This window comes from Halorussus marinus, from assembly GCF_004521895.1.
Taxonomy (GTDB): domain Archaea; phylum Halobacteriota; class Halobacteria; order Halobacteriales; family Haladaptataceae; genus Halorussus; species Halorussus marinus.
The window spans coordinates 164,172-273,619 of sequence record NZ_SBIR01000002.1 but is presented as its reverse complement, the minus strand read 5'-3'; the positions used below and the strand labels follow the sequence as shown (position 1 = coordinate 273,619).

General features: G+C 69.5%; 117 protein-coding genes, 4 tRNA genes and 1 pseudogene (1 of these 122 only partly in view). 56 read left to right on the top strand and 66 right to left on the bottom strand.

The window, feature by feature from the left end:
- The first annotated feature begins 275 nt into the window (after positions 1-275).
- Positions 276-348, top strand: a tRNA-Asp gene (locus EPL04_RS03675).
- Between the two features lie 92 nt (positions 349-440).
- On the opposite strand, the gene EPL04_RS03670 is transcribed toward EPL04_RS03675, so the two are convergent.
- Positions 441-986: a DUF418 domain-containing protein gene (locus EPL04_RS03670; RefSeq protein WP_209019555.1), complete on the bottom strand. Its 546-nt coding sequence runs from the start codon at positions 984-986 to the stop codon at positions 441-443.
- 219 nt (positions 987-1,205) lie between these two features.
- Here EPL04_RS03670 and EPL04_RS03665 point away from each other — a divergent pair.
- Positions 1,206-1,278 (top strand) — tRNA-Asp (locus EPL04_RS03665).
- Positions 1,279-1,524: 246 nt separating this feature from the next.
- On the opposite strand, the gene crcB (EPL04_RS03660) is transcribed toward EPL04_RS03665, so the two are convergent.
- Genes crcB (EPL04_RS03660) through EPL04_RS03650 form a run of 3 tightly spaced genes read right to left on the bottom strand, consistent with a single transcriptional unit; the run spans position 1,525 to position 3,379 of the window.
- A complete protein-coding gene (gene crcB, locus EPL04_RS03660) occupies positions 1,525-1,875 on the bottom strand; it encodes a fluoride efflux transporter CrcB (RefSeq protein ID WP_134669512.1) in 351 nt (116 codons plus the stop codon).
- Entirely contained in the window at positions 1,872-2,267 is a 396-nt protein-coding gene (crcB, locus tag EPL04_RS03655; protein WP_134669510.1) for a fluoride efflux transporter CrcB, read from the bottom strand. Before crcB (EPL04_RS03655) ends, crcB (EPL04_RS03660) begins: the two co-directional genes overlap by 4 nt.
- A gap of 44 nt (positions 2,268-2,311) precedes the next feature.
- Positions 2,312-3,379 carry an ATP-binding protein gene (locus EPL04_RS03650; protein ID WP_134669508.1) on the bottom strand — a complete coding sequence of 356 codons (1,068 nt, stop codon included), beginning with the start codon at positions 3,377-3,379 and terminating at the stop codon, positions 2,312-2,314.
- Positions 3,380-3,455: 76 nt separating this feature from the next.
- Here EPL04_RS03650 and EPL04_RS03645 point away from each other — a divergent pair, with 76 nt between their 5' ends.
- Complete coding sequence (locus EPL04_RS03645) at positions 3,456-3,947, top strand: DUF7382 domain-containing protein (RefSeq protein ID WP_134669506.1); 492 nt, start codon at positions 3,456-3,458, stop codon at positions 3,945-3,947.
- On the opposite strand, the gene EPL04_RS03640 is transcribed toward EPL04_RS03645, so the two are convergent.
- The 5 genes from EPL04_RS03640 to EPL04_RS03620 form a co-directional block, all read right to left on the bottom strand.
- Positions 3,938-4,681, bottom strand: a complete 744-nt coding sequence (locus EPL04_RS03640; protein WP_134669698.1) for a protein-L-isoaspartate O-methyltransferase family protein — start codon at positions 4,679-4,681, stop codon at positions 3,938-3,940. The genes EPL04_RS03645 and EPL04_RS03640 overlap by 10 nt on opposite strands.
- Before the next feature lie 107 nt (positions 4,682-4,788).
- On the bottom strand, positions 4,789-5,700 hold the full coding sequence (locus tag EPL04_RS03635) for a methyltransferase (protein ID WP_134669504.1): 912 nt from the start codon (positions 5,698-5,700) through the stop codon (positions 4,789-4,791).
- A 25-nt stretch (positions 5,701-5,725) separates the two neighbouring features.
- On the bottom strand, positions 5,726-6,379 hold the full coding sequence (locus EPL04_RS03630; RefSeq protein WP_280177958.1) for a protein-L-isoaspartate(D-aspartate) O-methyltransferase: 654 nt from the start codon (positions 6,377-6,379) through the stop codon (positions 5,726-5,728).
- Positions 6,380-6,393: 14 nt separating this feature from the next.
- Positions 6,394-7,047: an HVO_0476 family zinc finger protein gene (locus EPL04_RS03625; protein WP_134669502.1), complete on the bottom strand. Its 654-nt coding sequence runs from the start codon at positions 7,045-7,047 to the stop codon at positions 6,394-6,396.
- 58 nt (positions 7,048-7,105) lie between these two features.
- A complete protein-coding gene (locus EPL04_RS03620) occupies positions 7,106-7,735 on the bottom strand; it encodes a DsbA family oxidoreductase (RefSeq protein WP_134669501.1) in 630 nt (209 codons plus the stop codon).
- A 256-nt stretch (positions 7,736-7,991) separates the two neighbouring features.
- On the opposite strand from EPL04_RS03620, the gene EPL04_RS03615 reads away from it, so the two are divergent.
- Positions 7,992-8,609, top strand: a complete 618-nt coding sequence (locus tag EPL04_RS03615) for a hypothetical protein (RefSeq protein WP_134669499.1) — start codon at positions 7,992-7,994, stop codon at positions 8,607-8,609.
- Positions 8,610-8,675: 66 nt separating this feature from the next.
- Here EPL04_RS03615 and EPL04_RS03610 read toward each other — a convergent pair whose 3' ends face one another.
- From EPL04_RS03610 to EPL04_RS03600, 3 genes are all read right to left on the bottom strand, one after another.
- Positions 8,676-9,245 carry a DoxX family membrane protein gene (locus EPL04_RS03610; RefSeq protein WP_134669497.1) on the bottom strand — a complete coding sequence of 190 codons (570 nt, stop codon included), beginning with the start codon at positions 9,243-9,245 and terminating at the stop codon, positions 8,676-8,678.
- Between the two features lie 107 nt (positions 9,246-9,352).
- The gene (gene ubaA / locus EPL04_RS03605; RefSeq protein ID WP_134669495.1) at positions 9,353-10,168 is read right to left on the bottom strand and encodes an SAMP-activating enzyme E1; all 816 of its coding nucleotides are present in this window, start codon (positions 10,166-10,168) and stop codon (positions 9,353-9,355) included.
- 84 nt (positions 10,169-10,252) lie between these two features.
- A complete protein-coding gene (locus EPL04_RS03600) occupies positions 10,253-10,843 on the bottom strand; it encodes a 50S ribosomal protein L15e (RefSeq protein WP_134669493.1) in 591 nt (196 codons plus the stop codon).
- Between the two features lie 376 nt (positions 10,844-11,219).
- Between EPL04_RS03600 and EPL04_RS03595 the strand changes: the two genes are divergently transcribed.
- Positions 11,220-11,372: a DUF1328 family protein gene (locus EPL04_RS03595; protein WP_134669491.1), complete on the top strand. Its 153-nt coding sequence runs from the start codon at positions 11,220-11,222 to the stop codon at positions 11,370-11,372.
- On the opposite strand, the gene EPL04_RS03590 is transcribed toward EPL04_RS03595, so the two are convergent.
- Positions 11,361-12,278 (bottom strand): serine/threonine-protein kinase RIO2, encoded by a 918-nt coding sequence (locus EPL04_RS03590; protein WP_134669489.1) that lies wholly within the window; start codon positions 12,276-12,278, stop codon positions 11,361-11,363. The genes EPL04_RS03595 and EPL04_RS03590 overlap by 12 nt on opposite strands.
- A gap of 267 nt (positions 12,279-12,545) precedes the next feature.
- Between EPL04_RS03590 and EPL04_RS03585 the strand changes: the two genes are divergently transcribed.
- Entirely contained in the window at positions 12,546-13,382 is an 837-nt protein-coding gene (locus EPL04_RS03585) for a lipoate--protein ligase family protein (RefSeq protein ID WP_134669487.1), read from the top strand.
- Here EPL04_RS03585 and EPL04_RS03580 read toward each other — a convergent pair.
- Positions 13,379-13,912 (bottom strand): redoxin domain-containing protein, encoded by a 534-nt coding sequence (locus EPL04_RS03580; protein ID WP_134669485.1) that lies wholly within the window; start codon positions 13,910-13,912, stop codon positions 13,379-13,381. The two genes, EPL04_RS03585 and EPL04_RS03580, sit on opposite strands and share 4 nt — an antisense overlap.
- Before the next feature lie 119 nt (positions 13,913-14,031).
- On the opposite strand from EPL04_RS03580, the gene EPL04_RS03575 reads away from it, so the two are divergent.
- Both EPL04_RS03575 and EPL04_RS03570 read left to right on the top strand, forming a co-directional pair.
- Positions 14,032-14,874, top strand: a complete 843-nt coding sequence (locus tag EPL04_RS03575; protein ID WP_134669483.1) for a deoxyribonuclease IV — start codon at positions 14,032-14,034, stop codon at positions 14,872-14,874.
- Between the two features lie 72 nt (positions 14,875-14,946).
- On the top strand, positions 14,947-15,126 hold the full coding sequence (locus EPL04_RS03570) for a hypothetical protein (RefSeq protein ID WP_134669481.1): 180 nt from the start codon (positions 14,947-14,949) through the stop codon (positions 15,124-15,126).
- A 2-nt stretch (positions 15,127-15,128) separates the two neighbouring features.
- On the opposite strand, the gene EPL04_RS03565 is transcribed toward EPL04_RS03570, so the two are convergent.
- Together EPL04_RS03565 and EPL04_RS03560 are read right to left on the bottom strand one after the other, a co-directional pair.
- Positions 15,129-15,464, bottom strand: a complete 336-nt coding sequence (locus EPL04_RS03565; RefSeq protein WP_134669479.1) for an AzlD domain-containing protein — start codon at positions 15,462-15,464, stop codon at positions 15,129-15,131.
- Positions 15,465-16,145 (bottom strand): AzlC family ABC transporter permease, encoded by a 681-nt coding sequence (locus EPL04_RS03560; protein WP_244605528.1) that lies wholly within the window; start codon positions 16,143-16,145, stop codon positions 15,465-15,467.
- A gap of 195 nt (positions 16,146-16,340) precedes the next feature.
- On the opposite strand from EPL04_RS03560, the gene EPL04_RS03555 reads away from it, so the two are divergent.
- The gene (locus tag EPL04_RS03555) at positions 16,341-17,156 is read left to right on the top strand and encodes a class I SAM-dependent methyltransferase (protein ID WP_134669477.1); all 816 of its coding nucleotides are present in this window, start codon (positions 16,341-16,343) and stop codon (positions 17,154-17,156) included.
- A gap of 38 nt (positions 17,157-17,194) precedes the next feature.
- On the opposite strand, the gene EPL04_RS03550 is transcribed toward EPL04_RS03555, so the two are convergent.
- From EPL04_RS03550 to EPL04_RS03540, 3 genes are all read right to left on the bottom strand, one after another.
- Positions 17,195-17,839 carry a DUF7095 family protein gene (locus tag EPL04_RS03550; RefSeq protein WP_134669475.1) on the bottom strand — a complete coding sequence of 215 codons (645 nt, stop codon included), beginning with the start codon at positions 17,837-17,839 and terminating at the stop codon, positions 17,195-17,197.
- Positions 17,840-18,044: 205 nt separating this feature from the next.
- On the bottom strand, positions 18,045-18,362 hold the full coding sequence (locus EPL04_RS03545; RefSeq protein ID WP_134669473.1) for a DUF7521 family protein: 318 nt from the start codon (positions 18,360-18,362) through the stop codon (positions 18,045-18,047).
- Positions 18,359-18,712: an ArsR/SmtB family transcription factor gene (locus EPL04_RS03540; RefSeq protein WP_244605527.1), complete on the bottom strand. Its 354-nt coding sequence runs from the start codon at positions 18,710-18,712 to the stop codon at positions 18,359-18,361. The genes EPL04_RS03545 and EPL04_RS03540 overlap by 4 nt, the downstream gene beginning before the upstream one ends.
- Positions 18,713-18,810: 98 nt before the next feature.
- Here EPL04_RS03540 and EPL04_RS03535 point away from each other — a divergent pair, with 98 nt between their 5' ends.
- Both EPL04_RS03535 and EPL04_RS03530 read left to right on the top strand, forming a co-directional pair.
- On the top strand, positions 18,811-19,002 hold the full coding sequence (locus EPL04_RS03535; protein ID WP_134669469.1) for a multidrug transporter: 192 nt from the start codon (positions 18,811-18,813) through the stop codon (positions 19,000-19,002).
- A 127-nt stretch (positions 19,003-19,129) separates the two neighbouring features.
- On the top strand, positions 19,130-20,170 hold the full coding sequence (locus EPL04_RS03530) for a DHH family phosphoesterase (protein WP_134669467.1): 1,041 nt from the start codon (positions 19,130-19,132) through the stop codon (positions 20,168-20,170).
- A 97-nt stretch (positions 20,171-20,267) separates the two neighbouring features.
- Here the strand turns inward: EPL04_RS03530 and EPL04_RS03525 are convergent, their stop codons facing one another.
- The 6 genes and pseudogenes from EPL04_RS03525 to EPL04_RS03500 form a co-directional block, all read right to left on the bottom strand.
- Complete coding sequence (locus EPL04_RS03525) at positions 20,268-21,002, bottom strand: universal stress protein (protein ID WP_134669465.1); 735 nt, start codon at positions 21,000-21,002, stop codon at positions 20,268-20,270.
- A gap of 2 nt (positions 21,003-21,004) precedes the next feature.
- Positions 21,005-22,430, bottom strand: a pseudogene (locus EPL04_RS03520) (APC family permease).
- A 75-nt stretch (positions 22,431-22,505) separates the two neighbouring features.
- Complete coding sequence (locus EPL04_RS03515; protein WP_134669463.1) at positions 22,506-24,041, bottom strand: TrkH family potassium uptake protein; 1,536 nt, start codon at positions 24,039-24,041, stop codon at positions 22,506-22,508.
- A gap of 141 nt (positions 24,042-24,182) precedes the next feature.
- Complete coding sequence (locus tag EPL04_RS03510) at positions 24,183-25,868, bottom strand: TrkH family potassium uptake protein (RefSeq protein WP_134669461.1); 1,686 nt, start codon at positions 25,866-25,868, stop codon at positions 24,183-24,185.
- A 1-nt stretch (position 25,869) separates the two neighbouring features.
- Positions 25,870-26,571 (bottom strand): potassium channel family protein, encoded by a 702-nt coding sequence (locus EPL04_RS03505; RefSeq protein WP_134669460.1) that lies wholly within the window; start codon positions 26,569-26,571, stop codon positions 25,870-25,872.
- Positions 26,572-26,636: 65 nt separating this feature from the next.
- Entirely contained in the window at positions 26,637-27,257 is a 621-nt protein-coding gene (locus tag EPL04_RS03500; protein WP_134669458.1) for a hypothetical protein, read from the bottom strand.
- A 162-nt stretch (positions 27,258-27,419) separates the two neighbouring features.
- Here EPL04_RS03500 and EPL04_RS03495 point away from each other — a divergent pair, with 162 nt between their 5' ends.
- The 3 genes from EPL04_RS03495 (at position 27,420) to ncsA (ending at position 30,488) form a co-directional block, all read left to right on the top strand.
- Positions 27,420-28,211: a lycopene cyclase domain-containing protein gene (locus EPL04_RS03495; RefSeq protein ID WP_134669456.1), complete on the top strand. Its 792-nt coding sequence runs from the start codon at positions 27,420-27,422 to the stop codon at positions 28,209-28,211.
- Positions 28,208-29,233, top strand: coding sequence for a Brp/Blh family beta-carotene 15,15'-dioxygenase (locus EPL04_RS03490; RefSeq protein ID WP_209019554.1), 1,026 nt, complete (start codon positions 28,208-28,210; stop codon positions 29,231-29,233). The genes EPL04_RS03495 and EPL04_RS03490 overlap by 4 nt, the downstream gene beginning before the upstream one ends.
- Positions 29,234-29,492: 259 nt before the next feature.
- Complete coding sequence (gene ncsA, locus EPL04_RS03485; RefSeq protein ID WP_134669452.1) at positions 29,493-30,488, top strand: tRNA 2-thiolation protein NcsA; 996 nt, start codon at positions 29,493-29,495, stop codon at positions 30,486-30,488.
- Between the two features lie 59 nt (positions 30,489-30,547).
- On the opposite strand, the gene ftsZ is transcribed toward ncsA, so the two are convergent.
- The 3 genes from ftsZ to EPL04_RS03470 form a co-directional block, all read right to left on the bottom strand.
- Positions 30,548-31,804: a cell division protein FtsZ gene (gene ftsZ / locus EPL04_RS03480; RefSeq protein WP_134669450.1), complete on the bottom strand. Its 1,257-nt coding sequence runs from the start codon at positions 31,802-31,804 to the stop codon at positions 30,548-30,550.
- A 2-nt stretch (positions 31,805-31,806) separates the two neighbouring features.
- Positions 31,807-31,989, bottom strand: a complete 183-nt coding sequence (locus EPL04_RS03475; protein WP_134669448.1) for a ribbon-helix-helix domain-containing protein — start codon at positions 31,987-31,989, stop codon at positions 31,807-31,809.
- A gap of 181 nt (positions 31,990-32,170) precedes the next feature.
- A complete protein-coding gene (locus EPL04_RS03470) occupies positions 32,171-32,713 on the bottom strand; it encodes a double zinc ribbon domain-containing protein (RefSeq protein WP_134669446.1) in 543 nt (180 codons plus the stop codon).
- 267 nt (positions 32,714-32,980) lie between these two features.
- Here EPL04_RS03470 and EPL04_RS03465 point away from each other — a divergent pair.
- Positions 32,981-33,054, top strand: a tRNA-Tyr gene (locus EPL04_RS03465).
- Between the two features lie 240 nt (positions 33,055-33,294).
- On the opposite strand, the gene EPL04_RS03460 is transcribed toward EPL04_RS03465, so the two are convergent.
- A complete protein-coding gene (locus tag EPL04_RS03460) occupies positions 33,295-33,843 on the bottom strand; it encodes a homing endonuclease associated repeat-containing protein (protein ID WP_134669444.1) in 549 nt (182 codons plus the stop codon).
- Between the two features lie 289 nt (positions 33,844-34,132).
- Here EPL04_RS03460 and EPL04_RS18985 point away from each other — a divergent pair, with 289 nt between their 5' ends.
- Positions 34,133-34,519 carry a type IV pilin gene (locus EPL04_RS18985; RefSeq protein ID WP_209019553.1) on the top strand — a complete coding sequence of 129 codons (387 nt, stop codon included), beginning with the start codon at positions 34,133-34,135 and terminating at the stop codon, positions 34,517-34,519.
- Between the two features lie 199 nt (positions 34,520-34,718).
- Here EPL04_RS18985 and EPL04_RS03450 read toward each other — a convergent pair whose 3' ends face one another.
- The 3 genes from EPL04_RS03450 to EPL04_RS03440 are packed head-to-tail and all read right to left on the bottom strand — an operon-like array spanning position 34,719 to position 38,392.
- Entirely contained in the window at positions 34,719-36,164 is a 1,446-nt protein-coding gene (locus EPL04_RS03450; RefSeq protein ID WP_134669442.1) for a hypothetical protein, read from the bottom strand.
- A gap of 52 nt (positions 36,165-36,216) precedes the next feature.
- On the bottom strand, positions 36,217-37,806 hold the full coding sequence (locus EPL04_RS03445; RefSeq protein WP_134669440.1) for an ATP-binding protein: 1,590 nt from the start codon (positions 37,804-37,806) through the stop codon (positions 36,217-36,219).
- A 52-nt stretch (positions 37,807-37,858) separates the two neighbouring features.
- A complete protein-coding gene (locus EPL04_RS03440) occupies positions 37,859-38,392 on the bottom strand; it encodes a redoxin domain-containing protein (RefSeq protein WP_167599402.1) in 534 nt (177 codons plus the stop codon).
- A 92-nt stretch (positions 38,393-38,484) separates the two neighbouring features.
- On the opposite strand from EPL04_RS03440, the gene EPL04_RS03435 reads away from it, so the two are divergent.
- The 11 genes from EPL04_RS03435 to EPL04_RS03385 all read left to right on the top strand — a co-directional run bounded on the left by EPL04_RS03435 (position 38,485) and on the right by EPL04_RS03385 (position 47,779).
- The gene (locus EPL04_RS03435; protein WP_134669436.1) at positions 38,485-38,817 is read left to right on the top strand and encodes a hypothetical protein; all 333 of its coding nucleotides are present in this window, start codon (positions 38,485-38,487) and stop codon (positions 38,815-38,817) included.
- Between the two features lie 62 nt (positions 38,818-38,879).
- The gene (locus EPL04_RS03430; protein WP_134669434.1) at positions 38,880-40,082 is read left to right on the top strand and encodes a M24 family metallopeptidase; all 1,203 of its coding nucleotides are present in this window, start codon (positions 38,880-38,882) and stop codon (positions 40,080-40,082) included.
- A gap of 46 nt (positions 40,083-40,128) precedes the next feature.
- Positions 40,129-40,752 carry an HAD family hydrolase gene (locus EPL04_RS03425; RefSeq protein WP_134669433.1) on the top strand — a complete coding sequence of 208 codons (624 nt, stop codon included), beginning with the start codon at positions 40,129-40,131 and terminating at the stop codon, positions 40,750-40,752.
- On the top strand, positions 40,749-41,684 hold the full coding sequence (cbiB, locus tag EPL04_RS03420) for an adenosylcobinamide-phosphate synthase CbiB (protein ID WP_134669690.1): 936 nt from the start codon (positions 40,749-40,751) through the stop codon (positions 41,682-41,684). The genes EPL04_RS03425 and cbiB overlap by 4 nt, the downstream gene beginning before the upstream one ends.
- Positions 41,675-42,439, top strand: a complete 765-nt coding sequence (cobS, locus tag EPL04_RS03415; RefSeq protein WP_245154518.1) for an adenosylcobinamide-GDP ribazoletransferase — start codon at positions 41,675-41,677, stop codon at positions 42,437-42,439. Before cbiB ends, cobS begins: the two co-directional genes overlap by 10 nt.
- Positions 42,439-43,008, top strand: coding sequence for an NTP transferase domain-containing protein (locus EPL04_RS03410; protein WP_209019559.1), 570 nt, complete (start codon positions 42,439-42,441; stop codon positions 43,006-43,008). Before cobS ends, EPL04_RS03410 begins: the two co-directional genes overlap by 1 nt.
- Positions 42,995-44,005 (top strand): threonine-phosphate decarboxylase CobD, encoded by a 1,011-nt coding sequence (gene cobD / locus EPL04_RS03405; protein WP_134669429.1) that lies wholly within the window; start codon positions 42,995-42,997, stop codon positions 44,003-44,005. The genes EPL04_RS03410 and cobD overlap by 14 nt, the downstream gene beginning before the upstream one ends.
- Positions 43,998-44,735, top strand: coding sequence for an adenosylcobinamide amidohydrolase (locus EPL04_RS03400; RefSeq protein ID WP_134669427.1), 738 nt, complete (start codon positions 43,998-44,000; stop codon positions 44,733-44,735). Before cobD ends, EPL04_RS03400 begins: the two co-directional genes overlap by 8 nt.
- A 212-nt stretch (positions 44,736-44,947) precedes the next feature.
- On the top strand, positions 44,948-46,411 hold the full coding sequence (locus tag EPL04_RS03395; RefSeq protein WP_134669426.1) for an aldehyde dehydrogenase family protein: 1,464 nt from the start codon (positions 44,948-44,950) through the stop codon (positions 46,409-46,411).
- 52 nt (positions 46,412-46,463) lie between these two features.
- Entirely contained in the window at positions 46,464-47,237 is a 774-nt protein-coding gene (locus tag EPL04_RS03390; protein ID WP_134669424.1) for a nucleotide-binding protein, read from the top strand.
- Positions 47,234-47,779, top strand: coding sequence for a hypothetical protein (locus EPL04_RS03385; RefSeq protein WP_134669422.1), 546 nt, complete (start codon positions 47,234-47,236; stop codon positions 47,777-47,779). The genes EPL04_RS03390 and EPL04_RS03385 overlap by 4 nt, the downstream gene beginning before the upstream one ends.
- Here EPL04_RS03385 and EPL04_RS03380 read toward each other — a convergent pair whose 3' ends face one another.
- Positions 47,780-48,880: an outer membrane protein assembly factor BamB family protein gene (locus EPL04_RS03380; protein ID WP_134669420.1), complete on the bottom strand. Its 1,101-nt coding sequence runs from the start codon at positions 48,878-48,880 to the stop codon at positions 47,780-47,782.
- A 128-nt stretch (positions 48,881-49,008) separates the two neighbouring features.
- Here EPL04_RS03380 and EPL04_RS03375 point away from each other — a divergent pair, with 128 nt between their 5' ends.
- On the top strand, positions 49,009-49,917 hold the full coding sequence (locus EPL04_RS03375; RefSeq protein ID WP_134669419.1) for an ABC transporter ATP-binding protein: 909 nt from the start codon (positions 49,009-49,011) through the stop codon (positions 49,915-49,917).
- Positions 49,914-50,702 (top strand): ABC transporter permease subunit, encoded by a 789-nt coding sequence (locus EPL04_RS03370; protein WP_134669417.1) that lies wholly within the window; start codon positions 49,914-49,916, stop codon positions 50,700-50,702. The genes EPL04_RS03375 and EPL04_RS03370 overlap by 4 nt, the downstream gene beginning before the upstream one ends.
- A 61-nt stretch (positions 50,703-50,763) precedes the next feature.
- Here EPL04_RS03370 and EPL04_RS03365 read toward each other — a convergent pair whose 3' ends face one another.
- The 7 genes from EPL04_RS03365 to EPL04_RS03335 are packed head-to-tail and all read right to left on the bottom strand — an operon-like array spanning position 50,764 to position 57,718.
- Positions 50,764-51,297, bottom strand: a complete 534-nt coding sequence (locus EPL04_RS03365) for a DUF7261 family protein (protein ID WP_134669415.1) — start codon at positions 51,295-51,297, stop codon at positions 50,764-50,766.
- Complete coding sequence (locus tag EPL04_RS03360) at positions 51,294-51,710, bottom strand: DUF7262 family protein (RefSeq protein WP_134669413.1); 417 nt, start codon at positions 51,708-51,710, stop codon at positions 51,294-51,296. Before EPL04_RS03360 ends, EPL04_RS03365 begins: the two co-directional genes overlap by 4 nt.
- Positions 51,703-52,380: a DUF7263 family protein gene (locus tag EPL04_RS03355; RefSeq protein WP_134669411.1), complete on the bottom strand. Its 678-nt coding sequence runs from the start codon at positions 52,378-52,380 to the stop codon at positions 51,703-51,705. The genes EPL04_RS03360 and EPL04_RS03355 overlap by 8 nt, the downstream gene beginning before the upstream one ends.
- The gene (locus EPL04_RS03350) at positions 52,377-52,850 is read right to left on the bottom strand and encodes a DUF7266 family protein (protein ID WP_134669410.1); all 474 of its coding nucleotides are present in this window, start codon (positions 52,848-52,850) and stop codon (positions 52,377-52,379) included. The genes EPL04_RS03355 and EPL04_RS03350 overlap by 4 nt, the downstream gene beginning before the upstream one ends.
- Complete coding sequence (locus EPL04_RS03345) at positions 52,843-53,589, bottom strand: DUF7289 family protein (RefSeq protein ID WP_134669409.1); 747 nt, start codon at positions 53,587-53,589, stop codon at positions 52,843-52,845. The genes EPL04_RS03350 and EPL04_RS03345 overlap by 8 nt, the downstream gene beginning before the upstream one ends.
- Positions 53,586-55,496 (bottom strand): type II secretion system F family protein, encoded by a 1,911-nt coding sequence (locus EPL04_RS03340; protein WP_134669407.1) that lies wholly within the window; start codon positions 55,494-55,496, stop codon positions 53,586-53,588. The genes EPL04_RS03345 and EPL04_RS03340 overlap by 4 nt, the downstream gene beginning before the upstream one ends.
- Complete coding sequence (locus tag EPL04_RS03335) at positions 55,493-57,718, bottom strand: type II/IV secretion system ATPase subunit (RefSeq protein WP_134669405.1); 2,226 nt, start codon at positions 57,716-57,718, stop codon at positions 55,493-55,495. Before EPL04_RS03335 ends, EPL04_RS03340 begins: the two co-directional genes overlap by 4 nt.
- 175 nt (positions 57,719-57,893) lie before the next feature.
- Between EPL04_RS03335 and EPL04_RS03330 the strand changes: the two genes are divergently transcribed.
- Genes EPL04_RS03330 through EPL04_RS03315 form a run of 4 tightly spaced genes read left to right on the top strand, consistent with a single transcriptional unit; the run spans position 57,894 to position 61,226 of the window.
- Positions 57,894-58,844 carry a DUF4129 domain-containing protein gene (locus EPL04_RS03330; protein WP_134669404.1) on the top strand — a complete coding sequence of 317 codons (951 nt, stop codon included), beginning with the start codon at positions 57,894-57,896 and terminating at the stop codon, positions 58,842-58,844.
- On the top strand, positions 58,841-59,437 hold the full coding sequence (locus tag EPL04_RS03325) for a DUF7269 family protein (RefSeq protein ID WP_134669402.1): 597 nt from the start codon (positions 58,841-58,843) through the stop codon (positions 59,435-59,437). Before EPL04_RS03330 ends, EPL04_RS03325 begins: the two co-directional genes overlap by 4 nt.
- Positions 59,434-60,729, top strand: a complete 1,296-nt coding sequence (locus EPL04_RS03320; protein WP_134669400.1) for a DUF58 domain-containing protein — start codon at positions 59,434-59,436, stop codon at positions 60,727-60,729. Before EPL04_RS03325 ends, EPL04_RS03320 begins: the two co-directional genes overlap by 4 nt.
- Positions 60,726-61,226: a DUF7519 family protein gene (locus EPL04_RS03315; RefSeq protein ID WP_244605525.1), complete on the top strand. Its 501-nt coding sequence runs from the start codon at positions 60,726-60,728 to the stop codon at positions 61,224-61,226. Before EPL04_RS03320 ends, EPL04_RS03315 begins: the two co-directional genes overlap by 4 nt.
- On the opposite strand, the gene EPL04_RS03310 is transcribed toward EPL04_RS03315, so the two are convergent.
- A complete protein-coding gene (locus EPL04_RS03310) occupies positions 61,223-61,411 on the bottom strand; it encodes a hypothetical protein (RefSeq protein ID WP_134669397.1) in 189 nt (62 codons plus the stop codon). The two genes, EPL04_RS03315 and EPL04_RS03310, sit on opposite strands and share 4 nt — an antisense overlap.
- Before the next feature lie 63 nt (positions 61,412-61,474).
- Positions 61,475-62,434 (bottom strand): AAA family ATPase, encoded by a 960-nt coding sequence (locus tag EPL04_RS03305; RefSeq protein ID WP_134669395.1) that lies wholly within the window; start codon positions 62,432-62,434, stop codon positions 61,475-61,477.
- Between the two features lie 100 nt (positions 62,435-62,534).
- Here EPL04_RS03305 and EPL04_RS03300 point away from each other — a divergent pair.
- Positions 62,535-62,619, top strand: a tRNA-Ser gene (locus EPL04_RS03300).
- A 34-nt stretch (positions 62,620-62,653) separates the two neighbouring features.
- Here EPL04_RS03300 and EPL04_RS03295 read toward each other — a convergent pair.
- From EPL04_RS03295 to EPL04_RS03280, 4 genes are all read right to left on the bottom strand, one after another.
- Complete coding sequence (locus tag EPL04_RS03295; protein ID WP_134669394.1) at positions 62,654-63,052, bottom strand: hypothetical protein; 399 nt, start codon at positions 63,050-63,052, stop codon at positions 62,654-62,656.
- Positions 63,053-63,193: 141 nt separating this feature from the next.
- Positions 63,194-63,706: a TspO/MBR family protein gene (locus tag EPL04_RS03290; RefSeq protein WP_134669392.1), complete on the bottom strand. Its 513-nt coding sequence runs from the start codon at positions 63,704-63,706 to the stop codon at positions 63,194-63,196.
- Between the two features lie 43 nt (positions 63,707-63,749).
- Positions 63,750-65,297: a 2-isopropylmalate synthase gene (locus EPL04_RS03285; protein WP_134669390.1), complete on the bottom strand. Its 1,548-nt coding sequence runs from the start codon at positions 65,295-65,297 to the stop codon at positions 63,750-63,752.
- A 78-nt stretch (positions 65,298-65,375) separates the two neighbouring features.
- Entirely contained in the window at positions 65,376-65,723 is a 348-nt protein-coding gene (locus EPL04_RS03280) for a DUF192 domain-containing protein (RefSeq protein WP_134669389.1), read from the bottom strand.
- Between the two features lie 85 nt (positions 65,724-65,808).
- On the opposite strand from EPL04_RS03280, the gene EPL04_RS03275 reads away from it, so the two are divergent.
- Positions 65,809-66,330, top strand: coding sequence for a DUF7097 family protein (locus EPL04_RS03275; protein ID WP_134669388.1), 522 nt, complete (start codon positions 65,809-65,811; stop codon positions 66,328-66,330).
- 28 nt (positions 66,331-66,358) lie between these two features.
- Here the strand turns inward: EPL04_RS03275 and EPL04_RS03270 are convergent, their stop codons facing one another.
- Positions 66,359-68,785, bottom strand: coding sequence for a methyl-accepting chemotaxis protein (locus EPL04_RS03270; protein ID WP_134669387.1), 2,427 nt, complete (start codon positions 68,783-68,785; stop codon positions 66,359-66,361).
- The gene (locus tag EPL04_RS03265) at positions 68,778-70,028 is read right to left on the bottom strand and encodes an ABC transporter substrate-binding protein (protein ID WP_134669385.1); all 1,251 of its coding nucleotides are present in this window, start codon (positions 70,026-70,028) and stop codon (positions 68,778-68,780) included. Before EPL04_RS03265 ends, EPL04_RS03270 begins: the two co-directional genes overlap by 8 nt.
- A gap of 286 nt (positions 70,029-70,314) precedes the next feature.
- On the opposite strand from EPL04_RS03265, the gene metG reads away from it, so the two are divergent.
- A complete protein-coding gene (gene metG, locus EPL04_RS03260; RefSeq protein ID WP_134669383.1) occupies positions 70,315-72,462 on the top strand; it encodes a methionine--tRNA ligase in 2,148 nt (715 codons plus the stop codon).
- A gap of 17 nt (positions 72,463-72,479) precedes the next feature.
- Here metG and EPL04_RS03255 read toward each other — a convergent pair whose 3' ends face one another.
- Entirely contained in the window at positions 72,480-72,764 is a 285-nt protein-coding gene (locus EPL04_RS03255) for a GYD domain-containing protein (RefSeq protein ID WP_134669382.1), read from the bottom strand.
- 104 nt (positions 72,765-72,868) lie between these two features.
- Between EPL04_RS03255 and pyk the strand changes: the two genes are divergently transcribed.
- The 3 genes from pyk (at position 72,869) to EPL04_RS03240 (ending at position 75,651) form a co-directional block, all read left to right on the top strand.
- Positions 72,869-74,617, top strand: coding sequence for a pyruvate kinase (gene pyk / locus EPL04_RS03250; protein ID WP_134669380.1), 1,749 nt, complete (start codon positions 72,869-72,871; stop codon positions 74,615-74,617).
- 54 nt (positions 74,618-74,671) lie between these two features.
- The gene (locus EPL04_RS03245) at positions 74,672-74,866 is read left to right on the top strand and encodes a DUF7312 domain-containing protein (protein ID WP_134669378.1); all 195 of its coding nucleotides are present in this window, start codon (positions 74,672-74,674) and stop codon (positions 74,864-74,866) included.
- 83 nt (positions 74,867-74,949) lie between these two features.
- Positions 74,950-75,651, top strand: a complete 702-nt coding sequence (locus EPL04_RS03240) for a TIGR00266 family protein (RefSeq protein WP_134669377.1) — start codon at positions 74,950-74,952, stop codon at positions 75,649-75,651.
- A 10-nt stretch (positions 75,652-75,661) separates the two neighbouring features.
- Here the strand turns inward: EPL04_RS03240 and EPL04_RS03235 are convergent, their stop codons facing one another.
- Entirely contained in the window at positions 75,662-76,090 is a 429-nt protein-coding gene (locus EPL04_RS03235; RefSeq protein ID WP_134669375.1) for a hypothetical protein, read from the bottom strand.
- A gap of 199 nt (positions 76,091-76,289) precedes the next feature.
- On the opposite strand from EPL04_RS03235, the gene ppsA reads away from it, so the two are divergent.
- From ppsA to EPL04_RS03215, 4 genes are all read left to right on the top strand, one after another.
- A complete protein-coding gene (gene ppsA / locus EPL04_RS03230) occupies positions 76,290-78,614 on the top strand; it encodes a phosphoenolpyruvate synthase (RefSeq protein ID WP_134669373.1) in 2,325 nt (774 codons plus the stop codon).
- A gap of 94 nt (positions 78,615-78,708) precedes the next feature.
- Positions 78,709-79,875 (top strand): hypothetical protein, encoded by a 1,167-nt coding sequence (locus tag EPL04_RS03225; RefSeq protein ID WP_134669371.1) that lies wholly within the window; start codon positions 78,709-78,711, stop codon positions 79,873-79,875.
- Positions 79,876-79,969: 94 nt separating this feature from the next.
- On the top strand, positions 79,970-80,842 hold the full coding sequence (locus EPL04_RS03220; protein ID WP_134669370.1) for a DUF7537 family lipoprotein: 873 nt from the start codon (positions 79,970-79,972) through the stop codon (positions 80,840-80,842).
- Between the two features lie 76 nt (positions 80,843-80,918).
- Positions 80,919-82,103 (top strand): 3-dehydroquinate synthase II, encoded by a 1,185-nt coding sequence (locus EPL04_RS03215; RefSeq protein WP_134669368.1) that lies wholly within the window; start codon positions 80,919-80,921, stop codon positions 82,101-82,103.
- On the opposite strand, the gene EPL04_RS03210 is transcribed toward EPL04_RS03215, so the two are convergent.
- Positions 82,104-82,583, bottom strand: a complete 480-nt coding sequence (locus EPL04_RS03210) for a zinc ribbon domain-containing protein (RefSeq protein ID WP_134669366.1) — start codon at positions 82,581-82,583, stop codon at positions 82,104-82,106.
- 43 nt (positions 82,584-82,626) lie between these two features.
- Complete coding sequence (locus EPL04_RS03205; protein ID WP_134669364.1) at positions 82,627-83,298, bottom strand: type I 3-dehydroquinate dehydratase; 672 nt, start codon at positions 83,296-83,298, stop codon at positions 82,627-82,629.
- Between the two features lie 84 nt (positions 83,299-83,382).
- On the opposite strand from EPL04_RS03205, the gene EPL04_RS03200 reads away from it, so the two are divergent.
- Positions 83,383-84,039 (top strand): helix-turn-helix domain-containing protein, encoded by a 657-nt coding sequence (locus EPL04_RS03200; protein WP_134669363.1) that lies wholly within the window; start codon positions 83,383-83,385, stop codon positions 84,037-84,039.
- 9 nt (positions 84,040-84,048) lie between these two features.
- Here the strand turns inward: EPL04_RS03200 and EPL04_RS03195 are convergent, their stop codons facing one another.
- Positions 84,049-85,077, bottom strand: coding sequence for a DNA-methyltransferase (locus tag EPL04_RS03195; protein ID WP_134669361.1), 1,029 nt, complete (start codon positions 85,075-85,077; stop codon positions 84,049-84,051).
- A 52-nt stretch (positions 85,078-85,129) separates the two neighbouring features.
- Positions 85,130-86,095, bottom strand: a complete 966-nt coding sequence (locus tag EPL04_RS03190; RefSeq protein WP_134669359.1) for a transcription initiation factor IIB — start codon at positions 86,093-86,095, stop codon at positions 85,130-85,132.
- A gap of 249 nt (positions 86,096-86,344) precedes the next feature.
- On the opposite strand from EPL04_RS03190, the gene EPL04_RS03185 reads away from it, so the two are divergent.
- Both EPL04_RS03185 and yjjX read left to right on the top strand, forming a co-directional pair.
- The gene (locus EPL04_RS03185; protein WP_134669357.1) at positions 86,345-87,142 is read left to right on the top strand and encodes a helical backbone metal receptor; all 798 of its coding nucleotides are present in this window, start codon (positions 86,345-86,347) and stop codon (positions 87,140-87,142) included.
- Positions 87,143-87,210: 68 nt separating this feature from the next.
- Complete coding sequence (gene yjjX / locus EPL04_RS03180) at positions 87,211-87,729, top strand: inosine/xanthosine triphosphatase (RefSeq protein WP_134669355.1); 519 nt, start codon at positions 87,211-87,213, stop codon at positions 87,727-87,729.
- 122 nt (positions 87,730-87,851) lie between these two features.
- Here the strand turns inward: yjjX and EPL04_RS03175 are convergent, their stop codons facing one another.
- Complete coding sequence (locus EPL04_RS03175; protein WP_134669353.1) at positions 87,852-88,091, bottom strand: DUF7123 family protein; 240 nt, start codon at positions 88,089-88,091, stop codon at positions 87,852-87,854.
- Between the two features lie 372 nt (positions 88,092-88,463).
- Between EPL04_RS03175 and EPL04_RS03170 the strand changes: the two genes are divergently transcribed.
- Entirely contained in the window at positions 88,464-90,302 is a 1,839-nt protein-coding gene (locus EPL04_RS03170) for a flippase-like domain-containing protein (protein WP_134669352.1), read from the top strand.
- Positions 90,303-90,346: 44 nt separating this feature from the next.
- Here EPL04_RS03170 and EPL04_RS03165 read toward each other — a convergent pair whose 3' ends face one another.
- The 5 genes from EPL04_RS03165 to EPL04_RS03145 form a co-directional block, all read right to left on the bottom strand.
- Positions 90,347-90,955 carry a winged helix-turn-helix transcriptional regulator gene (locus EPL04_RS03165; RefSeq protein ID WP_134669350.1) on the bottom strand — a complete coding sequence of 203 codons (609 nt, stop codon included), beginning with the start codon at positions 90,953-90,955 and terminating at the stop codon, positions 90,347-90,349.
- 231 nt (positions 90,956-91,186) lie between these two features.
- On the bottom strand, positions 91,187-92,338 hold the full coding sequence (locus EPL04_RS03160; protein WP_209019551.1) for an SPFH domain-containing protein: 1,152 nt from the start codon (positions 92,336-92,338) through the stop codon (positions 91,187-91,189).
- Between the two features lie 120 nt (positions 92,339-92,458).
- Positions 92,459-92,959, bottom strand: coding sequence for an SPFH domain-containing protein (locus tag EPL04_RS03155; RefSeq protein WP_134669346.1), 501 nt, complete (start codon positions 92,957-92,959; stop codon positions 92,459-92,461).
- Positions 92,960-93,011: 52 nt separating this feature from the next.
- Entirely contained in the window at positions 93,012-93,551 is a 540-nt protein-coding gene (locus EPL04_RS03150) for an NfeD family protein (RefSeq protein ID WP_134669345.1), read from the bottom strand.
- A gap of 71 nt (positions 93,552-93,622) precedes the next feature.
- The gene (locus EPL04_RS03145) at positions 93,623-94,534 is read right to left on the bottom strand and encodes a PhzF family phenazine biosynthesis protein (protein ID WP_134669343.1); all 912 of its coding nucleotides are present in this window, start codon (positions 94,532-94,534) and stop codon (positions 93,623-93,625) included.
- Between the two features lie 131 nt (positions 94,535-94,665).
- On the opposite strand from EPL04_RS03145, the gene EPL04_RS03140 reads away from it, so the two are divergent.
- Positions 94,666-95,373 (top strand): phosphoribosyltransferase, encoded by a 708-nt coding sequence (locus EPL04_RS03140; protein ID WP_134669341.1) that lies wholly within the window; start codon positions 94,666-94,668, stop codon positions 95,371-95,373.
- A 63-nt stretch (positions 95,374-95,436) separates the two neighbouring features.
- Here EPL04_RS03140 and EPL04_RS03135 read toward each other — a convergent pair whose 3' ends face one another.
- Complete coding sequence (locus tag EPL04_RS03135) at positions 95,437-95,931, bottom strand: cupin domain-containing protein (protein WP_134669339.1); 495 nt, start codon at positions 95,929-95,931, stop codon at positions 95,437-95,439.
- A gap of 123 nt (positions 95,932-96,054) precedes the next feature.
- Between EPL04_RS03135 and mtnP the strand changes: the two genes are divergently transcribed.
- The gene (gene mtnP, locus EPL04_RS03130) at positions 96,055-96,909 is read left to right on the top strand and encodes an S-methyl-5'-thioadenosine phosphorylase (protein WP_134669337.1); all 855 of its coding nucleotides are present in this window, start codon (positions 96,055-96,057) and stop codon (positions 96,907-96,909) included.
- Positions 96,910-97,080: 171 nt separating this feature from the next.
- Here mtnP and EPL04_RS03125 read toward each other — a convergent pair whose 3' ends face one another.
- From EPL04_RS03125 to EPL04_RS03115, 3 genes are read right to left on the bottom strand one after another with little or no spacing between them, the layout of a single operon-like run.
- A complete protein-coding gene (locus tag EPL04_RS03125) occupies positions 97,081-98,142 on the bottom strand; it encodes a segregation and condensation protein A (protein ID WP_134669335.1) in 1,062 nt (353 codons plus the stop codon).
- Entirely contained in the window at positions 98,135-101,716 is a 3,582-nt protein-coding gene (smc, locus tag EPL04_RS03120) for a chromosome segregation protein SMC (RefSeq protein ID WP_134669333.1), read from the bottom strand. Before smc ends, EPL04_RS03125 begins: the two co-directional genes overlap by 8 nt.
- A gap of 24 nt (positions 101,717-101,740) precedes the next feature.
- Positions 101,741-102,034 carry a DUF7518 family protein gene (locus EPL04_RS03115; protein ID WP_134669331.1) on the bottom strand — a complete coding sequence of 98 codons (294 nt, stop codon included), beginning with the start codon at positions 102,032-102,034 and terminating at the stop codon, positions 101,741-101,743.
- Positions 102,035-102,145: 111 nt separating this feature from the next.
- Between EPL04_RS03115 and EPL04_RS03110 the strand changes: the two genes are divergently transcribed.
- The 6 genes from EPL04_RS03110 (at position 102,146) to EPL04_RS03085 (ending at position 106,564) form a co-directional block, all read left to right on the top strand.
- Complete coding sequence (locus EPL04_RS03110) at positions 102,146-102,772, top strand: rubrerythrin family protein (protein WP_134669329.1); 627 nt, start codon at positions 102,146-102,148, stop codon at positions 102,770-102,772.
- Between the two features lie 63 nt (positions 102,773-102,835).
- A complete protein-coding gene (locus EPL04_RS03105) occupies positions 102,836-103,501 on the top strand; it encodes an SCO family protein (RefSeq protein ID WP_134669327.1) in 666 nt (221 codons plus the stop codon).
- Positions 103,498-104,022: a TlpA family protein disulfide reductase gene (locus EPL04_RS03100; RefSeq protein WP_134669325.1), complete on the top strand. Its 525-nt coding sequence runs from the start codon at positions 103,498-103,500 to the stop codon at positions 104,020-104,022. The genes EPL04_RS03105 and EPL04_RS03100 overlap by 4 nt, the downstream gene beginning before the upstream one ends.
- Positions 104,019-104,672 carry a cytochrome c biogenesis protein CcdA gene (locus tag EPL04_RS03095; protein WP_134669323.1) on the top strand — a complete coding sequence of 218 codons (654 nt, stop codon included), beginning with the start codon at positions 104,019-104,021 and terminating at the stop codon, positions 104,670-104,672. The genes EPL04_RS03100 and EPL04_RS03095 overlap by 4 nt, the downstream gene beginning before the upstream one ends.
- Before the next feature lie 99 nt (positions 104,673-104,771).
- On the top strand, positions 104,772-105,311 hold the full coding sequence (gene msrA, locus EPL04_RS03090) for a peptide-methionine (S)-S-oxide reductase MsrA (RefSeq protein WP_134669321.1): 540 nt from the start codon (positions 104,772-104,774) through the stop codon (positions 105,309-105,311).
- A 152-nt stretch (positions 105,312-105,463) separates the two neighbouring features.
- Positions 105,464-106,564: a CAP domain-containing protein gene (locus EPL04_RS03085; protein ID WP_134669319.1), complete on the top strand. Its 1,101-nt coding sequence runs from the start codon at positions 105,464-105,466 to the stop codon at positions 106,562-106,564.
- Between the two features lie 169 nt (positions 106,565-106,733).
- On the opposite strand, the gene EPL04_RS03080 is transcribed toward EPL04_RS03085, so the two are convergent.
- Together EPL04_RS03080 and EPL04_RS03075 are read right to left on the bottom strand one after the other, a co-directional pair.
- Positions 106,734-107,903, bottom strand: coding sequence for a zinc-dependent alcohol dehydrogenase (locus EPL04_RS03080; RefSeq protein WP_134669317.1), 1,170 nt, complete (start codon positions 107,901-107,903; stop codon positions 106,734-106,736).
- A 13-nt stretch (positions 107,904-107,916) separates the two neighbouring features.
- A complete protein-coding gene (locus EPL04_RS03075) occupies positions 107,917-108,657 on the bottom strand; it encodes an SRPBCC family protein (RefSeq protein WP_134669315.1) in 741 nt (246 codons plus the stop codon).
- Between the two features lie 191 nt (positions 108,658-108,848).
- On the opposite strand from EPL04_RS03075, the gene EPL04_RS03070 reads away from it, so the two are divergent.
- Positions 108,849-109,448, top strand: the 5' portion of a protein-coding gene (locus EPL04_RS03070) for a DUF3179 domain-containing protein (protein WP_134669313.1). The gene runs 510 nt beyond the window's last position; 600 of the gene's 1,110 nt are visible here — the first part of the coding sequence; the start codon lies at positions 108,849-108,851; the stop codon falls past the right edge of the window.

Here is a 109,448-nt window from a genome sequence, read left to right as displayed (position 1 = left end):
GGCTCTCTGGGAAAGTGAAGAAATGGCTGTCACGAGATACTACAGGGCATTACACGCGTCGCTCATTTAAGACTTGCTAAGTAGGGGCCACACGACGGGCTATCCGGCCCGGGCCGCGCCCGTCTCCCGGCCACGGTCGGGCGCCTATTGGTGTCACGAACTGCGTCGAAGTATAAATTGTTTGGGGCGCAGTCCCCCACGCGACCGTCGACCACACCGGACTCGTTTGAGAAGCCTTAAGTCCGACCGAGGTCAACGACTGAATGCGTTCGAAAGCCCGGGTGGTGTAGTGGCCCATCATACAACCCTGTCACGGTTGTGACGCGGGTTCAAATCCCGCCTCGGGCGCTTTCTGGTGACGTCGACTCGCGAGCCGCTAGCTCCGAGCGAACGCTCGGTCAAATCGAACGCCCGCTGGCGGTTTCCCCCACCGGTAGTTCTCACGACCAGAGTTCTCTATCTGTCAGCGTGCGCATGACCTGTTCGAGCGGACTCCGCGAGTACCGTCGGAGCCACAGATACGAGAAGCCGATACTTAGTACGGAGAACGTCAGCGCGCTGGCCATCGCGAAGGGCGGCGATTGGTCTTCGAGACGGCCGATCGCCTCCAGAGCACCCATTCCGAGCAAGACGTGTGCGACGTAGAGGCTCAACGCCATCTGTCCGGTCGCGACGAACGGCTGAAGCAGGTCTTCGTTAGAGACGTGTTCACGGAACTCGAGACAGCCCGTTATCACTATCGTTGCGGTACCAGCCCCCGCGAGAATGTAGAGGGGCATCGGCGGCATCGGCTGTGTCCCGAACAGGAACGCGATATCCGACCGCGGCACCGAGTGGAGACTGCCGGCCACTGTCTCGGTGAGTATCCACGAGACGGATTCCGCCGCGACCGCGACGGCGATCGCACCGCCCATCACGCGTCGCCGAGGGGAGATGTTCTGGAGATCCATCCGGCCGAGAATCATCCCGTACAGCAGAAACGCCATCCACGGGAACACGGGGTGGAAGCCGTTGTAGAATAGGTGTCGACCCATTCCCCGGACGGTCCTGGAGACGAAGCACACGGGCGAGGGGACCGAACTGAAACGCACCGACCCCGTGGTGAAGGCAACCGAGTGGTCTTGACATCCGGTAGCACACACCGATGGCGCACGAAACCGGCACGCCTTAATATAAGCCGGCGAAAGGGGCAAGTGCAGACGAAAGCCCGGGTGGTGTAGTGGCCCATCATACAACCCTGTCACGGTTGTGACGCGGGTTCAAATCCCGCCTCGGGCGCTTTCTTCCGCGACTCATCCCGACGAGCACTGCTTCGGTTGCCTCGGGCACTCGTCTCCGGCGAGCCCGTGATCGAAGGGATTTGAAACAGGAAGTGACCGAGCGCGGCGAGTGGAACGACCGTGGTTCAAATCCCGCCTCGGGCGCTTTCTTCCGCGACTCATCCCGACGAGCCTCGTGTAGCGTGCGCTCGCTACGTCTGATCTGGGCGGCTCGCGATCGACGATCACCGACACTCGACGGGGCTCATCCGAGGGCGCTCGCCAGCCAGCCACCGATCCCGACCGCGATCAGCGCGCCGACGAGGTTGAGCACGGCGTTCCGGACCGCCGCCCGCCGTCGCCCTTCTTCGTAGAGCGTTACCGTCTCGACGGCGAAACTCGAAAACGTCGTGAAGGCCCCGCAGAACCCGACGCCGAACGCGGCCGAAACCGGCGCGTTCGCCGGAACGCCCACGGTCAGGGCTCCGAGCGCGAGGCTCCCGAGGACGTTCACCGCGAAGGTGTCCGCGGTCCGACCCGGAAGGCGCCGGCCGACCGCGTAGCGAGCCACCGCCCCGAGGACGCCGCCCGCACCGACCAACAGCGGGGCGTTCATCTCGCCACCCCCGAGACGACTGCGCGGGCGGCCACCACCCCGACGAACCCGAGTCCGTAGTTCGCGCCGACGTTCGCGACCGCGAGCGCGGGCGAGAGCGCGGCGGTCTCGACCGCGAACGTGCTGTAGGTGGTAAACGACGAGAGAAAGCCGGTCCCGGCCATCAGCCGGGTCCGGGGGCCGACTCGACCGACCAGCCGAGACTCGTAGCTCAACGCACCCAGCGCGAAGCTCCCCGCGACGTTGACCGCGAGCGTCCCCCACGGGAAGCTCGCCGGGAGCGCCACTCCGACGGCGTAGCGAGCCACCGCCCCGGCGAACCCGCCGATCGCGACCAGTGCGAGCGGTCGAAGCGCCCCCGGGCTCGCGCCCGTGGGGTTCGTGTCCGACATCCGGCCGTGAGGAGACGCGGCGGCGGGATACCGTTTTCGAAGCCTCACGCCCGATCGGACGCCCGCGATCCGCCCCCGCCGTGGGCCGTCTCGCGCTCGCGGATCCGGACCGCGTGGACGCTCTCGGTCGCGTCGTCGACCACGAGCGCTTCGCCGGGGTTCTCGGGGAGTCGCTCGCCGAGCGCCGACGCGACGTACGTCGGCCGGGCGTCCCCGAGGGCGTCTATGTCCGCCCGAGACGTGAGCCGGTGGGCGAACAGGAGGTCGGCCTGCGAGACCGCGACCGCCGGCAACGCGGCCGGGCGCTGGGTGGCCGCCACGAGGCTGACCCCTGGCTGGCGACCCCGGGTCAGGACGGTCCGGAGCGCGGGCCCCGCGACGCCGTCGAAAAACGCGTGGGCCTCGTCGACGAGTAGCCACGGGAGCCGGGCCGGGCGTTCGCGGACGCAGTGGTCGTAGAGGTCGCGAGCGATCCCGCGTACGACCGCGTTCGCGGCCTCGGCGTCCAGCCCGGAGAGGTCGACCACGACGCCCGAACGCGTCTCGGACGCCGCCTCCGGGGGGTCGCCGAGGAGGTCGGCGGCGGTCAGCCCGTCCGGCGCGAACGCGTCCCACGAGTCGGCGAGCGCGAGGTGGTTCTCCGCGGCCCGTCTGGTCGACCGATCGGCTTCCGTGTCGGCGCCAGCGACGAACGACTGCATTCCCTCGAGCGTCGCCCGGGCCGCGGCGGCCCGCCAGACCAGCGCCCCGACCGCCGAGTCCGGGGCGAGCCCCAGCAGGTCACACCACGTCCGCGGGCCGAGCGCGTCGGCGGCTACCCGGGGCTCGGCGACCACCTCGGCGCCGAGCGTCCCGAGCGAGTCGAAGATTCCCATCGGGTCCGCGACGATCGGGGCGACCCCCATCGAGTCGGCGAGTTCTTCGGCGAGGACGCCCAGCGTGTAGGACTTGCCGTAGCCGCGCTTGCCCACCACGACGCCCGCGTGGGACGACTCGAAGTCGAGGCGGACCCGCGCGCCGGGGCTTCCGTCGCGTGCGCGATACGAACCGAGGTGGCCCGCCGGGCGTTCGGGATCGGACTCCGACTCGCGGCGACCGAGGATTCGGGACACGCGATCCGGTTGGCGCGGTTCGGTGGATAAACGTTCGCGCGAGGGTTTAAATCCGAAGCCGGGACCAGCCCCGGCTATGGCTCACCCACTGGGCTGTCCGGATCCCTTCGATTGCACCGCGTTCGACCGCTTTCGCGACGACGACCGCGCCATCGAGGGGCTCCCGATCCGACTCGTCATCGCTCTCGTGGTCGGGGTCGCCAGCCTCGGCGTGATGATGAACATGCTCTCGGGGCTGAACGGCCTCACCGTGACCGAACTCGACGCCAGACCGTCGCCGGACGTGGTCGGTCCGACCGACCAGAGCGTCGAGGTCGAAGTGGTCGACCCGGACGGCGCCCCGGTCTCGGACGCGACGGTCGTCGTCCGGAGCGGCACGGCGACGATCGACGGCGTCGCCACCGGGACGACCGGCGACGACGGTCGGGCGACCGTCGACATCGACCCCGAACTGGGTTCGAATCAGCCGGAGGGAACCCTCGACGTGTCGATAAAGCCCCCCGCCGGCACCGAGTACGCCGACGATCGGGAAAACACCGCGATACTCGTGTTGGCCGACTACGAGTAGCCGTCCCAGTCGATCCAGTCGTGCTCCCAGCCGGTCCGGCGTTCGCGGGCCCGATCGGCGCGCTCGCGGTCCTCGCGGACGGTCCGGTTGCGCTCGACGGCGTCTGCGTGCTCGCCGTCGGCGAGCAGCGGCGCGAACAGCACGGTCCCGAGCGGCCGGGACGCCGACTCATCGTCGGTCACGATCGTCAGCGACTGCTCGCCGGTCCCGAGCGGAATCACCAGCCGGCCGTCGGGCGCGAGCTGGTCGATCAGCGCCCGGGGCGGCTCGACCGCGGCGGCCTCCACCAGAATGCGGTCGAACGGCGCGTACTCCGGGAGTCCGTCGGCGCCGTTCCGACGGTCGACGAACACGCCGTCGTACCCCGCTGTCGAGAGGTTCGCCCGCGCGTCGAGCACGAGACTCCGTGTGATGTCGACGGCGTGGACGTTTCGCTCGCCGACGATCTCCGCGAGGACGGCCGCGGTGTAACCGACGCCGGCGCCCACGACGAGGACCGAGTCGCCGGCCGACGCGTCGAGGGCCTCCAGCAGGCGGGCGGCGGTACTGGGCGCGAGAACGCGGGTCCCCCTGTGCTCGAACGACCGGTCGGCGTAGGCCAGCCGATCGTCCTCCACGAACTCGTGGCGCGGGACCGCCCGCATCGCCGCGCTGACTTCGTCGCTGGCGACGAACCCCTTCGAGGGGTGTTCGAGGCTGTCGACCATGTCGTCGCGCAGCACCGCGAGTTCCATGTCTCCACGGTGGTGGTCGAGGGTCTTGAATCGCGCGGCCGCGGCCGGACTCGGGGGCCCGATCGGGTCGACGAGCGCCGACGCTGTCCCGACCCCGGCGATCCCACTCACTCGGTCGGTCGTCGCCCGGCGACGACCTGTCGGTCGGTGCCGGGCACGTCCCGGACCTCGATCGACTCGAAGCCGGCGGCTTCCAGCCACTCGGTGAACCGGGCCTCGGTGTAGGTGTCGCCGCGCTCGGTCTGGGCGAGCATGTGCGCGCCGAGCAGAGCGGCGCCGTCGGCCCGGCCCCGGAGGCTGTCGACGAGGACGACCGCGCCGCCCGGGTCGAGCGCGTCGTACGCGTTGGCGAGCAGTCGGCGGTTCTCGTCGGGGCCGAGCCCGTGGGCGACCCGCGAGCAGAACACCAGATCGAACCCTGCCGGCAGGCTCTCGGTCGCGTCGCCTTCGACCAGCTCGATCGGTTCGTGTTCGAGGAGTTTCCGGTCGATGTCGATCACGTCCGGCCGGTCGAACAGCGTCACGTCGAACCCGCGGCTGGCGAACTCCGCCGCGAACGCTCCGGGGCCGCCGCCCGCGTCGAGGACGCGCTCGGCGTCGGGGTGGCGGTGGACCGCGGCGGTGACACACGCGCGGACGAGGGCCTCGTCGACGCTGGCCATCGCGCCCGCGAAGTTGGTCGTCCACTCGGCGGGCGGTTCGGGCGGCTCGCCCGACGCCATGGTCTCGGGGAGTCGGATCCACCGCTCGACGCAGTCGAGGGCGTGTGGCACGGGTCCGATCGAGCGCACGTCGGCCTTGGCGACGAACCCGAGCGCGCGGTTCGTGATCTCGTACTCGCCGTCGACCGATTCGAGGTAGCCCAGTTCCGCCATCGCGTCGAGGGTGATGCGGGCGGCGCGCTCGGTCACGCCGGCCCGGTCGGCGACCGCGTTCGGCGTCCCGGCGTCGGTGGTCACCGCCGCCAGCACGCCGCTCTCGCGGGCGGCTCGCAACAGCAGCGCTTCGCGGTAGTCCATACCGACAGAAGGAGCCTCGGGCGGCTTAGTCTTCCTGCATCGGGACGAACCGGACCCGGCCGCGGGTCTCCCGATCGAGCGATCCGTCGGCCCGCCGCCGGGCGTAGACGAGCCGCTGGGCGCCGGCCGCCGCGCCGATCGGGCCGAGCAGTCGTCCGCCGGGTCGTACCTGTTCGACCACCGCCTCGGGGAGCGCGGTCGCGGCGCAGGTCAGGTAGGCGGCGTCGTACGGCGCGTGTGCCCGCCACCCCTCGTGGCCGTCGCCGACCCGGATCGAGACGTCGCCGTAGCCCAACTCGGCGAGTCGCTCGCGGGCCGACTCGGCGAGCGACTCGTGGTACTCGACGCTGGAGACGTTCTCGGCCCCGACGACTTCGGCGGTGACCGCGGCGTGATACCCACACCCGGTCCCGATTTCGAGGACCGATTCGCCGGAATCGAGATCGAGCTGGTCGACCATCGACGCCACCATGTGGGGCGCGCTGATCGTCTGGTCGTCGCCGATCGGTAACGGTCGGTCCTCGTAGGCCCGGTCGCGGCGGTTCGGCGGGACGAACTCGTGGCGCGGGACCGCCCGCATCGCCGCGAGCGTCGCCTCCGACAGGTCCTCGCGGTCGGCGAGCCGGCCGACCATGCGTTCGCGCGCGTCCTCGAAGCTCGGGCCCCCACCTGGTGTCACGCTCGCTCACCCCCTTACCACGCCGACCAGGCCGACGAGGTCTCGTCGTCGGCGTACACTCGTTTGATGTCCTTCGCGACCGCGGTGTCGCCGTCCTCGCTGAGCGGGTCGAAGTCGTAGCCGACGGCGTCGTCGCGGAGCGCGATCGACTTGACTCGGAACTTCTCGTCGCCGAACTCCTCGCTTGCCCCGACCTCGAACTCGAAGTCGCCGGGCACGTCGACCTTGACGCTCTTTGATTCCTCCTCGCGGCCGTCGTCGGGGTTGACGGTGACGTTCACGCGGACGTTGTCGACCGCGCGGGTCCAGAACGTCTCGACGTCCTCGACCGTGGCCTCTTCTTTCCGAACCTCGTCGCCGAGTTGGAGGTCGGTGATCCGGACGACCATGATCGCCTCGGGCGTTTCGAGGACGAACTCCTCGCCGACCGCCACCGTCTCTGAGGGCGGCGCCTCGGCGGTCGCGGTGAACGACTCGCCGTCCTGTGAGACGACGACGTCGCGCTCGACGTCGTCTTCGCGCTCGATCTGGGTCTTGTGGACGTGACTGCACTCGGTGCACCGCACGGTGACGCGACCGCCGCCCGAGGACAGCACCTCGTGGACGGTCTCGGCGTCGGGCGAACACGACGGACAGGCCGTCGCGACGCGCTCGGCTGTTTCGCTCATAGCGTGGGGTACGCACCGCGAGCGTAAAAGCGCGTGGAGTCGACCGCGCGTTCGGGGCTCAGGTCCCCTCGACCAGTCGTTCGAGGTGTTCCGGGGGGACGGCCCCGCGGGCGGCGTGGCCGTCGTAGGCGAACGTCGGGACGCCGGTCACGCCCTGCTGTTGGGCCTCGGTGAACTTCGCGCGGACCGCCTCGCGGAGGCGCTCGTCGTCGAGCGCCGACCGGATCTCGGCTCCGTCGACCCCGGCCTCCTCGGCGAGGTCGACCAGCAGGTCCGCGTCGCCGATGTCGGCCCCGTCCTGCCAGAGCGCCTCGAAGATCGCGACGTCGAACGCCAGCCACGTCTCGTAGTCGCGGTTGGTCTTCACGTAGTAGGAGGCGATCTGGGCGGGAAGCGAGTCGACGTCGGTCGCGATCTCCTGGGCCATCTCGACGCCGTACTCTTCTTGGAGGCGCCGGACGTTCTCGCGGGCCTGTTCGTAGTAGTCCTCGCCCTTTCCGTCCTCGACCGAGTGGTCGATCGTCCCGTCGGGGTTGCGCTTGCCCGACCGGAGGTCGAACGGGTGCCAGTCGACTTCGAGGTCGCCCTCGCGGGACGCCCGGTACTCCCGGAGCGACTCGCGGCCGAGATAGCAGAACGGACAGACGTAATCGGAGTACACCGTGACGGTCGCTGCGGACTGGCTCATGCCCCGGGGTAGCGTCGGCCGGCACAAAAGGTCGGGGATCGCCCGTAGTTCGGCCGGAACTGCCCCCTCGTCCAGTCGGCGGAACGGACGAGATTCCGAGACGAGCGTGGCGGCCGCGACACGGGCGGACTCGGACGCTCGGCGGTACGACCGACGAACGGCCGGTCTGGCGGCGCGGCCGCTCTCGTCTGCGGTCGGGCGCCCGGTGGCGTGTCGCCCCGGTAGATTTATACTACAAAATTATAAATCATTACGTATGTCGACGTGGATCGATCCCAAAGACGGAAACGCCCGCGAGTGGGCCGGGTCGTCGTCGGACGCTGGCGACGACCGCGAGCGCCGCCCGATCCGCGAACAGGCGTTCCACACGCCGTTACCGTTCCAGTACGAGACCGACGTCCGATACGAGGCGCTCGATGACTTCGCTATCGGCGACGCGACCTACCGGTGTGGGAAGCTCCGGTTCAACGGCGGGGTGACCCGGGCCCGAGAGCTCAAACTGACCGTCGACGGGTTCCTCTGGGAGCGGTCGGCGCTCCCGTCGCCCGGGATGCGCTTCAAGGCACAGATCACTCGCGACGGCCCGCCGACCGACACCGAGCCGTTCGGCGAGTACGAGATCTGGATCCGCTCGCGCCGGGGTGCGATCGAAGACGCCGATCCGGTTCGGTTCTCGGCCGGCGGCCGCCCGCGCAAGACCGGTCGGACCGTCAAGTCGTTCGAACGGCTCCCGACGCCGGCTCGAACGCGGCTCGTCGAGCTCGAACTGATCCGGAACCAACCGCTCGCGGAGTACGCGCTCACGACGAGAGAGGAATGGAACGACTACGCGACTCAGTTGCGGTTCATGCGTCACGCGTTCACCGAACGTTGACGACGGCCCGAAGCGTCGAGCGTCGAAGGGGTCCGGGACCGTCGGTCCCGGTGGGACGCGAGTCGGTCACCCGAGCACGTACCGGAGCTTCGGGTACTTCTCGACCAGCGCTTCGCCGTCGAGTTCGAACTTCTCAATCAGCGCGTCGAGCCCCACGATCCGGCCGGCGCCGAACGCCGCGACCGCGAGGAACACGAGCATGTACGCGAAGTCACCGTTGATGAGCCCGTGGGCGACCTCCCAGTTGCCGAAGTAGAACATCAGCATCATGAAGGCCCCGAAGAACGCCGCGAGCCGGACCATCGCGCCGACGAGGAGCCCGAGCCCGATGAGGAGCTCGCCCCACGGCACCGCGACGTTCACGAAGTCGACGAACCAGGGGGTGTTGCCCATCCACGTAAACACCCCGACCAGCGGGCTCGCGTCGGCGACCCCGTGGAGGAGGTACCCCTGCGCGTCGAACGGCTCGGCGGCCGCGATCTTCGTCCAGCCGGAGTAGAAGAACGCGTACCCCATCATGAGCCGGAGCGCGAGCACGAACCACGCGCTCAGGCTGTGGGCCTTGCCTCGGACCGTGACCCCGCCGATGGTGCTCTCGAACGAATTCGCGTCGTCTGTGATTTGGGTAGTGGCCATCGTCGTTCACCTCACATGTGAACCGTGGCTCCCCGGAGACATATAAGTAGAATCCGATTCTCAAGGTTCGGAAATCGGTCGGCTCGACCGCGTGAAACGCCGACGCGTCAGTCCGCGTTCACCGGACACGACTCCTCGGCGTACGACACCTCCGCGACCGACTCGATGGGGTCGTCGCCACAGATCGGACAGTCTGGGTTCGGGCGGAACTGGACCTCCTCGAAGCTCATCTCCATCGCGTCGTAGAAGATCATCCGCCCGTCGAGGGGCTCGCCCGCGCCAAGCAGGCACTTGAGCGTCTCGGTGGCCTGAATGTTGCCGATCGTTCCCGGGAGCGCGCCGAGCACGCCGGTGGTCGCACAGTCGGCGACCATCCCCTCCGGGGGCGCTTCGGGGAACAGACACCGGTAGCACGGCCCCTCGGTGGTGAAGGTCGTGACCTGCCCCTCGAACTTGTAGATGGCGCCGTGGGAGAACGGCGTCCCCGAGAGCGTGCAGGCGTCGTTGACCAGATAGCGCGTCCGGAAGTTGTCGGTCGCGTCGACCACGAAGTCGTACTCCGCGATCAGATCCTCGACGTTGTCTGGCTCGACGCGGACCTCGTGGGTCTCGACGTCGACGTCGGGGTTGAGGTCGGCGACGAAGTCGGCCGCCGACTCGACCTTGGGCCGACCGACGTCGTCGTTGCCGTGGATGATCTGGCGCTGGAGGTTGCTCAGTTCCACCTCGTCGTCGTCGGCGACGCCGATCGTGCCCACGCCCGCGGCCGCGAGGTACTGGACGACCGGCGATCCGAGCCCGCCGGCGCCGACCACCAGCACGGCGGCGTCGAGCAGGGCCTGCTGGCCCTCCGGCCCCACCTCGTCCATGATGATGTGGCGCGAGTAGCGGTCGAGTTGCGTCGGATCGAGCGAGAGGCTCATGCCCGGTCGTTGGCGGTCTCGGGGTAAAAAGCCGCCGCTGGCCGGCGACCGAATCGCGGAAAACTGTGTTCGAACGTCCGGGGGCTACTTCGCGCGGCCCTGACCGCCGTTGTTGCTCGGGCGGTTGTGCTCGGTGCCCTTGCCCTTCTGCTGGAGGCCCCGGTTGCTCTTGCCCGCGCTGGTCAGCCCGCGGAAGGCCCGACCCTTGTGGTTGTCGTCGCAGATCCAGTTCAGCTCGTCGTCGCTCTGGATGGCGCCGTGCTCGGGGTCGATCATGATCACTTCGAACCACTTCTGACTGCCGTCTTCGCCGACCCAGTAGGAGTTGAGCACGCGCAGGTTGCGGTACTTCCGGCTCGAACGCTCCTCGGCGATGCGCTGGAGGTTCTTGCGCCGGTAGATCCGGTTGACGCCCTGGCGCTTCGACCGGCGGCCCGCGGTGAACCGCTCTTTGCGGGCCGAGCCCTTCCGGACGCTGACCCGAGCCAGCACGACGCCCTGTTTGGCCTTGTAGCCGAGTTCGCGGGCCTTGTCGAGGCGCGTCGGTCGCTCGATGCGCTCGATGGCGCCCTGCTCGCGCCACTCCTGCTTTCGCTGCCACTGCAGTTCGCCGAGATCCCCGTCGTTGGGGTTTTTCCACGCGTCCTTGATGTGCGAGTAGAAGCTCTTTGCCATGGTTATCACCACGGGCGTTGGTGGTTCAGCCCCGTCTCGCGGGCGACCCCGCTCGACGTCCCGAGGTGCAACGCACCCCGCAGGCCACATTCCGTCCCGCGGTCGCGACCGACCGGAAGCGGTCGGCGCGACGCGCAGGTGCCCGCTGGTGCCCGTCCGCCAGCGAGTTACTCGGGGTTCTCGTCGTTCGGATTTAAGGGCTTCGTCTTCCGTTGCAACCGTTCCCGACCGTCCCACGCACTAACGCCGGCTTATCGGAGACATACCCGGCTAATAACTAACGGTGGAGAGCGGGTACGTGCTGTCATGCAGGAACTCCAACTGCGCCGTCGGCGCACGGCCGTTCGATCGCCCTGCGGTTTCGGGGGTCGATAGCATGGCGGTCCTCGAACTCGCGATCGCGTTCTTCGTCCTCGCCATCATCGCCGGCGCGCTCGGCGCGGGCGGGATCGCGGGCCTGTCGATGGACGTCGCGAAGTGGCTGGTGATCGTGTTCCTCGTGTTGGCGGTGGTATCGCTAGTGTTCTGAGCCGTACTCGCGGACGGACTCGAACGACCCGTCCGCGAGGCCGGTCGCCAGCCCGGCGGCGTCGACCTCGTCGGGCACGATTCGGGGGTATTTCCGTCGGAAGTACCCGACAACGTTCTCGACGTCGCGTTCGAGCAGTTCGGCGGCGTTCTCGTGGTCGGTCGGGGTCGCCTGCGGCCAGTCGAAGATGGTGATGCCGCCCTCGTTGACGAAGACGTTGTACTCGCTCATGTCGGCGTGGACGTATCCCGCCGCGTAGGCGTCGCCCATCTCCGCGAGGATCAGATCGAGGACGGCGACGACCTGCTCGTCCTCTAGCTTCGTCCGAGAGAGTTCCACGCCGTCGATCTTCTCCATCACGATCGCGTGGCGGTTGTGGTCGACGGGCCGGGGGACCGCCACGTCGGGGTAGAGCGCCTCCAGCGCCTCGTACTCGCGCTCGGCCGCCTTCCGGGCGGTGTAGAGCCACGAGACGTGCTCGCGGTCGGCGGTGTAGTCGCGCTCTTTCATCACCTCCCGGAAGTTGGTGAACCCCTCGCGGTGGTACTTGAGCGCGAGGGGCTTGTACGACTGGACCTCGTAGACGTCGCTCTCTTTGCCGACCCCGAGGGGCGCGCCGAACCCCTCGACGCTCTCGCGCTCGGCGAAGGTGTGTAGCGCCAGCGCGTCGTACCCCTCGAACTTGAGCTTGTAGCCCTCGTACTGTATCGTCCGGCGCTCCAAGAGTTCGTGGTCGAGACACCGGTCGAGCCGGTAGTCGACCTCCTCGGCGGTGAGCCGCGAGAACTCCGGAATCTTCTCGCGAGCGACCCACTCCGAGAACCGCATCCCCTGCTCGACGCCCGACAGCAGGTGGAAGTCCTCGGGCTCCAACTCGGTCAGCATGCCCGCGACGTTCTGAACCATTAGTCGCGCCTACGCGTCGGGCGGGTAAAAGCCCCGCGCGTCCGCGCTCGACGGCCTATCGCGCGTCGTCGCCGTCCGGGTCGTCGGCCTCGGCCGGGCCGAACAGGCCGGCACAGACGTACGCCCACGCTCGGCTCCGACGCGTTCGGGGTTTTCGGGTCGACCTCATACTTGTTTAGGCGAGCCTAAAACACTTAGTCTTTTCTCGAAGCGGTCGGCCCGCCGGGGCTCCGCAATCCACTTGGTCCCCTCGCGCGAACCCCCGGTATGGCGCTGTCCGACCGCGAGTGGCGGCTGATCCCCGAGGAGTCCCGGCGCGGCCCGACGAACATGGCGCTCGACGAGGTCGCCGCCGAGACGGCGGCCGCCGGCGGCCCCCGGACGGTCCGGGTGTACCGGTGGGAGCCGAGCACCCTCTCGCTTGGCTACCGGCAGGACCCCGACACGGTGGCGTGGGAGTTCTGCGATCGGGAGGGGATCACCGTCACCCGGCGCCCGACCGGCGGTGGCGGCATCTATCACGACGAGTACGCCGACATCTCCTACACCATCGTCGCGCCCGCCGACGAGCTTCCGGGCGATCTGATGGAGACCTACGAGCTCCTCTGCGAGCCGATCTTCGACGCCTTCGAACGCCTCGGGGTGGACGCCGAGTTCACCGACGAGAAGCTCCCCGAGATCCACCAGCCCGCCTGCTACCTCCGGGAGCTCCACCCCGCTCACGACGTGGTCGCGGGCGGTTCGACAGACCGCGCCGACGGCCACGCTCGCAAGATCTCGGGCAACGCCCAGTACCGCCGGAAGGACGCGGTCATCCAGCACGGCTCGCTCAAGTTCGACGTCGACGCCGAGCGCCACCTCGCGACGTTCGCCGACCCGGCGACGACGCCCGTCGAGTTCCGCGAGCGCGTGACGTCGATACGCGAACAGGCGGGCGTCGCCCGCGAGGACGCCGTCGAGGCCGTCGAAGACGCCCTCAGAGAGTGGGCCGATGCCGAGGCCGGTTCGTGGACCGACGACGAACTCGATCGCGCACGCGACCGCGCGACGGCCAAGTTCGAGAGCGAGGCGTGGGTCCGGGACCGCGAGGACCCTCTCGATTAGAAGCCGAACGTCTCGGGCCCCTCGCCGCCGAACTCCTCGGCGATGATCTCGTGGATCTCGGAGATCGGCGGCTGGTCGCGGGTCGGGTCGAGCGGATGCTCGCCCACCCACTTGTACCGGACCACCCCGTCGCTGTCCAGGAGGAAACACGACCGCCGCGATCTGGTCGCGATCTTGAACGTCCGGTAGGTCACCCCGAAGGCGTCGGAGATCGCGAGGTCGCAGTCGGCGTACAGCGGGAAGCTCAGATCGAGGTAGTCGATGAACTTCTCGTGGGTGTAGGCCCGGGACTTGCTGACGCCGACGACCTGCACGTCGTCGTTGCTGGTGAACCAGTCGTAGTCGCGGAACGCACACCACTCCTCGATGCAGTCGGGGCTGAAGTCGTTGGTGTAGAAGCTGAGCAACACCGGCTTGTCGTTCCAGAGGTCGGCCAACGGGGTCTCGGTGGCCTCCCCGTCCGGTCCGACGAGCGGCGCCGAGACGTTGGGTGCGCGTTCGCCCGTCGCCAGCCCTTGGGAGTCGCTCATAGTCGCTCCTCCCGTCGCCCCGACTTAAAAATTCCTTCTGAGGCCGCGCCGCCCCGTCCCCGAGCGCCGGCCTCACCGGTTCCGAAGCCACTAAAGGGACGCCTTCCCTCCGAACGCACATGAAAGTCGGCGCGCACGAATCCATCGCGGGCGGCGTCTACAACGCCGTCGACGCCCAGATCGAGGACGGCGGCAACTGCGGCCAGATCTTCACCCACTCCCCGCAGGTCTGGCAGGACCCCAACATCGGCGACGAGGAGGCCGAGCGGTTCCGCGAGCTCTCGGCCGACCACGACGTCGGACCGTGGGTCATCCACTCGTCGTACCTCGTGAACCTCTGTACCCCGAAAGACGACCTCCGGTCGAAGTCGATCGACAGCATGCAAAAGGAGGTCGACGCCGCCGCCACACTCGACATCCCGTTCGTGAACGTCCACCTCGGCGCCCACACCGGCGCGGGGGTCGACGCCGGCCTCGACAACGCCGCCAGCGCGCTCGACGAACTCGACGTTCCGGAGGGCGTGACCGTCCTCGTCGAGAGCGACGCCGGTTCGGGCACCAAACTCGGGGGCGACTTCGAGCACCTCGCGGCGGTGCTCGATCGCACCGACCAGGACCTCGACGTCTGTCTCGACACCGCCCACGCGTTCGCGGCCGGCTACGACCTCTCGACCCCCGAGGCGGTCGAGGAGACGCTGGCGGTGTTCGACGACGTGGTCGGGCTCGACCACCTGCAGTGTGTTCACCTCAACGACTCCAAACACGAGTGTGGCACCAACAAAGACGAGCACGCCCACATCGGCGAGGGGCTCATCGGCGAGGCGGGCATGGACGCGTTCGTCAACCACCCAGCGATCGAGGACGTGCCGCTGGTGCTCGAAACGCCCCACGAGGACGGCCGGGGCTTCGCGTGGAACATCGAGCGAGTCAAGGAACTGCGCGCGGCCAGCCCCGCCGAGTGAGCGCCGACCCGACGCGTCGACTCGCTACCGTTCGTCCTAACTGTTTTACACGTACGCGGTGAACGCCCGATCATGCGCTCGACTTCCACGGCGACCCGAGCGATCGGGGTGGCCATGTTCGTCCTCGCGCTCGTCGGCTACGTCGCGTTCGGCTGGCGGTTCGGCGACGGCGTCGACAGTCCGATCGCGCTCGGTCTCGCGCTCGTCGCCGTCGCTGTCGCGGTTGGCGCCACGCTCCGCGATCGGCTCTGAGACTACAGCGCCGACAGCGCCCACAGCGCGACCATCCCGGACCCGAGCGTCGCCGCGATGTCCTCCGTGCGCCACGCGACCGCGGCCGCGAGCGCGCCGGCCGCCACCCGCGGGTTCGCGACCGAGACGCCCGCCGACCCCTCGGCGAGAAAGAGGTCCGGCGCAACTAACGCCGCCAGCACCGCCGCGGGGACGAACCGGAGCGCCCGCTCGACCCCTTCGGGCACGTCGTCGAGGCGCCCGAACAGCGCGATGAACGAGAACCGGTAGGCGAACGTCCCGACCCCGCCGGCGACGATGATCACCCAGAGAGTCACGGCGCCGTAGTCGGTCGCCATCTACGCCACCTCCTCGACCAGCAGGCCGGCCCCGATTCCCACCACCGCCGCGACGATCAGCCCGAGGTTGAACGGGAGCCCGTTGGCTGTCACCGCGACCGACCCGCCGACGAGCGCGGCGGCCCCGGTCGCTCGGTCGGTGACCGCGGGGACGAGCACCGCGAGAAAGACCAGCGGCACCGCGAACTCGAGGCGCCAGCCGTCGGGAACGCTCGCGCCGAGCGCGATGCCCGCGACGGTCGCGACCTGCCAAGTCACCCACAGCGACGCCGCCACGCCCAGATAGTACCACCGCCGGGCGGTCTCGCCGTCGCTCTCGAACTCCAGCAGCGAGACCGCGTACGCCTGATCTGTGAGCAGGTACGCCACCAGCGCCTTCCAGCGCCCGGGCTGGTCCCGGAAGTAGGGCGCGATCGAGGCGCTGTACATCACCATCCGGACGTTGATGACGAGGACGGTGACCACGACCACGACCGCGGGCGCGTTCCGTCCGATGAGCTCGGCGGCCGCGAGCTGGGACGCCCCCGCGAAGATGACGACCGACATCGCGAGCGCCTCGACGGTCGGTACGCCGGCGCCGACGGCCGCGACGCCGGCGACCATCCCGAACGGGGCGATGCCCAGCAGGATCGGCAGCGAGACTCGAACGCCGGAGACGAAGTCCGCACGAGGAGACGACACTGTCTCCGAGTAGGTCCGCCGGTCGCCATCAAGGTTGGCGTCGCGGCGAAGTTCCGGGCCGGCGCCCGACCGAGACCCCGCGTTCGAGTCCCGAGCGCTCGCGGGCGTCGCCGGATTTCATCGACCGAGATACGGTTTATCGCCGGCTCGAACCGCCCGACTTTTCCGGGACCGGGCCGTAGCGGGCCCAGAACCGTGCGAGAGTTCTCCGCCGACTACCTTCGGGACACCCGCCGGGGCATGTGGGACGACCGGGAGGCGCTTTCGGACCTCGAACTCGGGTCCCGCGAGCGAATCCTCGACGTCGGCTGTGGCACCGGCGAACTCGCCCGCGTGCTCGCCGAGGAGTCGCCCGGCGAGGTGGTCGGCTGTGACGCCGACCGCGACCTGCTGGCGGTCGCCGCCGGCCGGGACGACACCGACCAGCCCGGAGTCCCGGTCGTCGCCGGCGACGCCCTCCGACTCCCGTTGTGCGAGGACGCGGTCGATCTGGCGGTGTGTCAGGCGCTACTCATCAACCTCCCCGAACCGGCCCACGCGGTCCGGGAGTTCCGGCGAGTCTCCTCGGACCTCGTGGCCGCGATCGAGCCCGACAACTCCGCGGTGTCGGTCGAATCGACCGTCGAGCGAGAGAGCGACCTCTCGGCGCGCGCCCGCCGGGCGTACCTGTCGGGCGTCGAGACCGACGTGACGCTCGGAGGCGAGGGGACCCGCGAGGCGTTCCGCGAGGTCGGGCTCTCGGACGTCCGCACCCGGCGGTACGTCCACGCGCGCACGACCGAACCCCCGTACGCCGAGCGCGACCTCCGGTCGGCCCGCCGGAAGGCCTCGGGCGCGGGGCTGGCCGACGACCGGGCGACCCTACTCGACGGGGACCTCTCGGCCGGCGAGTACGACGACCTCCGGACCGACTGGCGCGAGATGGGACGGACCGTCATCGAACAGATGCGGGCGGGCGAGTACCGCCGCGCCGAGGTCGTCCCCTTCTACGTGACCGTCGGATCGGTCTGACGGACGTGAGCGTTCGGAGACGTCGCGACGGTCCCTCGCTACACCACGTCGCCTCGGACCGTCGCGCCCTCTTGGCGTTTCCGGTAGGACTCGACCGCCTCGGCGGCCGTGTCGGTTCGGTCGGCGTCCATCCCGAGCATCTCCAGCGCGTCGGGCAGGGTCGGGAACGCGAGTTCGCTCTCGCGGAGCTTCCCGAGGGCCTCGTCGCTGCGTTCGCCGTCGACCCACAGACAGACGCCCCGCGGATCGAGGATCTGCTCGTAGGCTTCCCGGGCGATCGCTCCCCTGAGCCGCTGGGTCACGTTGTCCTCGAAGCTGGAATTGCAGACTTCGAGGTGGACCGGCTCGTCGTCGGGTAGCAGGTGGGCGGCCAGACACTTCTCGGGCGCCGCGTGGCCGCTGTCGTTGGCGCGGATGTGCTCGGAGTGGTCGTCGGCCCACTCGGCCCGGACGGTCTTGCCGACGCCTTCGACTCCGTGCGAGCGCCGGAACTCCGACTCGCGGTCGGCGTCGCCGTCGAGCAGGATGTCTTTGGTGACGTACACGTCGAGGCGCTCGACCGGGTCCAGCCCCAGCGCGACGTCGCCGTACACCCACAGCTCTCGAACCGGGACCGGCATCGTCTCGGTCTCGACCGTCCGCAGAATCTCCTCGACGCGCTCGATAGCGTCGTCTCTGTCCATTAGCGGACCCTACGCGCTTACGGGCCAAAACGGTGACGCGTCGGTTCGTCACTCTCGATAAACCAGATTCAGATATACAGAATCGCGCTCTCGGCGTTCGGCCGAGCGACTCTGCGTCCGTTGTGACGGCACAGATGCTCCCAACTCGCGGACAGAGAGGGCCACGACGTCGAAGACTGCGTAACCCGCGTTCCCGAGTGGACGGCTACGACGTGCGTTGGACGTACGGCATCCGTAACCCGTACAGAATGGAGAGAAGGCCGACGATCCGACTGATCTCTCCCAGCATCCCGTACACGAACGGCCCGACGAGCGGGACGAGATACGGCCCGAGGACGAGGAACACCGGCGTCCAGAAGACGAGGAAGAAACCGACGGCGACGAAAAACATCGGTCGGTGTCGGCTCTGCCAGTAGCCACGTAGCGCGAGATAGCCGACTGCGAGTCCCAGAACCGTCGAGATAGCCGTGAGTACGAACGCGATCTGTGATTGTATCGCGGGGCTGGGCTGAAACGGACTCATCGATCACGCACCTCGGTAACGAACTGTCTAAAGCGCGCGGCCATGCGCTGACGGAGAGAGAGATCGAACTCGAACCCGTCCGCGGTCAGCTTGATCGTGACCTGATCGAGCGTCGCGGTGTATACCTTGTGGTGGTGGCCGTCGTCGTCCAGCGCGACGGCTTCGGTGACCAGCTCGTACTCCTGTAGTCTCTCTAGTCGCCGATACACGGTTTGAGGTGACACGTCACAGGCGTCGCTCAGTTCGTTCGCGGACATTGGTTGCTCAGTCGTTTCGACGAGGATTCGCTGGGTGATGTCGTCGGCCAGCAGTCCGCTGATCTCGCGTACGTCTTCATTCACTCGTTCCATGCACACTTCTCCACCCGGTCTGATCAGGGCGAACCCACAGTTCCAGCTCTTGGAGTCGTGCGAGGACGGTTTATATTGTAGGATAGTAATCATTTCGTATGTTGCCAGCGCGCGATACCTCAAGCATCGGTACGCTCGTCGGACTCGTCGTCGCCGTGATCGCCATCGGTGGCTCCGTTCTCTTCGGCTGGGAGTGGGGTTCGTTCCTGCGTCAGCCGGTGCCGCTGGCGATCGGAGTAATCGCGGCTATCGTCGCGGTAGCCGTTACGCTCGGACTGGGACGTGACTGAGCGGTCGCGACGTTCTCGCTGGGCTTCATGGAGTCTCTCACGGGGAGTTCCGACCCCGCCGACTGCGTTTGGCCCCGACCTACGGACGCCTGTATCCCTATTCGTCCGGGGCCCGAACGTCACAGTGATGAGTAACGCAGCGTCGCTTCGGGAACTGCTCGCCGAGGGCGAAGAGCTCACGATCGTCTGTCACAACAACCCGGATCCGGACTGCCTCGCGAGCGCGCTCGCGCTGGGGCGGATCGCGGCCGCCGCCGGCATCGAGGACCACCACATCCTGTACAGCGGCGAGATCTCCCACCAGCAGAACCGGGCGTTCGTCAATCTCCTCGACATTGATCTCCGACCGTTCGACGCCGACGCGGTTCGGGACCGCCCCGACGAGTCGCTGCTCGCGTTCGTCGACCACGCGGTCCCCGGCGCGAACAACCGCGTGCCGGAGGGAACCCCGATCGATATCGTGATCGACCACCACCCCGCGGAGGGAATCGAGGCCCGATTCGTCGACCACCGCGAGGCCATCGGCGCGACCGCCACGATACTCACCGAGTACGTCCGGGCGCTCGAACTCGATCTCGATCCCACGCTCGCGACGGCGCTCATGTTCGCGATCCGCCGGGAGACGCTCGGGTTCCTCCGCGGGGTGACCGCCGAGGAGTACGAGGCGGCCAAGTATCTCCACGGCCACGCGGATCGGGACCTCCTCAAGCAACTCTCCTCGCCGTCGGTCAGCGGCGCGACCGTGGACGCGATCGCGACCGCCATCGAGAACCGGGAGATCAGGGGCGCGGTGCTCATCTCCCACGTCGGTCGGACGTCCGAACGCGACGCGTTACCACAGGCCGCCGACTATCTCGCGTCGCTGGAGGGCGTCGAGACGGCCGTCGTCTTCGGTATCATCGACGAGTCGATTCAGCTCAGCGCCCGGTCGACGGACTCGCGCGTCCACATCGGCAACGCGCTCCACGCCGCGTTCGCGGACGTCGGGAGCGCCGGCGGTCACCGGGAGATGGCGGGCGGCGAGATCCCGCTCGGGATCTTCGCCGACGCCGACCTCGACGGCCCGGACCTGCTCGTGATCGTCGAGCAGATCGTCACCGCTCGTCTCGTCGAGGAACTCCAGCTCTCCGAGCAGTCCGACGATCGACCGGCGCCGCCCGCGGAGTGAGACGGCCGGCGTCTCGAAGAGTCGTGTGCCGCCCGCGGGCGAGCACGCCGGGGCATGTCGACCGACGCTTTCGGGCCGTCCGGGCCGCCTCGGCGGATCACTCCTCGGTCGCGCTCGACGCGGGCTCGCGCTGAACGACGAGCACGGGACCGAGAAACCGGTCTGCGACCTGATCGGCCGGCATCCCGAACACGAACGTCGTCAGGGACGGGTCGGTCTCGCCCATGACGACGGCGTCGAACTCGTCGGCCGCCTCGACGATCGCGTCGAGCGCGTCTCGGTCGCGCTCGACGCGGGTCTCGATCGCCGACGGCTCCACCCCGAGTTCTTCGAGTCGTTCGTCGAGGCCCTCGAGTAGCGTCTCGACGTCGCCGTCAGACTCGTCGGTCTCGGCGACGTGATACAGCGTCACCGAGACGTCGGTCTCGGCGAACACGCCCGCGACGACCCGGGCGAGCCGATCGATCCCGACGGTCCCGCGGACGGCGACCAGCACGTCCTCGACCGATCGGGTCGCGTTCGGGACGAGGACGGCCATGCAGTCGTGCTCGGCGATCGTCCGGTCGATCGTCTTCTGCCCGTCGTGGGTGAACACGAGTCGGCGCTCGACGGTCGCACCGACCTCCTCGAACATCGACGCGTAGTCGTCGAGGCGCTCGTTCGCACGCTCTTCGAACTGCATCTGGGCCTGCCCCGTCGCGGTCTGTTCGGGGATGACGTGATAGCCAAGCAGGACGACGTGGGCGTCCGCGAGCAGTTCGGGAACGCCCTCCGGAACCGATTCTCCTTCGAGCACGCGGATCGGGACGAGTACCGACGGTCTGTCTGTCATTGTCAGATGTCTCCTTTGAGGTCGATGTCGCCGGCGTAGTATCGGTACCAGAGGTAGGACCCGGCCATGACCACGATACCGACGCCGATCGACGCGGGTTGCATGAACGCGATCAGTCCGAAGCTCGCGAGCGCGCCGGCGGCCGGGACCACCGGGTAGCCCGGAACGCGGTAGCTCGGGGCGTACCACGGCGGATCTCGCCGACGCAACACGATCAGAGCGACGCACATCAGGCCGTACATGATCAGGTGGAGAAACGAGGCGACCTCCGCGAGCAGTTCGACCTGCCCGGTCGCGACGAGGACCAGTATCGGTCCGCCGGCGGAGAGCAACGCGACGTGTGGCGTGCCGTACCGGAGGTTGACCTCGCTCGCCTTTCGGGGAAGTAAGGCGTCGCGGCTCAGCGCGTACACCGCCCGCGAGGCGCTGAGGATCGACGCGTTCGCGCTCGAAAACGTCGCCAACAGCCCGGCGCCGAGGATCGCGATCGCGCCGGGGACCCCGAGGAACTCCCGGGCGACCTCGACCATCGCGGTCTCGCCGAACTGGCCCAGTCGCTCCGCGCCGAACGCGCTGGTCGCGACGAAGATCGTCACGACGTAGAAGACCGTGACGACGACGACGGACCCGACCATCGCCAGCGGGAGATTTCGTCCCGGCCGTTTGATCTCGCCCGCGACGGTCGCGACCTGCGCGAACCCCAGATACGACGTGAACACCAGCGCCGCGGTCGTCAGCACCGGGAAGTACCCCCTCGCGAAAAACGCCTCCGGGACGCTCTCGCCGCCGAAGACGCCCACCGCGTCGAGCACGCCGTACGAGAGAAAGGCCGTCAGCACGACGAGCAAGATTCCCACCACGGCGTTCTGGAGGCTGGCCGTGTTCTCGGTTCCGCCGATGCTCAGCGCGGTCAGGCCCGCTCCGAACAGCAGCCCGATCCCGATGACCGGGCTGACCGGGAGCGCGACGCCCAGTTCGGCGAACACCGCGCTCGCGTAGTGGCCCAGTCCGACGAGGTAGAACGCGGAGGCGAACATCAGCCCCAGCCACAGCCCGAGGCCGACGATCGCGCCGTACGCCGTCCCCATCCCCCGCGAGATGAAGTAGTAGCCCCCGCCGCTTCGGGGCATCGCGGTGGCGAGCTCCGAGGTCGGGAGCGCCACCAGCCGCGATCACGCCGCCGATGGCGAACGAGAGCGTGGCCGCGAGCCCGGCGTTCGCGGCCGCCAGCCCGGGGAACACGAAGATCCCCGCGCCGATCATCGTGCCGATCCCGATCGCCAACCCGCCGACGAGCCCGATCGTCCGTTCGAGTTCGACGTCGTCGTGGACGGTCGTATCGTCGGTGACCGCCTTCGGCTCCGTTGCGGGGGCCTCGCCGGCGACGTTCCGGCCCGCGGGTTCGACGTCGGCACGCTCGTCAGCCATACGTACACAGTTGTTTCAGCCGGCGGATAAAACCGCCGGCGGTCGGGCTCCCGAGACCGCCGGCCCGGCGCGTCCTCACTTCTTCCAGAACGCGCCGGTGAACATCACGAAGACGGGGATGATCTCGAGCCGGCCGATCCACATCAGAAACACCATCAGCAGTTTGCTCGTCGCCGGGAAGTCGAGGTAGCTCCCGAACGGTCCCAGAAACCCGAACCCGGGGCCGATGTTGCCGATCGTCGCCAGGCTCGCGCTGACCGCCTCGAGGACGGACAGTTCGAGGCCGACCCGACTCGCGTCGAACAGCAACAGCACCGTCGCGACCCCGAAGGTCAACAGATACAGCAGGGTGAACCCGTAAATGGCGGTGATGGCGTCCTCGTCGATGACGTGGCCGCCGAGACGGACGGGTCTGACCGAACTCGGATGGGCCGTCGTGAACAGCTGGCGCCGGATCGCCTTGAGGACGACGAGCCATCGGACGACTTTGACGCCGCCGCCGGTCGATCCGGCCGAGCCGCCGATGAACATCGCGAACAACAGCAGGCCCTGCGCGGTCGTCCCCCACTGTGCGAAGTCGCTGGTCGCGTACCCCGTCGAGTTCAGGAGCGAGGCGACCTGAAACGTCGCTTGCCGAAGCGAGTTCTCGACGACGCCTTCGGTGAGGCCGCCGAGCTCCAGCGGCGGCGCCGAGCCGGTGAAGAGCAGTCCCCAGAGCAGGACCGCCACGCCGGCGTTCGCGCCCAGATAGGCCTGTAGCTCGCGGTCGTGGAGGAACTCGCCGTAGTCGTCCTGCAACAGGAAGTAAAACAGCGCGAAGTTCATCCCCGCGATCAGCATGAAGGGGATGACGACCCACTGGACCGCCGGCGAGAACGCCGCGATGCTTTCGGCCTGCGGGGAGAACCCGCCGGTCGGTAGCGTCGTGAACCCGTGGGCGACCGCGTTGTACGCGTCCATGTTCGGCGCCAGCCCCGCGTAGTGGAGTCCGAGCAGTATCGCGACGTACAGCACGGTGAACCCGAGGTAGAACAGCCAGAGCAGTCGCGCGGTCTCGGCGATCTTCGGCGTCAGCTTCTGTAGCTCCGGGCCGGGCGCCTCCGAGGCGATCAGCTGGGCGCCGTTGACCGCGACCTCCGGGAGGATGGCGACCATCAGCACGATGATCCCCATGCCGCCGAGCCACTGGCTGAGCTGGCGCCACATCAAAAGCGCGTGGGAGTGGCGCTCGAAGGAGATCTCGGCCGTCACGGTCGCTCCGGTCGTCGTGAACCCGGACATCGACTCGAACAAGGCGTTGATCGGGTGGCCGAGCGCCGATTCGGTGCCGTACCCCGCGATGACGTACGGGATGGCCCCGATGACCGCGACCGCGCCCCACGAGAGGGCCACGAGCAAGAGCGCCTCGCGGGGTCCGAGATCCGGGTCGTCGCTGAGCCGCTCGAGTGCGACGCCGCTGGCGACCGTGAGGCTGATCGAGGCGAGGAAGGTGAGTACGTCTTCCTGGTAGAGGAGGCTTATCCCCAGCGGGACGAGCATGGCGACGGCGAGGTACTTGATCACCGTGCCAGTGAAAGCGACGCTCTGTCGCCAATCGACTCGAACTGACATCACCGATCACCGTACATTGGGCGACTCTCTCGCGGCGAGGAGGAAAAACGTCCCGCTGTCGTTCCGACGGACGGATCGGACGCGTCCGGGTTCGAACCCCCCGAAAACGCGGAGTCTGGGTCGGATTCCGGCTCGGTCACCTCAGCGCGGATCGAGGCCGTAGAGGAGCGACCGGCCGAACACCAGTATCGGGATGATCTCGAGTCGGCCGATCCACATGTTCAGGACGAACATCCCCTCGGCGAGCGGCGGCATCTCCGGCCCCGTGATCCCCGACGAGAGCCCGACGTTCCCCTGCGCGCTGGCCACCTCGAACAGCGCGTCGGCCAGCCCGAAGTCGGGGCCGACGACGTTGATCAGGACCAGCGCGCTCGCGACGAGGAGGCTTATCCAGAGGAGGCTGACGATCGCGGCCTCGCTGAACTCCCGCTCCATCTCCTCGCGGTCGAGCGTTCGGCCGTCGATCGTCGTCGTGACGACGGCGCTCGCGGGGAGGAACACCCGCGAGAACTGCCAGACGATGCCCCGGCCGATGGTGTACGCCCGGACGATCTTGATGCCGCCGACCGTCGATCCGGCCGCCCCGCCCACGACCATCGCGGTCGAGACGATGAGCTTGCCGCCCGCGCCCCACGCCCCGATGTCCGACGACTGGAAGCCGGTACACGAGAGCGCGCTGATCCACTGGAACACCGAGTCCCGGACCGCGGTGGTCTGTGGCGCCGAGAGGCCGACCGTCTGCAGTCCGGCGTAGTCGGTCGCGTCGAACGCCTCGGTGACCACCCCGGCGTTCTGGATCGAGAGGACGACCACGCCGGCACCGAAGAGGACGAACAGCCACCGTGTCTGTAAGTCCTCCCAGAACAGCTCTATCTCCTCGTTCGCGAGGATGCCGTAGTGGATCGGAAAGGCGATCGCTCCCAGCGACATGATCGGCAACAAGACGGTCTCGATGAGGGGCGAATCGTAGGTCGCGATCGAGTTGTCCGTGACCGAGAATCCGCCGGTTGCCAACCCGGTCATGGCGTGGTTGAGCGCCTGCCAGAACGCCTCCCACGTCGGTAGCTGGGAGCCGTAGTCCGACAGGGAGATGGCGACGAACATCGCGAGGACCGAGAGGCCGGTGTAGACCACGAATATCTTCCAGACCGTCCGGACCGTCGAGATGATGCTCGGGTGGATCCGTTCTTCGCGCGCCTCGCTTCGGTAGAGGGCGTAGCTCCCGCTCCCCGGTCGCGCGAGGATGGCGGTCGTGAGCACGATGACGCCGACGCCACCGACCCACTGCATGAACGACCGCCACCACTGAATCGTCCGCGGGAGCGTCGGCTCGTGGACCGCCATCGTCAGCCCCGAGCCGGTCCAGCCGCTCATGCTCTCGAAGAACGCGTGCAACGGGTCACGGAAGTAGACCAGACTCGACCGGGACTCGGCGCCGAGGATCCTCACCGCCTCGTAGGCGTCGGGTCGGGGTGCGGAGGCGACGTACGTCTGCATGACCTCGATCGGCGTGAGATGGGCCGTCAGGACGAACGGGAGCGCGCCGAAACAGGCCACGAACAGCCACCCCGCGGCCGCGATCACCATCCCGTGTTTCATCCGGGGGTCGGGCGCGTCCGCGAACGCCCGACGCGCTCCGAGTCCGACCGCGGCGGTAACGACGGCCGCCCCGAGAAACGACGCCGCCGCGTACCACTCGGCGAAGAGGACGGCGACGCCGACGGTGATGGCCATCAGTCCGGCCTCCATCGCGATCAGCGAGCCGACGTCGCGAGCGATGATCGCGAGGTCCGAGGAGAGTCGGCCGGCGAAGCGATCCGCCGACATCTCAGTGTTCGTCGGGATCGACGCTGTGGTCTTCGAAATGGCCGAACACGTCGGTCACTTCGGGCGTCGCGCCCTCGCCCGAGTACACCGTCACGAGATCCCCGGCGTGGATCTCGGTGTTCCCGCGGGGCGTGATGGGGTGTTCGTCTCCGTTGCGCTCGATCGCGACGACGAGCATTTCCTCTTCCAGCAGGCCCTTGGACGCCGCCTGTTGGATCGTCTCTCCGACGATCGCGGCGTCTTCGCCCACGCGGATCTCGAACACCTCGGCCTCGTCGCCGATTCGCATGTAGTCGACGATCGAGGGGCGTTTGACCGCACGGTAGAGGTACTCCGCGATCAGCCGCTGGGGGTTCTGCATCGTGTTCACCCCGATCCGGGCGAACAGGTCCATGTGCTCGGGGTTGTGGACGACCGAGACGATGTTCGGAACGTCGAGTTCCTTCGCGAGGAGGCTGACCATGATGTTGGTCGCGTCTTGATCGGTCGTGGAGATGAGCGCGTCCGCACGGTCGATGCCCGCGTCGAGGAGTGTCTCTTTCGTCGTCGCGTCATCGTGGAGGACGAGACAGTCGTACACCGAGGCCGCGCGTTCGGCCTTTTCCTCGTCGCGTTCGATGACGACGACCTCGTTCCCACCGGCGGTGGCGATCTCGATGAGCGGCGTCCCGATGTTCCCTGCGCCGACGATCACGATATACATCTTCGGTCACGTTTTCGGGGCACGGACGAAAAGATACCGTTCTCGGACCGCGCGAGCGACCGGCGTCACTCCGGCAGATCGGACCCGGACCCGCCGAACACGCGTCCGAGGACGCCCCGCACGAACCCACAGACGCGCTGGCGGAGCGGCCCGACCACCGGGTTCGCGCCCCGTCCCAGATACGCCCGGGGGAACGTCACCGGCTCGCCCGCCAGGAGGTCGAGCGCGAGCGCGACCGCACGGTGGTTCCCGTCGGCGACCGTGACGGGCACGCACCCCCGGCGGGTGGCGAGGACCAGCGGACCGCCCGGCGGGTCCGCGCGAAACCGCCGGATGCGCTCGACGTCGACGCCGGTCCGAGCGGTCAGCGCCGCCGGGTCCTCGCGAGCGACCCGTCGGGCCGCCCCGAGGACCGTGTCGTCGGGCGCGAGCGCCCGCCACCGGAGGCCGTCGACGCCGTCGATCACGCGGAGGCGCGAGAACGTCTCGCGGTCGAGAGTCAGTTCGTACCACTCGACGGGGGCGTCGCGCCAGACGAAGGCGGCCGCCCCGGGCTTGTGGTCGAGGAGTTCGTCGAGCACCGCCCGCTCGGAGAGGCCCTCGACGGGGTCGCGGTCGGTTTCGGCGTCGGTCCGCTCCATCCGGAGCCACTCGCGGAGGACGGTTTGACGAGAGACGCGCCGCATTCGGGGGTCTACGTCCCGGAGCAACTCAGTTCCATCCCCGCGACCGGGGGCCGACGCCCCGAATCGGGCGCCCGGACGCGAGTCGTCCGCGGCTTCCGAACCGACTTTGACGGGGGCCTCCCAATCCGGTCCCGTGTGCCGGCTCACGGCGGCCGATTCACCATGACGAGCCCAGTCACGTATCTCGACTTCCTGATCGCCGCCCTCGGGCCGCCCGCGCTCGCGCTCGGAGCGGTCGTGTTCGCCCGGCGCGAACGGCCGTCGCGAGCGGCCGCCGGAATCGGCGCTCTGGTCTGTATCGCGGTCTCCTACACGGCGCCGTGGGACAGCTACCTCATCGGACGGGGCGTCTGGCGGTACGGCGACGGCGTCGTCGCGGCCCGGTTCGCTCGGGTGCCCCTCGGTGAGTGGCTGTTCTTCGCCGGCCAGACCGGACTCACCGGCCTGTGGTACTACGCTCTGGCCCCGCGGATCGATCCCGCGTTGCCGGCAAGCCCCGACGCCCGGACGGTCGGCGCCGCGGTCTGGGCCGCGCTGGCGGTCGTCGGCGCCGCGCTCGCGGTCGCGTCCGATGGGACGTACTACCTCGGGATGACGCTCGTCTGGGCGGCCCCGGTCGCCGCGTTCCTCTGGGCGGTCGGGGGCCCCGTGCTCTGGTCGGCCCGCCGGCTCGTCGCGGTCGCGGTCGCGGTCCCCTCGGCGTATCTCTGGGCCGCCGACAGGTTCGCTATCGGCCGCGGCCTTTGGACGATCTCGGCCGACCACAGTACGGGTCTGGCGGTCCTCGGACTTCCGATCGAGGAGGCGGTCTTCTTCGTCCTGACGAACCTCCTCGTCGTTCAGGGGCTGGTGTTGTTCGACTGGACGCTCGCGCGGGCGGCCGATCGCGGGGCGGGCCACGCCGTCGAGGGACTGGTGCCGGGCACAATGCGGGTGAGCAGGCGGTGGCGGTGAGCTACCCCACGCCGGTTCGGCGCGCACTCGTGAGACTCGCGGTCGTTCCCGCCGTCGCGGCGCTTGGGCTCGCGGCGGTCCCGTTCGCGCTCGGCGTCGACGTCCCCCCGATCGCGCGGTATCTCCCGTTCGCGGTCAGTTTCGTCGCCTTCGGGCTCCCCCACGGCGCGGCCGACCACCTCGCGGTCGCGCGACTCGGCGGGGAGCGGCCGCTCGTCGCGGTCGGCGCGGCCTACCTCCTCGCCGGCGGCGCCACTCTCGCGGGCTGGCTGGTCGCGCCCGCGGCCGCGTTCGCGGGGTTCATCCTGCTGACGTGGTACCACTGGGGGCAGGGCGACTGTTACTTCCTGCTCGCGGTCGGCGGCGACCACCTCCGGACCCGGACCCAGCGGGCGCTCGCGATCGCCGTTCGAGGCGGGCTTCCGATGGTGGTCCCGCTGGTGGCGTTTCCGGGCGTGTACCGCGAAATCACCCGCGCCACCGTGGCGCTGTTCGACCCGTCGGCCGCCGACGCGCTCGGGGCCGCCTTCCGCCCGGAGGCGAGACTGATCGCGGGCGGCGCGCTCGGGGCCCTCTCGATCGGTTCGATCGCGCTCGGCTACGCTCGTGCTCGGACGGGCGAGGACGCCTCCCAATCGCGGCGGGGGTGGCGGATCGACGCGGTCGAGACCGGCTTCCTGTGGGCGTTCTTCCTCGTCGTTCCGCCGGTGGTCGCGGTCGGACTCTACTTCTGTCTCTGGCACTCGATCCGACACGTCGCCCGACTGGTGGTCGTCGCCGACGCCGGGACGGCGCTCGCCGACGGCCGGATCGGCGCCGCCCTCGCCGGGTTCGGGCGCGACGCGCTCCCGAACTCGGTCGGCGCGGTCGTCGTCCTCGTCGGGCTCGGGGCGGTCGCGCCCCCGGACGCGAGCCTCCCGTCGCTGCTCGGGCTCTACCTCGTGTTGCTGGCGGTCCTGACCCTTCCCCACACGCTCGTCGTTACGTGGATGGACGCCCGCGAGGGCGTCTGGTCGCGGTAGTCGCGGTCTGGGTTCTCGACTCCGGTCACTCGCCGTCGTCGGTCACGATCCGGATCACGCTTCTCGTCGCAGTCGTCGCCGATGCCGATACACGCGACACTGCTGATCGAGCGCCCCGGTGGCCCACAGCGACACCCCGGCCGCTGTCGACGCCCGCTCGACACACCGACCCGGCCGAATTACGATTTGCTATCGCCGGATCCGGTTTACGCGCCCGGAGGCGAAACCGTCAAACGCTCGGGACCGAAAGTGTCGGGCGATGGACTGCGACAAATGCGGCCGCGAGGCGGTGATGAACGCCGCCTACTCGGGGCTGCACCTCTGTGAGGATCACTTTCTCTCGTCGGTCGACAAGCGCGTCCGCCGCCGGGTCCGCGAGGACAACCTCGTGCCCGACGACGCTACGCCCGAGGAGCCCGAAACGTGGGTCGTCGGGCTCTCGGGGGGGAAAGACAGCGTCGTCCTCACCGACATCCTCCACCGGACGTTCGAGCGCGACCCCCGGATCGAACTGGTCGCACTCACCGTCCACGAGGGCATCGAGGGGTACCGCGACGAGAGCGTGGCGGCCTGCGAGGAGCTGACCGCGGAGCTCGGAGTCCGCCACGAACTCGTGAGCTACGAGGAGGAGTTTGGGGTCCGAATGGACGACGTGGTCGAGGACGACCCCGAGAACATGGCCGCCTGCGCGTACTGCGGAGTGTTCCGTCGGGACGTGCTCTCGCGGTACGCCGAGGAGTTGGGCGCCGACAAGCTCCTGACGGGCCACAATCTCGACGACGAGGCCCAGACCGCGCTGATGAACTTCCTCGAAGGTGACCTCGCCCAGATCGCCAAACACTTCGACGCGAGCCTCGGCGGATTCGACGAGCGCGGGGCGGGCGAGGATCCGACCCGCGAGGCGGGCGACCACTTCGTCCCGCGGGCCAAACCCCTCCGGGACGTGCCCGAGAAGGAGGTTGCGCTGTACGCCCACCTCGCGGATCTGCCGGCCCACATCACGGAGTGCCCCCACGCGAGCGAGGCCTACCGCGGGGAGATCCAGAGCCTCCTCCACGACCTCGAGGAGAACCACCCGGGGACCCGCCACTCGATCATGGCCGGCTACGAGGAGCTGGCGGCGCTGGCCGCCGAGGAGTTGGGCGCCCGCGAGGGCGGGAGCGCCGATCTCGGGGAGTGCGAGCAGTGCGGGGCCGCCACGACCCGGGATCGGTGTCGGAAGTGTTCGCTGCTCGACGCGCTCCACGCGGCCTGAGACGGCCGCTCGTCCGTCGGTGAGAGACCCGTCGGAGAGAAAAGCGGTGCGGGACCGACTCAGCGAATGACGTCGAGCCCGTTGTTCTGCTCTACCTCGTTTTGCCCGCCGTCGCTCTTGGCACCCCACCCGCCCGAGTCGCCGGTGGTCTTCGTCGACCGGTCGGTTCCGCCGAGGCTCTCTTCACGGGACGAGCCGCCGGTGGCGCCCGTTTCGAGGTTCTGGCTGGCGTCGAACGACTGGGCGTCGACGTCGCGCATCTGCTCGCGGGACTTGTCGGCCTGCTGTTGGGTGCTCGGGCCGAGGACCTGGGCGCTCTGGACGCCGGTCATGATGGCCATGACCCGGACCTTCCCCTTGTAGTTGTCCTGAATGCGCGCGCCCCAGATGACGTTGGCGCTGGCTTCGAGTCGCTCGGTGATGTTCGAGGCGATCGACTCGGCCTCCTTGAGCGTGAGGTCCGGACCGCCCGTGATGTGGACGAGCCCGCCCGAGGCGCCGCGGTAGTCGACGTCGAGCAGCGGGTGGTTCATCGCGTCCCGGACGACCTCCTCGGTCTTGTTCTTATCCTGGGTCTCGCCGACCAGCATCACCGCGACTCCGCCCTGATTCATGATCGAGGTCATGTCGGCGTAGTCGAGGTTGATGAGGCTCGGCTGGGTGATCGTCTCCGAGATCCCCTTGACCGTCTCGGCGATGATCTGGTCCATCACCGAGAAGGCCTTCCCGATCGGCAGGTTCGGGACGTAGTCGAGCAGCCGGTTGTTGTCGAGCACGATGATGGAGTCGGCCTCGTTGCGGAGCTTTTCGAGCCCTTCCTCGGCCTTCACCGTCCGTGCGCGCTCGACGTTGAACGGGGTCGAGACCATCCCGACGACGATGGCGCCCTGCTCTTTGGCGATCTTCGAGACGACCGGGGCCGCACCGGTCCCGGTGCCGCCGCCCATGCCCGCGGTCACGAACACGAGGTCGGCGTCGCCGAGTACCTCCTTGATCGTGCCCTGGGCCATCTCGGTGGCTCGCTCGCCCATCGAGGGGTCCCCGCCCGCGCCGAGGCCGTTGGTGAGGGACTTGCCGACCAGGATCTTCGTGTCGGCCTCGATCATCTTGAGGTGTTGCTTGTCGGTGTTGATCGCGACGGTGTCCGCGCCGTCGACTCCGATGTTGTACAGTCGGTTGACCGTGTTGTTGCCCGCGCCGCCACAGCCCACGATCACGATTCGAGGGTCGCCAAACTCGTCGCCGTTGGTGTCGGCGTCCAGCTCGCGGTTCTCCTGTTCGGCGTTCTCCAAGGCGTCTTGCACGATGTCCTGCATGCTTACACCTTGGCCCACGACCGCTTGTTCGTCGTCTGCTCTGTCGTGCCTTCGTCGTGTTCGTTGAGCATGTCGCGGACCGCGGCCCGAATCGCCTCGCTACGGTTCGGGAACTCCCCGGTCTCGACCATCTGTTCGACCTCCTCGATCTGCTGTTTCGGAATGCGAAGTGTCACACGCTCCATATTTTGTATTCCCCTTGAGGTAAGACGGCATGCGGATGCTCACACAGCCTGTCTTACGCCGCATCCGCCCGGAGCGCGGCCGTACGCCGACTCTCGGGCGCCGTGTAAGACAACCGTCTTACGTGGGCTAACCCACATAGTCAGAACTTAAATAATTAACGGCGAGTAGTAAAACGGCGTCTTACGTTCTGTCGAGGACGTCGGCCGCGGGCGTGCGCCGGCCACAGCCCGGACAGAACGCCCAGTCCGACCGAACCTCGTCGCCGCACTCGCAGAAGGCGCGTCGCGAGGCCTTCTCCCCGCAGTTCGGACAGTAGACGTGATCGTCCGACAGCGACTCCCCGCACTGGCCACACTCGCGGTCCCGCTCGCTCTGTCGGTCGCGGTCGTCCGTGGTGTCCGCGTCCCGGGCCGACTCGTCGGCCGCTCGCTCCCGGACTGCGCCGTCGGATTCGAGCGTGACGTTGACGTTCACGTCCCGACCGCCCTGCGGTCTCACGGACGAGCGGGCCTCGGGCTCTCGAGCGTCGAGGCGCGCGGCGACGAGCTCGTCGACGCGCTCGGCGAGGAGGCCGTCGAGACTCTCCTCGGCCCCGCCGGACGCCTCGCTCTCGGCGTCGAGATACGCCCGGAGCGCCTCGCGCATGACCTCGCTCTTCGACTCGTCGAGGGCCTCGATGCGCTCGATCAGGTCCTCGTCCGCGCGGAACGTTATCTTGCTCATGTAACTGTTCGTCACGATGTCGTCGCCCCCACCACTTCAATCTTACCGAGCGTCTGACACTGCCGTCCCGATTCGATCCCGCGTTAACACTCGAAAGTGTCCGTAAACGCGACTCCGAGCGCTTCACGGTCGGCTCTCTCGTCTCGGTCGCCGTCCCGTGCGCCGATCGACCCCGGTTCGCGAGGCGGCGTCCGGTCGGTAGCCGACGGCACGCCGTCGTCGAATAATAACCCTTAAGTCCGACAGACGACCTACGGTGAAACACGCCCGCCCTTAGCTCAGACTGGTAGAGCAGTCGACTGTAGATCGACTTGTCCCCCGTTCAAATCGGGGAGGGCGGACTTCTCCCCCGGTCGTTTCATTGTTGGTCGAGTAGCCGCCCTCGTTCGATCCCCGCAGGACCCGAGATAGTTCGATGGGTGTCCAAATCGGGTCCGCGCCGTCGTGTCTTTGGATGTTGCCCGAGCGGTGGACCAACTACGCATTTTGCGACTGACGGCTCTGCGTCCCGCTGGAACAGGTAACACCTCTCTCGATCCTGAGAGGGACCCCGACGAAGCGGAGGGGGAGCGACCGGCGTTCTATTCGAGGAGATCGGCTTTTTCAAGCGCCTCCATCCACGACCCGAATCGGCGATAATAGGTCACGTGACCGTACGCCCCGTCTTCTGCCATGTCGGTCACGCGCGGGATGCCGTCGACGTCCTTCGCCAGCCGGCGGAGTTCGTGAAGCAGTCGCTCCTCCGGGATCTTCTCGGTTTCGAGCATCGCTTCGGTTTTCGCGTCGTTCCACGACCCGAAGCGGTTCTGGTAGGTCTTGTACGAGTACTCTCCGTGCTCGTCGAGATCGTACCGCGTCGGCGATCGACCGAGCTCCTCCGCGAGTCGCTGGAGTTCGCCGAGGAGTTCGTAATCGGTGTACTGCTTCGACCCGATCTCGCCGGGATCGAGGTCGGCGGCTTCGAGCGCGGCCTCCCAACTTCCGAACCGTTCGACGTAGGTCTCCGGGTGGAAGTCCCCCCGCTCGTGCATGTCCACGACAGTCGGCGTCTTCCCGAGCCGGGCCGCGAGCGCGCGGAGCGCGACCTCCAGAGTCTCCTCGCCGGGATCTGTCGCGGTGCACTCGCTCATCATACGTCTGTTTCTCGAACCTAGCTTAAACTCTTTTATCACGGACAAGTCTTCGCTCTATTTTCACATCAGATGAAGAAATGACATAAACTCTGTTTCATATAGAGAAGTTTTTATATACCCTTGGTGCCAAAATCTGAACTAAGCACGTATCACCACAGAGAAGTGTCGGACGTGGGGCGGCTTTGACAGGCTCTCCCCGCCGACGGACCAAAGTACTCGGTCGTTCGGCATAAAATGTGCGGCCACTTCTCAGAGATGATACCGTGCCAAACGAGAAACACAATACATGAACTTCAAAACCTTATTCACGGACGACGAGGCGGTGAGCCCGGTGATCGGGGTCATCCTGATGGTCGCCATCACGGTGATTCTGGCCGCCGTCATCGGCACGTTCGTGCTCGGCCTCGGCGAGAACGTCAGTCAGAATGCCAGCGCAGGCGTCTCGGAAGTTTCCGGCAATGATTATGGAGTGACCCTGAACTCGCTTGGTCCTAGTACGGAGGGGATCAAATGTTCAGGAGTGGAGGACTTCAGCAGTGCAGACAGCGATGAATACACAACGAGTGTCGGATCGACGATTAATTGCAATGATGCAGATGGAGGTTCTGCCTCCGCTTCGGTCGTTGCTTGGGGTTCGGATGTCCAGAACGCGACCGTCTACACGTTCGACTAACAAACGGTAGATAAACCCGTATTTTATTCTGGCTGAACACGAGCTGTAGGGACGCTTTGCATCAGTTTACTTTTTCAGCTATCCGACGGAATCCCGGCACTCGTATTCGCTCAACGACACGGTGTTCGACGACCGATACAAATTCGCCTGCCGTTCGCATTCCGCTTCTCGGAGTCTCCGCACGCGATGCCGCTCCGGCTCACTCCGAGTCGCCCCGGTCGGACGCTCCGTCCCGACACCGGAGGTACGCGTACCCGCCGGCGACGCCCGCTCCGAGGCCCGCGCCGCCGAGCGCCGCCAGCCACGGGGACCGCCCGGCCGAGACGCGTTCGAGCGACCCGGTTCCGTCGTCGGGCGCGGTCGCGGTGTAGCGGTGGACCTCGCCCGGGCCGATGGACGCCGAGGTCGTCGCGTCGAGGCGGGGCGCGTCGTCTGCTACCAGCGCTTCCAGCGTGTACTCGGTCGCGCGCCGGCCCGCGATCCGGATCCGATACGTGCCGGGCGCGAAGCCGTAGCGGTACCGCATCCGGGCGTAGGCGCTTCGCCCCCGGTCCATGTACGTCGCGGTGTCGCGTCCGAGCGGCCGATCGTTCGGTCCGACCACGGTCAGCGACACTCCCGGCGAGTCCACGACGAACAGCGCGAGCCGGAACGCCGCCTCCCGAAGTCGATCGGGGTTCGCCGCCAGCAGTGATCCCGGCCCGGGCGCGGTCTGGGCGGCGACGAGACGGTCCCGTCGGTTGAACACGAACTCGCCGTACTCGCCGTCGTACCGCCGGACGGTGGGTCGATCCCCGGCGGTGGCGACGTCGATCGCGGGCGGTTCGTCGACCCGTTCGTACCGCCGGGCGGGGTAGTTCGGATCGTAGACGAACAGCCGAGTTCGGTCCGAGTCCCGGCGGTAGTCGTACACCAGCACCTGGTGGGCGCGACGGTGGTCGCGATCGAACAGCGTGACGCTCGCGGTGTCGAACTCGTCGACGACCGACGTGACCCGATCGAGCTGGCGCCGGTAGTCGATCAGCTCCGGCGCGGCCATCGCCCGCCGGCCGAGCCACGCGTGGACGTTCAGAAACTGGGTGAGCTGATATAGGTCGATCTCCCGGCTCGCCGGCCGGCCGTCGTCGCCGGCGGGCGCTTCGGGATGGGCGAGGTCGCTCGCCACCGACCGACCCGCGCGGAGCGTGTCGGGGTGCTCGTAGTACTGCTGGGCGGCGAACACCATCCCGTAGCAGTGGCCGTCGGTCGCGGACTGCTGGTTCACCGAGACGTAGAGCTGTTTGGCGATCGCGTCGAGGAGCGCGCCCGGCAGGTCCCGGACGTTCACGCCCGCGTCGGCGCGGACCGACTCGGGCCACCGCCGGCCGAGCACCCGCCGAATCTGCTCTTCGTCGACGGCGTCGTGATCGTGCTCGGGATACGCGGGATCGCTCGTCGACCAGTTCCGGAAGCCGAAGCCGTGGACCGCCGGGTCGAAGCCGTCGGCGTCGGGGCCGCCCCGCCTCGACACGCCCCGGCGTCCGGTGCGACTGCACGCCCGATGGTCGGCTCTCGGCGTTCGATCTCGGGCGGTCGCGGCGCCGACCGCGAGCAGCGAGGCCGCCGCCGTCCCCAGGAACCCCCGACGGGTCGTTCCGGATCGCATCCAGTGCGTTCACGCCCGCCGATCACTTATTTCTAGCGTAGCTGAAATCAGACTATCGCGGCCAGGGACGCGTATCAGATCCGAACCACTCGGTTCCCAGACTGTACAGGAGGCCGAGGCCGAGCCCCCAGACGAGGTGGCTCGCGAGCGACGGCCACGCCAAGTTCGGCAGCGGCGCCGAGATCCCGACCAGCCGCAGCCACGTCGGCATGACGACGCCGGCCGCGAACGCCCAGAGGAACGCGCCCCAGCCCGCCCCGACGAGCAATCGGCCGCGCCGGCTCCTGCCGTACCGTTCGGGGACGACAGCCAGCATCGCCGCGTAGATCATCCCGAACACGACGCTGTGGAACTCGTGGGTGATCCAGCCGACGAGCGGGTTCGCGACGCCGTACAGCGCGCCGATGACGGGGATCGACCCGCCGGTGAGCTGATTGAACACGCCCATCGCACCCCCCGCGAGCACCGACGCGCCGACCGCGACCGTCAGCTCCGACGGCGAGACGCCGTACGACGAGACGCTCTCGGTCGGGGACGCCGGCGCCGGCCGGCTCGCCCGGACCAGCGTCACTTCGATGGTCGTCCCGTCGTCGGTCACGGTCGTGTGTACGTCGCCGTGGAACCGCTCGGCGAGCAGGCGGACTGCGTTGAGGCCGAACCCGCTCGACGGGTCGTCGTGGTCGGTGATGGCGCCGTCTTCGAGGATCTCGCGGTGGCGGGCCGGCAGTCCCGGTCCGTCGTCCGCGATGCGGACGGTCGCGCGACGCCCGCCGACGGTCGCGTCGATTTCCACGCGGGGCCGGTCGGAGCCGTCGTACGCGACGGCGTTCTCGATCAGGTTCTCGAACAGCTGGTCGAGCCGCTCGTTGGCCCACACCTCGACTCCCTCCGCCGGATCGACAGCCAGCGCGTACTCGGCGTCCGGATACGCCGCCCGGACCGACTCGACGCTCGCCCGCAGGCACGTCGCCAGCCCGACCGGCTCCAGTCCCCTCCCGGCCGATCGGCCCGTCTCGGTGAGGTACTCGACGTCCTCGATCGTGTCCACGATGTGGTCGGACCTCCGGCGGATGACGTCGGCCGACTCGCGTTCGTCCCCGGGGCGCTCGCGGTCGGCGATCGCGTCGGCGTACCCGCCGATGACGGTCACCGCGTTGAGGACCTCGTGGCGGAGGATCCGGTTGAGGGTGACCAGCCGGTTGGCCTGCGATCGGAGCTGGCGCCGCCGGCGCTCGGCCCGGGCGGCGTAGACGCCGGTCAGCGTCCCGCCGACGCTCCCGCCGATGAGGAAGTTCGAGAGGTACGTCTCCGACAGCACCGGCGCCATCCCGTCGACGCCGTCCGGGTTCGAGCCAAGCACCGTCAACACCACGAGCAGGAGCATCGCGCCGGCGCCGACCAGACACCAGGCGGTGGTGGTGCGGACGAACGCGCGGTCGAACGGCCCGACCACGAGCGCGACGCCGAACGCCGTCAGCGAGAGTCCGAGGACCAGCGGCACCAGCCCCGAGAGGTAGAACGCCCGCGGCTCGTCGTAGATCGCCAGCGTCACCGTGAACCGAGTCAGCAGAAATCCGACGCCAGCGACCCCGAGGCCGCCGAGAGTCGCGTTTCCGGCCGGCGATGGGGTCGACCAGCGCATGCTACTCGGCGAAGCTTCCGATTCCCGATACAAATAGGTGTGGGTCCCGCGATCACGCGAGTCCGAAGGTCTCGGTGGTCGGGCGACCGAGCACCTCGAGGACCGACTCGTAGAGGTCCCGGATCTGGGCCCGGGCGTGACTCCGTCGGGCCCGATCGGCCACCCACCGGTGGCGGACCACGCCGTCCGAATCCACGAAAAAGCAGGCCGGGCGCGCCCGCGGGGCCACCCCGAACGCTCGGTAGGTCACGCCGTACGCCCTCGCGATCGAGAGGTTCCGATCCGAGCAAAACGGGTACGGGACGTCGAGGTGCGTGGCGAACTTCCGGTTGGTCCGGGGTCGCGCCCGGTTGACGCCGACGACCCGGACCCGATCGTCGACGGTGAACCAGCCGTACTCGCCGACCGCCGACTCTTCGGCGAACGGTTCGAGTCCGAAGTCGGTGGGCTGGAACACCAACAGGACCGCGCGGTCCTCGCACAGCGACGACAGCGACACCGATCGGGTCGTTCCCTCCGAGGTAGAGAGTGGTGCAGTGAACTCCGGCGCCTCCGCGCCGACCGCCGGGCCGCGAGCGTCTGCCATCGGTCTCGTTTCGCGTCGTTCCGGCATAAGTTATTCGTCAGACGCACGTCTTCCGGACGTTTTATCTCCGGCGGGTCGAACGTCCGGTCGTGATGTCGGCGCAACTCGCGGACGCGGCGGTGGTCGTGGCGCTGGTGGGGTTCTACGGCGGTGTCGCACGCGACCTCGGCACGACGGCCGACCTCGTTGAGGCCCGGGTCGGCGTCGGGCTCTCGGTCGGTGCGTACGTCGCGGGCGGGGTCGCGGCCCTGCTGTCGCTGGCGATCGTCGCGATCGAAGCCGCCCGCGCTGGCCCGTTAGCGCTCGACGTCGCCGCGACTGCGGTCGGTCTGTCGGTCCTGTTTGTCGTCGTGTTCGGCCTGTTCTTCCGGATCGGGATCGCCGCCTACGCGGTGGCGCTCCGGGCGGGCCTGCGACTCTCGTGACCGGGTCCCGCGGGGTTGCCTCCACGTCAATATTTAACCGCGGGGGTTGCGTGGTTCGGCCTATGCCGACACGCGTTCCCGAGTCCGAGTTCGCGGACCGCCTCGACGCCGTCCGAAAGCGAATCGCCGACGCCGGCGCCGACGCCGGCGTCTGGTTCGGCGCGACCAGCATCGAGTATCTGACCGGGTTCGACCACATCCAGACCGAACGGCCCGTGGTCCTCGCGGTGACCGACGACCGAGCCGAGGTCACGGTCCCCCGGCTCGAAGTCGAGCGGGTCGAGACCAACCCGTTCATCGACGCGGTCCACAACTACTTCGACTACCCCGGCGGCGAACCGATCGAGGTGGCCGCCGAGATGCTCGCGGGTCTCGACGCGTCGTCGGTCGCGGCCGACGCCGACGGCGCCCCGGGCGCGATGGGCTACGAGGGGCCGGCGCTCTCGGAGTACGTCGACGTCGAGTCCCAGAGCTGGGTCGACCGGATGCGGTGGGCCAAGTCCGACGTCGAAGTAGACCTCATCCGCGAGTCCGCGCGGTGGGGCAACCTCGCTCACCGCTATCTCGCCGACTACACCGAGGTCGGCGAGCACCCCGCGACGGTGAGCCAGCGAGCGTCGATGGAGGCCTCGCGGGCGATGCTCGACGCGCTGGGCGACGAGTACGTCCCGCGCACGCGAGGAGACGGTCCCGCGATGGCGGGCTACATCACCGGCGAGCAGACGGCCCTGCCCCACGGCCACACCGCGAACCGCCGGCTCCGGGAGGGCGACGTGCTCGTGACCGGCGCGAGCGCGAACGTCGACGGCTACCACTCGGAGCTCGAACGCACGATGTTCCTCGGCGAACCCTCCGACGAGCAGGCCCACTACTTCGAGCTGATGCTGGAGGCCCAGACGATCGCCATCGAGGCGCTCGGCCCGGGCGTCCCGCTGTCGCACGTCGACGAGCAGGTGTGGTCGTACTTCGACGAACAGGGCGTGACCGATCTCGCACAGCACCACGTCGGCCACAACATCGGGCTCGGCGCCCACGAGCCGCCGTACATCGACCGCGGATGGTCCGACCACTGCGAGCGACGCGAGGAGCGCGACCCGGCCGACGCCGAGATGGAGCCCGGACACGTCTACACCATCGAGCCCGGGATCTACACCGACGAGTACGGCTATCGCCACTCGGACACCATCGCGGTCACCGAGGACGGCGTCGAGTGGCTGACCTACTTCCCGCGAGACCTCGAATCGAACGTCATCCCGGTCGAGTAGGGTCGACTCCGAGCGATTCAAGTCGGCTTGGACTAATCCCGGAGTAGTGGCAGTTTCGTTCGATCTGTTCGGGACGCTGGTCGAGGCCGACCGGCCGACCGATCCCGCGGCGGCGGTCGCGACCGAACTCCGCGAGCGGGGGGTCCGGGTCCCCGACGATTGGGACGCGGCCTATCGTGAGCGACACGTCGACGCGCCGGCCGGCGCGGAGGTGCCGCTGCCGGCCCACGTCAGTGGGGCCCTCGCCAGCCGCGGCGTCGACGCGCCCGGAAACGCCCCGCGCCGGGCGGTCGTCGCGGCGTTCGATCCCGACGTCGAGACGCGCGAGGGCGCCGTCGCCGCGGTCGCGGCCGCGAGCGATCGGGGACCGGTCGGCGTGCTCTCGAACTGCGCGGTGCCCGAACTCGCCCGCCGGACCCTGATCCGGTCGGCGCTCGACCGCGAGGCCTTCGACGCGGTGGTCACCAGCGTCGCCTGCGGGTGGCGCAAGCCCGACCCGCGGGCGTTCGAGACCTGCGCCGACCGGCTCGGGGTCGGCGTCGAGGCGCTCGTCCACGTCGGCGACGACCCCCGGACCGACGCGGGCCTCGCGGACGCGGGAGGCGAGGCGGTCCTGCTCGACGACGTCGGCCTGACCGAGTTCCCGGCGTGGCTGGAGGGTCGGCGATGACCGCGGCGGCCGCCGGCGCGGTCGCGGTCGCGATCGTCCTCGACGCCGCACTCGCCGAACCGCCGACGCGGTTCCACCCGGTCGCGTGGTTCGGCTCGCTGGTCGCCTCCTTCGACCGCGAGTGGGTCCGCCCGCGGCTCGCCGGCGCGGTCGCGGCGGTCGCGCTCCCCCTGTTGGCGGCCGGCGTCGTCGCGCTCGCGGTCGCGCTCGCCCGCCGAGTGTTCCCGCTGGCGGGCGTCCTCGTCGCGGGGGTCGCGCTCTTTTCGACCACGAGCCTCCGGCGACTCGTCGCGAAGGCCGCCGAGGTCGCGGCGGCGACCGAGACCGACCTCCCGACCGCCCGCGAGCGCCTCCGGTGGCTGGCCGGCCGGGACGCGACCCACCTCTCGGCCGGCGAGGTCCGGAGCGCCGCCGTCGAGAGCGCGGCCGAGAACCTCACCGACGGACTGGTCGCGCCCCTGCTGGCGTTTGCCCTCCTCGCGCCCGCCTCCGTGGCGCTGGCGGCCGGCGCGGCCGCGTGGGTGAAGGCGGTCAACACCGTCGACTCGATGGTGGGCTACCCGCACAAGCCCCACGGCGGGGCCGGCGCCCGCCTCGACGACCTCGTCATGTGGGTCCCGGCCCGAGCCAGCGCCGGCCTGCTCGCTCTCGGGGCGCTCGCGGTCCGGGACGCCGACGCCGCTCGACCGCGACCGCTCGCGGCGCTCCGGGCGGCCCGCGAGTGGGCCGGCGTCCCCGCCTCGCCGAACTCGGGGTGGCCGATGGCGACGCTGGCGGCGCTTCTGGACGTCCGGCTCGAAAAGCCCGGCGCCTACGCGCTCAACCCCGGAGCCCCGCTCCCGACGCTCGCGGACGCTCGGGGCGGCGTCCGGATCGTCGGGGTCGCGGGACTGCTCTCGTTCCTGCTCGCGGGGGTGGTCGCGTGGCCCTGAACGAGGGGTCGCTCGCGGAGCGTCACCTGACCGCGCTCCGTGGCGCGCTCGGGTTTCTCACGCGCGCGCCGGTCGGCCACGACGAGCGGGCGTGGGACGCGTTCCGCGCGACGCCCGCCGCTTTCCCCGCGGTCGGCTGGATCGTCGGCGCGGTCGCGGCGGGACCCCTCCTCGTCGGGGTCCCCGCGCCGACTGCCGCGTTCGGCTACCTGCTCGCGCTCTACGCGATCAGCGGGATCAACCACGCCGACGGGGTCGCCGACCTCGGGGACGCCACGGTCGTCCACGGCGGCCCCGAGAAACGCCGGGCGGTGCTGAAAGACACCGAGATCGGGGTCGGCGCGCTGTTGGCGCTCGGGGTCGTCCTCGTCGGGGTCGCGCTGGCGGGGCTGGCGCTCGCGCGTCGACCGCCGGGCGGGGCGCTCGGGGTCGTCGTCGCCGCGGAGGTCGGCGCCAAACTCGGGATGGCGTCGCTGGCGTGTCTCGGCCGGCCCGCCCACGAGGGGCTGGGCTCGGCGTTCGCCCGCCACCCGCCCGCCCGACTCGCCGGGCCCGCGATCGTCGCCGCCCCCGTCGCGCTGTTGGGCGCGCCAGCGATCGCGGCCGTCCTCGGCGCGCTCGGGGCCGCGTTCGGCGTCCGGCGGTGGTTCGACGCGACTCTCGGCGGGATCAGCGGCGACGCGTTCGGCGCCGCCAACGAGCTCGGCCGGCTCGCCGGCCTCCACTTGGGGGTGATCGCGTGGACGCTCTCGTGATGTGTGGCGGGCGGGGCACCCGCCTCGACGCCGACGCCGAAAAGCCCCTGTTCGAGGTCGCCGGCGCGCCGATGGTCGACCGGGTCGCCGACGCGCTCGCGGCGAGCGGGCTCGAACGCGCCCACGCCGTCGTCTCGCCCCACGCCCCGGAGACCCGCGCGCACGTCTCGGCCCGCGAGGACCTCGCGGTCGTCGAGACGCCCGGCGAGGGGTACGTCGCCGACCTCCGGACCGCGCTCGACCGGGTCGGGACGCCCGCGCTGACCGTCGCCGCCGACCTGCCGGTGCTCGACGGGGCGGCCGTCGACCGGGTCCGGGACGCCTTCGACGGGCGGTCGGTGACGGTCTGCGTGCCGGCGGCACTCAAGCGCCGACTGGGCGCGAGCGCCGACACCACCTTCGAGCGCGACGGGCGGGCGCTCGCGCCCGCCGGGATCAACGTCGTCGCCGACGCTTCCGAGGAGACCATCTACGAGACCTACGACGCGCGATTCGCGCTCAACGTGAACAGACGATCGGACGCCGACCTCGCCGAAACCCTGCTCGGGGGTGCGGATGGACCCCGATAGCGTCCGGGGGGTCGACCGCGTTCCCCACGGCGGGAGCGACGACCCCGACCTGCTCGACTTCTCGGCGAACACCAACCCCCGGACGCCCGACGGAGTCGATGCGGTCTACGACGGGGCGCTCGACGCGGCCCGATCCTACCCGAACGACGGCTATCCGGCCTTCCGAGACGCCGCCGCCGCCTTCGTCGGCTGTGACCCCGAAGCGGTCGTCCCGACGCCCGGCGGCCTCGCGGCGCTCCGGCTCGCGTTCGCGACCACGCTGGGTCCGGGCGACGACGCGCTGGTCCCGTCCCCGAGCTTCGGGGAGTACGCCCGCGAGGTCCGCCTGCAGGGCGCGACGCCCGAGTTCGTCCCCCACGACGAGGTGCTCGACGCCGACCCCGACGCCTACGCGCTCGCGGTCGTCTGCAACCCCAACAACCCGACCGGCGACGCGTACGACCCCGACGCGATCGAGGCGTTCGCGGCTCGCTGTCGCGACCGCGACACGCGTCTGGTCGTCGACGAGGCGTTCTTGGGGTTCACCGATCGACCCTCGCTGGCGGGCACCGAGGGCGTCGTCGTCGCGCGCTCGCTCACCAAACTGTTCGGGCTCCCCGGCCTCCGGGCGGGGTTCGCGGTCGCGACCGGCGACCCCCGCGAGGCGCTCGGGACGGCCCGGCGGGCGTGGAACCTCGGCACGCCCGCCGCCCGGGTCGGCGCCTACTGTCTGGACCAGTCCCAGTTCGTCGCCGCGACCCGCGACCGGGTCGCGAGCGAGCGCGCCCGGCTGGCGGACGCGCTCGGCGAGCGCTTCGACGTCCACCCCTCCGAGGCCCCGTTCCTGTTGCTCGATACCGGCGCCCGTGATCCCGCCGACCTCGTCGCGGCCGCCCGCGACCGGGGCGTCGCGATCCGGGACGCCACCACCTTCCGGGGACTGAACTCGCACGTCCGGGTAGCGGTCCGCGCGCCCGCCGAGAACGACCGCCTGCTGGAGGTGCTCGCGAGTGTTTGAGACGGCGGTTCGGGACGGCGTCCTGCGACTCCGCCGCGAGGGCGCTCGCTGGCTCTCCTCGGGGTGGGCGGGCGGGCACTGCCGGGCCGACGCCGCGTACAACGTCTCGGTGCCCGAGGGGTTCGACCGGACCGACCTCGACGCCTATCTGGCCGAGCGCCGCGACCGGGTGGGCTTCGACGGGGCGGGGCCGGCCCTGCTCACCGGCGTCGACCTCCGCCACGCCCGGGGGGCGCGGTGTGGGCCGGTCGCGGCGGTCGCGACCGCGGGCCTCTCGAACCCGGCGGCGCTCCCGATCGACCCCGACCCCGACCCCGACCCCGACCCCGACGGCGACGGCGTCGAGCGGTCGAGCGACTCGCCCCGCCACGCGGGGACGGTCAACGTCGTCGTCGGCGCCGACCGATCGCTGGCCGACGGCGCGCTCACGAACCTGCTCGCGGTCGCGGTCGAGGCCAAGACCGCGACCCTGCTCGCCGCCACGGGCTTTCCGGGCACGACCAGCGACGCCGCGATCGCGGCCTGCGACCCGGCTGGCGAGCCGGCGGCGTTCTCCGGGAGCGCGACCGAGGTCGGCGCGTGCGCCCGGGCCTGCGTCCGGGAAGCGGTCTCGGCGAGCCTCGACTCGCGGTACGCCGACGGCGACGGCGACTCGGCGCTCCCCGAGTCGGTCGCGGACGCAGACTACGGGGTCGTGACCGATCGGCGGGCGTCGGTGTTTACACCGTAACCGGCGATACGAAATCGACTGCGGGTGACGGACCGCGGAGGCGCGCCGTCGCGGTGAGCTCGGTCGATCCCGTGCGAAGTAACTAAATACGGTTTCGTAATACGGACTTTCCGGCGATATAGTAATCTATTGTAGTTTCCGGCACCGGCTAGTTTTATACGCGCTCGCCGAGAGGGTTCTGACGAGCCGGACGAACACCGGTGACAGCACCCATGCCGACGACAGATACCGAGCGCGAGCGCCTCTTCATCGACGGCCAGCGCGTTCCAGCGACCGATGGCGAATGGCTAACGACCGAAGACCCGGCGACCGGCGAAGCGATAGCCAGCGTCCCGGAGGCGAACGCTCCCGACGTCGACCGTGCAGTCGAGGCGGCGGAGTCGGCGTTTCCCGATTGGCGAGACGTCTCGCCGTCGGAGCGCGGGCGTCTCCTCCGTGCGGTCGCCGCTGAGATCAGGGACTGCGCCCACGACCTCGCCGAACTCGAGAGTCGCGACCAGGGCAAGCCGCTGTCGCAGGCCCGTCGCGACATCGAGGGCGCGGCTCGCTACTTCGAATACTACGCCGGTGCGGCCGACAAATTAGAGGGGACGACCGTCCCGGTCGAGTCCGATCGTCTCGATTACACCGTCCGGGAACCGTACGGCGTGAGCGCTCAGATCATCCCGTGGAACTTCCCCGCGAACATCTTCGCGCGCGGCGTCGCGCCCGCGCTCGCCGCCGGTAACGCGACGGTCGTGAAGCCATCGCCCACGACGCCGCTTTCGGCCCTCCGGCTTGCCGAACTCTGTCAGGACGCGGGTCTCCCCGACGGGGTCGTCAACGTCGTCACCGGCGGCGCCGACCCGGGCGCAGCCCTGACCGGCCACGAGGACGTCGACGCGATCACGTTCACCGGGAGCGTCCCCACCGGTCAGCGCGTGATGGAAGCGGCCGCAGAGACGATAACGCCGGTCACGCTCGAACTCGGAGGGAAGAACCCGGCCGTCGTCTTCCCCGACGCCGATCTCGACGAGGCGGTCTCGTGGATCGCCACCGGAATCTTCACTAACGCCGGACAGGTCTGCTCGGCCGCAGATCGGGCCCTGGTCCACGAAGACGTTTACGAGGAGTTCGTCGATCGCATCGTCGCCGTCGCGAACGCGTACGAACTCGACGCCGGACTCGACGACCCAGACATGGGTCCGCTCAACCACGCCGCACACCGCGAGAAGGTCGAGCAGTACATCCGGGTGGGACGCGAAGAGGGCGCGACGGTCGCGGCCGGCGGCGGGTCGCTCGACCGCGACGGCCACTTCGTCGAACCGACGGTGTTCACCGACGTTTCCCCCGAGATGCGGATCGCCCGCGAGGAGATCTTCGGTCCCGTACTCACCGTCGTTCCGTTTTCGGACGTCGACGAGGCGATCGCCGTCGCGAACGACGTCGAGTTCGGCCTCGCGGGCGGTGTCTTCACCCGCGACGTGAAACGCGCTCACGCCGTCGCGGGCCGCATCGACGCCGGAACCGTCTACGTCAACGAGTGGTTCGGCGACCGGACGGCGACCCCGTTCGGAGGCTACAAGCGGAGCGGAATCGGCCGCGAGAAGGGACTCGAAGCGCTCGACTCGTACCTCCAGACCAAGAATGTCGCGCTCTCGCTCGACGAGGGCCACCCCGACGTGCCTGGATTATAATCCCCCGTCTCGAAGGTTAGATTTTTACCGCGTCGAGCGCAATCACGGCCCAATGGTCGAGGCGTTCGCGGTGGCGAGCGGGAAGGGCGGCACCGGCAAGACCACCACGACGGTCGCGCTCGGGATGGCGTTGGCCGAGGAGTACGACGTGACCGTGGTGGACGCCGACACCGGGATGGCGAACCTCCTCTTTCACACCGGCCTGACCGACGCCGACGCGACCCTCCACGACCTAGTGATCGCGGGGTCGACCAGATCGGTCGAGGACGCCGTCTACGAGCGGTTCGGCATGCGAGTCGTGCCCTGCGGGACCAGCCTCGAGGCCTTCGAGGCGGCCGACCCCGACCGGCTCCGAGCCGTGGTCGCGGAATTGGCGGCCGACGCCGACGTGATCCTGTTGGACTCGCCGGCGGCGCTCGGCTCGAAGAGCGCGGTCCTCCCGGTCGTGCTGGCCGATCGGGTCGCGGTGGTGGTCGAGCCGACGATCCCGGCGCTCAGCGACGGCCTCAAGGTCCAGGAGTACGCCGCCTCCTACGGCACCGACACCGCGGGCGTCGTGTTCAACAAGGTCCGAGACCCCGAGGCCGCCTCGGACGTCGCCGAGAAGGCAGAGCGGTACTTCGACGGGCCGACGCTGGCGACGGTCCCCGACAGCGACGCCGCCCGGGCGGCCCGGCGGGCGGGCGCTCCCCTGCTCGCTCACGCCCCCGACAGCGACGCTGCCCGAGCGTATCAGGCGGCGGCGGGGACGCTCGACGTGCGGGCCGGCGAATCGGACGCGGTGGCCGACCGCTTCCGGAGCGCGGTCGCGCCGGACTCGCCATGAGCCTCCCGTCGGGTACCCTCGTGCTGTCGCGAGTCGTCGGCGACCCCGGGGACGCGCTCGCGACCGCCCTCGACCGCGGGCTCACGGGCTACGCCGTCCTCGAACCCCAGGACGCGCTCCTGCTCGACGGGACGGGCGAGGGCCGACTCACCTTCGAGGACGGCGTGCCGGTCGCGGCGGGCCACACCGGGACGGGTCGGCGCGGCGCCGACGCACTCGCGGACCTCGCGGTGCCCGGACCCTACAGGGTCGAACTCCGGTCTGTCTCGGCGGGGGCGCTCGAAGCGTACCACCGCGAGGCCGACCGCCGAGTGGCGGCCGACGCGCCGGCGGACCTGCTGGCGGGCGACGCCGCCCTCGCCGACCGGACGCGGGCGGCCGCCCCGACGAGCCGTCGCGACGAGACCGCCGACGCGGGGTCGATGGACGCGGTCGAGGCGTTTCTCGACGACGAGGAGAAGATCGACGCGATCCGCGAGCGCGCACGCGAGGAGGCTCGCGAGCGCGCCGAGCAGTGGGGGTTCGACGAGACGCTGGAGTGATCAGGGCGCGAGCGCCCACAGCGTCCCGTCGGTGGTCTGGGCGTACGCTCGCTCGCCGTCGGTCGCCAGCAGGGCGCTCGCCGACAGCTCGGTCCGCCACGCTTCGGTGAACGTCTCGGCGTCGAAACAGGCGACGGTGTCCTCGGCCGTCCGGACGACGAACCAGTCGCCGCCGGTCGCGGTCCCGCGGACCGGCGCGTCGAACCGCGTCTCGCGGCGCTCGACTCCGGTTTCGGGGTCGAGCTCGTACAGCGTCCCGAACGATCCGCCGACGCCGGCGGTCCCGGTCGCGACCAGCATCGACCGATCGGTCGGACGGATCCCGGCCACGCCGGCGCTCTGACCGAAGGTGCGCGTCCACCGGACGTCGCCGCTCGTCGCGTCGAGTGCGGCGAGCCCGTCGCCGTTGTCCCCGCCGACGTACGCCGTCCCGTCGCCGAGAGCCGGGCCGGCGTTCGTCGAGAAGTCGGTGTCGGCGCGCCACTCGACGCTCCCGTCGGCCGGCGCGAGCGCGACGATGCCGCCGTTCCCGCCGTAGACGACCCGCCGTCCGTCGGCCGCGAGCTGCTCGCCCGGCGCGACCACGATCGTGAAGGTCGCGCCGTCCCGGTCGTCGAACTGCCAGCGCACGCTCCCGTCTGCGGGGTCGATCGCCGCGAGCCCGCCGTTCGCGGCGTAGAGCGCCCCGTCGGCGGCGGCCATCGCGGACGCGAGATTCCGAACCGATCCGTTCCAGCGCCGCTCGCCCGATCTCGCGTCGAACGCGAGGACGCGGGCGCTGTCGCCGCCGGCCTTGACGCCGACGTAGACGACGCCCCCGGCGGCCTCGACGCCGGTGACGCGGCCCACCTCCTTCGACCAGCGCCGCTCGCCCGACGCGGCGTCGAAGGCGTCGACGCGACCGTCCTCCAGGTCCCCGTCCGGACCGGCGGCCGCGACGACGCGCCCCGTGAGCGCCGGCGGCGAGAGGGGGCTCGCGCCGCCGACCGATGCGCTCCAGACGGTTCCCTCGGGCGGATCGTCGAGGAGTCCGGTACAGCCGGCGAGGCCGCTGACGGCGGCGGCGCTACACGTCGCGAGGAATCGGCGTCGGGAGGGCATTATCGGGACGTGGGACGGTCGGGACAATAGTCTTCCCCCGCGTCAGCGGCCGTCTCCCGCGGCTCGTCGGGCGAGAACGACAGCACGATGACAAGATCTATCCGGGCGCCCTCTGTAGGTCACGACGCATGACCGCCATCGAATTGGACTCCCTCCGCAAGCGGTTCGGCGACGTGGTCGCCCTCCGCGGGCTCGACCTCGCCGTCGAGTCCGGGGAAGTGTTCGGCTTCCTCGGGCCGAACGGCGCGGGCAAGTCCACCACCATCGACGTCCTGCTCGACTTCCTCCGTCCGACGGCCGGCAACGCCAGCGTCTTCGGTCTCGACGCCCAAACGGAGACCAAACGGATCAGGCGCCGCATCGGCGTCCTCCCCGACGGCTACCACCTCGACGGCCACCTGACCGCGCGCCACCACCTCGAATTCGCCGTCGACTCGAAGGGCGCCGACGACGACCCCGCGGCGCTGCTCGATCGAGTCGGCCTCGACGGCGTGCTCGACCGCCGGGTCGGCGGCTTCTCGAAGGGGATGGCCCAGCGGCTCCTGCTGGCGATGGCGCTGGTCGGCGACCCCGATCTGCTGATCCTCGACGAGCCCTCGACCGGCCTCGACCCCAACGGCGCGCGCCGGATGCGCGAGATCGTCCGGACCGAAGCCGACCGGGGCGCGACGGTCTTCTTCTCGAGTCACATCCTCGGGCAGGTCGAGGCGGTCTGTGACCGCGTCGGCATCCTCGCCGACGGCGAACTGGTCGCGGTCGACACCATCGACGGGCTCCAGGACGCCGTCGGCTCGGAGGCGACCATGACCGTGACTCTCGACCGCTCGCCCGACGGCGCGCTCGACGCCGTCGGCGACCTCGACGGCGTCTCGAACGTCGCCGCCGACGGCGCGACCGTGTCGCTGTCGTGTCCCGACCGACGGAAGATGGACGCCCTCGATGCGCTCCGGGCCGACGGCGCGACCGTCCTCGACATCGAGACCAGCGACGCGTCGCTCGACGACCTGTTCGCCGCCTACACCGGAGGGCGCGAATGAGCTGGACGGTCGTCGCCGAGCGAAACGCGCTCGACCCCTACCGGTCGCGGTCGCTGTGGGTGTACCTGGCGGTGTTCGTCGTCCTCTTCGGGCTGGCGGGCTACGTCGTCGCGCCGGGCGGCCAGCCACTCGCCGCGGCGCTGGTCGGCATCGTCGCGTTCTTCGTGCCGCTGGTCTCGCTGGTGGTCGGCTACCAGTCGGTGGCCCAGAGCCGCCAGAACGGCGGGCTCCGGGTCGTGCTGTCGTACCCGCACACGCGCCGCGAGGTGGTCGTCGGAACCGCCGTCGGGCGAGCGATCGTGATGGCGGGGCTCGTGACCGCCGGCTTCCTCGCGGCGGCGCTCGTCGCCGCTCTCCGGACGGGGGTCCCGGAACTCGGATCGCTCGCGGTCGTCTGGGCGCTCGGCGTCCTGCTCGCGGTCTCGATCGTCGGGCTCGCGGTCGGCATCTCGGCGGCCGTCCGCACTACCAATCGGGCCGCCGTGCTCGGGTTCGGGACCTACCTGCTGTTTTTAGGGCTGTGGAGCCAGCTCCCGGGTATCGTCCGGTACGTGCTCAACGGCTTCTCGCCGCCCCGCGGCCCGACCCCCGAGTGGGTCGCGGTGTTCGGCCAGCTGAACCCCACGAACGCCTTCCAGACGGCGGTCCGGGGACTCGTGTCGGGCGGACCGGCGCCCACCGAAGCGTTCTACGCGTCAGCGTGGTTCGGCGTTCTCGTGCTCGTCGCGTGGCTCTGTCTCCCGCTCGTCGTCGGAATCCTCCGGTTCGACCGGAGCGACCTGTGAGCGTCTCTCGCATCGCTCCCCGGTCTGCGGTTCGTCGCGCCACCGTGAGCGGCTCTCGAGGTCAGCCGACACTCTGGACGACGGTCGTCAGCGACCACTCCGCGCCGTCGGTCGTTATCCGCACGTCGAACGCCGCGGCGAGGACGTGGGTCTCGCCCGCCCGCTCCTGAACGACGACGCCGTCGATCGCCTCGCAGTCGCCGAACTGCCGGTCGGGTCCGCCGGGGCAGTTCGCGCGGCGCCACGCGTCGGCCGCCGACTCGTTGTACGCGACCTGATAGACGGTCCCCGACTCGACCCGCGAGGACCGGAGCGCGTCGAGTCGGGGCGCCACCGACGACCGCATCGTGGCCACCGCGTCGTCGCGCTCGTCCCACGCCGCGCCGGTCGTTCCGGCCGCGGCGTCGTGGACCGCCCGGGTCAGGAGCCGGTCGGCGTTCTCGGCGGGCGCGTCGTACCCCTCGCTCGCGGTCACGTCGGCGTGGTAGCCCAACTGGACGTACGCCATCACCACCGGCGCGAGCGCGACGGCGACCACCGCCGCCGAGACGAGGACGAGTTGGGCGCGCTCGCCCGGCGCTACCGGTCGGCTCACGCGTACCACACCCTGATTCTCACGTCGCCGCCGCCGGTCGTCACGGTCGCCGACCCGACCGCGATCCCGGCTGGCTTGCGGAAGCCGACCGATCCGTATGGGGTAGTCACCCGGAAGAGGAGGTTGTCGGGGAGAATTCGGGCGACCCGGCGTTCGAGGGCGGGGCGCTCGCGGTCGAACGCCGCCCGCGTCCGGACTACCTCCGCGAGTCTGGTCGCGCCCCGATGGCGGGGCGGTTCCCCCGCGAGGACGGTCGCGGCGTCGGCGGCGTACGCGTCGAGTTGCGCGCGCCGATCGTCGGGCGGCGGACCGCCGAGTGCGAACCCCATCGCGACCGCGAGGATCAGGATCGCGCCGACCCCGGCCTCGACGACCGACAGCGAGAGCTGTCCGCGTCGGCCTCGGTCACCCATCGACGGTCACCGCCAGGAGTTCTTTGTGCGTCTCGGCCGGCGCGTAGGTCACTTCGAGACTCTCGGTCGGCAGCGGACCGTCGGTCTCGAACGAGAGGGTCGTGGTCTCGAACGCCGACAGCCGAACGTCGAACCGCCCCGCAAGCCCCGATCCGTTCCGGAGGACGACCCGGTTGTTCGCCCGGACGGTCTCGACGGTCGTCCCTGCCGGCGGCGAGAGCTCGATGGTGGCGTTCGGCGAGCGCCGCGGGAGGGTCACCGTCGGTTCGGCCGCCGAGAGGTCGGGGTGGAGCGTCGCCGCTTCGCGCTCCTCGACCAGCACTACACGCTGGATCGTCGTCCCGCCGGCGGGGTCGCCCGCGGTCGCCACGGTTCGGTCGCCGATCCGGAGCCGAACGTCCCGACCGTCGGCGACCGGGAACAGCGTCCGGAGCCGACTCCCGTTCAGCGCGCCGAGTTCGTCGGCGTCGAGGACGTTGGCACGGGCGGTCACCGGCGTCTCGGCGCCGACCAACCGCTCGGAGAGCGCGACCGCGACCCGCCGCTCGCCCGGGTCGCGATCGGCGGCGACGAACGCCCGGTCGGCCATCCCGAATCCGAGGACCGAGACCGTCGTCACGACGAGCAGGGCCACCGCCAGCGCCGGGAGGTTCATCTGGGCGCGACTCATTCGGCCGCCCCCGATTCGAGCGCGACGGTCAGTCCGTCGGCGTCGCCCCGGACCGCGACGACCGCCGGCTCGCCGCTCGACCAGTTGCCGGTCACCGACTCGACGGCCGCCGGGAGCGCGAGCCGCGCCCGGCCGCCGACCCCGTCGCGCGGGTGGTCGAGGACGAGCGTCCGGTTCTGGGCCCGGATCGAGTACCCCCGCCCGCGGATCGTCGCGGGCAGTGCCACCCGGACCCGTGTCTCGACGGCCCGCGCCGTCGGGGGAACCGCCTGCTGGACGCGCTGGGTCGACTGGGAGAGGACCCGATCGCCGACCTCCGCGCCCGCGGCGGTCCGGTACTCGGGCACCAGTCCGCCGTACAGCGTCGCCCCGAGCAACGAGACGTAGAGGACGACGATGCTCGCTTCGAGGGCCTTCCCGACGACCGGCGAGACGCCCCTGTCCCGGCGGTCGGGTCGCGGGCTACGCACCGCGGACCTCCAGTCGCATGTCGTGGACCACGAGGTACGCGACGCGCTCGCCGGGGAACCGGGCGACCACGCTCGGCTCGTCGTCGCCCGCGAACCGCCGCGTGGTCACCGTCGCGTTCCGCTCGCGGAAGTGGCGGGTCCACGCCGCCGGCGTCGTGGTCTCGATCGCCACTCGGTAGGAGCCGGTTCCGAGGTCGGTCCGCGCGTGGCTCACGTCGGTGCGGAGGAGCGCCGATCCGCCGCCGGTCGCCGCGATCGACCCCGAGCCGTTCAGCGCCGGCGCGCCGACGACGAGCACACCTTCGGGGCCCCCGTCTCCGCGGGACGCCGTCACGGGCGGCGGCGTCCGGAGGCGGGCGTTCGCGCCGGTCCCGCGGACGACGGCGCCGGCGAGGGCGGCGACCCGCCGGTCGCCCGCGGTGAACACGAGCGCGTCGACGCCGACGGTGCGAACGACCCCCGACTCGTTCAACACCCGGAGGTTCCGGTCGACGGTCTCCAGTCGCCCCTCGGTGAACGACACCCGCCCGCGGCGGACGCCGGTCGCCTCGACGGGCGCGAGCGCGGCGTCGAGGTCGGTCGCCACCCGGGTCGCGTCGGCGGTGGCGGCGTTCTCCTCGACGACCGTGCCGACGCTCGCGGTCAGCGTCCCGAGCGAGACGACGACCACTCCGAGCAGGACCGCGACGCCGACGACGCTCGACTGGGCGCGGACGCGCGAGTTCGGGCGCCGACTCATACCATTCCCACCCCCGCGAACACGAAGTACGCGACCCCGACCAGCGCGCCCGAGTGCAACAGCGCCTCGTACGGACCCCTGCTCGCGTAGCCCGCGAACCACCCGCAGGCGAGCATCGTGGCCTGCGTGACGACGTAGAACCGGTGTCTGTCGCGGGCGGGCTCGACCGCGTCGGGATCGAGCGCCATCCCTGCGTCGGCGGTCGAGAGCGACGACAACTGAGCGAAACTGTCGAGCACGTAGACGTCGACCGCGACCATGATCAGCACGACCAGCATGCCGGTGGTCCACCCGACCGCGACGTAGACGAGCATGTTCGCGCGAAGCGCCTTGCGCTCGTGGTAGAGCCGTCCGATCTCGACCTGCAGGGTCTCGAAGACGGCCTCGGCGTCGCCGCCGGCGTCGAGCGCGCCCGTCACGAGGCCGATGCTCTGGTCGGCCAGCGGCGTCCCGACCCGGTCGACGAACCGCGCGAGCGACGCCGACTGGAGGTTCTGCTCGCGGGTCGTCAGGTTCGCGTTGAACGCCAGATCGGCGACGTCGGGGTCGAGCGCACCCAGATCGACGTCGCTGGCGACCCGTTCGACCGCCGCCGAGAACGGCCGGCCGAGGCTGACGTGGCCCGAGACCGCGTGGACGAAGTCCTTGATCTCGCGGTCTTTCGCGTCGTCGAGGCCGGCTCGGCGGAGCGCGACGAGCCCGACCGGCACCGCGAACGCGACGTAGCCCAACAGTGCCACGTCGACCGGCTTGGCCCCGGTGGCGTGGAGGATCGCGACGACGCCGGCCGCGAACGGCGCGGCCGCGACGACCGCGCTGGCCGGGTTCCGGAGCGCGCTCGCGGCGGTCGCCAGCGCGCCCGCAGGTCGGTCGTAGCTCCGCCCCGACTGGTCCGGGGGCCGGAGCCGCGCGACCATCGCGGCCGCGCCGCCCCCGACGACGAGGATGAACGCGCCGCTCCCGTACACCAGCACCGCGCGGGTCGAGGTCGTCCCGAACGGGGTCGCGACGGGTTCGCTCAGCCCCGGCGCGAGCACGCTCATCACGGTCAGGACGATGACCAACAGTGCGGGCATCACCAGCAGGACGATGAACATCTCCGCGACGAGTTCGAGGAAGTCGCCCGCCTGCTCGCGAGTCCTCGACTGGCGGTGGCTCAGCATGCGGCTCTCCATCTGGAGGTACTGGGCCAACGCGTCGGGGCCCTGTTCGGCGTGCTCGCGGAACTTCACGAGAAACGGAGCCAGCGCGTCCCGCGAGGGGGTGTCCCGGGCGACGACGCCTAGCCCCTCCCCGAGGCTCCCGCTCAGGGCCGCTTTGTTCAGCGCCTTCCGGAACGCGACCGCGGTCTCGCCGTACGCGGCCTCGCGGTCGGCGACTTTCCGGAGCATCGCCGCGCCGTCGTCGCTTCCCGACGACAGCGCGTGGAGATACCGGACCGCGCCGGGGAGCGTCCGGTCGATGTTCGACCGGCGGGCGTCGGCGGCCCACTTGAGGTAGCGTCCCCCGAGCGCGACGACCGCGCGCTTGGCCGCCAGCCCCGCGGCGGCGCCGACGAGGAGCGCCGTAGTCGTCCCCGAGACCGACGGGCCGGAGACGGCGTCGAGGCCGGGTACGCCCCGCCGGACGAACGACGCGACCGCCCCGACGCTCGCGTCGGGCAGAGCCACGACCGCCCCGAACGCCCACACCCCGGCCAGCCCGAACGCGAGCCACGAGAGGCCGTACGTCCGCGCGAGGTAGACGTCGAAGCTCGCGGTCACGCCGGTCGCCCGGTAGCGCTTGCGGTCGGCGTCGTGGCGGGCCGAATCGGCGTGCCGGGAGAACAACGCGTAGAGCGCCCGATCGAGGACCGAGAGCGACCGCGACCCGCGGTCGTCGACGGCGCTCGTCTCGGCGACGCTCACGGCGCCCCCCGGTTGGCGCGCTCGACGGTCGCGGCCTCGTTGGTCTGGAGGTCCGAGAGGAACCCGAACAGCGCCTCGAAGTCGTCCATTCCCTCCCGCTGGAGGTACTGGACGTACCGGTGTTTCCGGTGAAACTCCGCCTCGACGTCCTCGACGGTGCGGTCGCCGCGGGCCGCGAGACGGTGGAAAAACCGGTGGCGCCGGTCGCGCTCGTCGTCGCCGAGTTGGGGGTGGTCGTACGCGAACCGGTATCGCCCGTCGGTGTCCCGGTACGCGACCGTGTTCCAGTAGACGGTGGCGTCGTCCTTGCGGACCGCGCCGCACCGCGACCGGTCGGCGTCGAGGGCCTCGAACGCCGACTCAGAGAGGAGTTCGACGACCTCGCCGACGTATCGCTCGCCGTCGACGCGCCGAGGGAACACGACCAGATCGAGCTCCCGGAGGAGGTAGGGCGGCAGGCCCTGCTCGACCACCCGATTGACGAGCTTCTCGACGTCCTCGGCGTGGGTGGTGCCGATGATGCTGTGGCCGGTGTTGAGGCTCTCGGCGAACGTCCGGAAGCTCGCTGGCGTGTTGATCTCCGCGATCACCTCCACGTCCGGATTCAGGTAGTTGCACTCGGTCATCAGATCCGCCATCGTCACGCGCTTGTAGTCGCTCTCGTGGTCGCGCGTGGTGAGCGAGACGCTCGTCTCGTGGGGGAGCCGGACCTCCCGGGAGCCCTCGTCGATCGAGATCGGGCGGTCGCGGTAGGGCACGAACGGCATGTGGGCGTTCATCAGCGTCGTCTTGCCGGCCCCGGTCGGCCCCGAGAAGAGGACGACGCCGTGGTGCTCGTAGGCCTGCCACAGCAGGGTCACGATCTCCGTCGAGAGGCTCTCGGATTCGAGCAGGTCGACGGGCGTCATCGCCTCGGGCGCCTGCTTGCGGATCGAGATGTGTGGGCCGTCTTCGCTGATGACTCCGAGCGCGACCGCACACCGGATGGTCGTCCCGTCGGGGACGCCCTCCGGCTGGAGGTTCACCTTCGCGCTCGGGTTCGAGGCGTTGAGCTCGGTGCCGTCGGCGGCGGCCATCTGGGTGACGACGTTGACGAACGCCGACTCGTCGTCGAACGAGAGGTTGGTCGGGATGCGCTCGCCGTGGCCGATCTCGCGGCCCCGCGGGACGACCTTGATGCGTTCGCCCACGCGGTTGGCCTCGATGTCTTCGAGCAGGTCGTCCCGGATCGGGATCGTGAGCTTGCCGTGGCCAACGAAGTCCCGCATCACGTAGTAGACGAGGTCCGAGAGCCGATCGGTCGAAAAGCGGTGGTTCACCGGCGGCACCGCCAGATCGTACTCCGCGAGGGCGGCCCGCGTGCGGTAGGCCGCGGCGTCGAGCCACGCTCGGGTGTTGCGGGCGGTGAGCCGCCGCGAGAGGAAGGTCCGGGCGCGCTCGCGCACGAACGCCGCCCGGTCTTCGACCACGCCGTCGACGTTGGTCTCCCAGATGCGGTCTTTGCACTCGCGTATCAGTTCCTCGTCGCCGGGCAGGAGATCGGGCTCCTGGACCGCGTACTTCGTGGTGAAGGCGTCGTTCGCCAGCAGGTGTTCGCGGTAGATCACGACCGGCACCCGGAAGTTCCGGAACCCCACCGCGTGGGTCTCGACGCGCTCGCTGGCGAACCGGCTCAGGAAGTCGGCGTCGGCGGGCAGGGCGGTGTCGGCGGGCGCGTAGTCGTCGGTGTGGACCACGAGGCGGTCGCCGGCGGTGTCGGCGACCTCGATGCCGGAATCGAGCGCGAGCGGAGTGAGCTCGCCCAGACACCGCAGGTCTCGGAGCGCTCGGTACTCGACCCGGCGGCGGGCCTCGGGCGGCAGATCGGTGAGCCGGTCGACGATCCGGCGGTACTTCGGATCGAGGCCCGCGTCCATCCGCTCGGTCGCGCCCTCCCGGGTCACCGGCCGCCGGAGGTTCGCGTCCGAGAAGTGCTCCTCGACCCGGGAGAGGGCGTCGGCGCCGGCCGGCGAGAGGCTCGGCTCTCGCACGCGGTAGTCGAAGCCCTCGCCGGCCTCGCGGATGGTGGCGATCACGTCGGGGTGGAGCTCGTACTGGTCGCGGACGGTCGGCGCGTACCACGCGTCGGGGTCGTCCGGCGGCTTCGGCGCCGGAACCGTCGGCGGTTCGGGGCCGCCGGGAGCCGATCCCGGCGCTTCCGGAGACGGCGATAGCCCTGCCATAGGATAATTCTGATACTTCTACGATTTAAATTTTTAGAAACGGAAATTATGGATAAATATGGGCGGGCGACCGGCGACCCGACCCCGCTCGACTCGAACGCCGTCGGGTATCGCCGGCGTTCGATCCCGGGACGAATCCCCAAACGCTAAGGTATCAATCGCGCTACCTTCTGCCGTGGACAGCGATACCGTACGGCCCGTCGTCCTGGCGCTGTTGTGTGTCCTCGCTATCGGCGTGGCGGCCGCGACGCTGAACTCGGCGGTTCGGACCGACGCCGGCGGCGGGTTCGGCGTCGGATCGCCGGCGTCGGACGCGGGGTCGCCCGGCGGCGCCGACCCCGAGTTCAGCCTCGGGAACGGATCGGCGGGCGCGGGGCTCGGGTTCGACTTCCCGTGTTACCCCGTGTTGGTCGAACCGTGGGCGGTCGGGCTGATCGTCGCGGCGTTCGCGCTCGGGGGGTATCTCGCGTACCGTCGGCTCGGCGGGATCGGGGTCGTGGCATACGCCCTTCCGGTCGGAATCCCGCTCGTGCTGGCCCACGCGTTGCTCACCGCGTGTCTCTCGCCGTCGACTTCCGAGTCCGAGAGCCTGCTCCCGGGCGGGGCCGGTAACATCTCGTTGCCCGGCGGCGGGAGCGGCGTGCCGGGGTCGGGGTCGGGGACGACTCTGACCGACCCCTCGGTGTTACTTCTGGTCGGACTCGGCCTCGCGCTCGCGGGAGCGGTCGCGCTACTGGTCGTCTCGTCGAGCGGCGACGACGCCGACCCCGACGAGTCGGTCGCCGGCCCCGAGACCCGAGAGGACGTCGCCGCGGTGGGCCGGGCGGCCGGCGCGGCCGCCGACCGCATCGAGGACGCGACCGACGTCGACAACGAGGTCTACCGGGCGTGGCGCGAGATGACCAGCCATCTCGACGTGGCCAACCCCGACTCCAGCACGCCCGCCGAGTTCGCGGCGGCCGCGGTCGAGGCGGGCATCGATCGGGAGGACGTAGAGGAACTCACCGCGCTGTTCGAGGAAGTCCGGTACGGTGGCGAGTCGCCGACCGACGACCGCGAGCGCCGGGCGCTGGACGCGCTCCGAAGCGTCGAGGAGTACGCCGACGACGGAGGGCCCGGTCGATGACCGATCACCCGATTCTCACCGCGGTCGGCGTGGGGGCGGTCGGACTCGGCGTCCTGCTGGTCGTCCAGCCGGGGCTCGCGGCCGCCGTCGGCGCCGACTACGTGGCGGTCACCGTGGTCGGACTCCTTGCGGTCGTGCAGGCGGTCCGGGTCGTCCAGCGCCGCCGATCGACCGAGATCCGCGGCGCGGCGACGCCCGACGTCGAGACGGTAGAGACCGTGCCGACCCCGGGCGAGGCGTTCGACGACCGCGTGGCGGGGCTCGGGGCGGGCGCCCGCCGGACCACGGTCCGCGAGCGAGAGGACATCCGCGAGCATCTCACCGAGACCGCGGTGACGGCGGTCGCCCACGCCCGCAACTGCTCGCCGGCGACCGCCCGCGAACGGATCGAGGCCGGCGAGTGGACCGACGACCGGTACGCCGCGGCGTTTCTCGCCGGCCCGGACGGACCCCGCCTGCCGTTCCGGTCGAAGCTCCGGTTCGTCGCCGGCTCGGAGTCGCTTCGCCAACACCAGATGCGTCGCACCGCCGACGCCGTCGCTCGGGTGGCCGGGGTCGGCGACGACGCCGACGCGCGGGAGGGGTCGCCATGAGCGACCGCGACGACGACCGGAGCCGGACGATCCGGACGACGAACCGCTGGCGCGGCGTCAGTGCGGTCGCGTTTCTGGCGGGCGGGCTGGGCGTGCTGTTCAGCAGTCCCGTCGTCCTGCTGTCGGGCGTGGTCGGGGTCGCGTTCGCGGCCTACGCCCGGACCGCGAGCCCGCCGGCGGTCGCCCTCGAGGTGACCCGCGCGGTGAGCGACGACCAACCCCTGCCGGGCGAGGAGGTGACGGTGCACCTGACCGTCGAGAACGTCGGCGACGCGACGCTCCCGGACCTCCGGCTGGTCGACGGCGTTCCGGACGCGCTCGGGGTCGTCGACGGCTCGCCCCGGCTCGGGACCGCGCTCCGCCCCGGCAAGACCGCCCGGCTCACCTACGCCGTGACCGCCGAACGCGGCGACCACGCCTTCGATCCCGTCTCGGTGGTCGCCCGGGACTTCAGCGGGGCGACCGAGGTCGAGACCCAAATCGAGTGCGAGACCACGCTCACCTGCGTGCCGAAGCTCGGCACCACGGTCGACGTGCCCCTGCGGGCCCAGACCACCCAGTACACCGGCCGGGTCACCACCGACTCGGGCGGCTCCGGCGTCGAGTTCCACGCCACCCGGGAGTACCGCCGGGGCGACCCCCTCTCGCGGGTCGACTGGAACCGGCTCGCACGGACGGGCGATCTCACGACGATCGACTTCCGGGAGGAACGGGCCGCCAGCGTGGTGGTGGTCGTCGACGCCCGCGAGGAGGCCTACTGCTCGGCGCCGGGCGACGACCGGAACGCGGTCCAGTACGGCGTCGACGCCGCCGGCAAGGCGCTGACCAAGCTCCTCGACGCGGGCAACCGGGCGGGGCTGGCGTCGTTCGGCCCCGAGACGTGCTGGCTCGCGCCGGGCGCGGGCCACGATCATCAGGCCCGGGCCCGGGACCTGCTGGCGACCCACCCGGCGTTCGGGCCGGTGCCCGCCGGCGGCACCTTCTACCCGACGAGCCGGCTGAAGTGGCTCCGCAAGCGGCTCCCGCCCTCCTCGCAGGTCCTGTTCGTCACGCCGCTGTGCGACGACTTCGCCGGCGAGGTCGCCCGCCGGCTCGACGCCGAGGGCCACCTCGTGACCGTCCTCAGCCCCGACCCCACCGCGACCGAGACGCCGGGCCAGCGCCTCGCCCGGACCCGGCGCGCCCACCGGCTCACGGGGCTCCGGGAGGCCGGAATCCGCGCCATCGACTGGTCGCTCGACGACCGACTCGGCGTAGCGCTCGAACGGTCGGCTCGGAGGTGGACCGCGTGACCCGCGAGATCGACCGGTCGCCGGCGGTGCTGTCGTCGGCGCTGGCGGCTTCGGCGGCGGCGATCTCGGCGGGGGCGAGCGCGCTCACCTCGACGATCGGGCTCGGGTTCGGCGCGGCCGGGTTCGTCCTCGTCGCGATCGGTCTCGCCCGGGGCTGGCGGCGCGCTGTCGGGCTGGGCGCGAGCGGCCTGCTCGTCGGCGCGCTCGCCGGCGGCGTCCTGACCGGGGCGCCGTTCTTGCTGTTGCCGGGTGTCATCGCCGCGGTGCTCGCGTGGGACTTCGGCGAGCAGGCGATCAACGTCGGCGAGCAACTGGGCCGGGCGGCCGACACCGCCCAACTGGAGGCGACCCACGCCGCCGCCAGCACGGTCGTCGGCGCGGGCGCCGGCGGACTGGGGTACGCGATCTACCTCGGGTCGTCGGGCGGCCAGCCCGTGACGGCGCTGGTGTTCCTGTTGCTCGGGGCGGTCGCGCTGACCTCGGCGCTTCGGGCCTAAGGCCGCGTTTCGCGCCGAACCCGTCGGAGCTGGCGTTCGACCCGGCGAGCCGCGTCCTCGGCGTTCGGATCGAGGTCGCGGAGGTCGGCGTCGGCGCTCTCCTCGCCGCCTTCGTCCTCGCGGTCGGGTCGCGCGGTGTCGTCGGTCTCTCGCGTCTCGGAATCCGTCTCGCGGTCGTCGTCCATACCCGTCAGTGTCCGGCGCTCCGAAATAAAAGCGAGCCAACCGCGGTGAAAGTGAAACGGGTCCTACGCGCGCTGTTCGACCGTCGGGACGGCCACCTCGTCGAGGACGCGGTCGACGATCGCGGCTTTCTCGACGCCGTTGACCTTCGCGTCGGGCGTCAGCACCACGCGGTGGGCCAACACCGGCTGTGCAACGCGCTTGATGTCGTCGGGCGTGACGAACTCCCGGCCCTCCAGGACGGCCCGGGCGCGGGCGGCCTCGAACAGCCGCTGGGTCCCGCGGGGCGAGACGCCGACCTCGACTCGGCGGTCCTCGCGGGTCGCGCGGGCCACGTCGGCGACGTACTCCAGCAGGTCGTCGTCGACGCGCACCGTCTCGGGCACCTCCCGGAGGTCGGTCACCAACTTCTCGTCGAGCACGGTGCCGATCGAGGGGCTCTGGGCGCTCCGGCCGGCCCGCCGGCGGAGGAGTTCGTACTCGCCGTCGGCGTCGGGGTAGCCGATCGAGGACTTGACCGCGAACCGGTCGACCTGCGCCTCGGGCAGGGGGAAGGTGCCCTCCTGCTCGACGGGGTTCTGTGTCGCGATCACGAAGAACGGCCGGGGGAGCTCGTGGGTGTCGCCGTCGACGGTGACCTGCGCCTCCTCCATGGCTTCGAGGAGCGCGGCCTGGGTCTTGGGCGGCGCGCGGTTGATCTCGTCGGCCAGCACCACGTTCGCGAAGATCGGCCCCTCGTTGAACTCGAAGTCGCGGGTCTCCTCGTTGAAGACGTGGGTGCCGGTCACGTCGGCCGGGAGGAGGTCGGGGGTGAACTGCACGCGCGAAAACGAGAGCCCGAGCGCCGACGCGAAGCTCCGGGCGGTCAGGGTCTTGCCCGTGCCGGGCACGTCCTCCAGCAGGACGTGGCCGCTCGACAGCACGCCCAACAGTACGGTTTCGAGGAACTCGCGGTCGGCGATGACCGCGCCGCCGATCGCGTCGAGGACCGACTCACACCGCTCGCTCGCCTCGGTTACGTCCATACGCTACCCCGGCGTGCCACTCGCTTGAATGTGACGGTCGATTGAAGGATGGGCGCGGAATCGAAACCACTAAGTCCGAGACGGCGGTACGTCGAGACGAGCCGAGGTAGCCTAGCCCGGCCAAGGCGGTTGCTTCGAGAGCAACTGTCCTCACGGACACAGGAGTTCAAATCTCCTCCTCGGCGCTTCTTCGTTCCCACACCGGCGAGCCGCGGCTGTTCAGAACAGCAACATGAAGTTGTGGACTCCGAGAAAGCCGTACCACACTCCCGCCGAGGCGTAGGTCACGACCCGGAACGCCGCGGGGTAGTCGTCGGGAGCCCACCCCTCGGGGACGATTCGAGCCACCACCTCGGCGCTCTCGGCCAGTAGCGCCACGCCCCCGACCGCGATGACGACGGTGACGAGCACCCCGGGCACCATCCCGAGTTCCTGCATCAGCGTCCGGGTGACGTACATCGACTCGTAGACGTCGTCGCGCAGTGACAGGACCGTCACCGTGCTGACCGCGTCGAGCGCCTTGCCGGCGATCAACACCACCAGTAGCGCGGCGCGGCTCGCGCCCACGCCGTAGCGACCGCCGGCCACACCGATCTCCGAGACCGAACTGTTCGACACGACCCAGCCGACGCCACAGCCGTCCTTTGTTATGCGGCGCGCAAACTCGCGGTAACCGCGGTCAAGCCCGAATCAGGCGAGGGTTGGGACGGCCTGCTCGCGAGTAACGGCCCGATACTCGGTCGCGACGGCCTCACCGAGTCAGCCGTTCAGCCGCCAGATTTCGTAGTTCAGCGCGGTCGCGTACCCCACCCACAGCAGGTACGGAGCCAGGAGCGCCGCGGCCCGGCGGTCGATCCGGGCGAACGCCGCCATCGTCGCGAGGATGGTGGCAACGAGCGCGACGATGACGACCAGCCCGCCGAGGAGTTCGCGGGCGCCGAAGAAGGTGAGCGTCCACGCCGCGTTGAGGACCAACTGGACGGCGAACGCCCCGAGCGCGATCCGGCGGCGCCGACCCGTCCCGCCACGCCACGCCAGATACAGCGCCACGCCCATCAGGAGGTAGAGGACGGTCCACACCGGGCCGAACACCCAGCTCGGCGGTGTGAACGCCGGCTTGGCGAGCGTCGGGTACCACGTCGCCACGTCGTCGGCGGTCAGGAGCGAGGGCACGACGCCCGCGAGCTCGCAGACGAGGACGCTCGCCGCCAGCGCGAGCCACTCGACGGATCGCCCGCCCGGCGTCGATCGTAGCCTGTCGAGAACGCTCATACGCGGCGTACGCGCCGGTGACCCAAAAAGAAAGGGGAACCGCTCAGTCGTCTGCGACCGCGGGGCCGGCCTCGCCGTCGGGCGCGGCCGCGAGCAGTCGGTCCAGCGCGTCGACCATCGCGGTGACGCTCGCGCGGGTGATGTCGCCGTCGCTGGCCCGGACGGTCACCGTGCGGTCGCCCCGGCTCATCTCGACCTCGACGGTGACGACCGCGTCGGTCCCGCCCGTGATCGCGTCGACGTGGTACGATTCGAGGCTGGCGTCGGCCATCGACCCGACCGCCTCCCGGACCGCGGCGACCGCGGCGTCGACGGGGCCGTCGCCGGTGCCGGAGGCGACCCGCTCGTCGCCGTCGACGACGAGTCGGACGCTCGCGGTCGGGAGCGGACCGCCGCTCGTGGCTGTGAGTTCCCGGAGCTCGATTCGCCGGTCGCGGTCCCGTCCCTGCACGTCCTCGGCGATGGCGAGCAGGTCGGCGTCGGTCACGCGCTTGCCCCGCTCGGCGAGCCGCTGGACCCGGGCGACAACCGCGCCGAGCTCGTCGTCGTCGACTTCGACGCCGTGCTCGGCGAGCGCGGCCTTCGCGCCCGCCCGACCGGTGTGCTTGCCGAGCACGAGCCGGCGCTCGCGGCCCACCCTCTCGGGCGGGTACGGTTCGTACATCCGCTCGTCTTTGAGCGTGCCGTCGGTGTGGATGCCCGACTCGTGGGCGAACGCGTTCTCGCCGACGACCGCCTTGTTCGGCGCGAGCGCGACGCCGGTCGCGTCCGCGACCACGCGCGCGAGGTCGTAGAGTCGGGTCGTGTCCGCGGTCTCGACCCCGTAGCAGTGGTCGAGCGCGATCGCGACCTCTTCGAGGGCGACGTTGCCCGCCCGCTCGCCGACGCCGTTGACCGTGGCGTGGACGAGGTCGGCGCCCGCCGCGAGGCTCGCGAGGGCGTTGGTCACCGCGAGCCCGAGGTCGTCGTGGGTGTGGGTGCTGGTCGGGCCCAGTTCGGCGAGCCGCGAGACCGCCTCGTAGGTGCGCTCGGGACCGGCGTGGCCCACCGTGTCGCAGAAACACACCCGGTCGGCGCCGGCGTCCAGAGCTTCGGCCATTAGGGTTTCGAGGAAGTCGAGGTCGGCCCGCGAGCCGTCCTCGCCGAGCACCTCGACCCACAGGCCGTGGTCGCGGGCGTAGGCCACGAGGTCGGCGGTCGTCTCGACCACCTCCTCGCGGGTCGTCCCGACCTTCCTCTCGACGTGGCGGTCGCTGGCCGGCACCACGATGCCGACCCCGTCGACGTCGCAGTCGAGCGCGAGGTCGACGTCGTCGCGGACCCCGCGGGCGAAGCTGGTGATCTTAGCGTCGAGGTCCCAGTCGGTCACCCGACGGATCGCCTCGCGCTCGCCCTCGCCGGTGCAGGCGCTCCCGGCCTCGATGACCGAGACGCCCGCCGCGTCGAGCGCCGCGGCTATCTCGGCTTTCTCCTCGGGCGCCAGCGAGATGCCCGGTGCCTGCTCGCCGTCGCGAAGCGTCGTATCTAACAGCTGTACGTCCCGGTCTGAGAGAGGTGTGCTATTCGGGAAGCCCCCGAATAAAACGTTCACGGGTCATGCGAAACCACGACAGGGGATCGGAGCCCGACCGGCTTAAGCGGGCCTTTGTGACAGGCGGGTCTGTCGGACCTACGAGTCGAGCCCAACCGCATCGCCGACAGCCACGCCGTCGGCGGCGCCGGCCGGGAGTTCGACCAGGGTGTCGGCCTCGGCTTCGGCCAGCCCGGTCCACGCCGAGAGGCGCTCTTTGTGCCGGACCTCCCCGTCCCGGAGCCACAGCACGTCGAGCCCGAACGGCACGAACACCATGTGGACGTCCCGGGTCCCGACGCCGTCGAACCGGAAGACCAGCGCGTAGTCGTCGGGAATCGACCGCCTGAACATCAGGCCCTTCGCCCGCGAGAGGAACGAATCGGCCGTCTCCACGTCGGTAGCGAGGGTCCGTCGCTCGCCGCCCGACTCGTGTATCAGTTCCACGGGGCGAAGTGTTCGCGGCGCGAGCAAAAGCGTTGCGCTGGCGCGTCGCTACACATTTTTACCCGTAGACCCCCGAGTGGCGGGCGTGAAAGAGACGCCCTCGGGGACGCCCGTCGGCGTGGACGATCCCTACGACCACGCCGGGCTCTGTGACCACCTCACCGACGAGGGAAAGTGCCGGTACGCCTTCGAACACCCCGAACAGGATCCGGCGTTCGCCCGCGAGCGCCGCGAGGACGACCTGCGGTGTCCGGCGGTCCCCGACGGCGACTGGGAGTCGTGTCCCCACTACCGGTGTCGGAACCGCGATCGAGCGTGCGTCCGGTGTGGCTTGGGAGAACGCCGGATGGCCCACTCCGACGAGCGCCCCCTGCTCGAAGAACACCACCTCTCGTACGCGGACGAGGCCGGGACCCTGAGCCACGAGATCACGGTGTACCTCTGTCGGTGGTGTCACGCCAAAGTCCACGACTCGTGGGCGCGGATCGACGACGACGCGAACCCCGACCCCGAGGCGATCGCCGAGAAGGAGGGCCGCCGGTCGCGCGAGCGGTCCGAGGCCGCGTTCGAATCGGCGGCCGAGCGGTTCGACCGCGACGGCGAGTGATCGCGCGCCGTCGAGTGACCTTCGGTGTCTACTGCTCGGGCGCGCTCGTCGACGACTCGCTCGGCTCCTCGCGCTCGACCCGGAAGTCCTCCAGCATCTCCATCAGCTCGTCGGCCTGCCGCGCGAGGTGGTCGGCGCTGTCGGTGACCTCCGAGACCGCGTCGGACTGCTGTTCGGTCGCGGCCGCGACCTGCTCGGCCTCGTCGGCCGACTCCTCGCTGAGCCGGGTCACGTCGTCCATCATGCTCACGACCTCCTCGGTCGAACTGGCCTGCTCGTCGGTCGCGGAGTTGATCTGCTGGATGCCGACCGCGGTCTCCTCGACGTTCTCGACGATGGCCTTCAGCGACTCCTGGGCCTCGTCGACCGTCTCGACGCCGGCCGAGACCTGCGATTGGGTCTGGCGGATGTCGTCGACCGCGTCGTCGGTCTCGGCCTGAATCTCCGCGATCTGATCTTCGATCTGGTCGACGGCCTCCTTCGACTCCTCGGCCAGCGCCTTGATCTCGTTGGCGACCACTTCGAAGCCGTCGCTCGACCCGTCGGCGGCCGCCGCCTCGATGTTGGCGTTCAACGCGAGCAGGTTGGTCTGGTCGGCGATGTCCCGGATCAGATCGACGATCTCGCCGATCTGGTCCATCTCCGACTGGAGCCCGTCGATCTGTTCGACGGTCGCTTCGGTCTCGGTCTCGATCTCGTTCATCATCTCGATCGCCTCGTTGGCGGCCTCGCGGCCGTCCTCGCCGAGCGCTTCGGTGTTCTCGGCGGCCTTGGCGACCTCGTCGGCGGAGGCGGCGACCTCCTGGATAGTGGCCGAGAGGGTGTTGACCTCGTTCGACGTGGTGTCGAGGTTCTCCTGTTGCTCGCGGGCGGCCTCCGAGAGCTGCTGGCTCGCCCGAGAGACCTGCTGGCTGGTGTCGGCGATGTCCTCGGTCCGGGCTGTCACCTGTTCGCTCGCGCTGGCGACGCTCCCGGCGAAGCTCCGGACCTCCTCGACGGTGGCCTCGAGTTCGGTCATCATCTCGTTGAACTCCCGAGCGATCTGGGCCATCGCCTCGCTGTCGCTGTCGGTGTCCATCCGCCGGGTGAGGTCGCCGTCGGCGGCCGCCTCCATCACCTCGCCGAACTCCCCGGCTTTCTGGACCAGCGCCTCGTTGAGCGCCTCGGCCTCCTGTTTCGCGCCCTCGGCCTCGTCGCGGGCGCGTTCGATGTCGGTGACCATCGTTTCGAGGTTCCCCTGCATCCGGTCGAGCGCGTCGCCGAAGGTGCCGGGCACGTCCTCGTCGAGCACCGGATCGTCGAAGTTCTGGTCGGCGAGCGCGCCCGCCTGATCGGCCACCGTGTTGAGATACGTCCGCATCGCCGCGAACGCGTGGATGAGCGACCCGAGCTCGTCCTCCCGGCGCGTCTCGGGGAGGTCGACGTCGAGCTCGCCGCGTGCGATGGCGTCGGCCTTCTCCGAGAGCACGTCGAGCTCTCGGCCGGTCCGGCGGCCGATGGTGAGCCCGACAAGCCCCAGTCCGACGAGCATCACGACCAGCAGACCCCCGATGTTCCGGGTCACCTGCGTCTGGAGGCCGTAGGCCTGCTGTTTCGGGACGTGGTAGGCCAGCACCCAGTCGGTCCCGACGACCGGGGCCGAGGCCATCACGTAGCTGCCCGACTCCATCCCGGTCTGTGCGGAGATCGTCTCGAACGCGCTCTCGCCGTTCATCCCCGTCGCGACGGCCGCTGGGAGTTCGCCGTCGGCGTACGGGTCGAGGATGTTCGCGTTCCGGTTGTCGAAGACGATGGTGCCGTCGGCGTCGACCACCTTGATGTCACCGGTGGCGATCGGGGAGCTGAATCCGAGCGAGCGCTTCTCCAGAGAGGTCGTCAGCACGATCGCCCGATCGGCGTTGACCGGAGTGACGAACGCCACGACCGGCCCGGCGTCGGTCTCGTAGGGCTCGGACATTCGAACCGTCCCCTGTTCGAGGTCGGTGAGGTTGTTCGCCCAGGGAGTCTCGCCCGCGACGCTGGTCTCGATCTTCCCGTCGTCGGTGCTCGCCATGATCGTCCCGCGGTTTCGGCCGATGTAGTGTATCGACTCGACGTCGGCGGGCACCTCGACAAGTTTCCGTTCGAGGTTGGCCTGGATCTTGGCGGTGTCGCCCGCGGTGATCGACGTCGCGATGAACGACGCGGTCGTCTTCCTGTTGTTCACCCAGTTCTGGATCGCCGTCGCCTCCCGCTGGGCGATACCGGTGATTTCGGCCTCGGTGTCGTCTCGAACGAGCCCCTGCGTGTCGAAGTGGGTGAAGACGCCGATGGCGCCGACGAGCACGATCACGAGCACCAACACGAGGTTGAACTTCGCGGCGTAGCTCCGCCGGATCGCGCTGGGGAGCCGGCGTTCGAGCCAGCCCGACGCCCGACCCAGCCGCTCGCGGAGCCCGGAGTCGTCGTCACTCATCGTCTCCCCCCTCGAAGAACGAGGTCTTCACGAGCTCGCGGTTCCTCACGGACCCGCGGTACACCTCCCGGATCAGGTACGGACTGAGCGGTTCGAGGTCGGCGTTCAGATCGACGCTCCCCGAAGCGCCCTCGTAGTTGATCTCCCGGCCGGCGTCGAGCAGTTTCCGGGCGCGGTCGAACTCCCCGACCGTCACGGTGTGGCCCCGACCGCCCGACACCGCCTGGAGGTTGTTCGCGATCGCCTCGGGCGTCGCCTCGCCGGCTCGCTCGATCGCGAGCGCCTGCAGGAACAGCGCGTCGTATGCGTGTTGGGTGTACGGCGCCAGCGGCGCGATGTCTTCGAGTCGCTGGGCGAGCTTCTGGGCGCCGTTCGACTGCTGGGACATCACCGTCGCGTCGTACACGTTCGTGTAGAGGTTAGGGAGCGCGTCGGGGACCAGCCCGGCGCTCAGCACCCACTCGCCGTCGTAGTCGCTGTTGAGCCCGCGAGTGAGCACGTCTTTCGTGCTCCCGGGCGACCCCACCACGGCGACCCCGTCCGGATCGTCGGCCAGTAGCGTCGAGATGGTGTCGTCGTACGACGCCGCCCCCGACTCGAACGGGACCTCCGCGATCACGTCGGCGTCGACGGCCGCCGTGACCTCGGTGACCAGACTGTTGCCGAACGCGTCGTCGAGGTAGAGGACGGCGACGTCGTCGGCGCCGACGTACTTGGGATCGTCGAGGACCTTCGCCATCACGGACGCCTGCTGGATGTCGTTGGGCGCGGTCCGACCGACGTACTTGGTGTCCTCGCGGTACCCCCGGTCGGCGAGCCCCGGGGCCGTGCTCGACTGGCTCACCTGCGCGATCGGGTCGTCGGCGATGTGTTCGGCGAGCGCGAGCGAGACGCCGCTCACGAGGCCGCCGACGAACCCGACGGCGTTCTCGTCTTGGAGTGCCTCGCACCGTTCGACCGCGGCCTCGGGGCTCACCTCGCTGTCGCGGGCCAGTAGCTCGACGTCTCGCCCCAGCGGCCCGCCGCCGGCTCGGACGTCTTCGACGGCCTGCTCGACGGCCCGGCGGTGGTGCGTGCCGAGGACTTCGAGGGGCCCCTCCGCAGACAGCGGGAAGATCGTTCCGAACCGCACGGCGGACTCCGAGCCCCGGACCTCCCCGAGACAGCCCGAGAGCGAGCCGGCGCCGACGAGAGCGGCGCCGCCCCGCCTGAGGACGGATCGTCGTGAGTACCCAGTGGACATGGAGATGAGTCGAAAAGACCACCTAATAAAGATTTGGACGGGATTATCAGATATAAAAATCCGCTCTCGACGCTCGAAACGGGCGATACCTCCAATATCACTGTCACGACACGACGCGGGGGCGTCGGTCACAAAAAGTCGTTTGAGGCCCGCTCGCCCCGACTCGGAACTCATTTATAAGAGACGATGGCCGGGGAGTACGATCCAGCGAGGTCGACGCGACGCGACCCGTGCACGAAACACCGAAATCGGCGGCTTTTACACCCGTCGCGACGGACCGAACAGTATGAGCCACGACGACTTCCCGACGGACCGGCCGGCGGTGGTGACCTGCGGACTGCCGTACGCCAACGGCGACCTGCACATCGGCCACCTCCGGACGTACGTCAGCGGCGACGCGTACGCCCGCGCGCTGGAGACGCTCGGCCAGGAGACCGCGTTCGTCTCCGGATCGGACATGCACGGCACCCCAGTCGCGGTCAACGCCGAGAAGGAAGGCGTCTCCCCCGAGGAGTTCGCCCTCGACCACCACGAGACGTACGCCGGGACGTTCCCGAAGTTCAACGTCGAGTTCGACAACTACGGCCACACGCACGAACCGACCAACACCGAACTCACCCGGGAGATCGTCCGCACGCTCGACGAGGCGGGCCACGTCTACGAGAAGGAGATACAGGTCGCCTACGACCCCACCGACGACCAGTGGCTCCCCGACCGGTACGTCGAGGGAACCTGTCCCTACTGCGGGGAGCAGGCCCGCGGCGACGAGTGCGACGAGGGGTGTGGCCGCCACCTCGAACCCGGCGAGATCGAGGACCCGGTCTCGGCCATCTCGGGCAACCCCGCCGAGTACCGCGAGCGGACCCACAAGTTCTTCCGGGTCTCGGAGTTCGAGGACTACCTCACGGGCTTTCTCGACCGGCTCGAAGGCACGAGCAACGCGAAAAACCAGCCCCGCGAGTGGATCGAGAACGGCCTCCAGGACTGGTGTATCACCCGGGACATGGACTGGGGCATCGACTACCCCGGCGAGGACGGCGACGATCTGGTCCTCTACGTCTGGGTCGACGCCCCCATCGAGTACGTCGCGTCCACGAAGCAGTACACCGAGCGGGTCGGCGCCGACACCTTCGACTGGGAGACCGTCTGGAAGGCGAACGCGCCCGACGCCGACGACCCGGCGGCCGCCGACGCCGAGACGTGGGCCGGTCGCGACACCGGCGAGATCGTCCACATCATCGGCCGGGACATCATCCAGCACCACACCGTGTTCTGGCCGTCGATGCTCCGGGCGGCGGGGTACAACGAACCGCGCGCGGTGATGGCGAGCGGCTTCGTCAACCTCGACGGCGCGGCGTTCTCGACCAGCCGCGACCGCGCGGTGTGGGCCGACGAGTACCTCGACGAAGGGTTCGACCCGGATCTCGTCCGGTACTACCTGACGACGACGGGCGGCTTCCAGCAGGACGTCGACTTCTCGTGGGAGAAGTTCCAAGAGCGGGTCAACGGCGAACTGGTGGGGACGCTGGGCAACTTCGCCTACCGGAGCCTGCTCTTTGCGGCCCGCAACTACGGCGGCACCCCCGACGCGACCACCTCCGAGGAGGTCGCGTCCCGTATCGAGGAGGCCGTCGAGGACTTCGAGGCCGCCGTCAACGACTACTCGCTCAAGCGAGCCGGCGACGCGGCGGTCGCGCTCGCCGGGTTCGGCAACGAGTACATCCAGCGCAACGAGCCGTGGAACCTCACCGACGACGACCCCGACCGGGCCGAGCAGGTCATCTACGACTGCGTGCAGGTGGCGAAGGCGGTCGCGGTGCTCGCGGCGCCCATCCTGCCCGGCAAGGCCCAGCGGCTCTGGGAGCAACTCGGCGAGGACGGGTCGGTCCACGACGCGAGCCTCGAGGCCTGTCTCGAATCGCCGCCCGGCGACTTCGGCGAGCCCGACGAGCTGTTCGAGAAGATCGAAGACGACCGCGTCGAGGAACTCAGCGCCGAGATGGAAGCGAGCGCCGGCCCGGCCGACGACGGTGAGGCCGACGACGGTGAGGCCGACGGCGAGAGCGCCGACGACGCCGAGGACGAGCCCGCACCGGATCTCGAACCGATCGCCGACGACCGCATCAGCTTCGAGGACTTTCAGGACCTCGACATCCGCGTCGGCGAGATCGAGGCGGCCGAGCCGATCGAGGGGGCCGACGATCTGGCGCGCCTCGAAGTCGACATCGGCGTCGAGCGTCGCCAGATCGTCGCGGGCATCAAACAGCTCCACGACCTCGACGAGCTGGCGGGCACCCGCGCGGTCATCGTCGCGAACCTCGAAAAGGCCGAGCTGTTCGGCGTCGAGAGCAACGGCATGCTGTTGGCGGCGGGCGAGGACGCGGACATCCTGACGACCCACGGCGACAGCGCGCCGGGAACGAAAGTCCGGTAGCGTTCGGGCCCGTCGGGCTACGCGTCGTCGACGACGTGTGCCAGTTCGTCGGTGGGAATGATCTCCATCGTCTGGGAGTCGAGGCCGTGGCGGTCCAGCGCGAGCGCCGCCTGATAGGCCGCGTCGCGGTCGGGCGCGCTCAAGATCACGAGGAAGTCGTACTCTCCGAGGATGGCGTAGGTGTCTTTCAGCGTCGCGTCTCGATCTTCGAGATCGCTTCGGATGTCGCCCCAGACCGACGTGAGTTCCTGGGGGTTCTGGACGTCCTTGCTCACGTCGACCAGTGACGCGTACGTGTGCATATCTGTCTCATTCTTCGCAACGCAATAAAGTGGTTTGGGTAGATCGACTACTACACCCCGAGTTAATCACGAGCTTTTTTGTCCGAGGCGGCTTACCGGGGGCCATGAGAAACGCCAAGATCGTCTGCACGCTGGGGCCGGCCTCCGACTCCCAGCGCACGATTCGCGAGCTCGCGGACGCCGGGATGACGGTGGCCCGGCTGAACGCCAGCCACGGCTCGCGCGAGGACCGAGCCGAGCTCGTCGACCACGTCCGGGCGGTCGACGAGACCACCGAGAACCCGCTGGCGGTGATGCTCGACCTCCAGGGGCCGGAGATTCGGACCGCGCCCGTCGACGAGCCGGTCCACCTCGAAACCGGCTCGACGGTCCGGTTCGTGAAGGGCGAGGACGCGACGCCCGAGGAGGTCGGACTGAGCTACGCCATCGCCAACGTCGAACCCGGCGACACGGTGTTGCTCGACGACGGCCGGATCGAGACCACCGTCGAATCGGTCGAGGGCGACGCCGTCCACGCCCGCGTCGACAGCGGCGGGGAGCTCCAGAGCCGGAAGGGCGTCAACGTCCCCGGCGTGGAACTCGACCTCGACGTGGTGACCGAGAAAGACCGCCGAGACCTCGATCTCGCCGCCGAGAAGGGCGTCGACTTCGTCGCCGCGAGCTTCGTCCGGAGCGCCGCCGACGTCTACGAGGTCAGCGAGTACCTCGAAGACCACGACGCCGACATCCCCGTGGTCGCCAAGATCGAACGCCGCGGGGCGGTCGAGAACCTCGACGAGATCGTCGACGCCGCCTACGGCGTGATGGTCGCGCGCGGGGATCTCGGTGTCGAGTGTCCGCTCGAAGACGTCCCGATGATCCAGAAACGCATCATCCGGACGTGCCAGCGGGCGGGGGTCCCGGTCATCACCGCGACCGAGATGCTCGACTCGATGGTCCACGCCCGCCGCCCGACCCGCGCGGAGGCCTCGGACGTGGCAAACGCCGTGCTCGACGGCACCGACGCGGTGATGCTGTCGGGCGAGACCGCGATCGGCGACGACCCGGTCCGGGTCGTCGAGACGATGGACCGCATCGTCCGGGAGGTCGAGAACTCCGCGGAGTACGACGAGAGCCGCGAACAGCGGGTCCCGCCGGCCGACGACGCCCGGACCGACGCGCTGGCGCGGTCGGCGCGGTTCCTCGCCCGCGACATCGGCGCCTCGGCCATCGTGGCCGCGAGCGAGTCCGGGTACACCGCGCTCAAGGTGGCGAAGTTCCGGCCCGCGATGCCGGTCGTCGCCAGCACGCCCACCGACGAGGTCCGGCGCCAGCTCGCGCTCTCGTGGGGGGTCAACGCCCAGTACACGCCCATGTCGGAGGGCGTCGACAACATCATCGAGGACGCGGTGCAGGCCGCACTCGACGCGGGGGTCGCCGAGAGCGGCGACACCGTGGTCGTGCTCTCGGGAATGATGTCCCAGCTCGAAGACACCAGTACCACGAACATGCTCAAAGTCCACGTCGCGGCCGAGACCATCGCCACGGGTCGGAGCGTCGTCCGCGGGCGGGTCGCCGCGCCGGTGTTCCGGACCGAGGACGGGGACCTCTTGGCGGCGCCCGACGGATCGTTGCTCGCGCTCGAACCCGGCTTCGACGGGGAGTTCGCCGGCGATCCCGCGAAGCTGGTCGGCATCGTGGACGCCCGGCCGGGCATGACGGGCTATCCCGCGATGGTGGCTCGCGAACTCGACGTTCCGATGATCAGCGGCGCGCCCCTCGACCCCGCGATCCGGGACGGCGACGTCGTGACCCTCGACGCCGAGCGGGGCGTGGTCTACGAGGGCGACATCAGCCTCGTCGACCGACCGTGAGCGGGGCGTGAGGAGGTCGCCAAGGCTTTGACGGTGGGTGCCGTATCGAGTCGTATGCCGGACTCCGACTCGGAGTGGAAGTACGAACTCGACGACGTCGGCGAGGACGCCGAAGCCGAGGCCGAGATCGAGGACTTCGATCTCTCGGTTCACCCGGGGTCGCCGTCGGCGGAGAACGCCTTTTTCGTCGCGCTCGGCGCTCTCACCATGCTCGCGCTGTTCGGTCGGCTCGTTCTGCTCGCGGTCTGATCCGTCGGCGCTCCAGTGGGAAAACGTTAACACGATATCACGAATAGCTTCGCGCGGACGAGACTCCTCGTCCGGTAATTCCCATGGAATTCGAACTCACCCACCGCCCGTCGTACGCTCATCTGGTCGCCGACCTCCGCGCAGGCGAGACGGTCCTCGCCGAACCCGGCGCGATGGTCAGCCACTCGCCGTCGGTGTCAGTCGAGACAACCTCGACCCGGGACGGCCTCCTCAGCTCCGCCAAGTCGATGCTCGGCGGCGAATCGATGTTCGCCAACGAGTTCACCGCCGAGGGCGAGGCCGGCACCGTGACCCTCTCGCCGCCCACCCCGGGCGACATCTACCACCACGAGCTGAACGACGAGACCCTCTACGCGGTCGACGGCGCGTATCTCGCGTCGAACCCGGACCTCGACATCGACTCGGAGTTCGGCGGCCTCAAGTCGATGCTGGCGGGCGCGAGCATCACGCCGCTGGCGCTCAGAGGGACCGGCGACGTGTTCATCGAGGCGTTCGGCGGCATCGAGACCGTCGAACTCGACCACGGCGAGTCGTACGTCGTCGACAACGAACACGTCCTCGCGTGGGAGAGCGGCGTCGAGTTCGACGCCCGTCGGGTCGGCGACCTCAAGTCGACGTTCCTGAGCGGGGAGGGGATCGTGATGGAGTTCACCGGCCCGGGAACGGTGTGGTACCAGACCCGCGGGCTCGACACGTTCACCGAGGCTATCGTCGGCGGGGTTCCGGACGACGGCGACGGCGGCGTCGACGTCGACGTGTTCTAGGCCGGCGGCCTCACTGCTCGCCGAACTCGAACTCGCTTGCGGTCTCCTCGCGCTTGAGTTCGGCGACCTTCCGGCGCGTCTCCTCGGTGTCGCGTTCGACGTCCGTGAGCCGGTCGTCGAGCACGCTCAGGATCTCGCTTTTGACCTTCTCGCTGTCGAAGCGCTCGCGCATCTGTTCGTCGACCGCCTCGGTGAACACCTTGAGGAAGGCGGCGACCGACCCGACCGCCCACACGACCGCGCCGAGCGCCGCGAGCGCGAGGCCGGGCGCGGCGGTGGCGGCGACCGACCCGAGCGCGGCGCCGCCGGCGAGCTGTTCGTAGGCGGTCCCGAGTCCGAGCATGGCGCCCGCGGCGACGAGGCCGCCACCGAGGACGGCGGCGACCGCCGAGAGCGCGACGTAGGTGAGCGCCCACCGAATCGAGCGTTTCGCGTCCATGAGCGATGCCACGAACCCCGGATTATAAAACCCACGCGTTTCGTATCGGCCGAATAACACGACCGCGCGTCCGACCGGGAGGCCGGCTCCGTCGTCCGATTTCCGAATCCGTATCGGTATCCGATTTCGAGTAAATATTACCGCGACGACACGGTCGGAACATTCTTTATTCGCCTTCGTGTTCGACTACACGGACACAATGGCTGTACTCTGGCTGGACGAAGTCACTGCGGACGACCTCGAATCGGTGGGCGGGAAGGGCGCGTCGCTGGGGGAACTCACCGGCGCGGGCCTGCCCGTCCCGTCGGGGTTCGTCGTCGCCGCTGGCACCTACCGCCGGTTCCTGGAGGAGACCGGCATCGAGGAGGAACTCTTCGAGGCCGTCGACGTCGACACCGAGGACTCCGCCGCGCTCGCCGAGGCCCAGTCGCGGGCCGAACAACTCATTCTGGACACCGAGTTCCCCGAGGGGATGCGCGAGGAGATGCTCGCCGCCTACGACGACCTCGGTGACGATCCGTTCGTCGCGGTCCGGTCGTCCGCGACCGCCGAGGATCTGCCCGACGCCTCGTTCGCGGGCCAGCAGGAGACCTTCCTCAACATCACTCGCGAGGACCTCGTCGACCGGGTCAAGCAGTGCTGGGCGTCGCTTTTCACCCAGCGGGCCATCTACTACCGCCAAGAGCAGGGGTTCGACCACTCGAAAGTCGACATCGCTGTCGTGGTCCAGCGGATGGTCGACGCCGAGAAGTCGGGCGTGATGTTCACCAGCCACCCCTCGACCGGGGAGCCAAAGCTCATCATCGAGGCCGCGTGGGGGCTCGGTGAGGCGGTCGTCTCGGGATCGGTCTCGCCCGACAACTACGTCGTCGACCGCGAGACGGGCGAGACCGTCGACGTGACCGTCGCCGACAAGAAGACGATGATGGAGAAAGACGACGAGACGGGCGAGACCGTCGAGCGCGCCGTCGACGACGACCTGCGCGAGTCGCAGGTCCTCGACGAGTCGGACATCGCGCGGCTCGTCGAACTGGGCGAGCGCGTCGAGGACCACTACGGCGGCCCGCAGGACGTCGAGTGGGCGGTCGTCGACGGCGAGGTTTTCATGCTCCAGTCGCGTCCGATCACGACGATCGACGACGAGAGCGAGATCGAGACAGACGCCGGCGCCGGGAGCGCCGAGGGGATCGCCGACGGGAGCGGCGCGGTCGAGTCGGCCGCGGGCGCGAACGCCAGCGCCGAGTCGAGCGGCGACGACGTGCTCGTCTCCGGGCTGGGCGCGAGCCCCGGCATCGCGAGCGGCCCGGTCCGCATCGTCACGAAGCTCGACCAGCTCGACAAGGTCGCGGAGGGCGACGTCATCGTCACCGAGATGACGACCCCCGACATGGTGCCCGCGATGAAGCGGGCGGCCGGCATCGTCACCGACGAGGGCGGCATGACCAGCCACGCCGCCATCGTCTCCCGGGAGCTTGGCTGTCCCGCGGTCGTGGGGTCGGGCGACGCCACCGCCGCGCTCGAAGACGACCAGCTCATCACCATCGACGGCGACAAGGGAACCGTCGTCCGGGGCCGTCAGGAGACCGACGAGGAGCGCGAGCCGATCGAGGACGCCCGCCCGAAGACCCCGGTCAAGCCGATGACGGCCACCGAGGTCAAGGTCAACGTCTCGATCCCGGAGGCCGCCGAGCGCGCGGCGGCGACCGGCGCCGACGGAGTCGGGCTCCTCCGAATGGAGCACATGATCCTCTCGACCAACAAGACGCCCGCGAAGTACCTCGACGACCACGGGGTCGACGCCTACGTCACCGAGATCGTCGACGGCATCCGGGGCGTCGCCGAGGAGTTTTACCCCCGGCCGGTCCGGGTGCGGACCCTCGACGCCCCGACCGACGAGTTCCGCCAGCTCGAGGGCGGGGAGGACGAGCCCGACGAGCACAACCCCATGCTCGGCTACCGGGGGATCCGGCGGAGCCTCGACCGGCCCGACGTGTTCGCCCACGAGCTCGAGGCGTTCGCCCGCCTCTACGAGATGGGGTACGACAACGTCGAGATCATGTTCCCGCTGGTCAACGACGCCGAGGACGTGCTTCGGGCCCGGAACCTCATGGCGGACGCGGGCATCGACCCCGACAAGCGGACGTGGGGCGTGATGATCGAGACGCCCGCCTCGGCCCTCGGCATCGAGGCGATGGCCGAACAGGGGATCGACTTCGCCTCGTTCGGGACCAACGACCTCACCCAGTACACCCTCGCGGTCGACCGCAACAACGAGAACGTCGCCGACCGGTTCGACGAGCTCCACCCGTCGGTGCTCGAACTCATCTCCCAGACCATCGAGACCTGCCGCGAGCACGACGTCGCGACCTCGATCTGCGGGCAGGCCGGTTCGAAGCCCCGGATGGTCCAGCACCTCGTCAACGAAGGGGTCAGCTCCATCTCGGCCAACATCGACGCGGTCCGGGACGTCCAACACGAGGTCAAGCGCGTCGAACAGAAGCTCGTGCTCGACTCGGTGCGCTAACGACGACTTACCGCGGTCGAACCCTCGATTTCTCCCGGGTCGGACCGCGGACGGTCCCGTCGATTTATCTCCGCACCCGCCGGAACCGTTCGGTATGTCGACACGATTGGCGACAGCCGCGGTACTCGCGCTCGTCGTCCTCGCGGGGTGTGCGGGGAGCGCGGCCCGGACGGCGACGACCGCCGCGGAGGGCGAGCCGACCGAAACGACGGCCCGGTCCGACGCGTCGAGCGCCGACCTCCCGCCGGGAGTGAGCCCCGACGGCGTCGCGAACGCGAGCGCGCTGGTGGCGGCCCACCGGGCGGCGCTCGCCGAGACGGGCTACACCTACCGGGTCCGGACCGCGGGGTCGGCCGACGGCTCGTTCGACCAGCAGGGGACCGCCCGCGCCGCGGTCGGGACGAACCACGCCCCGATCCGGATCCGGTCGGTCACCGACGTCCAGTCTGACGACGGTACCCGGCGGATCCGATCGGACATCTGGGCGAACGAGTCGGTCGCCCTCTACGAGTACCGCACCCGGAACCGGACGGTGTACGACAAATCCAACGCGTCGCTGTCGCCCGACGGCGAGCCGGTCGTCGGCTCGACGGCGTTCGACGTGACCGAGCAGGCCTCGCTGGCGCGACTCGTCGAGACCGCGCTCCGGGCCGGCGAGTTCGAGGTCGCAGACGTCGGGTCGACCGACGGATCCACGCTGACCACGCTCCGCGCGACCGCGCCCAACCGGAGTTCGACCGCGTTCGGGAACGTCTCGACGTACGATGCGACGGTCGTCGCCGACGAGCGCGGGCGAATCCACCGGCTCGACGTGACCGTCGAAACCGACCGGACCGGCTTCCGATACGAGTTCACGCTCGAAACGCTCGGCGGGGTCGTCGTCGAGTACCCGGCGTGGGCCGACCGCGCGCTGGCGACCGTCGCCGCCGATATCGACGTCGACTCCGCGGACGACCACTTCGTCGTCTCGAACGAGGGCGGCGAGACGCTCGCGCCCGAGTCGACGGTTCGCGTCCGTCGCGGGGCGAGGAACGTCACGCTCGAACTGAACCGATCGCTCGCACCCGGCGAGGCGGCGTACGTCTACTTCCCCGCCGACGGCGCCGATCCCGTGATCGGCGACGAACCGCCGACCGAGGGCGAGGCCGACCGGCTCGACGGCGAGTACCGTTTCGTGGTCGCGGGACCGACCGGGACTCCGCTCGTCAACGCGAGCTTCGGCTTCGAGACGGCGTCCGAGACCGAAACGCCGGCCGGGTAACCGCGACTTAGCCGTTCTAAAGCACCGGCTACGCGAGTAAACGAGCCGGTACAATCGAGCCGGTTTAACAGGCACGAGCACCCACGTCCGGGAAATGCGTGCATCGACGGCCGCGCTGGTTCTGGCGGCGGCGACGCTTCTGGCCGGCTGTTCGGGCGGGACGGTCGCGCCCACGGCGACCGAGACGACGACCGACGCCCCGCCGATGACCGACGAGGGCGCGAACGCGACGTTCGCACCGGGGCTGAACGAGTCGGGCGTCGCGGACGCCGCCGCGCTGGTGGCGGCCCACCGGGCCGCGCTCAACGAGACCGGGTTCGCGTTCGCGTTCCGCGCGAACGTCACGGTCGGGCCCGCGAGCCAGCGGACCGTCCAGCGCGGGCGGGTCGAGACCGGGCTGGCGCCGCTGGTCGTCAACTCCACGAGCGAGCGCGACCTCGGCGACGAGACGACGGCGGTCGCCACCGACATCTGGGCGAACCACACCGCGAGCGTCGTCCGGTACGATCGCGAGGACTGGACGCGGGTCCGGGCGTACAACCGCTCGGGCGAGGGGATCGGCGTCCCCGACGAGTCGTGGGCCCACCTGCCGCGGGCCGACCTCGACTCGCAGGTCACCAACGCGTGGCTCGTCGAACTCGCGCTGGCGGCCGGCGACTACGACATCGACCGGATCGAGGAGCGCGACGGCCGGGAGGTCGCGGTCCTCCGGGCGACCGAGCCCGCCGGCGCGGCCAACGTCACCGACCTCGACGCGACCGCGGTCGTCGACCGCGAGGGCCGGGTCCACGAACTCTCGCTGACGGCGGGCTACGAGGGCGAGGAACCGACCACCCGGGTCCACTACGAGTTCGAACTCGCCGACCTCGGCGAGCGATCGGTCGAGCGCCCGAAGTGGGTCGCGCCCGCGCTCAGGTCGACCAACGCGACGGCCGAAACGCCCACGACGGCGCCGGGTTCGGACTGACCCGGCTCCGACCGCGCGCGGGCGTGGGGTCGCCGCATCCGCCACGTTCAAGCCACCGGGACGCAAGCCTCCGAGTATGACACGCTCGGTATGGCTGAAGGCCGACGACGCGGTCGGCGACTGGGACGCGCGTCGGCGACGCATCACCGCGGGACTCGAATCCGGGGTCGACTGGGTGCTCGTCGACCGCGAAGACGTCGGCCGCGTCCGGGAGCTCGGGGACGTGAACGTCGCGGCGTTCACCGACGGCGACGCCGAAGTGATCGACGAGGCCGGATCGGCGGCCCAACCGGACGCCTACGTCGTCGGCAAGGACGGCGAGGGCGACGGGACGGTCGATCTCCCCTCGGACTTCTCGGGGTCGGCGGACCTCTCGACGCTCCGGCGCGACGACGACCGGGCCGACGGCGCGTACGTTCGCATCTTCGACGAGGACTACGAGGCGTTCGCCGAGGCGGCCGCGACCGAGGCCGACTACACCCTCGTCGTCGGCGAGGACTGGACGATCATCCCCCTCGAAAATCTCATCGCCCGGATCGGCGAGGAGACCGAACTCGTCGCGGGGGTCACCACGGCCGCCGAGGCCCAGACCGCGTTCGAGACCCTCGAAATCGGGAGCGACGCGGTCCTGCTCGACACCGACGACCCCGACGAGATCCGCGAGACGGTCGCGGTCCGCGACGAGGCCGAACGCGAGACCCTCGAGTTCGACTGGGCGACCGTCACCGCGGTCGAGCGCACCGGCACCGCCGACCGGGTCTGTATCGACACCGGGAGCCTGATGGACCACGACGAGGGGATGTTGGTCGGGTCGATGTCCCGCGGGCTCTTTTTCGTCCACGCCGAGACCGCCGAGTCGCCGTACGTCGCCTCCCGGCCGTTCCGGGTGAACGCGGGCGCGGTCCACGCCTACGTCCGGACGCCCGACGGCGGTACCAAGTACCTCTCGGAGCTGAAATCCGGCGATCAAGTCCAGATCGTCGATCTGGACGGCACCACCAGGGAGGCGACCGTCGGCCGGGTCAAGATCGAGAAGCGTCCGATGTTCCGCGTCGAGGCGGAGTTCGACGACGAGAGTTCGAGCGCCCCCGGCGACCGGGTGGAGACGCTGCTCCAGAACGCCGAGACGATCAAGGTCCCGACCCGCGAGGGCCGGACCGCCGTCACCGATCTCGCGGTCGGCGACGAACTCCGGGTCTACCGCGAGGGCGGCGCTCGCCACTTCGGCGAGACCGTCGAGGAGAGCATCATCGAGAAGTAACTACCGCGAGACCGCGCCGTTCTCGGCCGAGACCTCCCCCTCCGAGCCCTCGTCGCGACCCGGAAGGGGCGCCGTACACCACTGACAGAAGTCGAGGTCCTCGTCGACGGTGCGACCGCACGAGGGACACTCCGCGCCGCCGTTCCCGTCGTCGCCGCCGACGCTGTCGGTCCGGAGCGCGAGCCAGTAGGCGTCGATCCCGCTGAAGATCCGAACCACGAGCACGGGGAGCATCGCCTCCAGTGACAGGTCCGAGGTGGCCTCCATCGCGGCGGTCCACGCCGACTCCATCCCGCCGGCCTCGGCCGACGCCATCACCGAGTCGGGCATCGGAACGAACAGCAAGACCGCGCTGACCGCGAGCGCGAACCACATCGCCGACCGGAGCCACTCCTTCAGATAGACGTGCCCGATACCGGGCAGGAAAAACGACAGTAGGGCGCCTAGCCACGGTCGCTTTCCGGATTTCGTACGAGTCACTGTCCGGGGGTTACCGGCCGACGAATATAAATGCTGTCCCCGCTCACCGCAACTGCTCGACCAGCCCCGCGAGCGTCCGGAGGTCGTACTGACCCGGAGCGGTCGCCTCGGCGGGGTCGACCGGCGCGTACCCGATCTTCGATCCGTACACCGGCGCGACCGCCCGCGAGTGTCGACCCGCCGCGCCCATCGCCATCGTAGCGACCCGCGCGCCCGCCGTCCCGAACTCGTGGGTGACCCCGAGCAGGTCGAGCACGTCGGCCCGGTCCTCGGCGGTCACCGCGAGCTTCCCGACGTCGCCCCGGTCGGTGGCCGATTCGAGCAGGCCGCGCAGTTCGGGCGTCGGCGGCGTGGCCCCGAAGTCGTGGACGGAAGCGATCACGGCGGTCCCGGTCCGGCGAGCGCGCTCGGCGACCGTCTCGCCCTCGCCGTCGGTCAGGCTCTTCAGTTCCACGTCGACCGCGCCGACGCAGGCTAGTTCGGCGGCCTCGGCGAGGGCGGCGAGTCGGGCCTCGTCGTCGCCGGCCTCGCCGCCCTCCCACGCCGCGCGGTTGGTGGCGATAACCGGAAGCTCGCCGTCGTAGTCGGCCAGCGCCGCGAGCGGGTCGTCGGCGAGGTCCATCCGGAACTCGACCGCGTCGGCGTGCGGGCGCGCTCGGGGCTCGGCGTCGAGGTCGCCGACGGCGGCCGCGAGGACGAACTCGTCGAACTCCATGCCCGACCCTGTGGGACCGACCGGCAAAAGCGTATCCGTCGGGGCCGCCCGGGCACTTATTTCGCCGGCTCCCGGAGTAGGGCCATGAGTATCGTCGGCGAGTTCACCATCCCCGCACGCGCCTTCGCGCTGGCGGAGGCGCTGTCGGCGGTCCCCGAGATGACGATCGAGGCCGACCGATTGGCAACTCACAGCCCGAGGGAGGTGTTCCCGTTTCTCTGGGCGACCGGCGGCGACTTCGAGCGGTTCCGGCGAGCGCTGGCCGACGACCCGACGGTCGCCGAGGTCGACGTCGCGGAGGAGGCCGACGGGGAGGTGCTGTACCGGGTCGTGTGGACCGACGAGGTCTGCGATCTGGTCCACGACATGATCGACCACCACGCGGTGATCATCGAGGCGACCGCGCGGTCCGACCGGTGGACCCTGCGACTGCGGTTCGCCGAGGAGGAGATGGTGTCGTCGTTCCAGACCCACTTCCGGGAGACCGACCACTCGTTCGAGGTCAACCACCTCACCCACCCCGCCGAACCGCGCCAGCGCGAGTTCGGGCTGACGCCCGCGCAGTACGAGGCGCTGGTCACGGCGGCCGAGGCGGGGTACTTCGCGGTCCCGCGGGCCGCGTCCGCCGAGGAGATCGGCGAGGCGCTTGGCATCTCGGCCAACGCCGCCTCCCAGCGGATCCGCCGGGGCTCGGAGGCGCTGGTCCGGTCGGCGCTGACGCTTCCCGACGAGACGGGGTAGCTCGGGGCCTCACTCCTCGACCGGCTCGTGGGCGACGACGTACCGGTCGCCCTCGCGCTCGTAGCCGTCGACGGTGTACAGCCGTATCCGGCGCTCCTGTTTCGTCTTCACGCCGAAATCGTAGTGTTCGGCGTCGTAGCCGAGGTCGGCGTCGGCCGCGAACGCGCGGTGGGCGTCGAGTCGCTCGCGGGCCACGCGGTCGGCCAGCGACCCGACGCCGGCGACGCGGTCGTCGAACACCGCCCGGAACTCCCGGTCGAGCTCGTAGCCCACCGAGTCCCGGCCCGCGACCATCGCCGCGAGCGTCGTGGTGCCGGTCCCCCAGAAGGGGTCGAGCACCGTGTCGCCGTACGCCGAGTACATCTGGACGAGCCGATGGGGGATCTCGAAGGGGTAGGCGGCCGACCGATCGCGGAGGGCCTCGGCGTCGAGCGACTGGCCGGTCCCCCGAACGTCGGTCCAGAGGTCCGAGAACCACTCGTTTCGCTCCTCCCAGAAGTAGGCGGCCTCGTAGCGCCGGTCGGCGCCCGGCTCGAACGACCGGGGTTCGGTCCCGTTTCGGAACACGAGGACGTACTCGTGTTCGAGCGTCGGGTAGGCGTTGGGCGGCACCATCCCCGACCCCATGAACTTGGTGTGGCCGTTGGCGGGCTTGCGCCAGACGATCTCGGGCAGCAGCGCGAACCCCCGATCGCGGAGCCGGGCCACCAGTTCGGCCCGGTTCGGGAACACCTGGAAGCCCCCGCCGAGGCTTCGGGTCGCGTCGCCGACGTTGATCGCGGCGATACCGCCGTCGACGAGCACGCGGGCTAGTTCGTCCCACACCGGGCCGAGCGCGTCGTGCATCGCCTCGAAGGCGGCGTCGGCCTCGCCCGCCGCGAGGCGGTCCTCGATCGCGGGGTCGAGCGCCCCGAACAGATCGTCCCACATCTCGATCATGGGGTACGGCGGCGAGGTGACGACTAGTTCGACGGAGCCGTCGCTCACTCCGTCGAGTTCGCGAGCGTCGCCGACGTGGATCCGGTGTTCGGTCTCCATCCGCTTAGTGGCATCTCACGCGGGCGACAGAACGGTCTTTCGGTTCGGGAGACTACAGGACTGCGGGCGCTTCCTCGGCTTCGAGCAGTTCGTGGTAGCGGTTGCGGATCGTGACCTCGCTGATGTCGGCGACCTCGCTGACCTCGGCCTGCGTGGTCTTCTCGTTGGTGAGTAGCGCGGCGGCGTAGACGGCGGCCGCGGCGAGCCCGACCGGCGACTTGCCGCTGTGGACGCCCTGCTCTTTGGCGGTCTGGAGGAGTTCGCGGGCGCGGTGTTCGGCCTCGTCCGAGAGGTCGAGCCCGGAGGCGAACCGCGGGACGTAGCTCTCGGGGTCGGCGGGCTTGACTTCGAGGTTGAGCTCTCGGACCACGTACCGGTAGGTCCGGGCGACCTCGCTCTTCTCGACCCGGCTCACGTCCGCGATCTCGTCGAGGCTCCGGGGGACGCCGGCCTGTCGGGCCGCGGCGTAGACGCAGGCCGTCGAGACGCCCTCGATCGAGCGGCCGGGCAGGAGGTCCTCGTCGAGCGCGCGCCGGTAGATGACCGAAGCGGTCTCCCGGACGTTGTTCGGGAGCCCGAGCGCCGAAGCCATGCGGTCGATCTCGCCGAGCGCCTGCTTGAGGTTGCGCTCTTTGGAGTCGCGGGTCCGGAACCGCTCGTTCCACTTGCGGAGCCGTTGCATCTTCTCGCGCTGGCGCGAACCGAGCGAGTTGCCGTAGGCGTCCTTGTTGCGCCAGTCGATGTTAGTCGACAGCCCCTTGTCGTGCATCGTGTTGGTGGTCGGGGCGCCGACCCGGCTCTTTTCGTTTTTCTCCTTCGAGTCGAACGCGCGCCACTCGGGGCCGCGGTCGACCTGGTCTTCGTCGACGACGAGGCCGCAGTCCTCGCAGACGGTCTCGCCGCGCTCGTCGTCGGCGATGAGGTGGCCGCTGCACTCCGGGCAGGCGGTTCCGTCTTCTCGTTCGTCTTCGACTTCGTTCTCGCTCGCAGTTCTGGTCTGGATTCGGGTGTCTGTCATGCTAGCTCCTCTAATTACGCGAGAGGCCGTGGGCTACCGGGCAGGGGGAAAACCTGAGAAACCCGGACCTCAGTTCTTACACCTCAATACTTCCGAAAGGTATTTAGTATTTTCGGAATTATATTTCGCGGTTCGCGTGAACGGCTACCACGGTCCGCGAAGTCGCCGCGGAGACGGCGCGTCTCTCGGACTGGGCGCGGGGCCCCGCGAGCGGACGATTTAACGCCCCGGGGCTCCGAGTGGGACGCGATGGACGCCGCACCCGATCGACCGGAGCCGACGGCCCCCGATTCGCGGCCCGAGCGAATCGTCTCGCTGGCGCCGAGCGCGACCGAGACCCTGCGCGCGCTCGGCGGGCTGGACCGGGTCGTGGGGGCGACCCACCATTGCTCGGATGTCGACGCCGCGCGGGTCGGCGGCTGGCTCGACCCCGACTACGACGCGGTCGCGGCCCTCGACCCCGACCTCGTGGTGACGTCCGACGACCTCCAGGCGGAGGTCGCCGACGACCTCCGCGAGCGCGGCCACGAGGTGTTCCACGCGGCGCCGGCCACGCTCGCGGACGTCGTCGAATCGTTCGCCGCGTTCGGGGCGGCCGCCGGGCTCCCGAAGGCGGGCCACGACCTCGCGTGGCGCGCCCGGAGCCGGCTCGACCGCGTCCGGGGGCTCGTGGCGGGCCGCGACCGCCCGGTCGTCTACGCCGAGGAGTGGTCGGACCCGCCGATGGCGGCGGGCAACTGGGTGCCCGAGGCCATCGAGACCGCCGGCGGGCGCTACCCGTTCGTCCCGCCGGGCGAACGCTCTCGGGAGGTCTCGGCCGCGAGCGTCGAAGCCGCCGGCCCCGAACACGTCGTGCTCCACGTCTGCGGGCACGGCGAGCGGAGCGACCCCGCGGTCGTGGCCGACCGGGGCTGGGAGCTCCCGGCGATCGAACGGGACAACGTCCACGTCCTCGACGACTCGCTTTTGAACCAGCCGAGTCCGCGGCTGATCGAGGGCGTCGAGACGCTCGCGGCCGTCCTCCACCCCGCGGCGATCGAGGCGTAGGTCTGCTCGCGTCGGGGGATCGCCCCGCGAGCGCAACCGCCAAGTCGGACGCCCGTCTCGGCTCGGGTATGCGAGTCGCCGTCGGCAGCACGAACCCGGTGAAGCGGCGGGCGACCGAGACCGCGCTCTCGGGGGTCGCAGACGCGTCGGTCGACGCCGTCGACGTCCGGTCGGGCGTGAGCGAACAGCCGTTCGGCCCGTCGGAGACGATCGAGGGCGCGCGGACCCGCGCCCGGAACGCCCTCGACGCCGGCGCGTTCGATCTCGGCGTCGGCCTCGAAGGCGGGGTCGCCGAGGTCGAGGGCGCCGACGGCCTGTTTTTGACCATGTGGGCGGCGGTCACCGACGGCGAGCGATCGGGGCTCGGCGCGGGCCCGCGACTCGGCCTCCCCGAGTCGGTCGCCGCCCGCGTCAGGGCCGGCGAGGAACTCGGTCCGGTGATGGACGACGTCTTGGGCACCGCCGATGTCGCGGAACAGCAGGGTGCGGCCGGGGTGTTGACGGGCGAGGTCATCGACCGCGAGAGCGCGCTCGCCGCGGCGCTCGCGGGCGCGCTCGGCCCGTTCGTGACCGACCGCTACGAGTGAGGCGGCGGGGCGGCTGTGGTCTCGATCACGGTGCGGAAAAAGCGAGAGCGGAATCGAACCGCGGAAACCCCCGAGCGCGTGCCAGCAGCGGAACGACCGGGGACGGGGTTCGGCGGGCGGCTTCAGGCTGTGACCTTCCACGTCGTCGACGAGGAGTACCCCCACTTCTCGACGTCGACGTCGAAGCTCCCCTCGGCGATGGCGGTCATGTTCGCGCCGACCTCCTTGGCGGTCAGGCCGAGTTCGTCGCCGATGAGCCGGGACTTGAAGTACGTCTTGGTGTCGCCGTGCTCGCGGAGGTACCCGAGGATGCGCTGTTGCTTGTCGGTGAGGGTGGTCGTGCCAGCAGCGGTCGTGCTCATGACTATCTCTACGTAGCGCGGCGTCCGCCTTAGGGGATTTGGTACACCCGGTTAACACGCCGCCCGCATGCGATTTCGCAAGCTGGGAAACGAACAAAACACCCCCGGGACGGGGTGTTGGTACGGCTGGTTAATCCGGAGTTTCGCCCGGGCCGCCCGCCCGGGCGGATTCGGCCGGCGACCGAAACGGTCGAAACGGCGGGAAACGTCGCGTGGAACGAGAGTAACGCCGAGTTACCGGCGGGTGTCTCGTCGCGTCGGCCGCGATCGCCGTCCGACGGCTCCCGAGCGCGTCGAAGGCCCGCTTAGCCCGTCGCTGACTCCCGGAACGGAGCAGAAGGTACTTAGGCCGGCGGACTGTCCCGTTCGACAATGAGTGGCCGCGCAGTCGAGGTCAGCGTCGTCCTCCCGGCCTACAACGAGGAGGCGACCATCGAGAACACGGTCGAGACCACGCTCTCGACGCTGGGGTCGTTTCTCCCCGCGGGAGCCTTCGAGGTCATCGTCGCCGAGGACGGGTGCGACGACCGTACGCCCGATATCGCCGACCGGATGGCCGCCGAGGACGACCGGGTCCGACACTTCCACAGCGACGAGCGACTCGGCCGCGGCGGGGCGCTCAACCGCGCGTTCGAGGCCGCCGACGGCGAGACGCTGGTGTACTTCGACACCGACCTCGCGACCGACATGCGACACCTCGAAGAGTTGGTCGAGAGCGTCCGGACGGGCGGGTACGAGTTCGCCACCGGCTCGCGGTGGATGCCCGGCGACGAGGCCGACCGGCCGGCGAAACGCGACGTCGCCAGCCGGGGGTTCAACGGGCTGACCCGTACGTTCCTGGGCTCGGGGCTCCGGGACCACCAGTGCGGGTTCAAGGCGTTCGATCGCGCGGCGCTGTTCGACGTGCTGGCCGACGTCGAGGACGAACACTGGTTCTGGGACACCGAGGTGCTGGTCCGGGCCCAGCGGCGGGGCTACGACGTCAAGGAGTTCGCGGTCGACTGGACCCCGAAAGGCGACTCGAAAGTCGACATCGTCCGGGACGTGTTCGGCATGGGGAGCCAGATCCTGCGGTGCTGGTGGGAGTTTTCGGTCCAGCCTCGGATCACCCGTCGGGTGTCGATCGTCGCGGGTCTGCTGTTGACGGTGATCGCGATCGCGCTGACGACCCTCTACCTCCCGGTCGAGGAGGTGCTCGCCCGGATGCGGGCGGCCGACCCGACGCTGGTCGGGGTCGCCGCGGTCGTCTACGCGCTGTCGTGGCCCCTGCGCGGGCGCCGGTACAAGGACATCCTCGAAGAACTCGACTACACCGAGACGACTGGGTTCCTGACGGGGGCGATCTTCATCAGCCAGACCGGCAACCTCGTGTTCCCGGCGCGGCTCGGCGACGGGGTCCGGGCCTACGTCGTAAAGGCCCGCCGGTCGATCCCGTACCCGACCGGGTTCGCGTCGCTGGCGGTCGAGCGCGTCTTCGACCTGCTGACGATCACGGTGCTCGCGGGCGCGGTGCTGATCGGGCTCGCGCTCACCGGCGTGACCTCGATCGCGGGCCTCCAGTCGACCGTGCTCGGCCCCGGGCCGGCCGAGGGCGGCGTCGGGTCGAGCGGCCAGACCGCGGTGTACGTCGCGGGCGGGGTCGGCCTCGCGGCCATCCTCGCGGTCGCGGTCATCGTCGCCAGCGCCCGGTCGGACCGCAACTTCGTCCGCGGGGCGGTCTCGCGGCTCAGCTCGGACTCGTACGCCGAGTACGTCGCGGGCGTCGTCGAGCGGTTCACGGGCGACGTCCAGACCGTCGCGGGCGACCGGGGCGCGTTCGCCACGGTGGGGGCGTCGAGCCTCGCCATCTGGACGCTCGACGTGGCGACCGCTTTGCTCGTGCTCGCGGCGTTCGACGTCTCGCTACCGGTGGTCACGATGGTCGCGGTCGGCTTCTTCGCGGTCAGCGTCGGCAACCTCGCGAAGGTGTTGCCGCTGTCGCCCGGCGGCATCGGCCTCTACGAGGGGGCGTTTACGGTCCTCGTGGCGGGGCTGACCCCCATCGGCTGGAGCGTCGCGCTCGGGGCGGCCATCCTGGATCACGCGGTCAAAAACGTCGTTACGCTGATCGGTGGCGTCGGCTCGATGCTGGTGTTGAACGTCTCGCTGACCGAGGCGGTCGAGCAGAGCAAGCGCGTCGAGGCCGAGGCCGCCGAACCGACCGACGACTGAATCGGTCCGTTTTGGGTTCGCGGCGCCGGAAAACGAGGCGCCCGCTACGGGTCGAACGAGATGAAGCCGTCGGCCTGGGCCGCGAACGACGCGGCGCGTTCGCCGAACGAGTCGGCGTACCGCACCAGGAGCGTGATGACCGTCTCGGGCTGGCGGACCGCGTAGCCGTCCTCCCGGTCGAGGAGTCCGGCCTCCTCCAGGCTGGCGGCGTACTTGCTCACGGTCGGTCGCGAGACGTCGAGGGCGTCCGCGAGGTCGCTACCGGTCGCCGCGGGGTCTCTGAGCAGTTCGATCAACATCCCCCGCGGGGTCTCCCGGCGGAGATAGCCGAGCGCGACCTGCTCGAACGCCGAGAACTGCTCGGTGGGGTAGAACCGGCGGTAGTCGCCGTCGCGACGGCTCTCGAGGGTCTTTGCGTCGAGGAGCTCTCGGAGGTGGTGTTGGGCCTCGCCGGTCCCGAGTTGCAGGTCGTCGCGGATCTTCGAGAAGTGCGCGCCCGGCGTGGTCGCGACGTAGCCCGCGATGGCGTCCCGGACTTCGCTCTCGTCGCCGTCGTCGTCCCGGAGCGTGGCCAGCGGCGTCGCGGCGCCTAACACCGCGAAGCGCCGAAGCGTCGCCCGCTTATTTTCGTCCACGTCGGAACGCTCACTCATCTACACGGGATTCTCGGTACGGAGGATTAAAACGTCTTCGTTTGCCAAACCCTCGCACACCAGAGGGGTCGGCGTCGGCGCCGAGCCGGCTCGTTCGGCGCTCGCTCGCCGGGATCGGTCGCGGCCTCTCGGACCCCAGTCACAATTGGTTTCATCTGCTCGCCAAGACGGCCCGATAACGGCGGGGCTCTCGGGCGAGCGCGAGACACGAAAGCGTCCGAAGAGTAGGGGTTACTTCTCTACTTCGGCGTCCATCTCCGGCTCGACGTCCTCGACGGGGTTCTCCTCGTCCATCTCCTGGATGACCTCGTCGGGGCTCTTGATGTCGGTCGGATCCTCGCCCTGCTTGATGGCCTCGGCCTCCTGCTCCATCGCTTCGACGTCCATCTCGGCCTCCTCGTCGATCTGGCCGAGGATCTCCTCGATGTTGTCGAGGCCGATCAGCTCGCGGGTCTCCTCGTCGAAGTCGAGGCTGTCGAGCTGGTCGCCGTCGGTCTCGACGTCGCTGCCGGTGAGGTGCTTGCCGTAGCGACCGACCAGCGACGACAGCTCTTGGGGGAGCACGAACGTGGTCGACTCGCCCTGCCCGATGGATTCGAGCGTCTCCATCCCCTTGTCGATAACCGCGCGCTCGCCCATCGACTCGGCGGACTTCGCTCGCAGGACGGTCGAGACCGCGTCACCCTGCGCTTCGAGGATCTGGCTCTGCTTTTCGCCCTGCGCCCGGATGATGTTCGACTGCTTGTCACCCTCGGCGGTCTCGATGGCGCTCCGGCGCTCACCCTGGGCCTCCAGAATCATGGCCCGGCGCTTGCGCTCGGCGGACGTCTGTTGCTCCATCGCCTGCTGGACGTCCTTGCTCGGGTTGACCTCCCGGACCTCGACGCTCTCGACGCGGATGCCCCACTCGTCGGTGGGCTCGTCGAGCTCTTTGCGGATCTTGGCGTTGATCTGCTGGCGCTTGTTGAGCGTGTCGTCGAGTTCCATGTCGCCCAGCACCGCCCGGAGGGTGGTCTGTGCGAGGTTCGAGACCGCTCGCTTGTAGTCTTCGACTTCGAGGAACGCCTTCTTGGCGTCCATGACCTTGATGTAGACGACGGCGTCGGCGGTCACCGGCGAGTTGTCGCGGGTGATCGCTTCCTGTCGCGGTACGTCGAGGGTCTGGGTCCGCATGTCGAAGCGGTGGGTCGCGCTCACGAACGGCGGGACGAAGTTGATGCCGGGTTCGAGGAGCTTTCGGTACTCGCCGAACACGGTCAGCGCGCGCTTCTCCGTCGCGTCGACGATCTCGACCGACTGCCAGACGGTAATGACGACTAACGCGAGGAACAGCAGCGCGACGACGGTGAGCCCGCCGAAGGTAGCTTGTAGCGGAACTAACATACTTGGGTGTAAGAAAGAACCAGTGTTAAACATTCTGCTCGTACTCGCCGATACGGGGGCGAAAACATCCCTCCCGCGGCCGGTCGGCGTCCGAGCGTCCGACGGCCGGTCGGCGACGATTCAGTCGTCGATTCGGATCTCGACTCCGTCGATCCGGACGCCCCACTCGTCGGCCGCCTCGCCGAGTTCGGCCGCGAGTCGGTCGGCGAGACGGTCCCGTTCCGCACGGAGTTGGTCGGGCGTCCTGTCGCCGACCGCCCGTTCGAAGCCCTCGCGCGCCGCGGCTTCGAGCGACGCTCTGTAATCGTCGGCCGCCAGAAACGCGGTCTCAGCGTCCTCGATCGTGAACGACACGGTCGCGGACGCCCCTTCGGTGGCGCTCGCGACGTCGAGGCTCTGGGCCCGCATGTCGAAGCTTCGGGTGCCGCTGACGAACGGCGGAACGAGGTGGACGCCGGGCTCTAAGAGACCGCGGTACTCGCCGAGGACGGTCAGCGCCCGCGTCTCGTAGCCGTCGACGAATTCGAGCGACTGGACGACGGTCACGAGCACGACCGCGGCCGCGAGAAGGCCGGCCGAGAGGGTGCCGTCCGCGAACGACTGCAACGGGGCAAGCGCCATCAGTCGGACGCTCGGACGGCGGCGTGGTAAACGTATCGCCGTCCGGCGACGCTCACGCTTCCTCGGACTCGGACTCTCGCTCGGTTCGCTCGCGTTCCATGCGGAGCTGTCGGTCGATCGGATCCTCGATGGCCTCGACGGGCTCGACCGTGACGACGTTGCCGCCGCCGGGATCGACGACCATCACCTCTGTCCCCTCTGGGATCTCGCCGTCCATGCTCCGGGCGGCGTAGAAGGGGTTGAAGCCGCCCTCGTGGAGCTTTATCTGGCCGTCCTGGGGCGTGACCGGCTCGGTCACCCGGCCGGTCTGGCCCTTCAGCGAGTCCGAGTCGCTGGTCCGGGCGACGCCCTTCCCCCCGTAGAGATCGAGTTCGCGGTAGGCGTAGAGCGCGAGCCCGCCGAACCCGAGCACGAGCGCCCCGAGCACGAGCGGCCCCGCCAGCGGCGGAACGAGCAGCCCGACCAGCCCCGCGAGGATCAGCGCCACGCCGAGGACGATGAAGTGCGCGCCGGGGATCAGCGCCTCGGCGATCGCCAGCGCGATGCCGGCGACGAAGAGCAACAGCGCAAGCGAGTCCAACAGCGGTGCCATGTGGGTGTGTTAGAATCCCGGCTGGTTAACGTTTTGCAGTCCGCGGGCGGCGTCGTCGGGCGACCAGACAGTCAGGCCTCGATGATCTCGTCGTCGCCGTCCGGCTCGGGCACCCGGAGCTCGCCGTCGAGCGCGGGCACCGCCCGGCCGCCGACCCGAACCGTCTCGCCGATTCGGACCCGGACGTACCCGGGCCGGTCGACGAAGTGGCCCTGCTCGAAGCGCATCTCGTCGGGGAAATCCCCGTCGAAGGCTCTGTACTCGCGCAGATACGCCCCGCACGCCCCGCTCGCGGTGCCGGTCACCGGGTCCTCGGGGACGCCCGCGGCGGGCGCGAACATCCGGCCGTGGAGCGTCGAGTCGGCTTCGAGCGCGTCGAAGGTGAACGCGTAGATGCCCGCGGCGTCGACGTCCTCACTGATCGCCTCGATCTTCCGGTGGTCGGGATCCATCGCGCTGACGTGTTCGAGGAAGTTCACCGGCACCACGAGGAAGGGCAGGCCGGTCGAGGCGACCGCGAGCGGGAAGTCGGCCCCGACGTCTTCGAGCGCGGCGTGGTCGATGCCGAGCGCGTCGGCGACCCGCTCGTAGCCGAGGTCGACCTCGCGGATCTCGGGGTCGTTCTGGGTCATCCACACCGTGCCGTCGGCCTCGACGTCGATGTCGAGGACGCCGACGTTGGTTTCGAGGGTGTGGGTGCCGGGGTCGATGACGCCGTCGTCGAGGAGGTGGGCGTGGGAGGCGATCGTGGCGTGCCCGCAGAGGTCGACCTCCGTGGTGGGGGTGAAGTAGCGGACCCGCCGGTCGGCGGCGTCGGTCTCGGCGAAGAAGGCGGTCTCGCTCACCGCGAGTTCGTCGGCGACCGCCTGCATCTGGTCGTCGGCGAGGCCGTCGGCGTTCGGCACCACGCCGGCGGCGTTGCCGGCGAACGGCGCGTCGGTGAACGCGTCGACGAGGAGCGCGCGTCGGTGTTCCGGTTCCATGCACGGGCCCACGGACGCCGGCTTCATATCGTTTGGTCATCCGCGTTCGCTCGGTCCGCCGATCCCGCCGTATCGCCCGAGAACGCACCTGAAAACGGTTAAGTGTGCACGGATGCGAGTGGCGAGGTGGTATGAGCGACCTCCCCGACGAGTTCAAGTGCACGATCACGAACTGGGAGTACATCTACGGGCTGTGTCGCGACGTCAGCGATCAGGTCAAAGGCGACGCCTTCGAGCCCGACGTGGTGGTCGCGCTGGCCCGCGGCGGGTGGTTCGCGGGGCGGTGTATCTGCGATTTCCTCGGGCTCGATGACCTCACCAGCCTCAAGATGGAACACTACGTCGGGACCGCCGAGAAGACCGGCGATCCGGAGGTCCGGTATCCGATGCCCGAGGGGAGCGTCGAGGGCAAGGACGTGCTCATCATCGACGACATCGCCGACACCGGCGGGTCGATCGAGCGCGCCTACGAGTACGTCACCGATCGGGACGCCGGGGAGGTCCGGACCGCGACCCTCCAGCTCCTCCAGACGAGCGAGTTCGATCCCGATTACGTCGGCGAGCGCCTCGAAGAGTGGGCGTGGGTGGTCTACCCGTGGAACTTCATCGAGGACATGATCGACCTCACCGCGGGCGTGATGGAGAAAGCCGACGGCGAGACGTTCACGACCGCAGAGATCCGCCACCTCCTCGGCGAGTACCACGACGTAGAGCGCATCGAGATGGAGATCGCCCAGCCCGACCGGATGGACGAGGTCCTAGAGGAGATGGTCCGCCGGGACGTGATCGCGGACGCCGGCGAGGAGTGGCGGCTGGTCGAGAACGTCGGGGACGCGTGAACCCCCTCGGGGTCAAGCCCCGAGGCACTCGCCTTGCTCATCTGTAGACGGCCCGCGGCGCTCTCACTCCGGGCCCGCGACCAGCCGCTCGACCTCCGCGCCGCAGTCCGCACAGGAGAGGACGTAGGTCTCCCCGCCGTCGACGGCTTCGTACTCCCGGTCGGTCTCGGCCCCGCACTCGGGACACGTCTCTTCGATGATCGCGCCGTCGCTGGTCTTTGGCGCGCCGACCGCGATCACCCGCGCAGGACCGTCGCCCGTCGCGACCGCGCGCTGGGTCGCGTCCGGCGGGACGAACAACGCCTCGCCTGCCCCGACGCGGTGCTCGCCGTCGGAGGTCTCGACGCGGACCGTCCCCTCCAGTACGTACAGCAGTTCCTCGTGGTCGGGGTGGCGGTGTCGCGCCCACGGCAACTGCTCGCCCGGATCGGCGACGTAGACGTTGAACCCGAACTCGGTCGCGCCGACGGCCTCGTCGACTTCCTTCTTTCGTCGGGTTGGGTTCGGCGCGTCGGGCAGGTCGTCGACGACGACTTTGCGGAACTCGCGATCGGTCATGGCCGCGACTCGGGCGCCCGCGACCATAAGACTCGGGCTCGCCGCGACGCGTTCGACGGGCGGGCCGTCTCCGAGCGGACTCAAAGAACAGCCGTTTAGTAGCTACCCGCGCGAGTCACGCCCATGACGATCGGCTTCATCGGCGGAAGCGGCATCTACGACGCGCTGCCACTCGAAAACACCCGCGAAGAGGACGTGACCACGCCGTTCGGCGATCCGAGTGCGCCGGTCACGATCGGCGAACTCGCCGGCGAGGAGGTCGCGTTCCTCCCGCGCCACGGCCCCGACCACCAGCACACGCCGACGAACGCGCCGTACAAGGCCAACATCTACACGCTAAAGCAGGTCGGCGTCGAGCGCGTGCTGTCGAGCAACGCGGTCGGGAGCCTCCGCGAGGACCTGCCCCCCCAGACGCTGGTGGTCCCCGACCAGACGTTCGACCGGACGAAACACCGCGATTCGACGTTCTTCGGCGACGGCATCGTGGTCCACATGCCGTTCGCCGAGCCGTACTGCCCGCACATGGTCGAGCACCTCGCCGACTCCTGTGCGAGCGCGACCGACGCGGACCACGGGAAAGGCGGCACCTACGTCTGCATCGAGGGCCCGCAGTACTCGACCCGCGCCGAGAGCGAGTTCTACCGCGAGCAGGGCTGGGACGTCATCGGCATGACGACGATCCCGGAGGCGAAACTGGCTCGCGAAGCCGAACTCTGTTACGCGACGGTCGCGGGGGTCACCGACTACGACGTCTGGAAGGAAGACAGCGAGGTCACCCTCGAGGAGGTGCTGGAAAACGCCGCCGAGAACGAGGACGCGATCAAGGAGGTCGTCGAGCACGCCATCCGGAACATGCCCGACGAGCGCGACTGCGACTGCGGGTCGGCACTGCAGGGCACTATCAACACGCCGACCGAGGCCATCCCCGAGGAGACGCGCGACCGGGTCGACGCGTTCGTCGGCGAGTACCTCGACTAACGTCCCCGGACGTACTCGAGCGCCGCCGCGACTTCCGAGGGGTCGACCCGACCGTCGGTCTCTTCGAGCCGCTCGCGGAACCGTTCGGGTGTCATATGTTACCACACGTCTCGGGGAGTCATAAGTGTATTGCCAACGTGTTCCAAAGTCCGGTGGCGAGCGGACCGCGGCTCAGTCCGCGATCGCCTCGGGTTCGGTCTCGGGGTCGTCTGAGTCGGCGTCGGCGACCGCCTCGGGGTTCCGGACCCAGAGGTCGCCGAACAGATCGTCCTGTTCGAGCACGACCGCCTCGCGGTGAGAGAGAAAGAGGAGGGCGAGGAACGTCTGGATCTCCGACCCGCCGGCGGTGTCGATCTCGGCGTACAGCACCTCGTCGCGCCCCGCGTCGTAGCGGTCGGCGAGTTCGGCCCGGACGTCGTCGATGACCGCCTCGATGTCCTCGGCGTGGGCGGTGCCGGTCACGTCGTCGGCCGACGGCTCCTCGTCGACCCGCATCGCGTCGTCGGCCCGATAGTCGAGCGTCTGGGTGCCGCGCTCGAACCCCTGCGGGGAGTCGGAGGTGTCGTAGCTTCGAGACTCTTTCCACCACGACCCCCGCTCGCGCTCGCGGAGCTCCCGGACGAGTTCGTCGAGGGTCTCGGGGGTTCCCCGGGCGGTCTTCCGGTCGAGCCGGCGCTCCATCTCGTCTTCGAGCTGGTCGATCGGGTCGTGAGCCGGGAACTCCCCGTCGCCGGCGGTCGGGGCGTCCCACTCGTCCCACCCCGGCTCCTCGGGCTCGTCCTCGTCGTCGTCGGCGAGCATCGCGTCGCTTTTCATCCGGAGCAGGACGCTCGCGTAGAACAGCGCCCGGCCGGAGGTCCGGAGGTCGGCCTCGTCGAGCCGGTCGAGGAACTTGTCGGTGACGGTGACGATGTCGATGTCCCACGGCTCGATCTCGCCCTCCTCGGCCAACTGGACGAGGAGCTCGACCGGCTCGGCCTCCTCGTCGCCGGACTCGGGCGCGTCGGGGGCGACCTCGTCGAGGATGGTCGACTCGCCGTCGGCGCCTTCGCCCTCGCGCTCGCCGGCCTCCTCGTCGTGGTTCGCGATGTTGAGCGGGACGCCCCCGTCAGACCGAAGCTCTGGGGTGGCTCCCCGCTCGCCGTTCGGATTCTCCTCGGGAGTCGCGGTGCTCGCGGGTCGCTGTGCTCCCCGCTCGTTTTTCCGATTCTCCTCGGGAGAATCGCTAGTCATCGGCGGGCACCTCCTCTTCGCCGTCGCCGAGCTGAATCCCGGTGACGGTGCTGACGTTGTCGCCCTGCATCGTCACGCCGATGGCGCGCTCGGAGCGCTCCATCATCGCCGACCGGTGGCTCACCACGACGAACTGGGCCTCGCCCGCGAGTTCGTCCACCATCTCGCCGACGCGCTCGGCGTTGGCGGCGTCGAGGAACGCGTCGACCTCGTCGAGGGCGTAGAACGGCGCGGGGTTGTACCGCTGGATCGCGAAGATGAACGCGAGGGCGGTGAGGCTCTTCTCGCCGCCCGACATCGCGTCGAGGCGTTGGATGGGCTTGTCGCCCGGCTGGGCCTTCATCGTGAGCCCGCCGTCGAAGGGGTCGGCCTCGTCTTCGAGGTGGAGGTCGCCGGTCCCGTTCGAGAGCCGCTCGAAGATGTCCTGAAACTGGTCGTCGATCGCCTCGAAGGCCTCCATGAAGGTGGCTCTCTTCTGGGACTCGTAGGAGTCGATGCGCTCGCGGATGCCGTCGCGCTCCTCGACCAGCACCGCCTTGCGCTCTTCGAGGTCGTCGAGGTCGGCCTTCACGTCGTCGTACTCCTCGATCGCGAGCATGTTGACCGGCTCCAGAGCCTCCATCTGGCGTTCGAGCCGCGAGATGTTCTCCTCGACCTCGTCGAGGTCGGGAATCTCGTCGGCGTCGTAGTCCCCGACCTGCTCGCGGAGCTCGGCGATCTCGTCTTCGAGCCGGTCGGCCGCCCGCCGGAGGCTTTCGAGGCGGTTCTCGACCGACTCGACCGCCGATTGCTTCTCGTCGCGGACTCGCTGGGCCTCCCGAAGCTCGTCTTTGAGTTCGGTCCGCTCGTCTTTGAGTTCGGCGAGTTCGGCTTCGAGCTCCTCGACGGCCTCGCGCTTCTGTTCGAGCAGGGCCCGTTGGTCTTCGATCTTCGCTTCGAGCTCCGCGGTCCGCTCTTCTTGCTCGGCCTTGCGGTTCTGGGCGGCCTCGATGTCGTCGTGGAGGTCCTCGATCGCGTCCTCGGCGTACTCTTTCTCCAGTTGGAGCTCGTTGAGCTCGCCGTCGAGATCGTCGATGCGGTCTTCGAGTTCGTCGATGTCGGCCTCGATCTCCTCGGCCTCCGCGGTGAGCTCCGGAATCCGCGAGTCGGCCAGTTCGGATTCGAGCGTCGCGATCTCGTCTTCGAGGTCGGCGATGGCCGCCTCGCGGTCGTCGATGTCGTCTTCGAGCTCCTGCATCTGCTCGTTGACGGCCTCGCGCTCGGCCTCCATCGCGACGAGCTCGTCTTCGAGGTCGTCGATGCGCTCGCGGGCCGCCTCGACTTCGCCCTCGGTGCGTTCGATGTCGGACTCGATCGAGCGCACCTGATCGGTGGCGTCGCTCTTGCGGTCGCGAGCGTCGTCGAGTCGCTCCTCGACGTCCCGGACGTCCTCCCGGATGGACCGGCGTTCGTCTTCGAGCTCGTTGATCCGGCGGGCGACCCGTTCGAGCTGGCCCTTCCCGGACGTCGAGAACGAGTACCGGGACCCCGACTTCGAGCCGCCGGTCATCGCGCCGCTCTTCTCGACTAGTTCGCCCGAGAGGGTCACCAGCCGGTAGTCGCCCATGAAGTCCCGGGCGGTCTCCATGTTCTCGACGACGAGCGTGTCCCCGAGCACGTACGAGAAGATCCCCGAGTACTCCGCGTCGAAGTCGAGGAGGTTGTACGCGAAGTCGACCACGCCGGGCGCCGACGGCGCCGACGGGAGGGTCCGGTCGTGCATCTCGGTCATCGGCAGGAACGTCGCCCGGCCGGCGTTCCGGGACTTCAGGTACTCGATGCACTCTTGGCCGACGCCGTCGTCGTCGACGACCACCTGCGCCATCCGGCCGCCGGCGGCCGTCTCGGCCGCGGTGGCGTACTGCTCGGCGACGCTCCCGAGCTGGGCGACCGTGCCGTGGACGCCGGGTTTGTCCGCGTTCAGGATCGTCGAGACCGCCCGGCCGTACGAGGAGTCGCCGCTCTCGTCGGCTTTCGCCTCGAGCTGGGCGTACTCGCTTTGTTCGGCCTGGAGCCGGTCTTCGACCTCGTCGAGGTCGTCCTGAAGCTCGCGTTTCTCCTGTTTGAGGTCCGCGACCACGTCGTCGATCTGGGCGCGGTTGCGCTCGGCCTTCGCGAGCTCGTCTTCGAGGTCGTCGAGCTTCGATTCGAGCGCCGGGATCCGCTCGCGGGCCTCGTCGAGCTCGGCCTCCTTCTCGCTCTCGGCGTTCGAGCGCCGCCGGGCCTCGTCGAGCAGGCGGTCTTTCTCGCGCTGGAGGTCGTTTTTCTCGCTTTTCTCGGCCTCCAGCCGGTCTTTCTTCTCGGCGAGCTCGGCTTTGACCTCGTCGTACTCGGTGTCGACGGCGTCGATCTCGGCCTCGATCTCCGCGAGCTCGGCCTCCTTCTGCTGGACGTCGGCTTTCACCGAGGACTTCTCGATCTTGATGTCCCGGATGTCGGCTTCGAGGTCGTCGACGGTCTCCTGCTTGCGGTCGATCTCCACGAACGCCTGCCGGCGGGTGTCCTCCGCGTCGGCGATCTTCTCTTCGGCGGTCTCGATCGCGTCTTCGAGCCGCGAGATCTCGCCTTTGACCTCCTCGATCTCGCTTTTGATCTCGAGCTGTTCGTCCTCGCCCTTCCGCTCGATCTCGGCGTTGAGCTCCTCCAGCTCGTCTTCGAGCCGGATAACCGTCCCCTGTTTTTCGTCGAGCTCGGCCTGACGTTCGGCGAGCTCGGCCTCCCGTTGCTCGACGTCCTCGCGGGTGTGGGCGAGGTCCTCGCGCTTCTCTTCGAGTTCCGCGGCCCGGACGAACCCCTCGTACTCCTCTTTCTCGTCGCGGAGCCCCTGGTATTCGAGGGCGGTCTCGCGCTCGTCTTCGAGCTGTTCGAGCCGGTCGCGTTTCTCCTCGATTCGGAGTTCGGCCTCGTCGATGCGCTCTTTGACGACCTCCAGCTCGTCGAGGGCGTCTTCTTTCTTGGCGTCGAACTCCGCGACCCCCGCGATCTCGTCGATGATCTCGCGGCGCTCGTACGGGGTCATGTTGATGATCTCGGTCACGTCGCCCTGCATGACGACGTTGTACCCCTCGGGCGTGACGCCGGCTTGGGCCAGCAGGTCTTGGATGTCCGAGAGGTTGACCGACCGGCCGTTGAGATAGTAGTACGAGTAGTAGTTGTCGTCGGTCTCTTTGACCCGGCGCTTGATGGTGATCTCGTCGACGTCGCCGACGCTCTCGGTTCCGGCGGCGTTCACGACCTGCGCCCGGTCGAGCGTCCCGTCCGCGTTGTCGAGCACGACCTCGACGCTGGCCTCGCGGGCGCCCTCGCGTTCGGCGGCCCCATCGGCGTGGCCGGGGTTGTAGATGAGGTCGGTGAGCTTCTCCGCTCGGATGCCCCGCGTTCGAGCGAGTCCGAGCGCGAACAGGATGCTGTCGATGATGTTGCTCTTCCCGGAGCCGTTCGGACCGCTAACTGTCGTGAAATCCTCGTAAAACGGGATCTCGGTCTTCCGCCCGAAGCTCTTGAAGTTGTCCAAGACGAGCGCTTTGATGTGCATGGGTTGCTCGTGGGAGGGACCGCGTTACGCGACGATGATGTCGTCGCCCAACCCGGAGTCGTCCTCCGTCTCGTCTTCAGTCTGGGACTCGTCGCCTTTAGCGTCGTCGCTTTCGGGTGTTTCGTCGGGCTCGGCCCGCGTCGCGTCCGACTCGCCGCCGGCTCGGGCCGGCGGCTGACTCGTCGACTCGGCGTCCTCTTCGAGGGTTTCGAGCCGCTGGTTTACTTCCACGAGCTCCTCGGTCAGCCCCTGGATCGTGGCTTCGAGGCGTTCGACCTTCGATTCGAGTTCTTCGACTCGCTGTTCGGCGTCGCTCATTATGTCCCAACCCCCACGGTAGGACCATAAAACGCACGTCAGACACGTATCAGATAACTGTCTGATTTGGGCGCGCAAACCTTCATCCGAGCCGGCCCCGTACGGTCGGGCATGGACGCCGCCGCGTTTCCCGAGGAGATCGAAGCCAGAACGGCGACCGAACTCGACCGGCTCGGCTCCCAGCAGGCGGTGGTGGCGCTCACCGACGCCGACCTCGACGCCGAGTCGGTCCTCCGGGCGGCCGCCCGGAGCGAGCGCACCGCCGCTGAGACGTTCGCCGCGTGGGCCGAGGCCGAGACCGACGAGGCCGCGAGCCGGACGTTCGCGGAGCTTGTCGACCGGGAGCGCGACCACTACGACCGGGTCGTCGCCGAACTCGAAGACGCCGAGCACGCCGACGGTCTCGACCCGATGCACGAGCGACTCCGGGACCTGGAGACCACCGTCGAGCGCGCCGCGGGGCTGGTGGGTCGGTCGCTCGTCGGCGACCGGACCCAACTGCAGGTCGTGAACTTCTTCGTCAACGAGGCCGACGAGCGCCGGGCCGACCTCTTCCGGGAACTGCGCGCCGACACGAAAGCCGGCGTCGAGACGGGCGCGGACCTCCTCGCGGCCCGGTGTGAGGAGGGCGACTGGGACCGGGCGCTGGCGGTCGCCGAGTCGGTCGTCGAGGTCGCGTACGACGACTACGCCGAGACGCTGACCGGGATGGGGCTGGACCCGAAGCCGCTCTGCTGACCGTCGCGGGTTTTCGAGAATCGCACCAGACTACCTTTCAGGGCGCGACGGCTACCCGGGAGTATGGACCGGCGAGAGTACCTCCGAACCGCGGCCGCCGTCGGCCTCGCGGGCGGGACGGCGGGGTGTGCGAGCGTCCTCGACTCGAACCCGAACGTCGCGCTCGGCGAACCCGACCGGGAGTTCGACAGCGAGGACGCGCCCTACCCGGCGTGGGGCCAACGGATACCGGACGTGGCGCTCCCCGCGCCGCTCGACGACCGCACGGTCGAACTCCGCGCGGTCGACAGACCGAGCGTCCTGACTTTCTTCTACAGCCACTGCAACACGGTGTGTCCGGTGCTGTTGTCGACGATGCGCAACGTCCACACCCACACGCTGAACGAGGGCTACGCCGACGAGGTGGCGTTCTTCCCGACCACGTTCGACCCGGCCCGCGACGACGCCGACCGCCTCCGGACGTACGCCGACGAGATGAACGTCGCGACCGACGCCGACAACTGGGCGTTCCTCCGGCCGGCGTCCGAAGACCGAGCCACGCAGGTCGTCCAAGAGCAGTTCGGCGTGATGTTCGAGCGGACCGAGCCCGAGGACATGGACATGTACATGTTCACCCACACGGCCCTGACCCTGCTCGTGAACGCCGATGGGTACGTCGAACGGGCGTACCGGACCGACTCGCCCGACGCCGAGCGGATACTGTCGGACCTCGAAACCGTCCGGTCATGAACCGCCGACGCGTCCTGCTCGCGCTCGGGGGACTCGGCCTGACGGGCGCGAGCGCGTGGGCGGTTCGCAACGACGCCGCGTCAGGTTCGGGACTCCCGATCGAAGTGACGACGATGGACGCCCCCGGGTCGGAGGCGGGCGAACGCCGCGTCCCCGCCGCGGACGCCGTGACGGTCGTCGACCTCTTCGCGACGTGGTGTAGTCCCTGCAAAGAGCAGATGGATGCCCTCGCGACCGTCCGGGAGTCGTACGGCGAGGAGGTGGCCATGATCTCGGTCACCAACGAGCGACTCGGCGGGTCGCTCTCGCGCGAGGACCTGCGCGAGTGGTGGCGCGAGAACGACGGCGCGTGGGCGCTCGGCCTCGACCCGGACAGCGAACTCATGTCCGCGCTCGGCGCGAGCGGCCTCCCGTACGTCGCGGTGTTCGACGCCGAGGGCGCGGTCCGGTGGTCCGACTCCGGCCTCACGGACGCGACCGACCTTCGCGGGGCGGTCGACGACGCGCTCGCGACGCCATGACCTCGGGGTTCGTCGGCGCACTCGCGTTCGCCGCCGGCACGGGCGTGACGACGTTCTTCGCGCCGTGCGCGTTCCCGCTCCTTCCGGGGTACGTCGGCTACTACGTCAACGAGAGCGGCGACGAGTCGGCGGTCGCCGCGGCGGCCGCCGCCGCGTCCGGCGCGCTGGTCTCGCTCGCGGCGGTCGCGGCGCTCGCGTTCGCGCTCGGTCGGACCGTCACGACGCTCCTGCCGCTGTTCGAACCCGTCGTCGGCGTCGGCCTCGTCGCGTTCGGCGCCCTGACGCTGACCGGCCGCGCGCCCGACCTCCGGGTCGCGCTCCCGGCGCGGCCCGAGTCGGTCGCGGGCTTTGGAGCCTTCGGCGCGGCGTACGCCGTCGCGGCCGCCGGCTGTGTCGCGCCGCTTTTCCTCGGGGTGGTCACGCAGGCGCTCGCGTTCCCGCCGGTCCGGGGCGTCGCGGTCCTCGGCGCCTACGCCGGCGCGGTCGCCGCGCCGCTGGTCGGGGTCACTCTCCTCGCGAGCGCGGGCGTCGAGGCGTGGCGAGACCTCGGCCGGTACGCCGGGACGCTCGAACGGGCGGCCGCGGTGGTGATGATCCTCGCGGGGCTCGGCCAGCTCTACCTCTCGGTCGTGGTCCTCGACGTGTTGTAGCGGTCGGGCGGCCGCGGCCTCGGTCCGCCGACGACCCGGGCCGAGTCGTCGCCTTCCGTTTCCCGCAGACCTAACCGTTCGGGGCCCCTACGATCGCCCATGAGTCGAACCGAACGAGCCACGCTCGCGGGCGGGTGCTTCTGGTGTACCGAGGCGGCGTTCAAGCAACTCGACGGCGTCGAGTCGGTCACGTCCGGCTACGCGGGCGGCCACGTCGAGGACCCCTCCTACGAGGCGGTCTGCTCGGGCGACACCGGCCACGCCGAGGTCGTGCTTGTCGAGTACGACCCCGAGGCGCTCACCTACGAGGACGTCCTGCAGGTGTTTTTCACGGTCCACGATCCGACCCAGCTCAACCGACAGGGTCCCGACGTGGGCACCCAGTACCGATCGGCGATCTTCACCCACGACGACGACCAGCAGGCGACCGCCGAGTCGTTCATCGAGCGCCTCGAAGCCGAGGGCGCCTACGACGACGACGAGATCGTGACCGAGGTCGAACCCCTCGAGGAGTTCTACGAGGCCGAGGAGTACCACCAGGACTACTACGAGAAGAATCCGAACGACCAGTACTGTTCGATTCAGGCCGAACCCAAAGTGAAGAAGGTCCGCGAGCAGTTCGCATCACAGGTAAACTAACGCTGTAAACGACCAACTGGCTACCGATCCTGCCAGTAGACCATCCCGCTCGCAGGATGCGTCGAGGGGCGAACCTAACGACAGGTGATATTTTATCGGACTCGACATACGTGAGAAAATAATTAACCGAGGACGGCTTACGAGAGCGGACAATGAGAAACCGCTCTCTCTGCGGAGAGGCAGACGGCCTACTGCACACCTGCAACTACTGTGGCCGAACTGTTTGCTCTCCGCATACGCTACCTGAGAAACGCGACTGTCCATCGGCCCGCCCCGCAAGCAACGCCGGAAAGCACTTCGAGAGCGCGTTGGCCGATTCGGCGGTCGACTCTTCTACCGATTCAGGTTCTCCCGACCCGATGGAAAGCGGAAGAACCCGCGCCGACAGGACAGACGAGGCGGTCGAAAACCTCGACTCGAGTCCCCCTGTCGAAACCACGGCTGAGGAGGATCGAAACCACGAGCTAGACGGAGTTCGGGAGAAACAGCACGACTCGATCTTCGACCGCCGCATCGACATCATCGTTCATCCGTTTGCTATCGGCGGGGCTCTCTTCCGGCGGTTCTTTTCGCTTCGCGCGCTGTTGGTTCTCACTCTCGGAACCGCCGCGGTCGGGCAACTCGGACTGGTCGGCGTGCCGGGGTTCCCGGTGGACGTCGGTTCAGCGGAATCTGCGATGGACGACGCGGGCGGTGCGGTCGCCAACGTTACCGACTACGATGCTAACTCGATGAATAGCTCTTCGGTGGGCCGATTGGTTGGTGACGACGACTTGAACCGGACGAAGATCGAGCACCTGGTTCACGAAGAAATCAACGACCGGAGGCGTGCACACGATCTGCGGCCAATCCAATTTGACGCGGAACTACGGCAGATCGCACGCTCTCACAGCAAGGACATGGGACAGAACGAGTACTTCGCTCACACGTCGCCGGACGGCGAGACGATGGCCGACCGGTACGACGAATTCGGCTATGATTGCCGAGTGGAGATGAGCGGGAACCGGTATGCAACAGGCGCGGAGAACATCGCCTACACCTACGCATACGAGAAGGTCGTTCGGGAGAGTGGGGACACGGTTTACTATGCGAACGAGCAGGAAGTTGCGACGGGACTCGTTGGCCAGTGGATGAACTCAACAGGTCATCGGAAGAATATTTTAAAGCCGTACTGGGAGAACGAGGGTATCGGCATCTACACACTCAAAATCGACGGGAAGACCCGAGTGTACGCTACGCAGAATTTCTGCTAATTCACATCTGTTCAGTACTTTCCAGACGTATTCTTGTAGATGTAGAATTTCAACGACCGCGATACGGCCGAACTCAAGGCCGAAAAGGCCCGCGAGCAGTTCGGCGAGGCGGCGACCCAGTAGGGGCCCGGCGGCGCTCGCGGCGCGCCCGGACTCGCTCCCGCCGCCCCTACGGCTCCAGTATCACCTTGATGCAGTCGTCGTCCTTGTCGTTGAACGTCTCGTAGAGCTCCGGCCCGTCCGCCAGATCCGCCCGGTGGGTGACGACGAACGAGGGGTCGATCTCGCCCGACTCGATCGTCTCCAACAGCGGGTCGAGGTAGCGCTGGACGTGCGTCTGGCCCGTGTTTATGGTCAGCGCCTTGTTCATCGCCGCCCCGAACGGGAGGTTGTCCACCCGCCCGACGTAGACGCCCGGGACTGAGAGGGTCCCGCCCTTCCGACAGCACCGGATCGCCTCCCGGAGCACGTACGGGCGGTCGTCCTCTAACTTCGCCTTCTGTTTCGCCCGGTCCGACGCCGCGGCGAGTCCCGTGCCGTGGGCGTCGGTCCCGACCGCGTCGATACACCGGTCGGGCCCGCGGTCGCCGGTCATCTCCATCAGCCGGTCGTAGACGTCCTCGTCCTCGTAGTGGATGGTCTCGGCGCCGCCGTACTCCCGGGCCATCTCCAGGCGTTCGGGGACCCGGTCGATCGCGATCACGCGGTCGGCGCCCAGCAGTTCGGCGCTCTGGATCGCGAACTGTCCGACCGGTCCACACCCCCAGACCGCGACCGTGTCCTCGTCTTGGATCTCGGCGTTCTCGGCGGCCATGTAGCCGGTCGGGAAGACGTCCGAGAGAAACAACACCTGCTCGTCGGGCAACTCGGAGTCGACTTTCACCGGCCCCACGTCGGCGTAGGGCACCCGCAGGTACTCCGCCTGCCCGCCGGCGTAGCCCCCGAGCAGGTGCGAGTAGCCGAACAGCCCCGCGGGCGACTGGCCCATCATCTCCCGGGCGAGCTCGGCGTTCGGGTTCGAGTTGTCACACAGCGAGTACATGTCGTTCTCGCAGAACCAACACGAGCCACAGCTGATCGTGAACGGGACCACGACCCGGTCGCCCTCCGCGAGGGTCTCGACGTCGGTCCCGACCTCGACCACCTCGCCCATCGGTTCGTGGCCGAGGACGTCGCCCTCGCGCATCGTCGGCATCCGGCCGTTGTAGAGGTGGAGGTCCGAGCCACAGATGGCGGTGGCCGTGACCTCGACGATCGCGTCGGTCGGATTCACGATCTCGGGTCTGGGGACTTCCTCGACCCGAACGTCCTGTTCGCCGTGCCAAGTGAGTGCTCTCATGTGCGATCACCTCTCATATCAGATCCCCGCTCCCGCGGGCCGACGGGTTCGCCTCCGTCGTCGGAATCTCGCCGCTCTCGACGAGGCTCTTGAACCGCCCCAGCGCCTCGCCCGCGAGGGTCTCGGGGACGACACCGAGCCGATCGAGCGCGGTCCCACCGACCGCGCCGCCCGGCGGGTCGAAGCTGAGCGACAGCGTCACGACCGTCCCCCGGTCGCCGGCCGCCGGCCGAAAGCGGACCTCGCCCTCGTTGGGGAGCGTCGCGTCCGGCGGCGTCTCCCAGCGGAGCACTTCGCCCGGTTCGGCCTCCGCGATCCGGGTCTCCCAGGAGACGTCTCGGCCGAGCGGGCCGTGGACGGTCCACCGAAAGCGATCGTCGCCCGACCGGGTCACGTCTGCGAACTCCGCCATGATCCGGGAGAGCTGATCGGGATCCCGCCAGGTCTCGTAGCACTCGTCGGCGGACGCGCCGACGGTCTTCGACCGGCTGAACGTCACCGGGCCGGTCGGTCGGGTGGGGACGTCTTGCCCGTCCGGGTCGGGTCGGGACCCGAGGGCTCGGGACATCAGCCAGCCGCCGACCAGCGCCGCCCCCGCTCCCGAGAGCGAGCGGCGCCGCAGACCGCCGACGACGAGCGCGCCGCCGACGGCGGCCGACGCGGCGCGCTTGGCCCGGTCGGCGATCGGGCGGTCGGATCTGTCGGAACTGGACGCTCGCCGAGTACGCTCCGTGTCTCGTGATCGTGTCGTCATCGAATGTGTGCCTCCGTAGGTTCTCGAACGCCCGCGACGGACTGCGAACGACCCGCAGGGTGTAATCGAGACTCTCCGGTTTGGCGTTTGTGGCTGTGGTCTCGGGGGCGCCGTGCCGGGATACCGGCGGGTGTGCGTCCCGACGCCACAGCCGTAGAAGCGTTAACTATACTCGGGGGCTACCGGCGGGCATGACTCCGACTTCACGGCGGCGGTTTCTCGGGGCGGTCGCGGCGGCGGTCTCGCTCGCGGGGTGTACCAGCGCCGGTCCGTCGGTCGACGACGCGGCCGAATCGACGACAGCGGGCACCGCGTCGCCGACCGCGAGCCGGATCGAGGCCGGGATTCCGCTCGCCCGGTCGACGCTCCCGGTCGAGCACGAGTTCGACGCGCTCCGGAGCGAGATCCAGAACGGCGGCCCGCCGAAAGACGGCATCCCGTCGATCGATGAGCCGACGTTCCGGCCGGCCGAGGCGGCCGACGCGGACCTCGACGACAGGGCGGTTGTGTTCGGTGTCGTTCGAAACGGCGAGGCGAAGGCCTATCCCCGCCGAATTTTGGTCCACCACGAGGTCGCGAACGACGCGATCGGCGGCGAGCCGGTGGCGATAACCTACTGCCCGCTGACCGGCACCGCGATGGGGTTTCGCCGGGGCGAGACTGAGTTCGGCGTCTCGGGCGATCTGGTCAACAACAACCTGATCATGTACGACCGCGAGACCGACAGCCGGTGGCCCCAGATCCTCGGCACCGCTATCTCGGGCCCACTCGAGGGCGAATCCCTCCGGGAG

Coding starts and splice junctions, on each gene's coding strand:
- EPL04_RS03670 (WP_209019555.1), bottom strand. CDS start 986: ATGGCGTTTCTGCTGTACGGGATGATTCTCGGCCGGATGGATCTCCAG.
- crcB (WP_134669512.1), bottom strand. CDS start 1,875: ATGAACGCCCCGCTGTTGGTCGGTGCGGGCGGCGTCCTCGGGGCGGTG.
- crcB (WP_134669510.1), bottom strand. CDS start 2,267: ATGTCGGACACGAACCCCACGGGCGCGAGCCCGGGGGCGCTTCGACCG.
- EPL04_RS03645 (WP_134669506.1), top strand. CDS start 3,456: ATGGCTCACCCACTGGGCTGTCCGGATCCCTTCGATTGCACCGCGTTC.
- EPL04_RS03640 (WP_134669698.1), bottom strand. CDS start 4,681: ATGGAACTCGCGGTGCTGCGCGACGACATGGTCGACAGCCTCGAACAC.
- EPL04_RS03635 (WP_134669504.1), bottom strand. CDS start 5,700: ATGGACTACCGCGAAGCGCTGCTGTTGCGAGCCGCCCGCGAGAGCGGC.
- EPL04_RS03625 (WP_134669502.1), bottom strand. CDS start 7,047: ATGAGCGAAACAGCCGAGCGCGTCGCGACGGCCTGTCCGTCGTGTTCG.
- EPL04_RS03620 (WP_134669501.1), bottom strand. CDS start 7,735: ATGAGCCAGTCCGCAGCGACCGTCACGGTGTACTCCGATTACGTCTGT.
- EPL04_RS03615 (WP_134669499.1), top strand. CDS start 7,992: ATGTCGACGTGGATCGATCCCAAAGACGGAAACGCCCGCGAGTGGGCC.
- EPL04_RS03610 (WP_134669497.1), bottom strand. CDS start 9,245: ATGGCCACTACCCAAATCACAGACGACGCGAATTCGTTCGAGAGCACC.
- ubaA (WP_134669495.1), bottom strand. CDS start 10,168: ATGAGCCTCTCGCTCGATCCGACGCAACTCGACCGCTACTCGCGCCAC.
- EPL04_RS03600 (WP_134669493.1), bottom strand. CDS start 10,843: ATGGCAAAGAGCTTCTACTCGCACATCAAGGACGCGTGGAAAAACCCC.
- EPL04_RS03595 (WP_134669491.1), top strand. CDS start 11,220: ATGGCGGTCCTCGAACTCGCGATCGCGTTCTTCGTCCTCGCCATCATC.
- EPL04_RS03590 (WP_134669489.1), bottom strand. CDS start 12,278: ATGGTTCAGAACGTCGCGGGCATGCTGACCGAGTTGGAGCCCGAGGAC.
- EPL04_RS03585 (WP_134669487.1), top strand. CDS start 12,546: ATGGCGCTGTCCGACCGCGAGTGGCGGCTGATCCCCGAGGAGTCCCGG.
- EPL04_RS03580 (WP_134669485.1), bottom strand. CDS start 13,912: ATGAGCGACTCCCAAGGGCTGGCGACGGGCGAACGCGCACCCAACGTC.
- EPL04_RS03575 (WP_134669483.1), top strand. CDS start 14,032: ATGAAAGTCGGCGCGCACGAATCCATCGCGGGCGGCGTCTACAACGCC.
- EPL04_RS03570 (WP_134669481.1), top strand. CDS start 14,947: ATGCGCTCGACTTCCACGGCGACCCGAGCGATCGGGGTGGCCATGTTC.
- EPL04_RS03565 (WP_134669479.1), bottom strand. CDS start 15,464: ATGGCGACCGACTACGGCGCCGTGACTCTCTGGGTGATCATCGTCGCC.
- EPL04_RS03550 (WP_134669475.1), bottom strand. CDS start 17,839: ATGGACAGAGACGACGCTATCGAGCGCGTCGAGGAGATTCTGCGGACG.
- EPL04_RS03545 (WP_134669473.1), bottom strand. CDS start 18,362: ATGAGTCCGTTTCAGCCCAGCCCCGCGATACAATCACAGATCGCGTTC.
- EPL04_RS03540 (WP_244605527.1), bottom strand. CDS start 18,712: ATGGAACGAGTGAATGAAGACGTACGCGAGATCAGCGGACTGCTGGCC.
- EPL04_RS03535 (WP_134669469.1), top strand. CDS start 18,811: ATGTTGCCAGCGCGCGATACCTCAAGCATCGGTACGCTCGTCGGACTC.
- EPL04_RS03530 (WP_134669467.1), top strand. CDS start 19,130: ATGAGTAACGCAGCGTCGCTTCGGGAACTGCTCGCCGAGGGCGAAGAG.
- EPL04_RS03525 (WP_134669465.1), bottom strand. CDS start 21,002: ATGACAGACAGACCGTCGGTACTCGTCCCGATCCGCGTGCTCGAAGGA.
- EPL04_RS03515 (WP_134669463.1), bottom strand. CDS start 24,041: ATGTCAGTTCGAGTCGATTGGCGACAGAGCGTCGCTTTCACTGGCACG.
- EPL04_RS03510 (WP_134669461.1), bottom strand. CDS start 25,868: ATGTCGGCGGATCGCTTCGCCGGCCGACTCTCCTCGGACCTCGCGATC.
- EPL04_RS03505 (WP_134669460.1), bottom strand. CDS start 26,571: ATGTATATCGTGATCGTCGGCGCAGGGAACATCGGGACGCCGCTCATC.
- EPL04_RS03500 (WP_134669458.1), bottom strand. CDS start 27,257: ATGCGGCGCGTCTCTCGTCAAACCGTCCTCCGCGAGTGGCTCCGGATG.
- EPL04_RS03495 (WP_134669456.1), top strand. CDS start 27,420: ATGACGAGCCCAGTCACGTATCTCGACTTCCTGATCGCCGCCCTCGGG.
- ncsA (WP_134669452.1), top strand. CDS start 29,493: ATGGACTGCGACAAATGCGGCCGCGAGGCGGTGATGAACGCCGCCTAC.
- ftsZ (WP_134669450.1), bottom strand. CDS start 31,804: ATGCAGGACATCGTGCAAGACGCCTTGGAGAACGCCGAACAGGAGAAC.
- EPL04_RS03475 (WP_134669448.1), bottom strand. CDS start 31,989: ATGGAGCGTGTGACACTTCGCATTCCGAAACAGCAGATCGAGGAGGTC.
- EPL04_RS03470 (WP_134669446.1), bottom strand. CDS start 32,713: ATGAGCAAGATAACGTTCCGCGCGGACGAGGACCTGATCGAGCGCATC.
- EPL04_RS03460 (WP_134669444.1), bottom strand. CDS start 33,843: ATGAGCGAGTGCACCGCGACAGATCCCGGCGAGGAGACTCTGGAGGTC.
- EPL04_RS18985 (WP_209019553.1), top strand. CDS start 34,133: ATGAACTTCAAAACCTTATTCACGGACGACGAGGCGGTGAGCCCGGTG.
- EPL04_RS03450 (WP_134669442.1), bottom strand. CDS start 36,164: ATGCGATCCGGAACGACCCGTCGGGGGTTCCTGGGGACGGCGGCGGCC.
- EPL04_RS03445 (WP_134669440.1), bottom strand. CDS start 37,806: ATGCGCTGGTCGACCCCATCGCCGGCCGGAAACGCGACTCTCGGCGGC.
- EPL04_RS03440 (WP_167599402.1), bottom strand. CDS start 38,392: ATGGCAGACGCTCGCGGCCCGGCGGTCGGCGCGGAGGCGCCGGAGTTC.
- EPL04_RS03435 (WP_134669436.1), top strand. CDS start 38,485: ATGTCGGCGCAACTCGCGGACGCGGCGGTGGTCGTGGCGCTGGTGGGG.
- EPL04_RS03430 (WP_134669434.1), top strand. CDS start 38,880: ATGCCGACACGCGTTCCCGAGTCCGAGTTCGCGGACCGCCTCGACGCC.
- cbiB (WP_134669690.1), top strand. CDS start 40,749: ATGACCGCGGCGGCCGCCGGCGCGGTCGCGGTCGCGATCGTCCTCGAC.
- EPL04_RS03410 (WP_209019559.1), top strand. CDS start 42,439: ATGTGTGGCGGGCGGGGCACCCGCCTCGACGCCGACGCCGAAAAGCCC.
- cobD (WP_134669429.1), top strand. CDS start 42,995: ATGGACCCCGATAGCGTCCGGGGGGTCGACCGCGTTCCCCACGGCGGG.
- EPL04_RS03395 (WP_134669426.1), top strand. CDS start 44,948: ATGCCGACGACAGATACCGAGCGCGAGCGCCTCTTCATCGACGGCCAG.
- EPL04_RS03390 (WP_134669424.1), top strand. CDS start 46,464: ATGGTCGAGGCGTTCGCGGTGGCGAGCGGGAAGGGCGGCACCGGCAAG.
- EPL04_RS03385 (WP_134669422.1), top strand. CDS start 47,234: ATGAGCCTCCCGTCGGGTACCCTCGTGCTGTCGCGAGTCGTCGGCGAC.
- EPL04_RS03380 (WP_134669420.1), bottom strand. CDS start 48,880: ATGCCCTCCCGACGCCGATTCCTCGCGACGTGTAGCGCCGCCGCCGTC.
- EPL04_RS03375 (WP_134669419.1), top strand. CDS start 49,009: ATGACCGCCATCGAATTGGACTCCCTCCGCAAGCGGTTCGGCGACGTG.
- EPL04_RS03370 (WP_134669417.1), top strand. CDS start 49,914: ATGAGCTGGACGGTCGTCGCCGAGCGAAACGCGCTCGACCCCTACCGG.
- EPL04_RS03360 (WP_134669413.1), bottom strand. CDS start 51,710: ATGGGTGACCGAGGCCGACGCGGACAGCTCTCGCTGTCGGTCGTCGAG.
- EPL04_RS03355 (WP_134669411.1), bottom strand. CDS start 52,380: ATGAGTCGCGCCCAGATGAACCTCCCGGCGCTGGCGGTGGCCCTGCTC.
- EPL04_RS03345 (WP_134669409.1), bottom strand. CDS start 53,589: ATGAGTCGGCGCCCGAACTCGCGCGTCCGCGCCCAGTCGAGCGTCGTC.
- EPL04_RS03335 (WP_134669405.1), bottom strand. CDS start 57,718: ATGGCAGGGCTATCGCCGTCTCCGGAAGCGCCGGGATCGGCTCCCGGC.
- EPL04_RS03325 (WP_134669402.1), top strand. CDS start 58,841: ATGACCGATCACCCGATTCTCACCGCGGTCGGCGTGGGGGCGGTCGGA.
- EPL04_RS03320 (WP_134669400.1), top strand. CDS start 59,434: ATGAGCGACCGCGACGACGACCGGAGCCGGACGATCCGGACGACGAAC.
- EPL04_RS03310 (WP_134669397.1), bottom strand. CDS start 61,411: ATGGACGACGACCGCGAGACGGATTCCGAGACGCGAGAGACCGACGAC.
- EPL04_RS03305 (WP_134669395.1), bottom strand. CDS start 62,434: ATGGACGTAACCGAGGCGAGCGAGCGGTGTGAGTCGGTCCTCGACGCG.
- EPL04_RS03290 (WP_134669392.1), bottom strand. CDS start 63,706: ATGAGCGTTCTCGACAGGCTACGATCGACGCCGGGCGGGCGATCCGTC.
- EPL04_RS03270 (WP_134669387.1), bottom strand. CDS start 68,785: ATGAGTGACGACGACTCCGGGCTCCGCGAGCGGCTGGGTCGGGCGTCG.
- EPL04_RS03265 (WP_134669385.1), bottom strand. CDS start 70,028: ATGTCCACTGGGTACTCACGACGATCCGTCCTCAGGCGGGGCGGCGCC.
- metG (WP_134669383.1), top strand. CDS start 70,315: ATGAGCCACGACGACTTCCCGACGGACCGGCCGGCGGTGGTGACCTGC.
- EPL04_RS03255 (WP_134669382.1), bottom strand. CDS start 72,764: ATGCACACGTACGCGTCACTGGTCGACGTGAGCAAGGACGTCCAGAAC.
- pyk (WP_134669380.1), top strand. CDS start 72,869: ATGAGAAACGCCAAGATCGTCTGCACGCTGGGGCCGGCCTCCGACTCC.
- EPL04_RS03245 (WP_134669378.1), top strand. CDS start 74,672: ATGCCGGACTCCGACTCGGAGTGGAAGTACGAACTCGACGACGTCGGC.
- EPL04_RS03240 (WP_134669377.1), top strand. CDS start 74,950: ATGGAATTCGAACTCACCCACCGCCCGTCGTACGCTCATCTGGTCGCC.
- EPL04_RS03235 (WP_134669375.1), bottom strand. CDS start 76,090: ATGGACGCGAAACGCTCGATTCGGTGGGCGCTCACCTACGTCGCGCTC.
- ppsA (WP_134669373.1), top strand. CDS start 76,290: ATGGCTGTACTCTGGCTGGACGAAGTCACTGCGGACGACCTCGAATCG.
- EPL04_RS03225 (WP_134669371.1), top strand. CDS start 78,709: ATGTCGACACGATTGGCGACAGCCGCGGTACTCGCGCTCGTCGTCCTC.
- EPL04_RS03220 (WP_134669370.1), top strand. CDS start 79,970: ATGCGTGCATCGACGGCCGCGCTGGTTCTGGCGGCGGCGACGCTTCTG.
- EPL04_RS03215 (WP_134669368.1), top strand. CDS start 80,919: ATGACACGCTCGGTATGGCTGAAGGCCGACGACGCGGTCGGCGACTGG.
- EPL04_RS03205 (WP_134669364.1), bottom strand. CDS start 83,298: ATGGAGTTCGACGAGTTCGTCCTCGCGGCCGCCGTCGGCGACCTCGAC.
- EPL04_RS03200 (WP_134669363.1), top strand. CDS start 83,383: ATGAGTATCGTCGGCGAGTTCACCATCCCCGCACGCGCCTTCGCGCTG.
- EPL04_RS03195 (WP_134669361.1), bottom strand. CDS start 85,077: ATGGAGACCGAACACCGGATCCACGTCGGCGACGCTCGCGAACTCGAC.
- EPL04_RS03190 (WP_134669359.1), bottom strand. CDS start 86,095: ATGACAGACACCCGAATCCAGACCAGAACTGCGAGCGAGAACGAAGTC.
- EPL04_RS03185 (WP_134669357.1), top strand. CDS start 86,345: ATGGACGCCGCACCCGATCGACCGGAGCCGACGGCCCCCGATTCGCGG.
- yjjX (WP_134669355.1), top strand. CDS start 87,211: ATGCGAGTCGCCGTCGGCAGCACGAACCCGGTGAAGCGGCGGGCGACC.
- EPL04_RS03175 (WP_134669353.1), bottom strand. CDS start 88,091: ATGAGCACGACCGCTGCTGGCACGACCACCCTCACCGACAAGCAACAG.
- EPL04_RS03170 (WP_134669352.1), top strand. CDS start 88,464: ATGAGTGGCCGCGCAGTCGAGGTCAGCGTCGTCCTCCCGGCCTACAAC.
- EPL04_RS03165 (WP_134669350.1), bottom strand. CDS start 90,955: ATGAGTGAGCGTTCCGACGTGGACGAAAATAAGCGGGCGACGCTTCGG.
- EPL04_RS03160 (WP_209019551.1), bottom strand. CDS start 92,338: ATGTTAGTTCCGCTACAAGCTACCTTCGGCGGGCTCACCGTCGTCGCG.
- EPL04_RS03155 (WP_134669346.1), bottom strand. CDS start 92,959: ATGGCGCTTGCCCCGTTGCAGTCGTTCGCGGACGGCACCCTCTCGGCC.
- EPL04_RS03150 (WP_134669345.1), bottom strand. CDS start 93,551: ATGGCACCGCTGTTGGACTCGCTTGCGCTGTTGCTCTTCGTCGCCGGC.
- EPL04_RS03145 (WP_134669343.1), bottom strand. CDS start 94,534: ATGGAACCGGAACACCGACGCGCGCTCCTCGTCGACGCGTTCACCGAC.
- EPL04_RS03140 (WP_134669341.1), top strand. CDS start 94,666: ATGAGCGACCTCCCCGACGAGTTCAAGTGCACGATCACGAACTGGGAG.
- EPL04_RS03135 (WP_134669339.1), bottom strand. CDS start 95,931: ATGACCGATCGCGAGTTCCGCAAAGTCGTCGTCGACGACCTGCCCGAC.
- mtnP (WP_134669337.1), top strand. CDS start 96,055: ATGACGATCGGCTTCATCGGCGGAAGCGGCATCTACGACGCGCTGCCA.
- EPL04_RS03125 (WP_134669335.1), bottom strand. CDS start 98,142: ATGACTAGCGATTCTCCCGAGGAGAATCGGAAAAACGAGCGGGGAGCA.
- smc (WP_134669333.1), bottom strand. CDS start 101,716: ATGCACATCAAAGCGCTCGTCTTGGACAACTTCAAGAGCTTCGGGCGG.
- EPL04_RS03115 (WP_134669331.1), bottom strand. CDS start 102,034: ATGAGCGACGCCGAACAGCGAGTCGAAGAACTCGAATCGAAGGTCGAA.
- EPL04_RS03110 (WP_134669329.1), top strand. CDS start 102,146: ATGGACGCCGCCGCGTTTCCCGAGGAGATCGAAGCCAGAACGGCGACC.
- EPL04_RS03105 (WP_134669327.1), top strand. CDS start 102,836: ATGGACCGGCGAGAGTACCTCCGAACCGCGGCCGCCGTCGGCCTCGCG.
- EPL04_RS03100 (WP_134669325.1), top strand. CDS start 103,498: ATGAACCGCCGACGCGTCCTGCTCGCGCTCGGGGGACTCGGCCTGACG.
- EPL04_RS03095 (WP_134669323.1), top strand. CDS start 104,019: ATGACCTCGGGGTTCGTCGGCGCACTCGCGTTCGCCGCCGGCACGGGC.
- msrA (WP_134669321.1), top strand. CDS start 104,772: ATGAGTCGAACCGAACGAGCCACGCTCGCGGGCGGGTGCTTCTGGTGT.
- EPL04_RS03085 (WP_134669319.1), top strand. CDS start 105,464: ATGAGAAACCGCTCTCTCTGCGGAGAGGCAGACGGCCTACTGCACACC.
- EPL04_RS03080 (WP_134669317.1), bottom strand. CDS start 107,903: ATGAGAGCACTCACTTGGCACGGCGAACAGGACGTTCGGGTCGAGGAA.
- EPL04_RS03075 (WP_134669315.1), bottom strand. CDS start 108,657: ATGACGACACGATCACGAGACACGGAGCGTACTCGGCGAGCGTCCAGT.